Source organism: Acinetobacter bereziniae LMG 1003 = CIP 70.12 (genome assembly GCF_000368925.1).
Taxonomy (GTDB): Bacteria; Pseudomonadota; Gammaproteobacteria; order Pseudomonadales; family Moraxellaceae; genus Acinetobacter; species Acinetobacter bereziniae.
Map to the genome: position 1 here is coordinate 1108620 of NZ_KB849755.1, position 115343 is coordinate 1223962.

Annotated in this window: 102 protein-coding genes, 10 tRNA genes, 1 other RNA gene, 1 pseudogene and 1 riboswitch (1 of these 115 only partly in view); of the genes and pseudogenes, 62 read left to right on the plus strand and 52 right to left on the minus strand. The window is 38.3% G+C overall.

Features of this window, described 5'->3' with window-relative positions:
• The 4 genes from F938_RS07125 to F938_RS07140 form a co-directional block, all read right to left on the minus strand.
• A partial coding sequence (locus F938_RS07125) for a type VI immunity family protein (RefSeq protein WP_034714987.1) occupies positions 1–1244 on the minus strand: 1244 nt, incomplete at its 3' end.
• A gap of 19 nt (positions 1245–1263) precedes the next feature.
• A complete protein-coding gene (locus F938_RS07130) occupies positions 1264–2277 on the minus strand; it encodes a hypothetical protein (RefSeq protein ID WP_005030650.1) in 1014 nt (337 codons plus the stop codon).
• A gap of 11 nt (positions 2278–2288) precedes the next feature.
• Positions 2289–2822 carry a PAAR domain-containing protein gene (locus F938_RS07135; RefSeq protein WP_005030652.1) on the minus strand — a complete coding sequence of 178 codons (534 nt, stop codon included), beginning with the start codon at positions 2820–2822 and terminating at the stop codon, positions 2289–2291.
• A gap of 510 nt (positions 2823–3332) precedes the next feature.
• Positions 3333–4586, minus strand: coding sequence for a putative solute-binding protein (locus F938_RS07140; RefSeq protein ID WP_005030654.1), 1254 nt, complete (start codon positions 4584–4586; stop codon positions 3333–3335).
• Between the two features lie 401 nt (positions 4587–4987).
• Between F938_RS07140 and F938_RS07145 the strand changes: the two genes are divergently transcribed.
• From F938_RS07145 to F938_RS07155, 3 genes are all read left to right on the plus strand, one after another.
• Entirely contained in the window at positions 4988–5584 is a 597-nt protein-coding gene (locus F938_RS07145) for a 5-formyltetrahydrofolate cyclo-ligase (protein ID WP_005030657.1), read from the plus strand.
• Positions 5585–5719: 135 nt separating this feature from the next.
• Positions 5720–8149, plus strand: a complete 2430-nt coding sequence (gene lon, locus F938_RS07150; RefSeq protein ID WP_005030661.1) for an endopeptidase La — start codon at positions 5720–5722, stop codon at positions 8147–8149.
• A 237-nt stretch (positions 8150–8386) separates the two neighbouring features.
• Positions 8387–8764 carry a VOC family protein gene (locus tag F938_RS07155; protein WP_005030664.1) on the plus strand — a complete coding sequence of 126 codons (378 nt, stop codon included), beginning with the start codon at positions 8387–8389 and terminating at the stop codon, positions 8762–8764.
• A 205-nt stretch (positions 8765–8969) separates the two neighbouring features.
• Here the strand turns inward: F938_RS07155 and F938_RS07160 are convergent, their stop codons facing one another.
• From F938_RS07160 to F938_RS07180, 5 genes are all read right to left on the minus strand, one after another.
• Positions 8970–9398 carry a DUF7832 domain-containing protein gene (locus F938_RS07160; RefSeq protein WP_005030666.1) on the minus strand — a complete coding sequence of 143 codons (429 nt, stop codon included), beginning with the start codon at positions 9396–9398 and terminating at the stop codon, positions 8970–8972.
• A 131-nt stretch (positions 9399–9529) separates the two neighbouring features.
• Entirely contained in the window at positions 9530–10372 is an 843-nt protein-coding gene (gene dapF / locus F938_RS07165) for a diaminopimelate epimerase (RefSeq protein WP_005030669.1), read from the minus strand.
• A 13-nt stretch (positions 10373–10385) separates the two neighbouring features.
• Positions 10386–11630 carry a diaminopimelate decarboxylase gene (gene lysA / locus F938_RS07170; RefSeq protein ID WP_005030672.1) on the minus strand — a complete coding sequence of 415 codons (1245 nt, stop codon included), beginning with the start codon at positions 11628–11630 and terminating at the stop codon, positions 10386–10388.
• A gap of 33 nt (positions 11631–11663) precedes the next feature.
• Complete coding sequence (locus F938_RS07175; RefSeq protein ID WP_005030674.1) at positions 11664–11894, minus strand: hypothetical protein; 231 nt, start codon at positions 11892–11894, stop codon at positions 11664–11666.
• Positions 11895–12040: 146 nt separating this feature from the next.
• A complete protein-coding gene (locus F938_RS07180; protein ID WP_005030677.1) occupies positions 12041–13444 on the minus strand; it encodes an amino acid permease in 1404 nt (467 codons plus the stop codon).
• A gap of 279 nt (positions 13445–13723) precedes the next feature.
• Here F938_RS07180 and radA point away from each other — a divergent pair, with 279 nt between their 5' ends.
• From radA to F938_RS07195, 3 genes are all read left to right on the plus strand, one after another.
• On the plus strand, positions 13724–15112 hold the full coding sequence (radA, locus tag F938_RS07185; protein ID WP_010591196.1) for a DNA repair protein RadA: 1389 nt from the start codon (positions 13724–13726) through the stop codon (positions 15110–15112).
• Positions 15113–15566: 454 nt separating this feature from the next.
• Positions 15567–16562, plus strand: a complete 996-nt coding sequence (locus F938_RS07190; RefSeq protein ID WP_004828437.1) for a Tim44 domain-containing protein — start codon at positions 15567–15569, stop codon at positions 16560–16562.
• 201 nt (positions 16563–16763) lie between these two features.
• On the plus strand, positions 16764–17111 hold the full coding sequence (locus F938_RS07195) for an EF-hand domain-containing protein (RefSeq protein WP_005030683.1): 348 nt from the start codon (positions 16764–16766) through the stop codon (positions 17109–17111).
• A 124-nt stretch (positions 17112–17235) separates the two neighbouring features.
• On the opposite strand, the gene F938_RS07200 is transcribed toward F938_RS07195, so the two are convergent.
• Positions 17236–18411, minus strand: a complete 1176-nt coding sequence (locus F938_RS07200) for a S1C family serine protease (protein WP_004828434.1) — start codon at positions 18409–18411, stop codon at positions 17236–17238.
• A 172-nt stretch (positions 18412–18583) separates the two neighbouring features.
• Between F938_RS07200 and F938_RS07205 the strand changes: the two genes are divergently transcribed.
• The 7 genes from F938_RS07205 to F938_RS07235 all read left to right on the plus strand — a co-directional run bounded on the left by F938_RS07205 (position 18584) and on the right by F938_RS07235 (position 22094).
• Positions 18584–19342, plus strand: coding sequence for a Nif3-like dinuclear metal center hexameric protein (locus F938_RS07205; protein WP_005030685.1), 759 nt, complete (start codon positions 18584–18586; stop codon positions 19340–19342).
• Between the two features lie 210 nt (positions 19343–19552).
• On the plus strand, positions 19553–20179 hold the full coding sequence (locus tag F938_RS07210; RefSeq protein ID WP_004828430.1) for a superoxide dismutase: 627 nt from the start codon (positions 19553–19555) through the stop codon (positions 20177–20179).
• A gap of 53 nt (positions 20180–20232) precedes the next feature.
• The gene (locus F938_RS07215) at positions 20233–20898 is read left to right on the plus strand and encodes a hypothetical protein (protein ID WP_005030687.1); all 666 of its coding nucleotides are present in this window, start codon (positions 20233–20235) and stop codon (positions 20896–20898) included.
• Positions 20899–20972: 74 nt separating this feature from the next.
• Positions 20973–21048: transfer RNA gene (locus tag F938_RS07220), tRNA-Asn, on the plus strand.
• A gap of 5 nt (positions 21049–21053) precedes the next feature.
• Positions 21054–21129 (plus strand) — tRNA-Asn (locus F938_RS07225).
• Positions 21130–21505: 376 nt separating this feature from the next.
• Positions 21506–21581, plus strand: a tRNA-Asn gene (locus tag F938_RS07230).
• A 63-nt stretch (positions 21582–21644) separates the two neighbouring features.
• The gene (locus F938_RS07235) at positions 21645–22094 is read left to right on the plus strand and encodes a DUF2726 domain-containing protein (protein WP_004828425.1); all 450 of its coding nucleotides are present in this window, start codon (positions 21645–21647) and stop codon (positions 22092–22094) included.
• Between the two features lie 16 nt (positions 22095–22110).
• Here F938_RS07235 and mgtE read toward each other — a convergent pair whose 3' ends face one another.
• Both mgtE and F938_RS07245 read right to left on the minus strand, forming a co-directional pair.
• A complete protein-coding gene (gene mgtE, locus F938_RS07240; protein ID WP_005030689.1) occupies positions 22111–23448 on the minus strand; it encodes a magnesium transporter in 1338 nt (445 codons plus the stop codon).
• A gap of 244 nt (positions 23449–23692) precedes the next feature.
• Complete coding sequence (locus tag F938_RS07245) at positions 23693–26794, minus strand: multidrug efflux RND transporter permease subunit (protein ID WP_005030691.1); 3102 nt, start codon at positions 26792–26794, stop codon at positions 23693–23695.
• A 272-nt stretch (positions 26795–27066) separates the two neighbouring features.
• On the opposite strand from F938_RS07245, the gene F938_RS07250 reads away from it, so the two are divergent.
• The gene (locus F938_RS07250) at positions 27067–28212 is read left to right on the plus strand and encodes a glycerophosphodiester phosphodiesterase (RefSeq protein ID WP_005030692.1); all 1146 of its coding nucleotides are present in this window, start codon (positions 27067–27069) and stop codon (positions 28210–28212) included.
• Positions 28213–28353: 141 nt separating this feature from the next.
• Positions 28354–28728 carry a diacylglycerol kinase gene (locus tag F938_RS07255; protein WP_005030695.1) on the plus strand — a complete coding sequence of 125 codons (375 nt, stop codon included), beginning with the start codon at positions 28354–28356 and terminating at the stop codon, positions 28726–28728.
• Positions 28729–28957: 229 nt separating this feature from the next.
• On the opposite strand, the gene groL is transcribed toward F938_RS07255, so the two are convergent.
• From groL to F938_RS07275, 4 genes are all read right to left on the minus strand, one after another.
• Complete coding sequence (gene groL / locus F938_RS07260) at positions 28958–30592, minus strand: chaperonin GroEL (RefSeq protein ID WP_004828344.1); 1635 nt, start codon at positions 30590–30592, stop codon at positions 28958–28960.
• A 101-nt stretch (positions 30593–30693) separates the two neighbouring features.
• Positions 30694–30984: a co-chaperone GroES gene (locus F938_RS07265; RefSeq protein WP_004828341.1), complete on the minus strand. Its 291-nt coding sequence runs from the start codon at positions 30982–30984 to the stop codon at positions 30694–30696.
• Between the two features lie 207 nt (positions 30985–31191).
• Positions 31192–31947 (minus strand): metallophosphoesterase family protein, encoded by a 756-nt coding sequence (locus tag F938_RS07270; RefSeq protein ID WP_005030697.1) that lies wholly within the window; start codon positions 31945–31947, stop codon positions 31192–31194.
• Positions 31928–32869: a diacylglycerol/lipid kinase family protein gene (locus tag F938_RS07275; protein WP_005030700.1), complete on the minus strand. Its 942-nt coding sequence runs from the start codon at positions 32867–32869 to the stop codon at positions 31928–31930. Before F938_RS07275 ends, F938_RS07270 begins: the two co-directional genes overlap by 20 nt.
• A 407-nt stretch (positions 32870–33276) precedes the next feature.
• Here F938_RS07275 and F938_RS07280 point away from each other — a divergent pair, with 407 nt between their 5' ends.
• The 3 genes from F938_RS07280 to F938_RS07290 all read left to right on the plus strand — a co-directional run bounded on the left by F938_RS07280 (position 33277) and on the right by F938_RS07290 (position 38107).
• Positions 33277–35109, plus strand: a complete 1833-nt coding sequence (locus F938_RS07280; protein ID WP_004828335.1) for a phosphoenolpyruvate carboxykinase (GTP) — start codon at positions 33277–33279, stop codon at positions 35107–35109.
• A gap of 286 nt (positions 35110–35395) precedes the next feature.
• Positions 35396–36274, plus strand: coding sequence for an ATP-grasp fold amidoligase family protein (locus F938_RS07285; RefSeq protein ID WP_004828334.1), 879 nt, complete (start codon positions 35396–35398; stop codon positions 36272–36274).
• Between the two features lie 519 nt (positions 36275–36793).
• On the plus strand, positions 36794–38107 hold the full coding sequence (locus F938_RS07290) for a spinster family MFS transporter (protein ID WP_005030703.1): 1314 nt from the start codon (positions 36794–36796) through the stop codon (positions 38105–38107).
• Positions 38108–38257: 150 nt separating this feature from the next.
• Here the strand turns inward: F938_RS07290 and glpD are convergent, their stop codons facing one another.
• Positions 38258–39787, minus strand: a complete 1530-nt coding sequence (glpD, locus tag F938_RS07295; RefSeq protein ID WP_005030706.1) for a glycerol-3-phosphate dehydrogenase — start codon at positions 39785–39787, stop codon at positions 38258–38260.
• 140 nt (positions 39788–39927) lie between these two features.
• The gene (locus F938_RS07300; RefSeq protein WP_005030709.1) at positions 39928–40683 is read right to left on the minus strand and encodes a DeoR/GlpR family DNA-binding transcription regulator; all 756 of its coding nucleotides are present in this window, start codon (positions 40681–40683) and stop codon (positions 39928–39930) included.
• Between the two features lie 455 nt (positions 40684–41138).
• Between F938_RS07300 and F938_RS07305 the strand changes: the two genes are divergently transcribed.
• Positions 41139–42458, plus strand: a complete 1320-nt coding sequence (locus F938_RS07305; RefSeq protein WP_005030711.1) for an MFS transporter — start codon at positions 41139–41141, stop codon at positions 42456–42458.
• A gap of 145 nt (positions 42459–42603) precedes the next feature.
• Positions 42604–43029, plus strand: coding sequence for a hypothetical protein (locus F938_RS07310; RefSeq protein WP_004828326.1), 426 nt, complete (start codon positions 42604–42606; stop codon positions 43027–43029).
• A 40-nt stretch (positions 43030–43069) separates the two neighbouring features.
• On the opposite strand, the gene F938_RS07315 is transcribed toward F938_RS07310, so the two are convergent.
• Together F938_RS07315 and folD are read right to left on the minus strand one after the other, a co-directional pair.
• Positions 43070–43738, minus strand: a complete 669-nt coding sequence (locus tag F938_RS07315; RefSeq protein ID WP_005030713.1) for a class I SAM-dependent methyltransferase — start codon at positions 43736–43738, stop codon at positions 43070–43072.
• 223 nt (positions 43739–43961) lie between these two features.
• Positions 43962–44810, minus strand: a complete 849-nt coding sequence (folD, locus tag F938_RS07320; RefSeq protein WP_005030715.1) for a bifunctional methylenetetrahydrofolate dehydrogenase/methenyltetrahydrofolate cyclohydrolase FolD — start codon at positions 44808–44810, stop codon at positions 43962–43964.
• 152 nt (positions 44811–44962) lie between these two features.
• Here folD and F938_RS07325 point away from each other — a divergent pair.
• From F938_RS07325 to F938_RS07335, 3 genes are all read left to right on the plus strand, one after another.
• Positions 44963–45036 (plus strand) — tRNA-Cys (locus F938_RS07325).
• A 10-nt stretch (positions 45037–45046) separates the two neighbouring features.
• Positions 45047–45132: transfer RNA gene (locus F938_RS07330), tRNA-Leu, on the plus strand.
• A gap of 124 nt (positions 45133–45256) precedes the next feature.
• Entirely contained in the window at positions 45257–45988 is a 732-nt protein-coding gene (locus F938_RS07335; RefSeq protein ID WP_004828320.1) for a hypothetical protein, read from the plus strand.
• 59 nt (positions 45989–46047) lie between these two features.
• On the opposite strand, the gene F938_RS07340 is transcribed toward F938_RS07335, so the two are convergent.
• Entirely contained in the window at positions 46048–47814 is a 1767-nt protein-coding gene (locus tag F938_RS07340) for an alkaline phosphatase D family protein (protein WP_005030718.1), read from the minus strand.
• 217 nt (positions 47815–48031) lie between these two features.
• Between F938_RS07340 and F938_RS07345 the strand changes: the two genes are divergently transcribed.
• A tRNA-Leu gene (locus tag F938_RS07345) sits at positions 48032–48117 on the plus strand.
• Between the two features lie 207 nt (positions 48118–48324).
• Complete coding sequence (locus tag F938_RS07350) at positions 48325–49281, plus strand: RDD family protein (RefSeq protein ID WP_005030723.1); 957 nt, start codon at positions 48325–48327, stop codon at positions 49279–49281.
• A 79-nt stretch (positions 49282–49360) separates the two neighbouring features.
• Here F938_RS07350 and F938_RS07355 read toward each other — a convergent pair.
• From F938_RS07355 to coaD, 4 genes are all read right to left on the minus strand, one after another.
• Positions 49361–49437 (minus strand) — tRNA-Met (locus F938_RS07355).
• Positions 49438–49501: 64 nt separating this feature from the next.
• Positions 49502–49879: RNase P RNA component class A (rnpB, locus tag F938_RS23445), an RNA gene on the minus strand.
• A gap of 20 nt (positions 49880–49899) precedes the next feature.
• Positions 49900–50169: a YfhL family 4Fe-4S dicluster ferredoxin gene (locus tag F938_RS07360; RefSeq protein ID WP_004828314.1), complete on the minus strand. Its 270-nt coding sequence runs from the start codon at positions 50167–50169 to the stop codon at positions 49900–49902.
• Position 50170: 1 nt separating this feature from the next.
• Positions 50171–50662, minus strand: coding sequence for a pantetheine-phosphate adenylyltransferase (coaD, locus tag F938_RS07365; RefSeq protein ID WP_004828311.1), 492 nt, complete (start codon positions 50660–50662; stop codon positions 50171–50173).
• Positions 50663–50822: 160 nt separating this feature from the next.
• Between coaD and smpB the strand changes: the two genes are divergently transcribed.
• On the plus strand, positions 50823–51299 hold the full coding sequence (smpB, locus tag F938_RS07370) for an SsrA-binding protein SmpB (RefSeq protein ID WP_004828309.1): 477 nt from the start codon (positions 50823–50825) through the stop codon (positions 51297–51299).
• A 41-nt stretch (positions 51300–51340) separates the two neighbouring features.
• On the opposite strand, the gene F938_RS07375 is transcribed toward smpB, so the two are convergent.
• From F938_RS07375 to rluD, 5 genes are all read right to left on the minus strand, one after another.
• Entirely contained in the window at positions 51341–52657 is a 1317-nt protein-coding gene (locus tag F938_RS07375; RefSeq protein WP_005030725.1) for a hypothetical protein, read from the minus strand.
• A 368-nt stretch (positions 52658–53025) separates the two neighbouring features.
• Positions 53026–54558 (minus strand): hypothetical protein, encoded by a 1533-nt coding sequence (locus tag F938_RS07380; protein WP_005030726.1) that lies wholly within the window; start codon positions 54556–54558, stop codon positions 53026–53028.
• 159 nt (positions 54559–54717) lie between these two features.
• A complete protein-coding gene (locus tag F938_RS07385; protein ID WP_004828290.1) occupies positions 54718–55269 on the minus strand; it encodes a flavodoxin family protein in 552 nt (183 codons plus the stop codon).
• Between the two features lie 125 nt (positions 55270–55394).
• The gene (gene pgeF, locus F938_RS07390) at positions 55395–56138 is read right to left on the minus strand and encodes a peptidoglycan editing factor PgeF (protein WP_005030727.1); all 744 of its coding nucleotides are present in this window, start codon (positions 56136–56138) and stop codon (positions 55395–55397) included.
• 36 nt (positions 56139–56174) lie between these two features.
• Entirely contained in the window at positions 56175–57227 is a 1053-nt protein-coding gene (rluD, locus tag F938_RS07395; protein ID WP_005030728.1) for a 23S rRNA pseudouridine(1911/1915/1917) synthase RluD, read from the minus strand.
• A 71-nt stretch (positions 57228–57298) separates the two neighbouring features.
• On the opposite strand from rluD, the gene F938_RS07400 reads away from it, so the two are divergent.
• Positions 57299–58321, plus strand: a complete 1023-nt coding sequence (locus F938_RS07400; protein WP_004828285.1) for an outer membrane protein assembly factor BamD — start codon at positions 57299–57301, stop codon at positions 58319–58321.
• A 147-nt stretch (positions 58322–58468) separates the two neighbouring features.
• Positions 58469–60382: a DNA primase gene (locus F938_RS07405; protein WP_005030729.1), complete on the plus strand. Its 1914-nt coding sequence runs from the start codon at positions 58469–58471 to the stop codon at positions 60380–60382.
• A 522-nt stretch (positions 60383–60904) separates the two neighbouring features.
• Here F938_RS07405 and hemA read toward each other — a convergent pair.
• Positions 60905–62191 carry a glutamyl-tRNA reductase gene (hemA, locus tag F938_RS07415; protein ID WP_005030732.1) on the minus strand — a complete coding sequence of 429 codons (1287 nt, stop codon included), beginning with the start codon at positions 62189–62191 and terminating at the stop codon, positions 60905–60907.
• A gap of 77 nt (positions 62192–62268) precedes the next feature.
• Here hemA and F938_RS07420 point away from each other — a divergent pair, with 77 nt between their 5' ends.
• From F938_RS07420 to panD, 10 genes are all read left to right on the plus strand, one after another.
• Positions 62269–63981: a tetratricopeptide repeat protein gene (locus F938_RS07420; protein WP_005030733.1), complete on the plus strand. Its 1713-nt coding sequence runs from the start codon at positions 62269–62271 to the stop codon at positions 63979–63981.
• Positions 63982–63989: 8 nt separating this feature from the next.
• Positions 63990–64589: a lipoprotein insertase outer membrane protein LolB gene (gene lolB / locus F938_RS07425; protein ID WP_005030735.1), complete on the plus strand. Its 600-nt coding sequence runs from the start codon at positions 63990–63992 to the stop codon at positions 64587–64589.
• Between the two features lie 25 nt (positions 64590–64614).
• Positions 64615–65442 carry a 4-(cytidine 5'-diphospho)-2-C-methyl-D-erythritol kinase gene (ispE, locus tag F938_RS07430; protein WP_005030737.1) on the plus strand — a complete coding sequence of 276 codons (828 nt, stop codon included), beginning with the start codon at positions 64615–64617 and terminating at the stop codon, positions 65440–65442.
• Between the two features lie 4 nt (positions 65443–65446).
• Positions 65447–65521, plus strand: a tRNA-Gln gene (locus tag F938_RS07435).
• Between the two features lie 30 nt (positions 65522–65551).
• Positions 65552–65626 (plus strand) — tRNA-Gln (locus F938_RS07440).
• Between the two features lie 90 nt (positions 65627–65716).
• A tRNA-Gln gene (locus F938_RS07445) sits at positions 65717–65791 on the plus strand.
• A gap of 36 nt (positions 65792–65827) precedes the next feature.
• Positions 65828–66781: a ribose-phosphate pyrophosphokinase gene (locus tag F938_RS07450; RefSeq protein ID WP_004828271.1), complete on the plus strand. Its 954-nt coding sequence runs from the start codon at positions 65828–65830 to the stop codon at positions 66779–66781.
• Positions 66782–66878: 97 nt separating this feature from the next.
• Positions 66879–67175 carry a 50S ribosomal protein L25 gene (gene rplY, locus F938_RS07455; RefSeq protein ID WP_004828269.1) on the plus strand — a complete coding sequence of 99 codons (297 nt, stop codon included), beginning with the start codon at positions 66879–66881 and terminating at the stop codon, positions 67173–67175.
• Between the two features lie 20 nt (positions 67176–67195).
• Positions 67196–67774 carry an aminoacyl-tRNA hydrolase gene (gene pth / locus F938_RS07460; RefSeq protein ID WP_004828267.1) on the plus strand — a complete coding sequence of 193 codons (579 nt, stop codon included), beginning with the start codon at positions 67196–67198 and terminating at the stop codon, positions 67772–67774.
• Between the two features lie 155 nt (positions 67775–67929).
• Complete coding sequence (gene panD / locus F938_RS07465) at positions 67930–68310, plus strand: aspartate 1-decarboxylase (protein WP_004722504.1); 381 nt, start codon at positions 67930–67932, stop codon at positions 68308–68310.
• A gap of 59 nt (positions 68311–68369) precedes the next feature.
• On the opposite strand, the gene F938_RS07470 is transcribed toward panD, so the two are convergent.
• Both F938_RS07470 and F938_RS07475 read right to left on the minus strand, forming a co-directional pair.
• Positions 68370–68984 (minus strand): GDYXXLXY domain-containing protein, encoded by a 615-nt coding sequence (locus tag F938_RS07470; RefSeq protein WP_005030740.1) that lies wholly within the window; start codon positions 68982–68984, stop codon positions 68370–68372.
• Positions 68981–70810, minus strand: coding sequence for a DUF2157 domain-containing protein (locus F938_RS07475; protein ID WP_026040305.1), 1830 nt, complete (start codon positions 70808–70810; stop codon positions 68981–68983). The genes F938_RS07470 and F938_RS07475 overlap by 4 nt, the downstream gene beginning before the upstream one ends.
• 171 nt (positions 70811–70981) lie before the next feature.
• Positions 70982–71140: riboswitch (FMN riboswitch) on the plus strand.
• Between the two features lie 109 nt (positions 71141–71249).
• Here F938_RS07475 and ribB point away from each other — a divergent pair.
• Entirely contained in the window at positions 71250–71909 is a 660-nt protein-coding gene (gene ribB / locus F938_RS07480; protein WP_004828260.1) for a 3,4-dihydroxy-2-butanone-4-phosphate synthase, read from the plus strand.
• A gap of 116 nt (positions 71910–72025) precedes the next feature.
• Here the strand turns inward: ribB and F938_RS07485 are convergent, their stop codons facing one another.
• Positions 72026–72508: a DUF1289 domain-containing protein gene (locus F938_RS07485; protein ID WP_004828258.1), complete on the minus strand. Its 483-nt coding sequence runs from the start codon at positions 72506–72508 to the stop codon at positions 72026–72028.
• Between the two features lie 232 nt (positions 72509–72740).
• Here F938_RS07485 and trhO point away from each other — a divergent pair, with 232 nt between their 5' ends.
• The 4 genes from trhO to F938_RS07505 all read left to right on the plus strand — a co-directional run bounded on the left by trhO (position 72741) and on the right by F938_RS07505 (position 76214).
• Positions 72741–73673 carry an oxygen-dependent tRNA uridine(34) hydroxylase TrhO gene (gene trhO, locus F938_RS07490; RefSeq protein ID WP_004828257.1) on the plus strand — a complete coding sequence of 311 codons (933 nt, stop codon included), beginning with the start codon at positions 72741–72743 and terminating at the stop codon, positions 73671–73673.
• A gap of 241 nt (positions 73674–73914) precedes the next feature.
• A complete protein-coding gene (locus tag F938_RS07495; RefSeq protein ID WP_005030746.1) occupies positions 73915–74499 on the plus strand; it encodes a DedA family protein in 585 nt (194 codons plus the stop codon).
• 461 nt (positions 74500–74960) lie between these two features.
• Positions 74961–75569 carry a LysE family translocator gene (locus F938_RS07500; protein WP_009585622.1) on the plus strand — a complete coding sequence of 203 codons (609 nt, stop codon included), beginning with the start codon at positions 74961–74963 and terminating at the stop codon, positions 75567–75569.
• Between the two features lie 375 nt (positions 75570–75944).
• On the plus strand, positions 75945–76214 hold the full coding sequence (locus F938_RS07505) for a DUF4282 domain-containing protein (protein ID WP_005030747.1): 270 nt from the start codon (positions 75945–75947) through the stop codon (positions 76212–76214).
• A gap of 146 nt (positions 76215–76360) precedes the next feature.
• Here F938_RS07505 and F938_RS07510 read toward each other — a convergent pair whose 3' ends face one another.
• The 3 genes from F938_RS07510 to F938_RS07520 form a co-directional block, all read right to left on the minus strand.
• Positions 76361–76885 (minus strand): YecA/YgfB family protein, encoded by a 525-nt coding sequence (locus tag F938_RS07510; RefSeq protein ID WP_005030750.1) that lies wholly within the window; start codon positions 76883–76885, stop codon positions 76361–76363.
• A gap of 66 nt (positions 76886–76951) precedes the next feature.
• On the minus strand, positions 76952–77158 hold the full coding sequence (locus F938_RS07515; RefSeq protein ID WP_004722524.1) for a PA3496 family putative envelope integrity protein: 207 nt from the start codon (positions 77156–77158) through the stop codon (positions 76952–76954).
• 187 nt (positions 77159–77345) lie between these two features.
• The gene (locus tag F938_RS07520; protein WP_005028482.1) at positions 77346–78338 is read right to left on the minus strand and encodes an IS5-like element ISAba23 family transposase; all 993 of its coding nucleotides are present in this window, start codon (positions 78336–78338) and stop codon (positions 77346–77348) included.
• 401 nt (positions 78339–78739) lie between these two features.
• Here F938_RS07520 and rpoD point away from each other — a divergent pair, with 401 nt between their 5' ends.
• The 6 genes from rpoD to F938_RS07555 all read left to right on the plus strand — a co-directional run bounded on the left by rpoD (position 78740) and on the right by F938_RS07555 (position 85439).
• Positions 78740–80686, plus strand: coding sequence for an RNA polymerase sigma factor RpoD (rpoD, locus tag F938_RS07525; protein WP_257790587.1), 1947 nt, complete (start codon positions 78740–78742; stop codon positions 80684–80686).
• 125 nt (positions 80687–80811) lie between these two features.
• Positions 80812–81099 (plus strand): YbeD family protein, encoded by a 288-nt coding sequence (locus F938_RS07530; RefSeq protein ID WP_005030752.1) that lies wholly within the window; start codon positions 80812–80814, stop codon positions 81097–81099.
• Positions 81100–81269: 170 nt separating this feature from the next.
• Positions 81270–81959 carry a lipoyl(octanoyl) transferase LipB gene (gene lipB, locus F938_RS07535; protein WP_005030754.1) on the plus strand — a complete coding sequence of 230 codons (690 nt, stop codon included), beginning with the start codon at positions 81270–81272 and terminating at the stop codon, positions 81957–81959.
• 77 nt (positions 81960–82036) lie between these two features.
• Positions 82037–82570, plus strand: a complete 534-nt coding sequence (locus tag F938_RS07540) for a hypothetical protein (protein ID WP_004828241.1) — start codon at positions 82037–82039, stop codon at positions 82568–82570.
• Between the two features lie 3 nt (positions 82571–82573).
• A complete protein-coding gene (locus F938_RS07545) occupies positions 82574–83758 on the plus strand; it encodes an iron-containing alcohol dehydrogenase (RefSeq protein ID WP_005030756.1) in 1185 nt (394 codons plus the stop codon).
• A 268-nt stretch (positions 83759–84026) separates the two neighbouring features.
• Positions 84027–85439, plus strand: coding sequence for an APC family permease (locus tag F938_RS07555; protein ID WP_005030758.1), 1413 nt, complete (start codon positions 84027–84029; stop codon positions 85437–85439).
• A gap of 96 nt (positions 85440–85535) precedes the next feature.
• Here F938_RS07555 and F938_RS07560 read toward each other — a convergent pair whose 3' ends face one another.
• The gene (locus F938_RS07560; RefSeq protein WP_005030760.1) at positions 85536–86090 is read right to left on the minus strand and encodes a flavodoxin family protein; all 555 of its coding nucleotides are present in this window, start codon (positions 86088–86090) and stop codon (positions 85536–85538) included.
• Positions 86091–86129: 39 nt separating this feature from the next.
• On the minus strand, positions 86130–86846 hold the full coding sequence (locus F938_RS07565) for an SDR family NAD(P)-dependent oxidoreductase (RefSeq protein WP_005030762.1): 717 nt from the start codon (positions 86844–86846) through the stop codon (positions 86130–86132).
• A gap of 154 nt (positions 86847–87000) precedes the next feature.
• On the opposite strand from F938_RS07565, the gene F938_RS07570 reads away from it, so the two are divergent.
• From F938_RS07570 to F938_RS07580, 3 genes are all read left to right on the plus strand, one after another.
• Entirely contained in the window at positions 87001–87393 is a 393-nt protein-coding gene (locus F938_RS07570) for a winged helix-turn-helix transcriptional regulator (protein ID WP_004828230.1), read from the plus strand.
• A 127-nt stretch (positions 87394–87520) separates the two neighbouring features.
• Entirely contained in the window at positions 87521–87898 is a 378-nt protein-coding gene (locus F938_RS07575) for a hypothetical protein (protein WP_005030763.1), read from the plus strand.
• A gap of 151 nt (positions 87899–88049) precedes the next feature.
• Positions 88050–88469, plus strand: coding sequence for a hypothetical protein (locus tag F938_RS07580; protein ID WP_005030765.1), 420 nt, complete (start codon positions 88050–88052; stop codon positions 88467–88469).
• 27 nt (positions 88470–88496) lie between these two features.
• Here F938_RS07580 and F938_RS07585 read toward each other — a convergent pair whose 3' ends face one another.
• The 7 genes from F938_RS07585 to rplU form a co-directional block, all read right to left on the minus strand.
• On the minus strand, positions 88497–88976 hold the full coding sequence (locus tag F938_RS07585; protein ID WP_004828225.1) for a tRNA (cytidine(34)-2'-O)-methyltransferase: 480 nt from the start codon (positions 88974–88976) through the stop codon (positions 88497–88499).
• An 82-nt stretch (positions 88977–89058) separates the two neighbouring features.
• Positions 89059–90432, minus strand: coding sequence for a siroheme synthase CysG (gene cysG, locus F938_RS07590; protein WP_005030766.1), 1374 nt, complete (start codon positions 90430–90432; stop codon positions 89059–89061).
• 81 nt (positions 90433–90513) lie between these two features.
• Positions 90514–91785: a serine--tRNA ligase gene (gene serS / locus F938_RS07595; protein WP_005030767.1), complete on the minus strand. Its 1272-nt coding sequence runs from the start codon at positions 91783–91785 to the stop codon at positions 90514–90516.
• 109 nt (positions 91786–91894) lie between these two features.
• Positions 91895–92722, minus strand: coding sequence for an RsiV family protein (locus F938_RS07600; RefSeq protein WP_004828217.1), 828 nt, complete (start codon positions 92720–92722; stop codon positions 91895–91897).
• A gap of 243 nt (positions 92723–92965) precedes the next feature.
• The gene (gene lolA / locus F938_RS07605; protein ID WP_004828215.1) at positions 92966–93661 is read right to left on the minus strand and encodes an outer membrane lipoprotein periplasmic chaperone LolA; all 696 of its coding nucleotides are present in this window, start codon (positions 93659–93661) and stop codon (positions 92966–92968) included.
• A 230-nt stretch (positions 93662–93891) separates the two neighbouring features.
• Entirely contained in the window at positions 93892–94146 is a 255-nt protein-coding gene (gene rpmA, locus F938_RS07610) for a 50S ribosomal protein L27 (RefSeq protein ID WP_004828213.1), read from the minus strand.
• A gap of 19 nt (positions 94147–94165) precedes the next feature.
• Positions 94166–94477, minus strand: coding sequence for a 50S ribosomal protein L21 (rplU, locus tag F938_RS07615; protein ID WP_004828211.1), 312 nt, complete (start codon positions 94475–94477; stop codon positions 94166–94168).
• Positions 94478–94896: 419 nt separating this feature from the next.
• Between rplU and sdsA the strand changes: the two genes are divergently transcribed.
• The 9 genes from sdsA to F938_RS07660 all read left to right on the plus strand — a co-directional run bounded on the left by sdsA (position 94897) and on the right by F938_RS07660 (position 106757).
• Positions 94897–95880, plus strand: coding sequence for an All-trans-nonaprenyl-diphosphate synthase (sdsA, locus tag F938_RS07620; RefSeq protein ID WP_005030768.1), 984 nt, complete (start codon positions 94897–94899; stop codon positions 95878–95880).
• A gap of 15 nt (positions 95881–95895) precedes the next feature.
• Positions 95896–97950 (plus strand): site-specific recombinase, encoded by a 2055-nt coding sequence (locus F938_RS07625; protein WP_026040307.1) that lies wholly within the window; start codon positions 95896–95898, stop codon positions 97948–97950.
• Positions 97951–98108: 158 nt separating this feature from the next.
• On the plus strand, positions 98109–98747 hold the full coding sequence (locus F938_RS07630) for a phosphatase PAP2 family protein (RefSeq protein WP_004828206.1): 639 nt from the start codon (positions 98109–98111) through the stop codon (positions 98745–98747).
• The gene (locus tag F938_RS07635; protein WP_004828204.1) at positions 98747–100012 is read left to right on the plus strand and encodes an efflux RND transporter periplasmic adaptor subunit; all 1266 of its coding nucleotides are present in this window, start codon (positions 98747–98749) and stop codon (positions 100010–100012) included. Before F938_RS07630 ends, F938_RS07635 begins: the two co-directional genes overlap by 1 nt.
• Before the next feature lie 12 nt (positions 100013–100024).
• A complete protein-coding gene (gene adeJ / locus F938_RS07640) occupies positions 100025–103204 on the plus strand; it encodes a multidrug efflux RND transporter permease subunit AdeJ (protein ID WP_005030770.1) in 3180 nt (1059 codons plus the stop codon).
• The gene (gene adeK, locus F938_RS07645; RefSeq protein WP_004828201.1) at positions 103204–104658 is read left to right on the plus strand and encodes a multidrug efflux RND transporter AdeIJK outer membrane channel subunit AdeK; all 1455 of its coding nucleotides are present in this window, start codon (positions 103204–103206) and stop codon (positions 104656–104658) included. The genes adeJ and adeK overlap by 1 nt, the downstream gene beginning before the upstream one ends.
• 112 nt (positions 104659–104770) lie before the next feature.
• A complete protein-coding gene (locus F938_RS07650; RefSeq protein WP_004828198.1) occupies positions 104771–105121 on the plus strand; it encodes a YbjQ family protein in 351 nt (116 codons plus the stop codon).
• Between the two features lie 9 nt (positions 105122–105130).
• Entirely contained in the window at positions 105131–105559 is a 429-nt protein-coding gene (locus tag F938_RS07655) for a YbjQ family protein (RefSeq protein ID WP_004828196.1), read from the plus strand.
• Positions 105560–105725: 166 nt separating this feature from the next.
• Positions 105726–106757, plus strand: coding sequence for an agmatine deiminase family protein (locus F938_RS07660; protein WP_010590973.1), 1032 nt, complete (start codon positions 105726–105728; stop codon positions 106755–106757).
• A gap of 45 nt (positions 106758–106802) precedes the next feature.
• On the opposite strand, the gene F938_RS07665 is transcribed toward F938_RS07660, so the two are convergent.
• The 3 genes from F938_RS07665 to F938_RS07675 form a co-directional block, all read right to left on the minus strand.
• Complete coding sequence (locus F938_RS07665) at positions 106803–107558, minus strand: PA3715 family protein (RefSeq protein ID WP_005030774.1); 756 nt, start codon at positions 107556–107558, stop codon at positions 106803–106805.
• Between the two features lie 86 nt (positions 107559–107644).
• Entirely contained in the window at positions 107645–108442 is a 798-nt protein-coding gene (locus F938_RS07670) for an SDR family NAD(P)-dependent oxidoreductase (protein WP_005030776.1), read from the minus strand.
• Between the two features lie 79 nt (positions 108443–108521).
• Positions 108522–109217 (minus strand): hypothetical protein, encoded by a 696-nt coding sequence (locus F938_RS07675; RefSeq protein ID WP_005030778.1) that lies wholly within the window; start codon positions 109215–109217, stop codon positions 108522–108524.
• A gap of 335 nt (positions 109218–109552) precedes the next feature.
• On the opposite strand from F938_RS07675, the gene F938_RS07680 reads away from it, so the two are divergent.
• The gene (locus F938_RS07680) at positions 109553–112447 is read left to right on the plus strand and encodes a valine--tRNA ligase (protein ID WP_005030780.1); all 2895 of its coding nucleotides are present in this window, start codon (positions 109553–109555) and stop codon (positions 112445–112447) included.
• Positions 112448–113340: 893 nt separating this feature from the next.
• On the opposite strand, the pseudogene F938_RS07685 reads toward F938_RS07680, so the two are convergent.
• From F938_RS07685 to F938_RS07695, 3 genes and pseudogenes are all read right to left on the minus strand, one after another.
• Positions 113341–113662, minus strand: a pseudogene (locus F938_RS07685) (endonuclease domain-containing protein).
• Positions 113663–113819: 157 nt separating this feature from the next.
• On the minus strand, positions 113820–114662 hold the full coding sequence (locus F938_RS07690) for an SDR family NAD(P)-dependent oxidoreductase (RefSeq protein WP_005030783.1): 843 nt from the start codon (positions 114660–114662) through the stop codon (positions 113820–113822).
• Between the two features lie 241 nt (positions 114663–114903).
• Positions 114904–115343, minus strand: partial view of a hypothetical protein gene (locus tag F938_RS07695; RefSeq protein WP_005030784.1) — the end only. The gene runs 754 nt beyond the window's last position; only the last 440 of its 1194 coding nucleotides appear in the window; its start codon lies off the right edge, out of view; the stop codon is at positions 114904–114906.

The window sequence follows — 115343 nt, forward strand, 5'->3', positions numbered from 1 at the left end:
GCTTCTTTTAAAACCATATGTTCATAGCACTCTAAAAAACGTGGTGCAATATCACCTTTAAGCAATACAACTTGCTGACGAAAATCATCTAAATTATTTGGCTTATAATCACTACGATCAGCATAGCCAACATATTCAGGTTGTCCATCTAAACCAATCTGTTCTTCATAACGATAAATACCATCAATTTCACAGGATCGCCCTGACTCTAAATAAATATTATTTTTAAAGGGTTTTCGTTCTTGATAATGTCCACGGTCAGGAAAAATATCAGGTGCATCTAAACGGCGAATCCATTTACGACTGGCTTCAACATCCAATACCTTGTAATGATTACCTACATCATAACTAATTGACCAATAGGCTCCATTTCTTAACGGACGTAAGGCTTTATTCAGATTATAGTAGCTGTCTAAAACAGGTTGATCACTTGGTAATAATTGTGGAAATTCTTCCAATTGAAATAAAAAGCCTTCTTGTTGTTGCTGAGGTTTAAGATTGAAAAACTCACAATATTTCGGAAAATTTTTAACTTCACAAATACGTTGCACCAAGGTATTGCTCAAATAAGTCAGCCAATCAATACTTTTAATACCATCTGCAATACGACTTCTCTCCCTAATATTAGCTCCTTGATAAATACCCCAAAAACGTTCGCCTTGCGCTAGCGAGTAATCACCAACTCCAATCGGCTTATAAGGTAAAGCACTCTGAAAACCTGCCACCGCATGATATACCCCCAATTTATCGATACACTTCTGAATCAAAGACATTAATATCTTTTTTTTTTCGATATCAAAAATGAGTTGATTCGGAACACGAAAAGTCAATGTCGAGCATACTTGATTACGCCCTTCCCAACCTCGATTGGTAAAAGCATAAATCATATATTCTGGTGCTTCATCTCGTTCTCCTGATGCACAACGCCATTCAATTTGATCATCAGAGTGGGGATGTTTAGCCACCGCTTCTTGGATACTAGGCATCTCAGCTATATCGTAATAGCGACCATCACCGTTTTCATTGACATAAGAGCCCCAAGTAAAATGTTCTGCATAATGCTGATTGTATGCTTCGATACATTCGATAAGGGCTTGACGCTTTTCAGGACTATGCCCTGCAAAATATAAAAAATGTGCTTGAAACTCAGCACCGACTATAAATAAAGATGGCTGACCTTTTTTATGTTCAGACCATTGAAAATCTTTTAAATAAGGTGCTAAATCTTGTTCCGATTGAATAATCATTGAGTTATTTCCAATATTATGAATGTACCAATGTCGCAAAACCTGTAATCAATACTCCACCAGCTACAGCTTCTGTTGCACCGATTGCGCCTGCTGTGGCAATCGCACCGCCTGTTGCACTGACCAAGACTACAGTCCCACAAATAAATGCACCTCCAATCCCTATACTGGCAGTAATCGGAACCATCAGACTTTTATACTCTTGTAAAGGAACCAATTTTCGATAAAACTGTACCTCTGGTGAAGGTGGCGCAATCAGCTTACCTAAAGCACCCAACATACTGGGGATGCCTTTTTTAGCAGTTAGCCCCGTATTGGCAGGACGAAAAGTAGCATTTTTATAAGGGGTTGGATTTTTAATCGGTGGATAAACTGGAATTTTGGTTCCACCACTGGGTGGTTTTCGGGTACTACAACTACAGTCTTTATCCGATACTTCACGAACTCGATCAGGTGCAATTCGTTCATAAGCTTCTAACTGCCCATCCCTCCAATCATCCTGACCAAATTTAATTTCAACCAAACGTTCTATATTTTCTCGTCTTGGTTCAAATCTATCCCATTCAATCGTTCCTGTCATCCGCATTTCTATGATTTCAGCCGCCTTAATGGTTAAAACCGTAACATCAGGAATCCGAAAATCACCTTTGCTTAAGTTTTCAATTTGTTTTTTTGCCGCACCCAATGGAAATGTTGAAGGACGATGCATCCGTGCAGGATCTTGACTCATTAATGGCATTGGTACTTTACGTGTCATATCATAGCCCACTTCAGCTAAGTACGCCCAAACACCAAAATTTAAATCTGCTTCTGCCTTAATGGCATTGGTGACCGTCTGTTGATAAAGCTTTTGACCAATTGCCCCAATTTTAGGGGCTTTGCTTGCTGCACAAATATGAGCGCATAAATAGGTCTTGTTTGTACCTGTTTCTAACTTGATCTCTGTACCTTTGGAACTGGGCTTGGTGACTGATGGTTTAGTTTTATTGGGACTGGTAGAGCCTGAACCAGTTGTATGACGTCCTGACATTTTTATTTTCCTTATTCTTGGTCAGTTATATGATAATGATCAAATTGTGCTTCCTCTTCATCATCAACGATTTCTAAATTTACAGGAAGCTTTTCATGTGTCCAAAGGTACTCCGTTTGTCCTTTCGCGTTGGTATATCCCTCAAGCACTGAACCATCTTCAGCACTTAGGCGATATTTCTGTCCTTCAACTGGCTGACCATCATCATCTTTAAGTGTAAAAAACTCGTGATACCGCTGTGGTTTAGAGATGATTTGTTCCGGTAATGTTGAATCATCCTGATCATCTGACCAACCACTCAAGTTTTGACTGGCAATAAGTCGATGACCACAACTTAATAGGCAACCGTGATACGCAATTAATTTCCCATGATCGTTAAAGCATGACCAACCATTCATAATTTTTTGTGGTCGATTACAACATAGCACTTTCATACCAACCGAAGCAGCGGGGCGTCCTAAAATAATATGCCTGACATTACCCTCAACCACTACACCGCCACCAGAAGTACGGTCTCCAAGACAAATAAAATAATGTGTTGTCAAAATTTTAACCTTTTCTTATTTTTAATCGATAATGATAATTATTTAACATAAAAACACTGTATATCAAATTACAAAGCTGTAATCTAAAAAATTTTCATAGATAAAAAATCTATAATTTTTCTGTAAGATGACAGAATCAATTTTTACTTATAATTGTTTTCATTCATCTTTGATTTTTTGAAGTGTTTAACTTTCTATAAAATTTAATTTGTAAGATAAAAAAAATTACACAGCACCATCTGAGATTGAGAACTTAAATAAATTACTTAAACACTACCCTCCTTTATGTTGAAAAATCAGAAATTAATTTAGCTCAGAATAAAAACTCGCAAAAATCCTTAGATGAGCAGATGATACATACTCCTCCCACTCAATGGTAAAGTCCATATCACTGCAACATCGTTCACCCCTCTTTGATTAAGTATTAAAAAAGGCAAAATAAATACTTATTTTGCCTTTGTTAGTCTATAACACTGGTTTTATCTCTATGTATAGATGAAGCTCACTGCCTTATTCATCATTCAATGCGCATTCAAAACTACTTGGTGTTTGTCCACAACGGACTTTTTTCAAAATTTTCATCATTGCAGGATCATAATAGCCTTCTTTGGTCATCTGAATACGTGCTTCACGCATAATCTTGATATAGCCAGGCTTGTCAGCTTCACGGATATCAAACCAATATTTGTCAGGGACTTCTCTTTCGATTTTATCAACAAACTCAAACGCTGGGCTGAGTTGCTTGGAAATCATTTCTCGTGCAATTGGTCCCATTCCAGCAGGGAATTTATTACGATGCATGATCAATGTTCCTGTCACTTGAATGAGCGGAAACTTGATAATACCGCCGACCACATTCCCATTTTTATCAGTCATGCCCTTTTTTAACTCTAAAGGCTTAAACAACAATGCAGGACCAGCCATAATATCAACTTCTTTATTATTAAACTTGCCCCCCACTGTTAATAAATCCACTGAAACAGGTTGTGCACCCACATTTTGTACAAGTTTTTTCTGCGTTCCATCAAAGTTCATGACTGCAACTTTTTTACCTGCCGCCTTAGATAAAGTATCAATACGACGGTCATTGACCATGATGTACGCAGCACCCAAAGGCACGATTCCGACGACCTCATAATCACGATTGACCATTTTTGCATCATACTCAGGTCGCGCAAGTAACTGAATCACGGTGGTCAATTGCTTGTAATTTTGCACAGCACCAATTGCATCAATACTGCCGACGAAAGGATTAAATTGTCTCGCTCGAATATTACTGATGCCTGCACCATCACAGCGTTTACTTCTAAAATCTTCAGTTAATACACGTTCATCGGTATAGACACGTAAATTAATATCTGTGGATGCTGTTTTCTTGAGTTTTGGATAATTTAGGTCAATATGCATCGACAATTTGGTTGGGCGTGTGATCTTCATATCCACACCAAATTCTTTGGCGATTTGGGTAATTCGTGGTAGTTCACTGATATAACTGGTGGCTTGTTCAAAAGCCTCACTATTCGCTCCATCTGGTGAAAATACACAGAGCGTGACGGTTTTAGGAATTTGTTGCCAAACTTTAGGATCATTCATCAAGGTTTTAATTTTATTTTTTGAATGTGCTGAAAGTTCCAGATTTAATTTAGGTGCTACAGGTGGCGCAGCATAAGACAGCACAGACAAACTACTGGTCAATGCAAATATAGTTGCCTTAACCCATGGTCGTGACGGCATTCTTCGATGTGTATTCAGGTTATCTTGCATCACTTTGTCCTATTTATATTCTTGTTGATCCATCATCACTCACGTGAATTCTTATTCAGCCTAATAGAAGTCTGAAACTTTTCAATTGACTGTGCAAAATCCAACATTTGTCAAAAAAGATAGTTTATTGATCTCTGTCCAAACGGCTATTTTAAGTTGATGTTTATCAGATAATTAGCAAGATTAGATCGATTTGTCCATTTATCGAAAAACTTGATAGGAGTTAAAATATCTCCTCATCTAGCGTTTGTCATAGCGCTTGTCATAATCAGCAACAACAATTTTAAACAAAAAATACGACAATTTTTTAATCTAAGATCAATCGAAACTGTAATTTTCTCAATCCTGTTGTGATTCAATTCGTTGTATACTGTTTATAGTTTGGAGTTAAACTTGACAGCATGAATCAAAATTCACAACTGCGCAAAATCATCAGTCAGCAACGACGCAAGTTGAATTCACAGCAACAAAAAATGATCGAGTTGCGTTGCTTAAAGCAATGTTTAAAGCATCCGAAATTTTTAAACGCGCAGAAAATTGGACTGTATTTAGATGCTTTTGGAGAAGTAAAAACCAAACGTCTGATTGAATATTGCTTTACTCAGGGTAAAAAAGTTTATTTACCCATGATCTGTAATATGAATAATCACTTGGTTTGGGTCAAAATTTCCTACCAGCAATATCAAAATAAACGCTTTTCATTACATCGTTTAGGCATGTTAGAACCCATGGCAAGCCGTGGAAAGCATGTTTCGACACTAGATGTTGTGATCATGCCATTATTGGCTTGTGATATAAAAGGAACACGAATGGGCATGGGAGGTGGTTTTTATGATCGAACGCTTGCTTCCGCTTTTCAACAGCCCCATCGACTAGGTTTAGCACATGATTTTCAGTTTCTACATACTGAATTAGCAAGAAATTCGTGGGATCAATCCCTTGATAGCTTGATTACACCAATAAAAACTTACTATTTCAAACGTCAGATAGGTCAATAAATTCCTTTAGGCTTGTTTGAAAATCAAATACTTGCGTTTTTTTAACTTTTTTATTAAGTAAAGCCCTTGTAATTTTTGAAATACACATCACTATAAAAAACATGGCAACACCGTTGTCACTCATTAGGAGTGCCCATGTCTGAAATTATTATGAATCAAGAAAACTTAGAGCCACAGGTTCCAAGTGTATTACCGCTGTTAGCGTTGCGTGACGTGGTGGTTTATCCACACATGCAAATTGCGCTATTTGTGGGTCGTGAAAAATCGATCAATGCAGTTGATGTGGCTCGTAACAGTGACAATTTAGTATTTGTAGTTGCGCAAAAAGATTCGCTTACAGAAGAAATTGATCACGACAACCTATATCAATATGGTACTGTCGCTAAGATTGTACAAGTTGTAAACCATGAAAATGATGAAAACTGCATCAAAGTGCTCATTGAAGGTTTACACCGTTCTAAGCTGGTTGAGATCATCGACAATGATGAATATTTATCGGCAGAACATGCGTTAAGTCCAATGACTGTATCGATAGACAACGCTACCCAAACAACACGTGTGGATGAATTACGTGCGCTGTTTTCACAGTATGCAGAAGCAAAATTACGTAATGCACGTGAGTTGATTGCAGCAGCCAACAAAATTGACGATTTACTGCAACTATTATTCTTTGTTGCAACACGTGTACCTTTGAATATTGATGTCAAACAAAAATTCTTAGAACACGATGAGTTTGAGGCACATTTACAAGAACTCATGACTTATTTGTTACAACAGTCTGAAGAACAACAGATTGAACAAACTTTGCATGACTCTGTAAAACGTCAAATGGAAAAAAACCAACGTGAATACTTCCTCAATGAAAAGATGAAGGTCATTCAACGTGAACTTTCCGACATGAATGGCGGTGCGGAAGATGATGTTGCTGAAATTGAAAAACGTTTAGCAGAAGCTGATTTACCTGAACATGTACGTAAAAAAGCTGAAAATGAGTTCCGTAAACTCAAAGCGATGCAACCTGCGTCAAGCGAAGCTGCTGTGGTACGTAATTATATCGAGGCAATTTTAGATACGCCTTGGAATAAAGCCAGCAAAGTTAGCATTAACTTGGCAAAAGCTCAGGAAATCTTGGACACAGACCACTACGGTTTAGATGAAGTCAAAGAACGTATTGTTGAATACCTTGCTGTTCAGTCACGCGTGAAAAAACTTCGTGGTCCAATCCTATGCTTAGTCGGACCTCCAGGTGTGGGTAAAACCTCTCTTGGTGAATCCATTGCTAAAGCAACCGGACGTGAATTCGTTCGTATGGCACTTGGTGGCGTCCGTGATGAAGCAGAAATTCGTGGTCATCGTCGTACTTATATCGGTGCGATGCCAGGTAAAATTGTGCAGTCTTTAACCAAAGTCGGTGTTAAGAACCCATTGTTCTTACTCGATGAGATTGACAAAATGGCACAGGATTATCGTGGTGATCCAGCATCTGCATTACTTGAAGTACTTGATCCATCACAGAACAGCAAATTTAATGATCATTATCTAGATCTTGACTTAGATTTGTCAGAAGTGATGTTCATCTGTACTGCCAACAGCATGAATATTCCTGAGGCGTTATTAGACCGTATGGAAGTGATTCGTTTACCGGGCTATACCGAAGACGAAAAAGTCAATATTGCGGATCGTTATCTTGTTCCTAAAGCGATTAAGAACAATGGATTACGTCCTAAAGAATTGACTGTTCATGAAGAAGCGATTCGAGACATCGTGCGTCGTTATACACGTGAAGCTGGGGTGCGTAGCCTAGAGCGTGAAGTTTCAAAAATTGCGCGTAAAGTGGTGAAAGAGTCTGTAAGCAAGAAAGCCAAGAACTTGCATATCGATGTCACTGCTGAAAACTTACCTGAATATTTAGGTGTGCATAAGTTTGATTACGGCATGGCTGAAGAAGAAGCTCAAGTTGGTCGTGTAAATGGCTTGGCTTGGACTTCTGTTGGCGGTGAGTTGTTAACCATTGAGGTTGCAGCCGTCAAAGGTAAAGGTAAATTCATTACGACGGGTTCACTCGGTGATGTGATGAAAGAGTCGATTACAGCTGCAATGACTGTGGTTCGTACACGTGCAGATGAATTAGGTATTGAAGCTTCTCGTTTTGAAGAAACTGACGTACACGTTCACTTGCCTGAAGGTGCAACACCGAAAGATGGTCCTTCAGCAGGTTTAGCTTTAACAACTGCGTTGGTTTCAGCATTTACAGGTATTGCAATTCGTCCTGATATTGCCATGACGGGTGAAACCAGCTTAGGCGGTCGTGCAATGCGTATTGGTGGCTTAAAAGAGAAACTTTTAGCGGCACATCGTGGTGGTGTTAAACTTGTGTTTATCCCACAAGAAAACGTACGTGACTTGGCTGAAATTCCTCAAAACGTGAAAGATGGTTTAGAGATTAAAGCAGTGAAAAGTATCGATGAGATCCTTCCACTTGCTTTGGTTGAACAACCAACACCATTGGTCAAAGCACCAATCGTGAAAGCGGTAGATGAAGGCAAAAAAGCTGCGCGTCATTAATATAATGATGTTCAACAATTCAGAAAAGAGAATGCTTCGGCATTCTCTTTTTTTATGGCTGTGAATAAAAAACAAACCTGCTTACAAAATACAGCTGTACAACATTCAAGTTTGTCATAAGCTAATCACAATAAAGTCTAAAAATAATATTTGCTGGCTGAGCTAGAGTTTATCTACTCAAGCAAACTGCCAACGAATGGTCTAATACATATAACAGTAAAACAAAAGGACACCATCATGCCAAATCCAGTCTGTTGGTTTGAAATCTATGTTGATGATATGGAACGAGCCAAATTATTTTATCAAACTGTATTGGGAACAGAACTCAGTTTATTGAGCGACCCGACTGATGCAAATACCCAAATGTGGGCTTTTCCATCCGACATGAACCAGTATGGCTCCACTGGAACCTTGGTAAAAATGCAAGGTGTGAGTGCAGGTGGAAACAGTACGATTATCTATTTCAGTAGTGAAGACTGTGCGATCGAAGAAGCTCGTGTTGAAGCTGCGGGAGGACAAATTCATCAAACAAAAATGTCAATCGGACCGCATGGACATATCGTTTTAGCTGTAGATACCGAAGGTAATATATTTGGAATTCATTCAATGAATTAACTGAATAGTTTTAGAACATTGAAACTTTTAGAATTTACACTTATATTGGTTGAAAAACAACCAATCATCCTCATATATACATTAAGCAAATATGCGTGCTGTAGTGTGGTTGCTTAATGTTGATTTGATCTCCAGACGAATCAACATTAAAACACAGTCCTACCCATTTCGGACTGTGTTTTTTTATGGATCACTTTTAGCAAACTTATGGGCGGTTTTGCTTCCATTGCTGATATTTCTGACTGATTACTGCAGCAATTAAATCATAGTTTTCCCAAGTGTCTTCTACTGCATAAGTTTCTGTTAAGCCTTTTGAATAAACCAAGGTTTCATCATAATCTTTAAAATATTGATGACTTTCATAATAAACTTGCGTAAATTCAAAGCCTTCTTCATTCAAATCTTCTTCCCAGAATTTTTCATCACACATATCTGTCAAAAACTGTAATCCAGTCATTTGACGAGTACGCACTTGTTCTAATTCAGTTTCACTTTCTTCTTGATGAAACTCACCTTCTAAATAATGATTGATCATCCATGCCAAATACATGCCGATATGCGTTCCACCATTTTTGTAGGGATATCCAGCTTGTTCAGCGGATTCAGCATGCCAATCTATCCGGTCTATTGCCATGGTTTATTTTCCTATTTGATTGTGATTATTTGCTTTGAATTTTAATAAATATCAGCGCTGTAGTTATTGATGAAAACCTGCTGACCAAATTTAAAAAGCCCTGACATCAATTCAGGGCTAAAGGTATATGCTTAACTTTGAAAATAGCGTAAATCCAAACGACCTTCGTAAACAGTAGCCGTTGGACCGGTCATCCACACATCACCTTCTTTCCATTCAATTTGCAATTTACCGCCTGCCAATTCAATTTCCACATTGTTGGCAAGCAAACCACGACGCATACCTGACACAGCTGCTGCACATGCACCTGTCCCACATGCCATGGTTTCACCTACACCACGTTCAAAGACACGTAAGCGCGCATGTTTCTCATCTACAATTTGCATAAAACCTGCATTGACCCGTTGTGGAAAACGTTCATGAGACTCTACTTGTGGACCAATATGCGCAACATCTGCAGTTAAAACATCAGTAACGATGGTCACTGCATGCGGATTACCCATATTGACCACATCAATGGTCAGTGACTGATTATCTGCCAAAGCGATGTCATACAAAGCATCTGGCTCTTCAGCAATAAATGGAATCTCTTGCGGTAAAAATTTCGGATAGCCCATATTGACGCGAACCCAACCATTTTCACCCAACTCAGGTTCGACAATGCCTGCACTGGTCTGCACTTTAAAGCGCTTCTTATTGGTCAATTGACGCTCGTAAACAAAACGAGCAAAGCAACGCACCCCATTACCGCACTGCTCTACTTCAGAACCATCTGCATTAAAAATACGATATTTAAAGTCTACATTGGGAAAATCTGGTGGTTCAACTATGAGAAGTTGATCAAAACCAATGCCAAAATGACGATCAGCCAAACGACGGATCGTCATTGCATCAAAAAAGGCACGTTGGCTAATCAAATCAACCACCATGAAGTCATTGCCCAGACCATGCATTTTGGTAAATTCTAATAACATCTAAAATTACTCCTTAAGGCAACAAACGTTCATTTTCCCAAAGTGATTCAATACTTTCTCGTTTACGAATCACATGAGATTGCTCACCATCCACCATCACTTCTGCAGCACGACCACGACTGTTATAGTTTGAACTCATAACAAAACCGTATGCACCAGCACCCAAAACAGCAAGATGATCATTTTCTTTAAGCGCAAGTTCACGTGCTTTACCTAAGAAATCACCTGTTTCACAAATAGCGCCGACAATATCCCAAGTTTTGTTTTCAACATCAGTGCGTGACTTAACTGGCTGAATATCCATCCAAGCCTCATACAGGGATGGGCGAATTAAATCATTCATAGCTGCATCGATAATTGCAAAGTTACGGTGCTGAGTTGGTTTAAGCAAATCAACTTTAGTCAGTAAAACGCCAGCATTTGCTGAAATACTCCGCCCCGGTTCCATATATACTTTTAAACCCAGTTTTTCTAAAGCTGGACGCATAGACTCAGCATATTCAACAACGCTTGGTGGCGTTTCATCTTTATAAGTCACGCCTAAACCGCCACCGATATCGATATGCTGTAAATGAATGCCGAGCGTTTTAAGCTGTTCGATCATCATCATAATACGATCAAGCGCATCCACAAAAGGCTGAGTTTCAGTCAATTGCGAACCAATGTGACAATCAATTCCAACCACATCTAAATTTGGCAAAGACGCTGCATATTGATAGGTTTCAAAAACCACATCAGAAGGAATACCAAATTTATTTTCTTTCAACCCTGTTGAAATATAAGGATGGGTTTTGGCATCAACATCTGGATTGACTCGTAGAGAAATAGGTGCTTTTTGACCTAAACGTGCCGCAACATTTTGAATACGATCAAGTTCAGCATGTGATTCCACGTTGAAACATGCAATACCCACTTCCAACGCTTTTTGTATATCTTCTTCTTGTTTGCCTAGACCAGAAAACACGATTTTTGATGGATCACCACCTGCCGCAAGTACCCGTGCAAGTTCACCACCTGTGACAATATCAAAACCACAACCCAGTTTTGCCAATACATTCAATACTGCAAGATTAGAGTTAGACTTCACCGCAAAACAAATTTGATGATCGATAAAGCTAAAGGCTTTATCCATATCTAAATAATGCTTTTCAAATGTCGCTTTTGAATAGACATAAAGTGGTGTGCCATATTGCATAGCAAGCTGATCTAAAGAACATTGCTCTGCATGCAATACCCCATCAATGCGGGAAAAACTCATGAATGTATCCTTTCAATGAAAGTTTAAATAGGTTTAATTTGAAGTCACTTGTGATGCTGGGACAGACTGATCTGCGGGAACAGCCTGATCCACTGCTTTTTTCTCAGTCTGAACAGATTTACTGTCATTATTTGAATACAACAAGTATTTGGCACGCTTGTCATAATCAGGGCTATTGGCTAACTGTAAATTACCAGATTGACCACAGCCTACTAAAACGGCACCACTTAAAACTAAACCGATGCTACAAATTGCTAAACGCATCTGCTCACCTATTTCCAAAATTTTTGTCAGTATACCTTGATTCTAAAATATAGACCAAAATAACAGGCGCTCAAGCTTAAAATGAGAATAAAAAAAACGCCAGTACATTACTGGCGTTTTCTTATGAGTATCTTTGAAATAGCTAATTACTGTTTTTTCTTATAAAAACAGAAATAGCCAATCGCAAGGATAATTAACCAAATTGGGCTGACCATCAATGATTTCAAAGTATCTGGCTCTAAAGCGAGGATACCAATTGTTCCAATGAAGAAAATAATCACCACATAGCAAGTCAGAGGTCCACCCGGCAATTTAAATACGGATTTTGCATGAAGTTCTGGACGTGTTTTGTAATATACCAAGTAACTCCACAGGATAATAATCCATACGAGAATGAATAAAATCGTTGAAAGTGTCGTTGCTAAAGTGAACGCTTCAACTGTATTTGGTACGAAATACTGTAATGCAGCACCCCCCAGCAAACACACGCCAGAGAAATATAAAGCGTTGGCTGGAACAGCACGGCGATTGAGCAAACCAAATGCTTTCGGACCTTGATCTTCACGAGAAAGTCCAAACAACATACGACTGGTTGAAAACACACCACTATTCATTGAAGACATAACTGATGACAGTACCACCAAGTTCATGATGATCGCTGCTGCAGCAATACCCGCTTGACTAAATAAGTTTACAAATGGGCTGACTTTAGGGTCAATTTGATCCCAAGGTGTCACGGACATGACGATAACCAAAGCCAAGACGTAGAAGAAAATAATACGAATTGGAATCGAGTTGACTGCTTTAGGTAAATTCTTTTCAGGATCTTTAGTTTCAGCAGCTGTCGTTCCTACAAGCTCTACCCCAACAAAGGCAAAAATTGCAATCTGGAAACCCGCTAAAAAGCCTTCAAACCCTTTAGGGAACATGCCTCCGTGATCCCATAAATGAGTAAAGGATGCGACTTGACCTGTAGCAGCTGAAGTAAAGCCCGTAAAAATCATCCAGAGTCCAACTAAAATCAGTACCACGATGGCAATAATCTTAATCAACGCAAACCAGAATTCGAGTTCACCAAACAGTTTTACAGTAACGAGGTTCAATCCCATAATAAAGAAAATGGCAGCAACACTGATCATCGCGCCTTCGGTTGGTGTAAATGCCACGCCGTTATTAAAGAACTGTAAATAGTAGATAATGGCAGATAAATCTGCGATACCGATGGTGATCCAACACAACCAATACGTCCATCCTACAAAATAACCTGCCCAAGGACCGATTAAATCTGTTGAAAAGTCGATAAATGACTTGTATTGCAAGTTTGATAGTAGCAATTCCCCCAGCGCACGCATGACGAAAAACACCATCAAACCAATGATCATGTAGATAAATAATATTGAAGGTCCTGCAAGACTAATTGTCTTCCCTGACCCCATGAATAATCCTGTCCCAATCGCACCACCAATTGCAATTAATTGAAGATGGCGATTTGATAAACTTCTAGATAGTTCACCTGTTTCCGCAGAAGAACTGAGGTTTTCATTTGACATTGTTATATTCTTCTCTCAGATTTGTTTTACAAAAGTAGCTTAAAACAAAAAAAATAAAAAAGCCTTTTTCAATAGATACGCCTAATTATCTAGGATTTTCCATCTTTTAGCTTATTAAATAGTCAATAGACTATTCCTTACCTTTCTTATTTTTACCGTTCCTTCATTTTGCAGTTTACGTGCCAAAATTGTTTTTGGCGAGATGTTGTGCAAAAAATTGTATTTCAATGTCGCTATTGGTACATTCAGCACATCATTGAAAAGGTATATGCACTCAAAATGGGCAAAGTCAAAACTGTTTATCGTTGTGAACAATGTGGTACAGACCATCCAAAATGGGCAGGTCAATGTTCAGACTGTGGTGAATGGAATTCTCTGACTGAAGTCCGTATTGAACCTGTGGTATCACATCGAGCAAAACCGATGGGAGGGGGATATGCTGGACAAGCAGCCAATGTAACACTGTTAAATCAAATCACTGTTTCCAATGAAACGCGTTTAGGAACAGGAATTGGAGAATTTGATCGAGTACTCGGTGGCGGGTTGGTTACGGGTTCTGTGGTATTGATCGGTGGTGATCCAGGTATTGGTAAATCAACGATTCTTTTGCAAACAGCAACCCACATGGCTGCAGCGAACAGCTCCGCACTTTATGTCACAGGTGAAGAATCACTTTCTCAAGTCGCCTTACGTGCAAACCGTCTGGACTTAGCCACAGATAAATTACAGGTCATGGCTGAAACCTGTGTTGAAAGAATCTGTGACACCTTGGCACAATTGCGTCCGGCTGTTGCCATACTAGATTCTATCCAAACTTTATATACCGAAACCTTACAGTCTGCACCCGGTGGCGTATCACAAATTCGTGAATCAGCTGCACTTTTAACTCGCTTTGCAAAAAATAGTGGTACTGCCCTATTCATTGTTGGTCATGTCACCAAAGAAGGTTCACTCGCCGGACCGCGAGTTCTCGAACATATGGTCGACTGCGTATTGTACTTTGAAGGACAGTCAGATTCTCGCTACCGTATGATTCGCGCAGTGAAAAACCGTTTTGGTGCGGTCAACGAATTGGGCGTATTTGGTATGACAGATAAAGGCTTAAAAGAAGTTGCAAACCCATCTGCTATTTTTCTAAGCCGTTATGATGAAGCCATCCCAGGTTCTGTGGTCATGATCAGTCGTGAAGGTACACGACCCTTGTTGGTCGAAGTTCAAGCGTTGGTTGATGATGCACATGGACAACCGCGCCGAGTCGCACTCGGTCTAGAACAAAACCGTTTAAACATGCTACTTGCCGTTATGCATCGTCATGGTGGTGTGCAAACTTCAGGGCAAGATGTCTACGTCAATGTGGTGGGTGGATTAAAAATTACTGAAACAGGTTCAGATTTGGCGGTCCTGTTGGCTTGCGCATCCAGTCTACGTTCTAAAGCATTGCCTCAACAATTGGCTGTTTTTGGCGAGGTGGGGCTATCTGGAGAAATACGCCCTGTTCCCAATGGACAAGAACGTCTTAAAGAAGCCATTAAACACGGTTTCAAGTACATCATTGTACCAAGAGGCAATGCTCCACAAAAACCAATTGCAGGTGTACAGGTGATTGCTGTTGCTCGTTTACATGAGGCACTTACTGAGGCGATGCAATTGAGTGACGAAGTCGCTTGAGATCGGCAAGTACGCTGTGTTGCTAAGTCAGTTAATATTGTTGAATATCAAATGCACTGACTGTTAACTCTAAAAATACTTGGATTGAGAAAAAACGTGCAGCTGTTTGTTTTAACGATCAGTTGCACGGTTAAACTCACTGTTCGATGAGAATCACGATGAGAATCAAGATACAGAATTGATCAGGCTGAATGCTTTTGAATTGAACAATTCCACCGATATGATAAAACATCTTTAAATCAAGACTTTTCAATTATTTCAATGCATTAGAAAAAACAAGTTCCAATCCATCAAGCCATCAATAGATTCGTTATGATTATGTGAATATATGCACAAATAAATCTCAAAAACATTGAAATTCTAGTCAAAAGACTGCATAAATACAGATATGAAAAGCAAAGCCTCATAATCTTGCTTTCATACTCATAAACATATTTTTAAATAGGTACATTCAATGGAAGTTCGACAGCGCGGCTTGATCGCAGGTATTTTAATGGCAACTTTGGCTGTAGCACCTTTAGCCGAAGCAAAACGTGCGGGTGGTGGTAAAAGCCATGGCATGAGCCGTTCTTCGAGTTCAAGTCAGTCTTATTCTCAACCTCGACAAGTTACGCCTGCTCAACAACCAATGCCAGCTCAAGCGGGTCAGCAAAAGTCAGGCTCTGGTGTCGGTAAAATGGTTGCTGCTGGTGTGGCTGGTGCGGCAGTGGGTGCAATTGCTGCCAATGCAATGGCTGACAACAACAATGGGAATTCACAAGCTCAGACCAATGATGCTGAATTAGCCAAACAACAAGCAGCTCAGCAAGAAGAGAAAAAAGGTGGAATCCCGAGCTGGATTTGGTTGATCTTGATCGCGGGTGCTGCATTCTTTTTGTTCCGTAAATTCGGCGCTAAAAAAAAATTAGCGGGCAATAATCCTTATGCACCAAATACGTCAGGTCCTACATCTGCGCCATTTGGTCAAAATAACACAGCACGTAATTCAGACAATACCAATATTTTTGGTCAGTCTGTGAATGGTGGTGCTGCGCCTCAAGCGCCTTTTGGTGCAGCATCAATGCAAAGTGGCAATCAGCTTCCTGATGGTACTGAACCTGCTGCTTTCTTACGTGTAGCACGCCAACGTTTTAATCATATTCAATCGATGAACTCTGTCAGTAACATTGCAGAAATTCAACGCTACTTAACACCTGATCTTTATCAGTCCATGTATAACGATATCATGGCGAACCAAGATCAAGATGTTGCTGAGTTTTCGAACTTAAATGCATTGGTGGTCGATAGTGCAACTGAAAATGGTCAATATGTGGTAAGTGTTCGTTTTACTGGTACAGTCAGTGAAGATTTAAATAGTCTGCCTGCACCATTCTCTGAAGTTTGGCACTTTGTAAAACCTGCGGGTTCTAACCAAGATTGGTTAGTGGCAGGTATCCAACAAGAAAGCTAATCAAATCTGTAATGTTTAGTTCATCAAAACCAGCGCTTAGGCGCTGGTTTTTGTTTATCTTCGCCAAATAAAAGAGACCCAAACCAGTGCCAATGATCTCTGTCATAGCCATTAGTATCAGAAAATCATGATTATTAAATTGCTTTGAAAAGTTGAATGATATATTTATATTTCATATAACCATGTAAATAGAGTAGAACAATGAATAAAATAATATATGCAACGCTCATGACTCTCAGTACATTGAGCACTGCAAGCTTTGGTTGTGAACCTGCTTCCATGGATTGGGAGGGATTTTATAAAACTTATGATTCAAATAAAAATAATACCTTTGAACTCAATGAGTTTTTAAAAGTTACAGACTTTGCCCCATACCCTTGGCCAGATGACCGACAGTTTCAAGGCAAAGATAAAAACACTAAACTATTTAAATATCTAGATGAAAACAATGACGGAAAACTTACAGAAGACGAATTTGTCAAAATTTATACCTTATTCCCAAATCCTTGTGCAAATTGGCCTCGCAAGCCGAAATGGAAGTTTTGGTAAAGCTCAATGTGATCAACATGCCATAAATTGGCTTTAATGAAAAAACTTGTTTTTATTGCACTATTTTTATCAACTTGAGAACATAAAAAAAGCCCTGAAATATCAGGGCTTTTATGCATTAAATTTAACGCTTTGGAAGTGGAATAAATTGTGAGTCATTATTCACAACTTTTCGTTCACCCACTTTAACTGTTAAATTCACTTTTTGATCGCCACGTACAACTTCCACTTGAATTTCAGTATTTGGTGCTTGTAAAGCGACATAATTAATCAAATGTGAAGTCGATGTAATGTCTTCATTATTGACTTTCACAATACGGTCACCGACTTTAATTCCTGCTTCTGCCGCTGGACCTCGTTTCAATACATCGGCAACAACTACACCAGGTTGACGAGGTTGTAACACATCTTCTTGTGTTGGTGGAACTAAACTAATCCCCATCCAGCCACGAATCACTCGACCATCTTTTAAAATCGAATTGAGTATTTGCTGGCAAATTTTTGCAGGGATTGCAAAACCAATGCCTAAAGATCCACCTGACTGTGAGAAAATTGCAGTATTTACACCAATCAAATTCCCTGCAACATCAATCAATGCGCCACCAGAGTTACCTGGATTAATCGCTGCATCTGTTTGAATAAAATCTTCATAAGTATTGATTCCAAGATCAGAACGCCCCGTTGCAGAGATAATCCCTTGAGTCACAGTTTGCCCCACCCCAAATGGATTACCAATTGCCAAGACAACATCGCCCACCTCATTACCACTCAATTTAAACGGCAATACAGGTAAATCTTTTAAACCAATTTTAATGACTGCCAAATCTGTATCTGGATCTGTTCCAATCACAGTTGCTTCGGCACGGCGTCCATCTTGCAAGGCAACAACAATTTGATCTGCTTGCGCAATCACATGGTTATTCGTCAAAATGTAGCCATCTGGACGGACAATTACCCCAGACCCCAAGCTATTTTCATTCTGGTTTTGATTCTGTTCAGGAATCTGATTACCAAAAAACTCTCGAAATGCAGGATCATTAAGCAATGGATGATTCTGTTTTACTTTTTGGGTGGTAAAAATATTGACCACTGCAGGCGCTGCAACTTTAACAGCAGCGCTGTACGACACCACACCACCTGTTCTAGACGTATTAACCAACGGCTCTACTTTCTCCGCTGGCATCTTTACGCCATCCGCTGCAATCGGTGCTTTGGGTTGTTGAAGTTTCTGCCATACGACAAAACAAATAATTACCAGTATTAGTAAAACCCAAGGGAGCCAAGTAAATGAACGCCGCACGTTTTTATTCCTCTAAGAATTTTTTAATTCGTTGATGCAAAAGCAATTTGTATATTGTAAAGCAATTCAATAAAGAAACATAAAAAATACAAAGAGTTTTGTTCAGCTTTAGTTACAGTTTAAAATGTGTTTTGATATTCTTCAATTACTCTATTTTCATAAAAGGTTATTCATGGCTTTACTTAAAGATATTATTCTGTGGTGTGATCAAACCTTAAAGTCACATGAATTTAAAGACTACGCGCCTAACGGTTTACAAATTGAAGGAAAATCTGAAGTAAAGAAAATTCTTTGTGCAGTTACAGCTTCACAAGATGCAATTGATGCCGCCATTGAAAAAAAAGCGGACCTGTTATTGGTCCATCATGGATATTTCTGGAAAGGTGAACCTTACCCAATTACAGGGATGCGAGGAAAACGCATCAAAAGTCTCATTCGAAATGATATTTCTCTTGTCGGCTATCATTTGCCCTTAGACTCACATCCAACATTGGGCAATAATGCGATGATTGCTCAAATATTAGGTTTGGACAATATTGAAGCTTTGGACCCTCATGAACGCAATCCGATTGGCAATATCGGTTATTTAAAAAATCCGCTCTCACCTGAAACGTTTAAACAGCTTCTCACGACAAAATTAGGTTTTGATACGATTCACCTTGATGCAGCAAAAACCCAGATTCAAAAAGTAGGTTTTTGCACTGGAGGTGCACAGGATTATATTGCAAAAGCCGCAGCGATGGACTGTGATGCCTATATCTCAGGTGAAGTCAGTGAACGTACTTTTTATGAAGCCAAAGAATTGAATGTTCACTACTATGCATGTGGTCATCATGCAACTGAACGTTATGGCGTGCAAGAATTAGCCAAAGCGATTGCAGAACAGTTCAATATTGAATCTGAATATTTTGAGTTAAATAATCCAATTTAACCTCAATAAAAGTATCATTTCATTATTTTTTTAAAATGACTTGATACTTTTTCAAGAAAATCTTCACTGTATTTTTTAATTGTCTATATACGTATTAAATCGAAATAAATTGTGTATTGTTATTTAACATCATGCCCTATTGCGTGAAGAATCTATTACAATAAAGCCACTTAAATGTTAAAACCCAGCTCAATGCAAGGAATTTAAAACATGACAACCATTACTTTACCTGCTCTACCATACGGCTACGAAGATCTTGCGCCGCACATCAGCAAAGAAACTTTAGAATACCATCACGATAAGCACCACAATACTTATGTTGTCAACTTAAACAACTTAATCGCGGGTACTGATCTTGAAGGTAAAACTTTAGAAGAGATCATTGTTGCTGTTGCTGGCGATGCATCTAAAGCAGGTGTATTCAACAATGCTGCTCAAGTTTGGAACCACACGTTCTACTGGAACTGTATGGCTAAAAACGGTGGTGGTAAAGCAACAGGTGCTTTAGCAGCTAAAATTGATGAAGCTTTCGGTTCTTACGAAAAATTTGCTGAAGAGTTTGCAGCTGCTGCAACAACTCAATTCGGTTCAGGTTGGGCATGGCTCGTTGCCGACAAAGTAAACGGTGAGCTTTCTATTCTTAAAACATCAAATGCAGATACTCCACTTGCCCATGGCAAAGTTGCGGTATTAACAATAGATGTTTGGGAACATGCTTATTACATCGACTTCCGTAATGCTCGTCCAAAATACATTTCAACTTTCTTAGAAAGCTTAGTGAACTGGGACTATGCAAATGCCAAATATGCTGGTCAAGCAGCTGGTGTTGAAAAATAAGATTGAATAATTTTATTTTGCTAAAGAGCCATTCTGATTAGAATGGCTTTTTTATGTCATTCTATTTTTATATTTTCATGATTAATACTACATATACAATAAAAGCAGATCCAATAAAAATCATTGCTGGCTATGTCATTCTGACTACGCTACAGATTCCTTGTTATCTATATATCGCGCATTCAGACTACATCACCTTTACTTTTATTTTCGTGCTGCTATTGTGGCTGTTTATTTTATTATTTGAACTTGTTGCACTGTATCTACTGATCAAATATGGAAGACCACAGCTGTGTTTTCACAGTGATTTTTGCCAAATTCAAATGCCTGCAATCAACATAACTGTGGACTATGAAAAAATTTCCGCATTAAGCATGCGTAAAATACAGCAAGAACATCGCGGTTTTTCCTTTGGAATGTGTTATGAACTTGAATTAAGTTTGAGTAGTCAAATCATGCAGCAACATGCTTTGAGAAAAAAACCTTATCCTGTCAAAAACTTATTCTTGTCTTCCAACTTTCTTTTTAAAAATAACCAAATCTTAGAAATTGCGATTATTTTTAGTGCATTAGCTCGAAAGAAAGCTTCCAAACGGATTGAAAGTATTCTACAGCTACAACAACATCCCCAAGCATACGAAAGCTTAATCTCTGAAAAAGATTTAGAAAACTTTAAAAATAATCAATATATATACAAATTATTTAAATTCGGACAATAAAAAAACATTTAAGATGCTTTTGGTATAATTTCACTTGACCACTTTGGCTTTCATCCATAAAATGCGCATCAGATTCTCCAATAGCTCAGTCGGTAGAGCGACGGACTGTTAATCCGCAGGTCCCTGGTTCGAGCCCAGGTTGGAGAGCCATCTATTCTTCCATAGCTCAGTCGGTAGAGCGACGGACTGTTAATCCGCAGGTCCCTGGTTCGAGCCCAGGTGGAAGAGCCAGATTCGAAAAAGCCCACTCATGATGAAGTGGGCTTTTTTATGCTTAAAATTTGATGTTACTTCAAAGACAAATCCTACATATAAATAAAACGTAAAGCAGTGCTGACAAATAGATTGCAAAAAATCAAGCCTGCTCAAAGATGGTTTGATTCATCTACAGTTGAAGTCAAACACTGACGCGAATGAAGTCAAACACTGACGCGAATGAAGTCAAACACTGACGCGAATGAAGTCAAATAAAGTTTTAAACAAATCTATGAATTTCTTTATTTTTATTTAAAATGATCAAATATTTAGCAAATAATGCATTTTTATGATGAATTTAACAATTTTTCCTTGACCCATCTGCATTTCCTCCCTAAAATGCGTTCCAGATTCTCCAATAGCTCAGTCGGTAGAGCGACGGACTGTTAATCCGCAGGTCCCTGGTTCGAGCCCAGGTTGGAGAGCCAAATTCTAAAAACCCACTCAGATTTGAGTGGGTTTTTTCTTGCCTATCGCATACTGTTTGATTTATGTCATTTGATTCTTATCAGGCTTTATTTTTATTTATCGGCTGTATTGCAACAATTGCTTTGCTGATTGCCTGCTTTGGTCGTTATTTATTTCAACGCCAACATTATTATGCAAAGCGTGTGATTACACCGTTTGAACAGAAAATGTTTTTGCGCTTGAATGAGACTTTTCCCCAGTACCATGTACTTGCACAAGTTGCTTTTAGTGCCTTAATTGACTGTGATCAATTCAAGTTACGTTCCAAATTCAATCGTAAAGTCACTGACTTTGTACTGCTTAATCCACAACTTGAAGTGATTGCAATTATTGAACTTGATGATCCGAGTCATATTGGTAAAGAACATATTGATGCACAACGGGATGCCATGCTGATACAAGCGGGTTATCAAGTATTTCGCTATACCGAAATCCCAAGCAGCCGAGAACTGAAAAAAGATATTGCCAATTAAAATACTCAGAAAATACTTATAAAATAATCGAAGCAATGCATAAATAAACAATCACTCCAGTTGCATCACAGATTGAGGTCACCAAAGGTGCCGAGGCGCTTGCTGGATCTAGCTTTAAACGATTCAAGATGAACGGTAAACTCATACCAATTAAGCATCCCATCAATACAATGCCCATCATACTCAGTGCGAGGACCAAAGCGACCATTGCATCCCCTCTAAAATAGCCAAGGATGGAGACTGCAATCGCCATTGTTCCGCCCAAACATAATCCAACTAAACTCTCTCGTCCAATCAGATATAACCAATCTTTTAAATGAACATCCCCAGTTGCCAAAGCTCGAACCATCAAGGTTGCAGATTGAGAGCCAGCATTTCCCCCACTTCCGACAAGCAAAGGCAAAAAGAACACCAAAACAATATTCTTGGCAATGATGTCTTCAAAATGTGCGATACCGAAACCAGACAATAAGCTGCCAAATACCAAAATGACCAGCCAAAACACACGTTTCTTATAAAGATAATGAATCGGTGCTGTTTTAATGCTCATTTTAGGAGAAGAAGTTACAGCACTGGATTTTAAAAAGTCTTCTGTCGCCTCTTCAGTCGCAATATCCATTGCATCATCATAGGTCACAATACCCACTAGACGTTGCTGCTGATCGACAATAGGAAGTGCAATAAAATCATAATAATGCAATTTTTCAGCAATACTTTCTTGGTCTTCGTTTACATCCCCCATGATCAAGTCTGTACGCATAACATCCGTAATATTTTGATTAGGATCAGCCAAAATCATTTCACGTAAAGAAGCCACACCCAAAAGTTTATGATCTGGATCTACAACATAGATGAGATAGACTGTTTCACGATTTTTCGCGATCTTTCTGATTTGTTCAATCGCTTGGGTAATATTCAGTTCTGGTGACACTGCCACATAATCTGAACTCATGATTGCCCCAGCAGACTCTTCTGGATATTTGGCTAGATGTTGAATCTGCTGCTGGATTTCTGGACTAAGTTCAGTATAGATAGACTGTTGTAATGAATAAGGTAAATATTTAAATAAATCCGTCTGATCATCTGAATGCATCTGCGAAAGAACTTGAATCAGGTTCTGCTTTGGCAAATGTTCAGCAATTTTAAGCTGTTGATCTAATGATAAAAATTCAAGAATATAAGCAGCATTGGGCAGATGTTCTACCAATGTCACCTGCTCACTTAAGGATAAATCACTCAACAATTTTGCTATATCAGCGTCATTGATTTGATCAAAATGTTGTTCAATAACATCAAATTGGTGGTTTTGAATAGCTTTTTCTATTTTTGAAATTAATTCTAAAGAGAATTGCATAAGAAAATCCAAAGTTGATCACGCTTTTGCACAAATACTGGACTGTAATGCTAGGAAAATAAAGCGCTTTTTTGTTGTTAAAATTACTTTCTAATTTGAACAAAATATATTTTAGTTTGACTATTTATCAAGTGACGTCTAGATCATACACAGACTTGGTTTAACCTCGTCTGCGTATACTCATGGATACATGGATTTACAAGCGCAGAGATCTAGAACATAGCTCAATTTTAAAATCATGCTTTTACGATTCAGTTGATACTTTAGACTTAAAAATGCTTCGAATCAGCACATACATAAATGGGATAAACAGCAACACCAAAACTGTTCCAAAGATCACACCACCCAGTACACTTACGCCAATTTCTTGGCGGCTTGCAGCGCCTGCACCGAAAGCAAGCACTAAAGGGATTACCCCAGCACCAAATGCCAATGAAGTCATCAAAATTGGACGTAAACGTAGCCCTGCACCTTCGAGTGCTGCTGCAACCGCTGTTTTGCCTTTTTCTTGCGCCAATGCTGCAAATTCGACGATGAGAATGGCATTTTTACACGACAGACCAATTGTCGTCAGCAAAGCGATCTGAAAGTAAATGTCATTAGGGAACCCTGCCAATTGACTAAAAATAATATTTCCTCCAATCCCTAAAGGAATCGCAGCAATCACAGCCGTTGGAATAGACCAGCTTTCATATAATGCAGCCAAACATAGAAAAATGAATCCAATTGAGATTAAGTACAGTAACCATGCTTGGCTACTGGATTTCTGTTCTTCAAATGATAAACCACTCCAAGCGACATCAATCCCCTGTTGTTGGCTAATCAACTTCTGAATATCATTCATTGCCTGACCAGAACTGGTATGCGGCGCGGTATTGGCTTCCATTTGCAAGGCTGTATAGCCTTGGAAGCGGTTCACGACATCAGGTCCACCTTCCCAAGCAATGGTCGAAAAATTACTGAATGGAATCATTTGATTTTGTGCATTACGAACAGTCCATACCTCTAAATCTTCAGGTTTGGAGCGGAACTCAGCATCACCCTGCATCATGACACGTTTAATACGACCACGATCTATAAAGTCATTCACATAAGAACCACCCCATGCAGCTGACAAGGTACTATTAATCGCTGTTTGACTTAAACCATTTGCCAATGCCCGTTTTTGATCAATATGAATTTTTAACTTGGATTTGTCTGGATTGGACCTCTTATCTAAATTTTCAAAAGTTAGGAATTGTTTCGCTTGAGTTTGTAAAACATTAAACTGCTGATCAAGGTATTTCCGCCCTTGACCATTCACATCCTGAATCCAAAACTCTAAACTATCACTATCACCCAAACCATTCACAGAAGCAGGCAAACTCACTGTAATCCGAGCATTTGGATTCTTGTTAAAATACTTTACCGCACGCTCTCGAATCGCTTGCGCAGAATTTTCTGAACCAGAACGATCATCCCAATGTTTGAGCGCAACGAAACCTGTACCTAGGTTTTGTCCTGTACCAGAGAAATTACGACCATAACGAATCAGAACAATATCGACATTTTGCTTTTCTTTTTCCAAAAAGTATTTGCGTATATTTTCACCAACCACCTGACTACTCGACATCGGTGCACCATCTGCTAAACGGAACTGTACACTGAGCATTCCTTGGTCTTCACTTGGAATAAAACTGGTAGGTAAAGCGCGATAAAAAAGTGCAAAAACCACAGTTAAACCGAAAAATAATGTCAAAATCACCCATTTTAAATTCAAGGTTTTTTGAATAAGTTTGATATAACGCTGTTTTAAGTTTTCAAGTTTGGTGTTAAACCAAGTCGCCCAACGCATAGGTTGAGGATTAGGTTTTAAAATAATTGCACATAATGCAGGTGTCAGTACCAATGCAACCACCAATGACAATGCCATTGCTGCAACCAATGTGATTGAAAACTGCCGGTAAATTACACCAGTCGACCCAGTAAAAAATGCCATTGGAATAAATACAGCAGTCAATACGACGGTGATCCCAATCAAAGCGCCGGTCATTTCTTGCATTGATTCAATAGAAGCTTGCTTTGCGGTTAAGCCCTGTTCATGCATCAAGCGCTCTACATTTTCAACAACAACGATGGCATCATCCACCAGCAAGCCGATTGCCAACACCAAAGCAAACAAGGTCAGTGTATTAATACTCATTCCCAGTGCAAACAGTACTGCAAACGTCCCTAAAATAACGATCGGTACGGTAATGGTTGGAATGAGTGTGGCACGCCAACTTTGTAGGAAAATAAACATCACCAAAACAACCAAAACGATCGCTTCAAACAATGTTTTAACAACTTCTTTTATCGACTCTTGAACAAACGGTGTGTTATCTCGTGGATAAACAATCTTGTAACCTTGTGGGAGCTTTTCAGAAATCTTGGCTAATTCTGCTTTAATCAATGCCGATGTCGCTAAGGCGTTGGCACCGGAAGATAAAGAAATGCCCATCCCTGATGATGGATAGCCATTGATGGTATTAAATGATTGATAATTTTCAGCGCCTAATTCAATTCGAGCTACATCTTTCAAATAAACATAGCTTCCATCAGTATTGGATTTCACAATAATGTTTTTAAATTCTTCTACAGTTCTTAAACGAGAGCCTGCGGTCACTTTTGCATTTAAATATTGATCTGAAGCAACGGGCAAATCGCCAACACCACCTGCAGCAACCTGTGTATTCTGAGCTTCAATTGCGCTACGAATATCGCTTGGCATCAGCTGATACTGTCGCAGTAAATTTGGATTAAGCCAGATTCGCATTGCGTATTGCGAACCGAATACATCCACTTCTCCAACGCCTTCTATACGAGACAATTCTTGTTCTATATGCGTGGAAAGATAATCTCCTAATTCAATATTATTGCTTTTACCAGTTTCATCATACAAACCCACTACCATAAAGGTATCGCCGAGTGATTTATTTACTGTCACTCCTTGGCGTTGAACATCATCTGGCAAGCGATTTAACACGCCATTAATGCTATTTTGTACTTGAACCTGAGCGGTGTCTGGATCAGTTCCATTTTCAAAGCTAATACTGATTCGAGCACGTCCAGACGAATCACTGCTTGAACTGAAATATAAAAGGTGATCAATACCTTTAATTTGCTGCTCTAAAACCTGTGTGACACTTTCTTCAACAGTTTCAGCGTCTGCACCAGTATAAGTTGTTGACACTGTAATCCGTGGTGGAGCAATATCTGGATAACGCTCAATCGGCAAATTAAGAACCGAAAAAACGCCTAAAGCCATAACGATAATCGCAAGGACACAGGCAAAAATAGGACGTTGAATAAAAAATTTAGAGAGCATTAGTTTTGCTTCAGTGCCAAATGATTGTGGTTAAGATCGTGCTGAACATTAAATTCCGTTTATATTGATATTCTGTGACTTAGATCGAAAACTCAAGAAAAAATAACAGAAATCCGAATGATCAGCTTGAATATGAAGAAACTGTGGAGATCACCTAATCGTATACAGACCATCGCTATAAATAATTGCTTCAATCCCCTGTTTATGTCATCACAATGTCAATTTAACCACATAAACTGTGATCGATTTCTACACAATAATTTGAGTGAAAAATGAATAAAAAAGTATGGCTGATCAGCAGCAGTATGATATTTTTAACTGCTTGCAATGATGATAAAACAAATATTGTTACAACACCTGATTATAAAGAGCCTAAGATTATTATTGTTGGGCATCGCGGCGCAAGTGCTTTACGTCCAGAACACACACTTGAAAGTTATCAAAAAGCCATTGACGATGGTGCAGATTTTATTGAACCTGATCTCGTCTCAACCAAAGATGGTATTTTAGTCGCACGTCATGAAAATGAAATTGGCGGTACCACCAATGTCAGCACCTTAGCTCAATTTGCAGATCGCAAAAAAACTAAAATTATTGATGGGGTGTCTTTAACAGGTTGGTTTACTGAAGACTTCAATGCAAGTGAATTAAATTTGATTAAAGCACGTGAAAGAATTCCAGCATTACGCCCAAACAATACGCAATATAATGATCAATTCAATATTCCTACCCTTGAACAGATTATCGAACTTGCAGAAAAAAACTACAAAAAAACAGGAAAAATTATTGGCTTGTATATCGAAACCAAACATCCAACTTATTTTCAAAAGCTCAATTTAGGTATGGAAGATCCTGTATTGAAAACTTTAGCGAAATATCAATACACACGCGAAATTGCCCCAATTTATTTACAATCTTTTGAAGTCAGTAATCTCAAATACTTTAAAGAACAATTAACACTTTACAAGACATTAAAGCATGCCAAAATTATTCAGCTCTATGATGACAAAAAAGCAAGCCCAGCAGATTATGTTGCGCAAGGTCTGAAAACAACTTATGGCGATATGGCAACAGCACAAGGTTTAAAAACAGTCTCAACCTATGCCGATGGCGTAGGTCCATGGAAACCTTATATCTTTAATGATAGCTATACTGCACCATCTTCTTTTGTTGCAGATGCGCATGCAGTTAACTTAAAAGTGCATCCTTATACTTTCCGACCTGAAAATAACTTTTTGGCAGCAAATTTAAAATGTAGTAGCGCAGAAGCAGATGCTGCAAAACGTTGTGAAACAGGTGCCAACAAAGAATATGAAATGTATTTTAAAGCTGGAGTTGATGGACTATTTACAGATGACCCTGGTTTGGGACGTAAAGCACTAGATGCCTACTGGAAAGCAAATCCTATTCTAAAATAACACTTTAAGATTCAACTAAAATAAAGCAATCGTTTCAATCGCTTGCTTTATTTTTTCTAAACTGAGCATTTTTTGCTTAAAATTAATACCCATTTAAGTTTAAAATAATACACTTGTTCAAAAATATAGCAGCTTTGATTTATGAGTGATTATTCTCCATTTAAGGGTACAACAGGTTTTAAACGCATTCTTAATGCTACGGGTTATTCTTTAGCGGGTTTTAAAGCTGCTTATCAAAATGAAGCTGCTTTTCGTCAGATCGTTTGGATTAATCTAATATTAATCCCAATTACTTTTTTTCTTAATGTGAGCTCAGTTGAACAAGCCTTGATGATTGGGGTATGTTTACTCGCCATCATTGTTGAGTTGTTTAATTCAGCACTTGAAGCTGTGGTTGACCGAGTATCTTTAGAACGCCACCCGCTTTCCAAGAATGCAAAAGACATGGGAAGTGCGGCTCAATTTGTAGCGCAATCCATTATTTTCTTTACTTGGGTGATTATTCTTTTTAGGTAATTTTTAAACCTTTATATAAAAATAAAGCATTCTCAATATGTATGTTTGATCAACACCCAAATACCATTATTGATTTAAGCAGACAATTAAACTCTACTATTTTTATAAATCATCAGTATCTATTTTTATTTCACCAATAAATTCAAACCTTATTCAAAACCTCGCCCTGATCATAAAAAAATCCCCGCATAATGGCGGGGATTTTTTTATGATCTGAGATCAGAATGATTTACATCATTCCGCCCATACCACCCATTCCGCCCATATCAGGCATAGCAGGTTTATCTTCAGGAATATCTGTGATCATACATTCAGTTGTTAACATTAAACCAGCAACAGAAGCAGCATGTTCAAGTGCAGAACGTGTTACTTTTGCAGGATCAAGGATACCCATTTCTAACATGTCGCCATATTGTGAAGTCGCAGCATTGTAACCAAAGTTACCTTCGCCATTTTTCACAGCATTGATCACAACCGAAGGCTCATCACCTGCGTTAGAAACGATTTGACGAAGTGGTGCTTCAATCGCACGACGAAGGATATTTACACCTACAGTTTGGTCATCATTTGCACCAACAACACCGTCTAGCGCTTTAGCAGCACGGACAAGCGCAACACCACCACCTGCAACAACACCTTCTTCAACCGCAGCACGAGTTGCATGAAGTGCATCGTCTACACGGTCTTTTTTCTCTTTCATTTCAACTTCAGTTGCAGCACCGATTTTGATTACAGCAACACCGCCTGCTAATTTAGCAACACGTTCTTGTAGTTTCTCTTTATCGTATTCAGAAGTTGATTCTTCGATTTGTGCACGGATTTGAGTTACACGTTCAGCAATTTGATTTGCATCACCAGCACCATCTACAATCACTGTATTTTCTTTAGATACTGTGATTTTGTGCGCAGTACCTAAATCTTGTAGAGAAGCTTGCTCTAAAGACATACCCACTTCTTCAGAAATCACAGTAGCGCCAGTCAAGATCGCAATATCTTGAAGCATTGCTTTACGACGGTCACCAAAACCAGGTGCTTTAACAGCACACACTTTGATGATGCCACGCATGTTGTTCACAACAAGTGTTGCAAGTGCTTCACCTTCAACATCTTCAGCAATGATAAGAAGTGGCTTACCTGTTTTCGCAACAGCTTCTAAAACTGTAATCAATTCACGGATGTTGCTGATTTTTTTATCAACAAGAAGGATGAATGGATTTTCGAGTTCAGCTGTCAAAGTATCTTGTTTGTTTGCAAAATACGGGCTGATATAACCACGGTCAAATTGCATACCTTCTACAACGTCAAGTGCGTCTTCGAATCCTGAACCTTCTTCAACTGTGATTACGCCTTCTTTACCAACACGCTCCATCGCCTGTGCAATTAATTTACCCACAGTTTCGTCAGAGTTTGCAGAAATCGAACCAACTTGTTCAATCGCCTTGGTATCAGAAGCTGGTTTAGCCGTTGCTTTGATATTTTCAACAACAGCTTTAACAGCAAGATCAATACCGCGTTTTAAATCCATTGGGTTCATACCTGCAGTTACAGATTTGATCCCTTCATTTAAAATTGCTTGAGCAAGTACAGTTGCTGTTGTAGTACCATCACCCGCGATATCATTGGTTTTTGAAGAAACTTCACGAACCAATTGCGCACCCATGTTTTCGAATTTGTCTTTCAACGAAATTTCTTTTGCAACAGTTACACCATCTTTAGTGATGTGTGGTGCACCAAAAGAACGATCAATAACAACGTTACGACCTTTAGGACCTAAAGTTACTTTAACTGCATCTGCAAGTACATTTACGCCCGCAATCATTTTTGAACGAGCTGAATCACCAAATTTTACGTCTTTAGCTGACATGCTTAACTCCAATAATCTTTATTCTTTAACCATCTAATTTAAAAGTGGATGAGGCATATTGTTTTTAATTGATCAAAAACAACACACCATCTCGGTCTGAATTAACCTTCAAGTACCGCTAAAATGTCAGATTCTTTCATAATTAAAAGTTCTTCACCGCTTACTTTTACAGTTGTACCTGCATAAGTACCGAACAATACTTTATCACCAACTTTAACGTCTAATGCACGCACACCATTGTCAGTGATTTGACCATTTCCTACAGCAATGATTTCACCTTGTGCTGGTTTTTCAGCTGCAGAACCTGGAAGTAAAATACCGCCAGCAGTTTTTGTTTCCTCTTCAACACGACGAATAACTACGCGATCATGTAATGGACGAATGTTGCTCATATAAAACTCCATAGACATCGTCTAAATGTCATTGATTACTCAGGGAAGATGACTTCTTATTCCTAGGTCATCGACAAAATATTTGTATGTCACATTTGTGGGGATGGAAATAAACGCTTCAAGGGGAAAATTAAAAAAAATTTATCTAATTTGTATTTTTTTTATTCGTTCAGGTCAGATTGTCAAAAAATTCAACCGATTTTTTCATTATTGAGCAATAAATTCTTGTAATTGTTCATCAAAAAAATAGTGTTGAAATGTACCGTTTTCATGAATCACATTAAAACTATTTGGGATTTTTTTATGCAAACGACGAGACACAGCAGTACCTGCATGCACTTCATATACAGGATGAGATAAATTTAAAGTAAATGCTTGATTTAAATCATAGACTGCAACGAGATGTAAATGACCGTGCAATAAAGCATAGAGCTGATGCTGCCCCCATTCCTTGATTGCAAATTGTCCTAAAGCCGGACAATCTTTTAAATGATGATCTTCATTCGAAGTATAAAAAGGTTGATGACTGACAATAATTTTTAATTTATTGTCTGGCGCATCCATCAACAATTGATTGACACTTTCTATCTGTTCAAATGAGATATGCCCGCGTGTATGATAGCGACGGCGAATACTATTCATACCAATCAAATAAAAATGCTGAGTCAACAATGTCCGCTCTAAACTGCCAAAAAATAATTGATACAGACCAAAAGGTCGAAATGCCCTGTTCCATACATGATAAAGCGGAATATCATGATTACCTGGGACAACAAAATATGGCGTTTTTAAAGATTCTAAAAATTGCTTACACGCATAAAACTCTTTAAATTTAGCACGTTGAGTCAGATCTCCACTCACCACTACAACTTCTGGTTGATGCTGTGCACAAAACCGCTGAATCGCCTGTATACATGCTTGACGCTCTGTTCCAAAATGCAGATCAGATAGATGTAGCAGCATGCGCAGGTACCATAATATTTAAAGCATTTTTCTCTACATGTAAGTTCAAAGGTGTATCCATTGACACAATTTCTCCATCAATCGCAACCGTTAGTTTAGGCTTTTTCGAATACACAATCACTTTATCTGCACCAAAGCTATACACATCTGATGCTTTTTCTAATTTTCCTCGAATGGTCTGAAATAGTGTTTTAAATAAAGTGACCTTATCCCCTTTTGCGATCACCACCCCTGCGATCTCTCCCACTTCAGCACATTTGGAAATTCGTAAATTTAATTCTTTAAGTTGTAGTTGATTATTTCCAAAAAAGATTAAAGGCGTTTTGACTGGATATTTTTGTCCATCCACCTCAATTTCGAGTTTGAGTTCTTTGCGGTCTCGAATCAGTACATCCAAGCCTGAAGTATATGCATTTAAAGCAAAACGTCCAAAACGCCGATTGTAATCCTCTCTTTTTTTGATGAATAACGGATACAAACCCAAACTGGCATTGTTTAAATAAATTTGATCATTGATACATGCGATGTGGGATGCACGTGGTTCTCCTGTCGCAATAACATGAGCTGCCTCAAGCAGATTCAATGGAATATTCAAGGCACGTGCTACATAATTAAATGTGCCTAATGGCAAAATACCCATCGGAATATTTTGATGAAGCATTTGCGATGCAACAGCATTCAACGTACCATCACCACCTGCCGCAACAATAACCCCGGGTTTTGAATATTGTGCATGTCGTTGATAGATTTTTTTCATTAAGGTCTGAATATCGCCTTCTGCACTGATATCAAAAACCTGTATTTCAAAACCATGTGTAGTCCAGATGGTCATGAGTTTTTCGTAAACCTTATCTTTGTGATTTGCATGAAAACCTGATTTTTCATTGTAAATCATCGAAAGAGGCTTTAAATCTGTATCCATAAGTTTGATTATTGTGAAGTATTTGCTCTAATTTCGTCGATTTTCTAAGCAAATAAAAGCACCTTTATGTAAAATTCGAATTATACCCATTTATTAAATCAATAATAATTTTTTACAGCTTCTTATTTTCAAGTTATTGTTAATTATTATTATTTACAATAAAAATATTACTCATTGCTTTATTAAATAGTGTTAAATATCAACCAATAATTCCGCTTAAACACTAAAAATCAATCACTTACACCACCCCTTAGGTTAAGCATCTTTTAAGCCTTTAGTCTTATTTTTTTTATGAATATATGTTTTAATACGTCCACTTTTTTTCTTACTTAAATTTGAATGTTGTACCACTTCATTCAGGTTGTTATTTGTACACAAAATTGTACATATTTTAGATAGGCCTCACCATGACCCAAGTGAACGCACCAGAATTCGTTCGTCATCCTAAGCTCATTGCCTGGGTTGAAGAAATTGCTAAATTGACTAAACCTGCAAAAATTGAATGGTGTGACGGAAGCGAAGAAGAGAATCAACGTTATATCGACTTGATGATCGCTAACGGCACTATGCAAGCATTGAACCAAGAAAAACATCCTGGTTCTTATTTAGCGAATTCTGATCCGTCTGACGTAGCTCGTGTTGAAGGTCGTACATTCATCTGTTCTGAAAAACAAGAAGATGCTGGTGCGACTAACAACTGGGAAGCTCCTGCTGAAATGCGTGCTCGTCTTAACGGTTTGTTTGATGGCGCAATGAAAGGCCGCACAATGTATGTGGTTCCATTCTCAATGGGTCCATTAGGTTCTCACATTGCACACATCGGTATTGAAATTACTGATTCTCCTTATGTTGCTGTAAGTATGCGTAAAATGGCTCGTATGGGTAAAGCTGTTTATGACGTACTTGGCACAGATGGTGACTTTATTCCTTGCGTACATACAGTAGGTGCGCCTCTTGCAGAAGGTCAAAAAGATGTTGCTTGGCCTTGCAACCCAGAAAAATACATCGTGCATTATCCAGAAACACGTGAAATCTGGTCTTATGGTTCAGGTTACGGCGGTAATGCATTATTAGGTAAAAAATGTCTTGCTTTACGTATCGCATCTTCTATGGGTCGTCAACAAGGTTGGTTAGCTGAACATATGCTTATCCTTGGTGTGACAAATCCTCAAGGTGAAAAACACTACATCGCAGCAGCATTCCCTTCTGCATGTGGTAAAACCAACTTTGCTATGCTTATTCCACCAGCAGGTTATGAAGGTTGGAAGATTGAAACTGTAGGTGATGATATTGCTTGGATTAAACCAGGTGAAGATGGTCGCTTATATGCAATCAACCCAGAAGCTGGTTTCTTTGGTGTAGCACCAGGAACAAATACCAAAACCAATCCAAACTGTATGGCAACACTTCACAAAGATGTGATTTATACCAACGTTGCGGTGACTGACAATGGCGAAGTTTGGTGGGAAGGCTTAACAAAAGAAGCACCTGCAAACTTAACCAACTGGAAAGGTCAACCACATGTTGCTGGTGAAAAAGCAGCTCATCCAAATGCACGTTTCACTGTAGCAGCGGGTCAATGCCCTTCTATTGATGCCGATTGGGAAAATCCAGCTGGCGTTCCAATCTCTGCATTCATCTTCGGTGGACGTCGTGCGGATACAGTACCTTTAATCTCAGAAGCATTCGACTGGGTAGATGGTGTATATAAAGCAGCAACAATGGGTTCTGAAACAACTGCTGCGGCAGTAGGTCAACAAGGTGTTGTTCGCCGTGATCCATTTGCGATGTTGCCATTTGCTGGTTACAACATGGCGGATTACTTCGCTCACTGGTTAGAACTGGGTGAAGAAGTAGGTGCGAAAGCAAAAGCTGCTGGCAACAAATTACCAGGTATTTACAACGTAAACTGGTTCCGTCGTGATGCTGAAGGCAACTTTGTATGGCCTGGTTTCGGTCAAAACATGCGTGTGCTTGAGTGGATCATTGACCGTTGTGAAGGTCGTGCAGATGCAGTTGAAACACCGATTGGCTTAGTTCCAACATTTGAGCAATTGAACTGGACAGGTTCTGACTTTACTAAAGCGCAATTTGATCTTGTAACATCTCAAGATAAAGATCAATGGATCAAAGAGATTGAAAGTCATACTGAATTGTTTAACAAGTTAGGTGACCGTTTACCTGCAGCACTTAAAAATCGTCAAAACGAGCTTTTAGAGGCTGTAAAAAAATCAGCTTAATTTAAATTAAGCATTCAAGAGACCGCTTTCGAGCGGTCTTTTTGCATTCAATCTATAATCATTGTGATGGATTAAAGGATTCAAGTAGTATGCTCTTTTAATTTCGAGTCACTATCGCATGCAACTCAAAAACAATTTAAACGGAATAACCGATTAAAATAAAGCCATTTGTATTCTAAATGTAATATTTTGCGTTAAATCCACAATATGATATTTTTGTAATACAAAAAATTCATATTTCCTCTATAATTAAAAAATTCATTTCTTTATTTTTTTATTCTTTCCCATGATTGAAAATATTATCTATACAGCGAAAGTCATTAGAACTAAATTTGTCTCTGACAAGAAATACCTTACAAAAAGATTTATTAATAAATTAGGTTACACACCTGACTTTGATAAACCGGAAAGTTTTAATGAAAAAGTAACTGCGCGCATGATCTATGAAAGAGCGCCTCTGCATACAAAACTGGCTGACAAGTTGACAGTGAGAGAAATTATTTCAGATAAAATTTGTTGCTCACATTTTGTACCTTTACTTGGTGTATACAAATGCTTTAGCGAAATTGAGTTTAATAAACTCCCATCTAAATTTGTTTTAAAGTGCAATCATGATAGCGGTAGCGCAATCGTGTGCCATGATAAAAGTCAATTTGATATTAAAAATGCAGAACTAAAATTAAAGCATCATTTAAAACAAAATATGTATTTTAAAAAAAGAGAATGGCATTATAAAAATATTACACCGTTGATTCTGGCTGAAGAGTTTGTTGAATTATGGACAGATCCAAATAGCCAGTTAACGATTACCACCAGTCGAGTACATTGTTTCGAAGGTCAACCCAGATATATTGAAGTTGATGTTCAAGATAGTCAAGGCATTGATTATTCAAATATTTATGATACCGATTGGGTCCTACAACCCTTTACAGTTGACTTAAAGAATAATAGCCCCTTAGGCTTAGCTCAACCGAAAAGTTTAAGCAAAATGCTGCAACTTTCTCAAGACCTTTGCTTTAAACATGGTTATAGTCGTATCGACTTTTTATTGGCTGGAGATGATGTTTTTTTCAGTGAAATCACGTTGACACCAAATGCAGGACGGATGGTGATTACACCAAGTGAATGGGATTTCAAGTTAGGCGCCCTCTGGAAAAGTTATTGATTTTTTTTATTAAAAAATATAGTGAATCAATCCAGCAAGTAAAAGAGTTTAACGTTGACTTGTTGGATTGTTTTTTGGGTTTCCTCAATGGAAAGTGAACAATAAAAACCATGAGTTTTCCGCTTCATTTGAATCACAAGCTTTTTCACTTCACATTAATATTTTTATAAATGATAGTATTATAAATAAAATACAAAAACTTAAATGTATAGTATTAAAAAATATTGCTGCCATATGATGCGTATATCCAAATAAGGCACAGACTTATTTATTTGTTTTAATTCCTACACAAATATCATAAATCTAATAACTATCCTTTTCTTTATTTGGTTATTTATCTAAAAAAACCACAATCAATTTAATTTCACTTGCATTTAATAAATATATTATATAGATTTTCTAAACAATATGAACAATAAGTGGTGGTTAAAAAAATTCCATCAATCGTAAAACAATACTTCTAAATCGGATCAAGTCGGATCGCTTGATCCTCCAAAAATAAACAAAGGAGTTGTTACCGTGAATAGCTTAATCCACAACAAATGGAAGATTTTGATTCTATTGTTTCTAGCCAATACGATGAATTTTTTTGATCGTACAATTCCAGCCGTGGTCATTGAATCAATCAGATTAGAATATAGTCTAAATGACAAACAATTAGGAATGCTTGCTGCTGCATTTTCCTTAGTCTATGCCATTGCTGGCTTATATTTTGGAAAACTTGCAGACCGCAACTCAAGAAAAAAAATTATCGGTATAGGTTTAATCGCATGGAGTGGCTTTACCGCCATGAATGCACTTGCATGGAGTTATATCTCTTTTTTCATGGCTCGTGTAGGTGTTGGTGTCGGTGAGGCAAGTTATGCACCTGCTGCGAACTCTTTAATTGGAGATTTATTTCCACCTCAGCATCGCGCCAAAGCAATAGGTATTTTTATGCTCGGCTTACCAGTGGGAATGGTACTCGCTTTCTTCACCGTTGGTGGGATTGCACAAGCATTTAACAGTTGGCGTGCACCTTTTATAGTTGCGGCTGTACCTGGTCTGATCTTAGCCATCTGTTTTTTCTTTATTCGAGAACCTGCACGAGGCGCAGCAGAAGCTGAAAACTATCAAGCCAAAACTTCAAAGCAAAACAGCTTAGGAAGCCTTTTAAAAATCAAAACGCTACGTTGGATTATTCTTTCTGGCATTATGCAAAATCTTGCGATTGCTGCTGGCATCGCATTTCTAGTGCCGTTGTTCCTACGTTATTTTGGGTTAACCTTAATACAAGGCTCATTACTTGCAGGATGTATTATCGGGATAACAGGTTTAATCGGCTTAACACTTGGCGGTGTCATTGCAGACAAGATTTATCAAAAATCTAAAAAGGGTCGTTTATTGTTTGGAGCACTGTGTTTATTGATCTCGGCGATTATGATTGGATTAAGTCTAATGCTGAAAAGCCAAGCTGTGGTTTTATTTACAGTATTGTCTTGTCTCGGTTGGCTTGCAATGTACAACTATTACACAACCGTCTACCCTGCTATTCAAGAAGTTGTTGAACCCAATCAAAGAGCAATGGCTTTTGGTTTATGTCTTGCGATCATGTATGTATTAGGCGGCGCATTTGGTCCACTTCTGGTTGGTGCACTTTCTGATCATTATGCAAATGCCGCAATGACTGTATCAGGTGCAACAGGGATTACGGATCAATTCCGTGCCATCGGTTTACACAAAGCCATGATTATTATTCCAATCACCTTATTACTGAGTGCCGTATTCATTTATATGAGTGCACAAACATTTATGAAAGATGCGCTTACATTGCAGCAGCCAAATGAATCATAAAACACAATGTTCAAGATGAAAGGATTCAGTATTTGAAGTTGGATGGTTATGGTTTGAGGTTTAAAGTTTAATTTTTAAACTTCAATATTCAAATTGAATCTACAAAATACAATAAAGCCAATGCTTGATTCATTGGCTTTATAAATTGCATTATGCAACATCTTTTTGCAATCGACGTTCATGTAACTCAAGCAAGTAGGCATCCAAAAGATCAATGTCATCCTGTTTAAATTCAAGATATAACTTGCTACGGCGACTCAATATATCCTGACTCGTGATTGCCCATTCCTGATCGACTAAATAATCCACTTCTTGCGCATAAAGCCCATGTCCAAAACTTTGTCCAAGCTCATGCACTGAGGAGGAATAATTTAAAAACTTCCATACATAAGTGCCATAAGCATGTGCCCAGCGACTTGCTGTTTCCAAATCAATGCCTTTGATTTTAGTCTGGATCTCCAAGATTAAATCTTCTACAGAGACCAAGTTTTCTGCACCAGGTAATAAAGCATGTGCGGTCCAAGATTGTTGCATTTCAGGGAAAAACTTTTTCAGTTGCTCAAGTGCTGATTCAGCAAGCTTGCGATATGTCGTCAACTTGCCACCAAAAACCGACAATAAAGGCGCTTCACCTGAATGTTGCTGAGAAAGTGCTAAAGTATAATCACGCGTAATTGCTGCTGGGTTATCAGATTCATCATCACACAATGGGCGCACACCTGAAAAAGTGCTGACAATATCATTTTGGCTCAGTTGTGTCTTAAAATGATCATTGGATACTTTTAAAAGATAATCAATTTCTTGTTGAGTGATTTCAACTTGATTAGGGTCATCATGATATTCACGATCTGTGGTTCCAATCATGGTGTATTGGTTTAAATAAGGGATCGCAAACACGATTCGCTGATCGTCATTTTGCATAATATAGGCTTTATCACCTGCATAAATTTTTGGCACAATGATATGGCTCCCTTGAACCAAACGAATGCCATAAGGTGATTTTAATTTCAAATCCTGTTGGATAAATTGTGCCACCCAAGGACCTGCAGCATTGACCAATACTTTGGCTTGAACTTGATATATCCCTTGTTCATTTTCAAGTTGGATTGTCCACACAGCATTTTCACGTTGCGCAGCAATACAACGTGTTTGACTAACAATCTTTGCACCCTTTTCCCGTGCCTGCATTGCATTGAGAATCACCAAACGAGAATCATCAACAGCACAATCGGAGTATTCAAAACCACGGGTAATATCTTTATTTAATGGGCTGGTTTCAGGGTTGAATTGGACCAAATTTGATCCTGGCAGTTTTTCTCGTTTGCCCAAATGATCATAAAAAAATAAACCCGTACGGATTAGCCAAGCTGGTCTAAGGTGCGGTTGATGAGGCATGATAAAGCGCATTGGACGAATAATATGTGGGGCTTTCGCCAGTAAAACTTCACGCTCTGCCAAAGCTTCACGAACCAAGCGAAATTCCTTATGTTCTAGATAACGTAAACCACCATGAATCAATTTACTACTGGCGGATGAGGTATGACTTGCCAAATCATCTTTTTCACAAAGCAAGACCGATAAACCACGCCCAACTGCATCATTGGCAATTCCAACACCATTAATTCCTCCTCCAATCACCACGATGTCATAACAAGTTTGCGGTTCTTTCATTTGCATCATAACATCACCTTTTGATTGAAGAGTTTTAACATATTTTCGTTTATTTTCATTTAAGAAAATAATAGAGACTTTTTTGATCAATGTCTATTCGATAATCAATAGATTTGCAACTGACATTTAAGCTCGTCATTGAATAAAGCCTAAACCACAATCAAATTCACTTCTGCCGCATTGATTTGTTGAATATAAGCTTCAGCAGGCTGTTGATTGGTAAAAAGACGATCAATTTCTCGAAGATGCCCCATGCGCATCATTGCATGACGACCAAATTTACTATCATCTACAGCTAAAAAAATCTGTCGAGCACCAGCAATAATTTCTTGAGAGACTGAAACTTCCTGAAAATCAAAATCCAATAATGTCCCATCTGCATCAATTCCACTGATGCCAATCACGGCGTAATCCACTTTGAATTGTTTAAAAAATTCAGATGTCGCCTGCCCAATGACCCCGCCATCGGGGCGAACTTTGCCACTGGCAATAAGCACTTCAAAATCTTCTTTTACACTTAGGATTTTGGCAACATTTAGATTATTGGTAATAATTTTAAGCCCTCGATGTTGCAATAAAGCGACAGCAATTGCTTCTGTCGTTGTCCCGATATTGATAAATAAAGAAGCATAATCTGGAATAGCTTTTGCCACAGCAACTGCAATACGCTGTTTTGCCTCTGCGTTATGGCTCATGCGTGTACTGTATTCAGTATTGGTCACACTTGAGTCTATCGCAGCACCGCCATGATAACGTCGCAACAATCCAGCATCGGCCAACTGATTAATATCTCTGCGTACAGTTTGCGGTGTCACTGTAAATATCTGCGCAATTTCTTCAATACTGATATATCCCCGTTGTTTAACCAGTTCCAAAATTTGCTGTTGTCGAATCATGAAGTTCATAAATGCAAACCTTATTGTTTTATTTTCGAAAATGAACATTTAAATACATACATAACATAAGTTCTTGTTATTCAGCTAGCTTTGAATCTTAATTCTCAATACTGATCGTTTTTTTATTTGAGTACTTTTCACACATTTGACTCATTTCCACCCAACACTTTATCTGTACTAAAAACAGCCACCCATTAAACCATTTAAAATTAAATAATTGTTTTAAAAAAATTATTCTTTATTTTAGCCATTCTTAAATAATTATTGATCCTGAACATAAAAAAGGCATACGACCAAAGTCTAATAAGGACAACCTTCATTCTTGCGTATAACGAGCTGTGTAATGATTTGTATCTCTCCGCAGTACTGATTGAAATTCTCTCTTTTTGATTTTTCTGTTTAGATTTTCACCCCAAATGAACCCTAAACAGGCTATGTTTTGCATATTCTTTTGGAGAATTGCCTTGTCCAATTCATCACCTCAGGTTGCTCCTTCGCAACTTGATAGAAAAACTCGTTTCAAATCTATACTTGGTGGCTCAGCTGGTAACCTAGTTGAATGGTATGACTGGTATGTCTATGCCGCATTTACGCTCTACTTTGCACCAGTGTTCTTTCCAGAAGGTAATGAAACAGTCAAGCTTCTCCAAGCTGCTGCTGTTTTTGCTTTAGGTTTTTTAATGCGCCCGATTGGCGCTTGGATTATGGGAATTTATGCCGATCGTAAAGGTCGTAAAGCTGGTTTAACGCTTTCTGTATCCTTGATGTGTGTCGGTTCTTTAATTATCGCTTGTGCACCGTCTTATGATTCTGTCGGTATGCTTGCTCCAGCGCTTCTACTCTTTGCTCGTCTCTTACAGGGCTTAAGTGTCGGTGGTGAATATGGTTCAAGTGCGACATATTTAACTGAAATGGCAGGAAAGAATCATCGCGGTTTCTTCTCTAGTTTCCAATATGTCACCTTGATTTCAGGACAGTTGTTGGCACTTTGTGTATTGATTATCCTCCAACATACACTTTCAGAAGATGCCTTGCATGCATGGGGATGGCGTATTCCATTCTTTATCGGCGCTTTGTTAGCCATTGTTGTATTCTGGATTCGTCGTGGCTTAGTTGAAACTGAATCAGCTAAACAAGCGCAAGAACATGCCAAAAATGGTGGTGAAAAATCGGGGGCTTTGGCTTTATTTACCAAATACCCTAAACAAGCATTCACAGTGATTATGTTGACCGCAGGTGGAACGCTAGCATTCAACACATTTACCACCTATTTGCAAAAATATTTGGTCAATACCTCTGGCTTTGAAAAGACCACAGCAACAGAAATTACCACGGCAGCGATCTTTATCTTCATGTTGATTCAACCTGCTGTTGGCGCACTTTCAGATAAAATTGGTCGTAAACCGATTATGATCACCTTTGGTGTTTTAGGTGTTCTATTTACCATCCCTATTTTCAATGGGCTTGGTTCAACCACAGACCCTAAAACTGCATTTTTCTTATGTATGAGTGGCATGGTGATTGTAACTGGCTACACTGCAATTAATGCGGTAGTTAAAGCAGAACTCTTCCCTGCTCACATTCGCGCTCTGGGTGTTGCGTTACCATACGCTTTAGCAAATACAATCTTTGGTGGTACAGCTGAATTAGTCGCCTTAAGTTTTAAAAATGCAGGTCACGAAAACTATTTCTTCTACTACATCACGTTTATGATTGGTCTATCTTTAATTACTTATATCTTTATGAAAGATACTAAGAAAAATAGCTTAATCACAGATGATTAATCAAAATCCAAAAGTAGCTTAGATGGATTAAAACAGCTTTCTTATGCAAATTAGAAAGCTGTTTTGATTTGAACAATTCAATCATCGAGAAAATCACAAAGCTATGGCATACTAAAAATAATTCAAAAAGCTGGGACTTTAAAAGATGAAAATAATCACCTGTGCAGGTTTAGGATTAATGGTTTTAGCTTTATCGGCGTGCCAAACAACACCGCGTCAATATAATGGAGTGACAGGCTACCAAATCGAAAGTCAGTCAAGTAATAGCGCAACATTGGCATATACGCTTTCTGGTCGCGCTGACCGTGATTTAGATGCCAGTAAATTACAACGTGCATGTCAAAAAGTTTTAGGTGCAAATAAAACCTATAAAATTTCTGTTCTTAGTATCAATGAAATCATCAACCCGCAAGCTGCACAAAATCAAGCCGGCGTCCAACTTGGGCATAGTCGAACTTCTTTTGGACTTTCAAATACTCCTAATCTAAACAACAGTGAGGATTATGCAACGCGTCAAGCACTTGAAACTCGTCCAAGCACCTTGCATGTTGTACGTTATACCTGTTCTTAATACACCAAATCATAATAAGTTTTCAAAAAATAAGACGCTTTTATAGCGTCTTATAAAAACTCACATTTCGAAACTCTTTGGCTTCATCTAAATCAGGCCATGTTGTTGCACTTCGTTCATCCAATTTTTGATAATTCGGATGACTAAAGTTTTTGACCCGACTGTCCGCCACCCATACTTCAGGGGCAAACTTTAAAAATTCATCTAAGAAAAAGCGATTAGATTGATCATATAAAACATCTGCGGCGAGCAATACATCCACCTGTTCTGCTTTATATAAATCATCCAGATATACCAGCTCTACCTCGTTTAGTGCGGCATTTTCACGACAAGCATCTAAACTCAATGGGTCAATGTCACAACAAATCACACGCTTGGCACCCGCTAATTTGGCAGCAATCGCGACCACACCTGACCCAGCGCCAAAATCGAGAACCACCTTATCTTTAACATGATGTGGCTCAGCCAATAGCCATTGTGCCATCGCCAAACCAGATGCCCAACAAAAGATCCAATATGGTGTGTCATTCCAAATACGGCGAATCACTTCATCATCTAAACGATCAGTCGGAAAAACCGGTGGAATCAACCACAATGAAATCGGAGTCTCAGGTAACTGCTGAGCGAGTAGCTGGCATTGAGGAATCACCTCATGCAAGGCTTTGAGTAAATGTGATGGGGCTTTAGGAAATTGTAAAGTACAACTCATAAATGTATAACCAAAATGATTATTCTAATACTTCGCAAATACACTAAGGTTTTTTGACGCTTATATACTTCGATAATTTGCTGTTATTGCAGATCGCATCATATTAAATACATGATTGTCACAAAGTCTATTATTAAAGCAACTTTTACCAAAACAAAAATGACATTTTCGAGAAGCCTTCACCATCTACAAAAATGGTGAAGGCATTGCTATCAATATTTGATTAAGCTAACGCTTTTTCTGCTGCTTCTACAGTTTGACGAATCAATGTAGTAATCGTCATAGGTCCTACACCACCTGGAACTGGCGTATATGCTGAAGCAACTTCTTCAATTCCAACCAATTGAATATCACCAACACCACCACCTTCACGAGGATGGAAACCTGCATCTACCACAACAGCACCTTGTTTGATCCAGTCTTTTTGAATCAACTCTGCTTTACCTACTGCACCCACAACGATATCCGCTTGTTTGATTAATTCAGCAAGGTTTTGGGTACGTGAATGACAGATTGTCACTGTAGCATTGGCTTGAAGCAACATCATTGCCATCGGCTTGCCTAAAATCGCTGAACGTCCAACCACTACAGCATGCTTACCGGCAATCTCAATCTTATTTTCTTTAAGAATAGTCATGATGCCCGCAGGAGTTGCAGAACCATATGCTGCTTCACCCATTGCCATACGACCAAAACCAAGACACGTCACACCATCAACATCTTTTTCTAAAGAGATCGCATCAAAACAAGCACGTTCGTCAATCTGTTCAGGTACTGGATGCTGTAACAAAATACCATGTACATCAGGATTGGCATTTAATTTTTCGATTTCAGCCAATAATTGTTCAGTCGTGGTTTCTTTGCCTAATTCAACTTTCAAAGAATCCATACCTACACGACGACATGCATTTCCTTTCATACGAACATAAGTCGCAGATGCGCCATCATCACCCACTAAAATAGTCGCTAAAATTGGGGTACGACCTGTTTTTGCCTTTAAAGCTTCAACACGAGTCAACAAGTCTGCTTCAATTTGTTTCGCTAATGCGCGACCATCCAATACCAATGCCACGGCACATCTCCAAAGTAGATATGAATCAATTTTGCAAATAATACATGATTATTTAGACAATTTTCTTTCGTATGCTGAATTTATGTGCATATGCATGAAATATAGTATTGTTTTTTTTTCAAAGGTTGCTAATATGTGCATCACCAAGACATGGCGGGGTGGCAGAGTGGTCATGCAGCGGACTGCAACTCCGTGTACGCCGGTTCGATTCCGACCTCCGCCTCCAATCTTGTAAAGCCCGAGTGGTGAAATCGGTAGACACAGGGGATTTAAAATCCCCCGCCCACAAAGCGTGCCAGTTCGAGTCTGGCCTCGGGCACCATTTTAATCAACATTAAAATGGTGTAATAAAAAACCCAGCGATAAGCTGGTTTTTTTATGTCTAAAATTTTATATTAGCTTTTTATGTTAATCTCTAAATTGCAGTTTAAATAAGTGAAGCCTATATGATTCAAAACAAGCAAGTTTCCTTCTATTTAAATCAGTTACAACAACAATATCCAAAAGCATTTAAATACAATTTTTTATTTTATAGCCAAATTAAAACCAAAGGGCTTTTAGATGAAGCCAAGGAATTTATTCCTTGGATTTTATCAATCATGATTTTTTGCAGTATTTACTTCAGCTTAGGTCATTATATTTCAATTCATTTTGTTCAATTTGATGCTTTTCAAGCCAATGCCATCGCAGCCTTGGCGGTTATGTTATTTTTTATGTTGATTGTTCCCATTATTATCAACCAAATCAAACACAGCTCTACCCATCTTTATCAGCAACTCAACAATACGCCATTTAAACTTGCCGCATTGATTATTCTACAAGCACTGAACCTATATTTTATTGAAAGTACACTTTTACAAGGTTTGCTATTTTTCTTTGCAATGAGCTTTGGTTTTGTGAAGTTCTATAAAGAAAATCTATTTCGAGACAGCACCAAAGATACTGAATTTTATCAATTACAACAAATTCGGAGAACTTGCTTTTGGGCGTATAAGCAAGCCAAAAAAGCCAGATTTAAAATGAGATTTTATAATAAAAATTCGGAGCAATATCAGTTTCAACAGCAGCAACTTACTCAATACTTAGAATTGCATTTACAGTTATTAAAGTATGAAAATGAAATGTGCAAAACATATAAATATGAAGATTTAGATGCCTATATGGACAGCATGATGTAATTTATTTTCATAAAAAACCGAGTCAATATGATGAACTCGGTTTTTTTATGCTTGAAAATTTATGCGCTTTTTTGAATGCTTTTCACATCAATCAAATTGTTATTTAACACCACTTGATGCCCACGAGTAGCATCCACAGTATATGTATTTTCCTTAATGGTACTCACAAAAATCCAATCTGCTTGAACTTGTTGCGCGGTAAAACTCACTTTTAAATAACCACGCTGATTTAAGTTGGTATAATTCAATTCATCAATCAGTGTGGTAAACGCCATTTCAAATTGCTGTAACTGCGCTAAAGGAATACTGAGGTACTTTTCCATTCCGGGTGAAGACACAGAGCTAGTTGCCAATTCAACCCCAACAAAATCACCTGTTTGTGTATGCAAGTCCGCAGACCAAGCATTATGTGTATCCCCTGCTAAAACAACGACTTTCTTATTCAGTGCTTTTAGAGTTCCATATAAAATTTCACGCTCAGCATAGTATCCATCCCACGCATCGAGGTTATATGGAGCTACCGTCGTCACACGTGCTTTTTCTGTGGCTGTTAAGGATGGATCGCCCGCTTTTAGACGAAGTTTTAAGGTCACTAATTCAGTAATCTGTTGATTCATTTTTACCAATGTCTCCGGAGTAACATTACCACTGGTAATTGCAGCCAACGAAAGCAGTAATTCAGCTGGAATTAGCATTTTTGCCATCAAGACTTGCTGACCCAATACATTCCATGTCGCTGTAGATTGTGCCAGTTTTTTCTGTAACCAGTCTCGTTGTGTATACCCCATCAACGTACGGGAAGTACTGATCAAATCTGCCTGAAACTTGGCAATATCCAACCCAGAAGCCGTCATATAATCCGCATAATCCAGTTGCTTATCACGTGCCAAGATACGTGTATCCAACATCGTCAATTGCACCAATGAACCAAAGTCAAATTGTCGATAAATATTCAAATGATCTGTTTGATTCACAGGTCGAATTGGCATCCATTCAAAATACGCCTGTAATGCCGCTAACTTGCGATCAGAAAAGCTCCCTTCATTGGGTTGATGGTTTTCAGCACCCGCTTTCCATGCATCATTGGCTAACTCATGATCATCCCAAATCACAATAAACGGATGACGTGCATGTGCAGCTTGTAAATCAGTATCCTTATGATAAAGCGCATAACGTTTGCGATAGTCGTCCAATTTGATAATTTCTTTATCATTGTCCGCAGGAAGCGTACGTCCTAATTTAGCCGCATCTTCAGTTGCATAGCCATCTTTGCCATATTCATAAATATAATCACCAAGATGGATAATCGCATCGACATCTTGTTTTGCCATTTCTCGATAAACATAGAAATATCCCGCTGGATAATTCGAACACGAACATACTGCAAATTGAACAGCATTGGTCGTTTCTGGTAATGTTTTGGTACGACCGACGGGTGAAATCACTGAACCGAATTTAAAACGATAATAATAAGTTTGCCCAGACTTCAACTTATCAGCATCAACTTTAACCGTAAAATCTTGTGCTTGTGTTGTTTGTACTTTCCCTGTGTTGATGATTTGTACAAATTTTTCGTCTGTCGCAATTTCCCAAACAACTTCAATACGTAAAGTAGTATCTTGGGGAGTTACACGTGTCCATAAAATCACACGGTCCTTAAGCGGATCACCACTCGCCACCCCATGTAAAAATTCAACTTTAGTGGCTGACGTTGTTGAATCATTATTGTCGCTACCACAAGCTGTCAAAGAAACTGGTATAGATAGTGCCCCAAAACTGGCTAATGACTTTTGAATAAGTTCACGGCGTGAAATTGAGCTTGGCATTGAAATCGATTTCCTCTAAGTTTTTTTATCTCATCACTTTAATCAGGAAATATTTCACTTTAATCTCAAGTTAATGAAAAATTCATGACAATAAAATCAATATATTGGCTTAAAACGCTTTATTTTCAGCCATAAACATCCGAGTTGATTGAAAAGAAAGCAAATCGTGCTAAATACGCTTGCCAAGAGAAAAACTGTCCTTTATTATTGCGCACATGCCCGAGTGGTGAAATCGGTAGACACAGGGGATTTAAAATCCCCCGCCCACAAAGCGTGCCAGTTCGAGTCTGGCCTCGGGCACCATTTTAAATTGATATTAAAATGGTGCAATTAAAGAACCCAGCAACTGCTGGTTTTTTTATGCCAAAAATTTAATCTCTTTAAATCATTAAATTTAAAATTAACATCTATTTCAAAATATCAAATACATCATTTTTAATATCTCACTTAAATATTTGATGATATTGATATTTACTTAATACATTCATAAATTCAATTTAATTAAAAACTATGACTGAAATTCAAAATCCAGTAAAAACGATTGCTCCAATATTTCCTCGATTTTTTGCATTTATCATCGACTGTTTGATTGTCGGTGTTGCATGTTTGGTAATGGGGAAAGTGCTATATCCCTATTTTGAAAACTCTCCATTTATTTTTCAATGTCTTGGCACTTTGCTATGTTTGTTTTATTTCTCTGCTTTTAACAGTTCGATTGGAGATGGTAAAACGATTGGAAAAATACTCTGTAAAATTCGTGTAAAAGACTTTACCGGTGCTTCAATTTCACCAACCCACGCTTTAATTCGATCAAGCATTTTCATTATTCCATTTTGCTTTATCGGTTATTTACAATCCTTTGCACATCCGCCCCTTTCACTTATTTTAATCATCGCCTTTTTTCAAAGTATTGTTTTTGCATGTTTCTACTTGGCAGTTTTTAATGGAAACAGCCAACAATCCCTTCATGATGTACTGACACGTACACAAATTCTCAGAAATACACAATCCAATATGCCTCATCAGGCAATATGGAAAGTGCATTATTACATTCTCACTTTGATCACAATGATCATTTTTTCAATCAATGTCTGGCATTATGTTCAAAATCAAAATTCAACAACTCATGATTTGACTTCAATCTCTGATGATATTCAAAATATTCAGATCGAAAATCGTTATACTTTTATTGGCGAAACTGAATCAACAAATCAAGTTCTCATTTTAAATATTAGTCAACCTGCTTATCTTGATCAGGTTGATACTGCTGAAACATTAATTCAAAGGCTTCAACAAGACAGCAATATTTTAGCCCAATATAAAATCAATCAAGTGCAATTTAATTTTTCCTATCAATTCGGTCTAGCAAAATTATCAAAAGCAACCATTTATGATTATAAAAAGACTGCCACAACGACTCAGCTCACCCATATCGGTGAGAATACATCCGTGAAGCTTGGTTTTTAAAAGAGCATTTAAATGGTTTTAATATGCATGATTGAAAGATAAAAAAAGACCACGTTTTTGGAAACGTGGTCTATAAAAATGGTGGCTATGACGGGACTTGAACCTGTGACCCCCGCATTATGAGTGCGGTGCTCTAACCAACTGAGCTACATAGCCTAAAACTGTGCGCGCATTATCTGCTGTAACTCACGTTACGTCAAGTAATAATTGCAATAAAATTCATTGAAGTGAGCCGATAAGCCGGGTTCTGTCTAGAACGATCATTCCTCTAGGCGCACAATCACTCATACGCTCAAGCGACCTACCCGGATCCAGCATGGGCCATGCCTATAGGATCCCTATTTGGTCTTGCTTCCGGTGGGGTTTACCATGCCATGAACTGTTACCAGTCATGCGGTGCGCTCTTACCGCACCCTTTCACCCTTACCTTCCATTTCTCCGAAAAGAAACGTTATTGAAGGCGGTCTACTCTCTGCTGCACTTTCCGTCGGTTTACACCGCCCAGGCGTTACCTGGCACCTTGCCCGATGAAGCCCGGACTTTCCTCCCCTGCTTCAATCACGGAGATCTCCACAGCAGCGATCGTCTGGCTCACTTCGGGGCGTATGCTAACAAATTTTACTGGGAATTGCTTGCGCTTTTTTGAGCAATTAAACTTTTATACTTCTCCATCAAGTCTTCTTGGCTTTCTACATGATTTGGATCAAGAGGAATACAATCTACTGGACAGAAAAGTGCACACTGCGGCTCATCAAAATGCCCCACACATTCTGTACAGAGGTTTGGATGGATTTCATAAATCTCCTCCCCCATAAAAATGGCTTCATTTGGGCATACCGGTTCACATACATCACAATTGATGCATTCATCAGTGATTATTAAAGACACATTACCAACCTTGTTGATGTTTACGGTGAAAAGCTTCGACCACACATTGTGGCACAAATTTAGCGACATCACCTTTTAATCGCGCAATTTCCCGAACCATCGTTGAAGAAATAAATGAAAATTGCTCTGAAGGTGTTAAAAATACTGTTTCAAAATCATGATCCAATTGACGGTTCATATTGGCAAGCTGAAATTCATATTCAAAATCTGACACAGCTCTTAATCCACGTAAAACAGCAGTCGCATTTTGCTCACGGGCAAAATTTACCAATAAGCCATCAAAGCCAACAAACTCAACATTAGGTAGATGTTTGAGTGATATTTTCGCTAACTCTACACGCTCTTCTAAACTGAATACTGGATTTTTATGATGTCCAATCGCAATTGCAACGACGACTTCATCAAACATCCGTGAAGCGCGGGCAACCAAATCCACATGGCCATTGGTAATTGGATCAAAAGTTCCTGGATAGATGACACGAGTTTTAGACATCCATTTGTACTCAAGTTTGTTATGTAGGGCTATAGTTTAACAAAAACTTAAATCTTAGCGAATAACCTCTGCACATTTAGCCTTTGCTTTAATTGTGAAATGACTTCACCTCAAGCCAAGTTTAAGGCAGAATAAGGCTATTCTTGGAATTATTTGTATTATGTCGAAAAATATTGTCGTAAAAAAAAATAATGGCGGGACGATTGCACAAAATAAACGTGCGCGTCACGATTATTTTATTGAAGAAAAATTTGAAGCTGGGCTTTCGTTGCAAGGCTGGGAAGTAAAGTCATTACGTGCTGGACGTATGACCATTACAGAAAGCTATATTACCTTTAAAAATAATGAAGCGTTTCTGTTCGGCGCTCAGATTCAACCTTTGTTATCTGCATCAACACATGTGGTACCTGAAGCAACACGTACGCGCAAGCTACTGCTTTCCCGTCGTGAATTAGAAAAGTTAATGGGCGCAGTCAATCAAAAGGGCTATACGTGTGTACCATTGGCATGTTACTGGAAAGGTCACTTAGCAAAACTAGAGATTGCTTTAGTAAAAGGTAAACAGTTGCATGACAAACGTGCTACGGAAAAAGACCGTGATTGGCAACGAGACAAAGCTCGAATTATGCACAAATAAGAATAACCTCCGAATGGAGGTTTTTCTTTTAGAAAGAATACTTAACAGAACTTTAATGAACCATAGCAGTTAGGTGCAAAATCTTGGTTTTTAAGCTGTAAATCTTGCAATGGGAAATTGACTGATGTATTCGGTAAATTAATATTACCAATTTCTAATGAGCTGCCCAATAAACAATCTAAAGCTTGGCAGGATGGTACAGCTGTCGTCGCTAATGCATTACTTAATGGACCAACGACTTGCTTAAGTACATCATTGGTAATATCGATCCCTTTAGATGGAGTCACATTCCCAATATCAACAGCATCCTCAAATGCCATCCACCAACCTCTTTGAGCGGTCACCTCAGCATTTGGCCACCATACATTTTGACTTTGCAATGATAAAGAAAATGGATTATTTAAAGGAATTTTATGGATATAGCCCAAACTTTCACTGATCGATAGATTTGCTGTTAACCCTGTAATATCACCATTAACCTGTTTCTCTAAATTTAATGTGCCCAATAAAGGAACTTTTACACCCGCTTTTAATCGCCCACCAAAGTTTAAACGGTCAATATAAGCTTTGCCTGTTAAGTTCACACTACTTTGTCGCATCCCATTAATTGTTGCTGAATCAACTTGAATGGGTGCTGTAGTACTTTGCAAAGTTAAATTATAATCTGTTGAAGATAAGGGCAATCGCCCACAAAAAAATAGTACACAAACATCTACATTTCCAGTGATTGGCATTTGAGTATCGGTATAACTCATACCTCGACTATTTGTATAACCTAAACCTGTCGTCGCTTTTGTCTTTAAAAAACCACTAAGTGAATTAATACCATTCGGAGTTTCTGAATTTTCAGTTCCTGCGGTTAACATCCCTAAAACCTTTTCAGCACTTAAACGTAAACCCACGACTTCTCTTGTTGACGCTGCATCAGGGTTCTTTATTGCGAACTCTAAAAAAGGATTGGTTAATTTGGCACTTGAACCAGCTCTTCCCTCACGGGTATCTGCTAAACCAGATAAGCTGAGGTTATCAATATCAATATCACAGCCACCTGCACCATTGATACCGCCACATCCTAGTTGTAATTTTTTTATGTTGGCATTCAGCTCAAGTTCAGCTTCCATCCCAAGCTTATAAAAGCCAACCCCCTGCCCTTGCATTTTATTGGCAGCATCATTTGGAGCAATATAACCAAGACTCATCAATGCTTGACCTTGAACTTTTGAAAGCTCAGTATCATTTAACTCGACCAAACCCTTCGATTGAGGCAAATTAGCAAAACTATCAATCGAAATAAAAAATCCACCACAAATTAAAATCATCTTACTGATTTTAATTAACTTTCCTACAACAACTTCCATATCACCTGCTCAGATTTTTATTATTGGTCAAAAATATAGGAAAATGATCAATAACAAAATAGCCGATCAGGACAAATATTTTGTCTAATTTAACAATAGTCTTTTTCACCTAAATAAGATAATGGTTTTTAATATTTTTTATATAAGTTTATTTTGTTAATTTATTTAAATAACAATGAAATACATATTTTATTTTGGATAATTTTTTATCAACCTATCAAGTATTTTATAAAAAATCATTACAGAGTTTGTATTCCTGAAATGAAAACTTTCCTAGTTGTGGAATGATGAATAATTTTATTGGGAGATCAAAAGAGGTTAAGTTTGCAACAAAGTCTCTTAAATAGCATTTTGTCGTTAAAAGGAATTTAACAGAATTTCAATGAGCCATAACAGTTTGCTACAACATTTTGATTTGTTAGTTTTTGATTAGTCAGAACCAATTTAGCAGGATTATTTTCTGTATAACTTCTCAGGTCTACATTTAATTTCTGTGTTATTGGTTGATTGGTTAAAGCCTGCCAAGCTTGTCCAATATTTAAATAGGGATAATTTTCTCTTTTATTTAAATATTGTGAAACTAAAGTCGCGACTTGAGGTAAAACTGCCCCAATATCAACTTGATTACTCACATTGAGTTTACCTAGTTGTACTGGATCTGCGAAAGACATCCACCATCCTTTTTGCGCAACATCGGTATTTCTTCCCATTTGTTGCAAATTGTTTTTAGCTTTATCTATGTCTGCAATAGTTGCACCTGGCCACAATAAAGCCTCACTTTGTACAGACAAATAACCGCCTGTACCAGTTAACGGAATATTATGAATCATACTTAAAGATTGCATGAAATCGATAGACATGTTTATATTCTGAATATTTGAACCATTCGCCATTTTAAAAGTTGCTACAGGTACTAGCGCCTTGACAATTGGACATAATGATAAAATTCCAGCACTTTCACAACTCAAATTAACTTTTAAGGCATCATTTATAAACATCGATTCTGGGTATCTTGAAGTTCCATCAGATGCAATAGGAATAGTAGCGATAGTTGTACGAATATCTTTAACATTTGCTATGGTATTTCTCACTCCATTAATTGTAAAAGGATTAATATCAAAAGAAGTACTAACACTCGGAATTGTTATCCCCGTAGTTCCATTGTTAAAAGGATTACTCGTAAAATTTACATTTACTAGCCCACTAATATTTGCAACCCCAGTCAAAGTTTGATCACTAGCATTTTTCCCGAAAATAATAGGTTTTGTGCTTGCAGTTCCACTTGTTTTAGCGATTTGCATAAATCCACTTAATCTTTGAATTCCATCAGTTTGTGAAGCTGTAGATAAATTATCTAATCCCGCTGTTAACAAAGCATTAATTTTTTCTGCACTAAATCGTATTCCTTTCACTTCTCTTATAGATGAGCTATTAGGATTACTAATTGCAAACTCTAAAAAAGGGTTAGTTATCTTTCCACTTGTCGAGGGGCGCCCAGTTAAATAAACTGGATTCCCATTGCTATCATAAGTATTAGGCAATCCACTCAATGATAAATTTTTAATGTCTATATCACAGGCACCAGCACCATTGACTCCACCACAACCAAGCTGAAGGTTTCTGATATTTGCATTAAGTTCCAACTCTGCTTCTAAACCTAATTTATAAAATCCTATATTATTTGAAGTAATATTCCTCATTGGGTTGGTTGCATCAGTTGGTGCTAAATATGAAAGACTCATCAAAGCTTGCCCTTTCACTTCAGACAACTCTGAGTCATTTAACTGAATTAAAGATGTGATTTTTTCATTTTCGGCAAAACAATTCATTGATAAAACTATTGCACTTGAGATTAAAACTATTCTTGTCCTTTGAATTGTTTTTTGAGCATTGATATCCATATCATCCACACATGTTTTTATTTTTCTAATCAAACATAGTGCAATGAAGCATAAAAATATTAGCTTACTACGACAAATCACTTAGCATTTTGCGACAATGATCGCATTAATTTAAACAAAAAATAAATATTAGACGTTTTACCTAATTTTCTAGTTAGATTACCTAAATTTATTTAATAATAGTGCAAGATACTCACCAAACCACAAGGCTGTTTGTAAATCACCAGATGGCGGTGTTAAGTCAACAGGTGCATTGTCTGATTGCGTCATTAAACCCAAATAACCCGCCATACGGTTTAAATCTGTGGGCTTGATTCCTGTTGGCATTAAAGGCAAACCAGACCAAAGCATGCCATGTTGCATCGCAAAGATATTAATCTGCTGTAATACGGATAATTTGTCTCCGCTTAAACCACCTGAGTTAGTAAATGCGGCAGCGAGCTTCCCTTGCCAATCACGATTTTTCCAACGCTTAGAGGTTGAGTCCATAAACATTTTAAATGGACCTGTTACACTGCCCATATAAGTAGGTGAACCAAATACAATTGCATCGGCTTGGTCCAAAATATCCCAATCTATATGCTCAATATCCATTTTATGGACAGTCACTCCAACCTTCTCGATGCCCTGCGCAATATAGCTCGCGACTTTAGCAGTATGACCAAAAGGGCTATGATAAACAATCGCGATAGATTTAGCAGATAAAGACATATCAATTGAAAACAAACAAATTTAGTCAAGTTTAACATCAATTCATTTTTAAACAATTCTTGTGAAGTGTTAAAAGTACTTTTACTCAATCTATAAAATTTCGAGCAATATCTCAAAATATAGTTTTAGTTCTGCATAAATACAAAAGTTGCCATACGACCTGTTTTAGGGCGACGGCGGTAGGAGTAAAAGTCCTCAGACTGACGATAAGTACACTGATCACCACCCGTGACAATTTTAACACCCTGCTGTTTAAGGATATAACGTGCAATCGCATACAAGTCTGCATAGTATTTACCGTCTTGTTCACCCTCATTAAAAGCTGTTTCCAATTCAGCATATTGAGTACAAAAAGCAGTTTTTACTTCCTGACCAATTTCAAAACAAGATTGACTAATTGCAGCCCCTAGCCATGCCCATGCTGGTTGAGATGTCATTTCTGAAATGGTATTTTCAATAATTCCACCTGCTAAACCTCTCCAACCTGCATGTAAATTAGCAACTTCAGTACCATCTGCATTTCCCAAAACCACAGGTAAACAATCCGCAGTCATCATCATCAAGGCATGACCTTGTGTTTGCGTTACCAACCCATCCCCCACTAAGGCATTAAATGTAATTTCTTCATTGATGGTGTGACAAATCGTACTATGTGTTTGTGTCATCCATGTAATCTTGTTGACACCATGTACAGCGAACTCATCCAATAAAATCATCCGATGTTGCTGTACACGCCGTGGATCATCATTCACATGCAACGCTAAATTGAAACCTCCAAACTCTTGCTGTACAGATGGTAAAGCCATTGGATGTTGTATATGTGTTTGACCAACATATACGCCTAGAGGTAATCCCTGAACAAATTGCATGTAACTCTCCACTAACCATCAATTATTTTAAATAAATTAATACGCTTTATTTTCAGAACGCAAAACTTCAACCAAGTTGGTAAAATCTTCAGGCCAAGGCGCTTCAAATATCATTTCCTCTTGAGTACGTGGATGAATAAGTCCTAATTTAGATGCATGTAGAGCTTGACGTTTAAAGTTACGCAAAGTGCTACTTAACTTTTCCGAAGCCCCAGCAGGTACTTTAACGCGACTCACATAAACAGGATCACCAACCAATGGATAACCAATATAAGTAAAGTGAATACGAATCTGATGTGTACGTCCCGTCTCTAATTGCGCCTGTACACGAGTAAAATGCTGAAAACGTTCCTTAACATTATAATGCGTCACAGCATCACGACCGCCAGGTAAAATCGCCATTTTGACACGATCAACAGGATGTCGTTTGATCGGTTCATCAATGGTTCCACCAGCTATGATATGACCATAACAAACTAAGTCATAAACACGATAGACTGATTTTTTAGCCAATTGTTTACTTAACGAAAATTGTGCTTCTAAGTTTTTAGCAACAACCAATAAGCCACTGGTATCTTTATCGATACGATGTACTAAACCTGCGCGGGATAATTCCGAAGATTTAGGATAATGGTAGAGTAAAGCATTGACCAATGTACCATTCGGATTACCCGCGCCAGGATGTACAACCATACCCACAGGTTTATTGATCACCATAATATCGTCATCTTCATAAACGATATTTAAAGCAATATTCTCAGGCTGCGCAGTTGTTTGAGTTTCGAGTTCAACATTGAGACTTAACTGTTCATTGCCTTCACATTTATACTTAGGCTTGACCGTGTTACCATTTACCAACAAATGACCGTCTTTCATCCACTGCTTAAGTTTTTCACGAGAAAACTCGCTCCAAACAAGTGCAGCAACTTGGTCGATACGTTGCCCTAAATAGCTTTCATCCAGTTGAAATTGCAACGATAAACGTGTTGCAGTTGGCGCAGAATTATGATTATCTGCATCCTCAGAATCTTCAAGTAAATTGAAATCATTTTCTGAGAAATTAGAATTAGAAGAGTGTGCTGAAGTCATTTGCTCATTCGGACAAAAGTGGTTTAATAGCGCAATTGTAGCCTATTGCCCGTATCAACAGAGGAATTTTTATGTCGCTACCACGTTATAAAGTCACAATGCTTGCTTTAACTGTAGGCTTAGCAACAGTATTTGTAGGTTGTAGCAGCAATCCCAAGAAAGAGGTTGTCGATACAGGTCCAAAATCAAATGAGCAGACTTATTACAATAATGCGATAAAATCACTAGACCGTGGGCAATACGGTGATGCTGCAAAAGCGTTGGAAGCTATGGATACATACTTCCCAACGGGACAATATGCACAGCAAGCTCAACTTGAACTGCTTTATACCAAGTTCAAGCAAAAAGATTATGAAGGTACAATCGCGCTGGCAGATCGTTTCATTCGCTTAAATCCTCAGCACCCAAATTTAGACTACGCTTATTATGTCCGTGGTGTGGCAAACATGGAGCAAAATTATGACAGTTTGCTTCGTTATACTTCGTTGAAACAAGCACATCGTGACGTAGGTTATTTAAAAATCGCTTATCAAAACTTTGTAGATTTGATTCGTCGTTATCCATCAAGCCAATATTCGGTTGATGCTGCACAACGTATGAAGTATATCGGTCAAGAATTGGCTGAAAGTGAGATGAATACTGCCCGTTTCAATCTTAAACGTAAGGCTTATTTGGCTGCAATTGAACGCTCGCAATGGGTCATTGAACATTATCCACAAACCCCACAAATTCCTGAAGCTTTAGCAACCATGGCTTATGGCTATGACAAACTGGGCGACAAAGATACTGCACAACAATACAAAGACGTGCTTAAGCTGAACTATCCAAACCTTGTTAAATCAAATGGTGAAGTGAATATTCGTGCTGCACGCAAAGAAGGCAGTTGGTGGAACCGTGCGACCCTTGGTATTTTAGGTCGTGGTGAAAAAGCAGAAGTATCAAAAGATACAAATACTGAAACATCTTCAAACTCAGAACAGCAGTCGAGCTTATTGAATAAAGTTAGCTTTGGCTTGCTTGATCGTCCAAATCGTGAAGTTTCAAAAGAACCTGCTCGTGCAGATGAAAGCCTTTATGACGGTCAACGCAAATAAGGTGTGTTAAGAAATATCATCTTTGATATGACTTCACCGCGACAATTCAAGACGGGTTTTTACCCGTCTTTTTTATTCATGGATATTTTTAAGGTTAAAACTGCGTTAAACTTTAAATGACTTCAAACGATATATGACTTAAATTTTATGGCTATTCCTCAGCACACAATAGATCAAATTTTAGATCGTACCGATATTGTCGATCTGATTGGTCAACGTGTGAAATTGAAAAAAACAGGTCGTACCTATTCAGGTTGCTGCCCTTTTCATCAGGAAAAGTCTCCTTCTTTTCATGTATATCGTGATAAACAGTACTATCATTGCTTCGGTTGCCAGGCAAATGGTAATGCCATTCGTTTTCTTATGGATATTGATAATCGAAACTTTATCGATGTCATGAAAGAGCTTTCTAGCCAAGCTGGAATCGAACTCCCTAAAGATAATCAAGACAATAAAAAACTTTCTTATAAACGCGAAACTGTAAAACCACAAGTTAAGCCTCAAGCCCAAACGCAAGAGGATAAAAATGCAGCGTCAAAAACACAGGAACAAAATACAGAAGCCGCTCCTTCTTTTGAGATTGATCCTTTTGAAGCGTTTAGCCAGTATCCAGACCCCGAACATTTTGATCCGACACAATTTGATCAAACCGGATTTGTACAACCACCTCAAGACGGGAATCTTTACGACCTGCTCGAAAATATTGCACAGTTTTATGAACGCCAGTTACCACATAGTAAAGTTGCACAGAACTACTTCAGACATCGCGGTTTAAGCACCGAGACGATTCAATATTGGCGTTTAGGTTATGCACCTGAAGATTGGCAACATTTAGAAAAAGCATTTCCTCAAGATATTGAAGGTCTAAAATTACTTGGACTGATTCGTACCAGTGATAGTGGGCGTGACTTTGACTTACTTCGTGATCGAGTAATATTTCCTATCCGAGACAGTAAAGGTCGAGTCGTTGGTTTTGGTGGTCGTGCGTTAAATGACGAAATCAAACCCAAATATATTAACTCTCCTGACTCTGAAGTCTTTCATAAAAATCAACTGCTGTATGGATTATATGAAGGACGTAAAGATCGTGCCCAAAACTGGCTCATGGTTGAAGGCTATATGGATGTTATTGCTTTACAGCAAAATGGAATCTCTGGAGCAACAGCAACACTGGGTACGGCGAGTAATGCAGACCATTTAAGCATTTTATTTAAACAGAACAATCAAATTACGATCGCCTTTGATGGTGATGCCGCAGGTCAAAAGGCTGCTCGACGAACTTTAGAAATTGCTTTGCCTTTATTGAATGATGGGCGTGAACTTAAATTTTTTGTGCTTCCTAAAGAACATGATCCTGATTCTTTGATTCGTAAAGAAGGCTTAGAGACTTTTCAACGGATCTGGCAACAGTCACCGCTATTATCAGACTTTGTCTTTGCACTATTAAGTCAAAATTATGATGTCACCACCCCTGAAGGAAAAAGTCAGGTCATGGCAGAACTGAATCAATTGACTGAATTATTGCCTAAACAAGGTTCATATCGTTATCTGTTAAGACAGTTTTTTAAAGAAAAATTAGGCTTCAATCGTAAATGGCAACCGCAAGTCAGCTTGGATGCATCACTCTCATTTAATATTCGCACCAAAGACGAAGACTTTGCAGTGGCGATTTTAATGCAACATCCATTTTTATATATTCACTTTGAAGTGTTACGTGCATTTATTCAACCAGATGAATTGTTAGCAAAAGTGCTCGCTGTATTTGATCGTATTTTTGATGATTTACCCGATGATCAAGAACTAGCGACCTATTATATTTTAGGTGCTTGCAGTGCATACCACTTAGAGTTGTCTGAAATTATGCAACGAACCAATATCCAAGCTTTAACCGAAGCTCCAGAAATGGCGGATAAATTGGCATCGGACTACTCTCTGGCATTACAAGAAAAGTATTTAAAGCAAAAACTTAAAGCACCAGCCTCATTAAGTGAATCTCGTAATTTACGCAAACAACTCAATGAATTAACCAAGCAAATTAGTTTAAAGTTAGTTCATAGTTAATGTTTTATAAACTCTTCATTGATCATATCAATTATTTTGTAATACAAAAAATTCATGTGACTGTTCGCCTCTTCCATTGAGGAATCATAAGGTTTATAAACATTTAGATATATACGTTCTTGAAAGTTTTCATCACTAAAAAACTTATTTGTTGAATACAGGGAATTTGTTTGTGAATTTAAACTTTCAATCATAAGCGCATCCCATATTCGTGCTGAATAGTCTAAATAAAAACAGTACAGTTTAGGTTTTTGAAGATCCTTATAACATTCATCGACAGAATCAATAACCTCCAAAATTCCTCCCTGAGTATAGATGTTATGTAGATCATGGATTGCTTGTTTCAATAGCATGTCATTATCTTTTACAGGCTTTGCGAAACATTCAATTGAGATCAGTAATAATATGAATAAATATAAAGTTTTAAGCATTTTAATTTCTGTATTCTAATTTGATAACACGAGTATATATGAACAATATTTGTTGAAGCAAAAAGCTTCACTACATTACTTTCTTAAATCATTATTTTGCTTTAGGTTTTCGTTCTTGCTCAAAAATATCCTGAATATTTTCTTTCATCCATTCAAAATGTGATGGATCTTCATCCTGAGCTGCTTGACGCAGTAGAATTGAGGCAGGATGTAACAGTTTTTGGGTTAAGCGGTGGGCAAAATCTTCTAATACATGTTGGGTATCTTCACCTGCTTGAATACGCTCTATTGCATGTGCAAGCTCTGCTTGACGTTGCTCTTCGCCATGCTCGCGGAATTGCTGAATCGTACTGCCAGCATCTTTGACTTTCTGGTGTGTAACCAGTTGAGTGACCAGTTGATTGACCATCACCTCTGCTTCAACCGCAGCTTGGCGACGCTGAGCGAGATTTTCATCAATCACACTCTGTAAGTCATCTACACCATACAAATACACACCATCCAAACTTTCAACTTTCGGATCTATATCACGAGGAACAGCTAAATCGACCATAAGCATCTGTTGATAACGTCGTTTTTTTAATGCCGCTTTTACATCTGTATAAGCGATCACTTGATGTAAGCTTCCAGTACAACTTGAAATCACATCGGCACGATAAAGTTGTGTTGCAAGTTCATCAAAAGCAATAATTTCTACTTCGACACGATGGGCAATTTCTTGTGCTAACTTTTCTGCACGTTCACGACTTCGATTACAAATGAGAATTTTTGCCACACCCATTTCAGCCAAGTGTTTAGCCACCAAACTATTCATTTCACCTGCAGCAACCACCATCACTGTCAGTTTTTCAGGTTTGCTAAATACCTGTAAAGCAAGCTGTGCAACGGCATAACCCATCGATACGGCATGACTTCCCACAGCAGTTTCAGAGCGCACACGTTTTGCTGCATAAAAAGCATATTCAAAAATTTGATTGAGATTTTGTGAAACGATTTCTGCATTTTTAGCAATCGATAATGCGGATTTGACCTGCCCAAGAATCTGAGGCTCACCCAACATAAGAGAATCTAAGCCACTTGCAACACGCATCAAATGTGAAACAGCATCTGTATTTTCATAACGATATACATGATTTGACAATTGCTTTACATCAATACCATTGGTTTGGGCGAGCCAATTTAATACCATATCGGCATTTTCAGCCATGGCGTAGACTTCAGTGCGGTTACATGTTGAGACCACCACCATATCATTCAAATTTTGGCAGTGGCTTTGCTCCGTCAGCAAATCTTTTAATCGTTCTGGATTAAAAGCGATCTGCTCACGAAGCTCAACAGAGGCAGTTTGATGGTTGACACCCAATGCAAAGAAAGACATATCAGATCATCATTTCGCTAAATTTATGCTATTGTGCAATAACGGTGTCATAAAAAGCATACTTGGATTCGGAAAACTTGCGTCAAATAAACAACCGCTTAAGCGGCATGACAATTAAGCAATATTCTACCACATTCTTACTGGTTGGTAGCATGGCTTCTAGTGCTCATATTAGAGCATCTGGAGAATTTTATCATGCAAAATATAATACAAATGCATTAAAACAAAGCATCATTGCTGAATTTTCACTGGCATATAATGATACAGCAACTGCTTTGCACAATTATACGGTGTTGGCAATTCGCAGTAATTCCACCACCATTAAACAACGTGCGCTCAATGTAGCTATTGAGCAAAATGATTTAAAAGCAGCATTAGATATTGCAACACATTGGGTTGTACAAGAACCTGAAGATGTTCCTGCAAAATTTTATTTGGCACATATTGCACTCAAATCACATGAGTATGAACTGGCTGCTGAAACGCTCGACAGTATTCTTACAATCGATCCAAACGCGGATTTAGAAAAAATTCTAGAAGGAATTGCCCCTGAGTCTGAAGTTGACCGTCAAAATCTACTCAGCACACTCAGAGCAAGCAAAGAAAAAAATAACCCTTCCGTGTTAATCTTAATTGCTGGCTTAGAAGCGCAAAGTGACGAGATTGAACAAGCCCTTAAAACAGTCAATAAGGCATTGAAAAAACGCCCGAAAGTGACTGGTTTTATTCTTATGAAAGCCAATCTACTTGAGGCATTAGGCGATCAGGAAGAAACCTTAAAATGGTATAATCGTAGTAGTCGCAAAAATAAATATAACTATGACATTCGGTTGGCAGAAGTTAAATATCTGATTAAAACCCATCAATCTGAACTGGCATTAGATAAATTAGAAACCATAATTCAAACCTGGCCAGATGCTGAAGAAGCTTTGTTTATTGCAGGTTTAACAGCAATTGATTTAAAAAAATTTGATCAAGCTGAACAGTATTTGGTGGAATTACGTTATTCCTCTCGCTATCAAAACGAAGCTTATTTTTATTTAGCAGTCAATGCCGAGCGTAAGCAAAATGATGAAACGGCAAAAGCCTATTATCGTTTAGTAGATGGAAATTTATATACGGTTTCACGTCGTAATCTCGTCTCGATTTTTGAGAGACAAAATAAAATGAATGATGCTCTGCGCTTTTTAACTCAGGAACGTGTAAATTATCCGCAACATGCAAGTTTCTTATATCAAGCGCAAGCTGAAATTTTAAAACGTATGGGCAATAAAAAAGCAGCTTTAAGTTTGCTTAATGAAGCTGTCAAGAATCTGCCCGACGACCCCGAAATTTTATACTCTGAAATTTTATTGCTAGACCCTTTTGAAAATCGCGATATTCTGGACAAAGCACTTAAACAGCTATTGAATTTAGAACCCAATAATCCAGCTTATCTAAATGCTTATGCTTATACGTTGGCTTTGCAAAATCGACGTCTAGACGAAGCACGTCGCTATGCTGAACATGCTTTAGAATATGCACCCGATCAAGCATCTATTTTAGATACTCTGGGCTATATTACCTTTTTGCAGAATGATTTTGATGCAGCCTCTAATATTCTCTCTAAGGCTTATAGTTTGAGTCATAGTATTAATATTGGGATTCGTTATGCAAAGTCTTTGTATATGCAAGGTGCATTGCCACAATTTAATGAAGTGTTACAACAACTCAAACAAAATCATCCAAATGATCCTCAATTAAATCAATTAGATTCACTAATATTACCGCAACATATTAAAAAGAGTTAATCGCCTATATGCGTCACATTCAGCAGATCATCTTCGCCCTTACTGCAACAGCAACACTTGTTTTTACTGGGTGTCAGCAAGTCGTTAAGCCTGTCCCAACCACACCAACACAGGTACCTACAGATGGTTCAACTCAAAAGCCATCAAATCAATTCAATTTAGAGGGAAAAATTGGGGTAAAAACCCCAAAACAATCTGGCAGTGCTTTCTATACATGGTCGCAAAATCAACAAGATTTCAATATTCAGCTCAATGGTATCTTAGGTATTGGTAAAACCATTATTGAAGGAAAATCAGGTGAAGTGACTTTAAACAGTTCTAAGACTGGGTTAATTTCAGCTGAAAGCCCAGAAGAACTTCTTGAAAAAGCCACCGGTTGGGTCGCTCCCATCACGCATATTGTTGACTGGGTACAGGGCTATCCTGCCACTGAAAATGCACAAGTTGCACATGACTCAGCACAACGTATTACTCAAATTGTTGAAGATGGTTGGACAGTAGATTTTAGTTATAATCATCAGGCGACTTTACCCAACAAACTAATTTTAAAGCAACAACTTGAATCAGGTCAGGAAAACCGTATTACAATGGTGATTCAAAACCGTTAAATCTCAACATCAGGCAATCAAATCTATGCTTCGTGTTCCCTCACCTGCAAAATTGAATCTGTTTTTGCATATTACTGGTCGCCGTGAAAACGGTTATCACGAGTTGCAAAGTATTTTTCAGCTCATTGATTTATATGACTGGCTAGAATTTAGCCAAAGAGATTCCGATCAAATCGTGATTGAGGGATTGGAGAATGTCGATCTGCAACACAATCTGATCTACAAAGCTACACAAATGCTGCTTCCTTATGCGAAACACGCAAGTGGCTTAAGTATTCGTATTGAAAAAAATATTCCAATGGGTGCTGGCTTAGGTGGTGGCTCATCAAATGCGGCAACTACATTGATCGTGGTCAATCAATTGTGGCAATGTGGGTTAAATACTGAACAACTGGCAGCATTTGGCGTTAAATTGGGTGCAGATGTTCCTATCTTTGTGCATGGTCGTAATGCTTGGGCAGAAGGTATTGGTGAACACTTAACATTCATAGACTTAGATCAAAAACAATACATTGTGTTAAAACCTGATTGTTTTATCAGCACTCAACGACTTTTTTCGCAAAAAACATTGACAAGAGATACGAAGCCTACTAAATTTTGCGCCTATCAGCTAAAGCCATCTGATTTCAGAAATAGCTTTGAGCCATTGGCAAGAAGTTTATACCCTGAGGTTGATGAAGCAATGCAGTATTTAGATCAGTTCGGTACAGCAAAGCTTACAGGTACAGGTGCTTGTGTTTTTGTTGAAGTCACTGAACAAATGAAGATTGATGATATTTTAAATCATTCACCCTGCAAAGCCTTTTTGGTCAACAGTTTGAATGAATCACCACTCACTCATTTTAAAGTGTAATGATAGGGGCGTCGCCAAGTGGTAAGGCACCGGGTTTTGATCTCGGCATCCGTTGGTTCGAATCCAGCCGCCCCTGCCATCATTTTTCACCTGTAGATCGTTGTATTTTAGGGGCGTCGCCAAGTGGTAAGGCACCGGGTTTTGATCTCGGCATCCGTTGGTTCGAATCCAGCCGCCCCTGCCATTTTCTCAAAAAAGACAGAACATGGTATTTGCATTTAATGTTGATTTACCTTGACAGAAACATGCAAAAACACTAAAATTCTGCCGCATTAGGGGCGTCGCCAAGTGGTAAGGCACCGGGTTTTGATCTCGGCATCCGTTGGTTCGAATCCAGCCGCCCCTGCCATCTAATTTCAAATCTGCCAACCGCCAAGGGTGCTTCATGCCCAATCTTGTCGTTTTTAGTGGAACTGCGCATCCACAATTCGCCCAAAAAGTCGTTAGCCATCTGCACATTCCTCTTGGAGCTGCTGCTGTAGGTAAATTTTCTGATGGTGAAATCACTGTCGAAATTACTGAAAATGTGCGTGGTAAAGACGTATTTATCGTACAGCCCACTTGTGCCCCTACCAATGATAACCTTATGGAAATCCTGGTAATGGCTGATGCATTGCGTCGTGCAAGTGCTGGTCGTATTACTGCTGTAATTCCTTACTTTGGTTATGCTCGTCAAGACCGTCGTCCACGTTCAACTCGTGTTCCAATTACAGCAAAAGTTGTCGCAGATATGCTGACGACTGTTGGTATTGACCGTGTTGTCATGATCGATTTGCATGCTGACCAAATCCAAGGCTTCTTCGATATTCCTGTAGATAACATCTACGGTACACCTGCTTTACTTGCTGACTTGCGTCAACAACAGCATCACAACCTGATGGTGGTTTCACCTGACGTTGGTGGTGTTGTGCGTGCACGTGCTGTTGCAAAGCAAATGGGTGATATTGATCTTGCAATCATCGATAAACGTCGTCAAAAAGCAAATGAATCACAAGTGATGCATTTGATTGGTGATGTACGTGATCGTGACTGTGTAATCGTGGATGACATGGTGGATACAGCTGGTACATTGTGTAAAGCTGCCGATGCATTAAAAACTTTTGGTGCACGTAAAGTGGTTGCTTATGCAACACACCCTGTACTTTCAGGTAAAGCACTTGAAAATTTAAGCAAATCTGTGATTGATGAATTGGTTGTTACTGACACAATTCCACTTTCAGAAGAAGCATTAAAACTTGGTAAGATTCGCCAAGTTTCAGTAGCAAGTATGGTTGCTGAAACAATTCGTCGTATTAACAACGAAGAATCTATTAGCGCAATGTTTGATTCTTATCTATAATAGCGCAAAATTTTCAAAGCCCTGCCCTTAGGTGGGGCTTTCTATCACTGGACTGGTCGAAAGTTCAGTCAATTAAACTCAATGAGGAAATGTCATCATGGCAAACTTCGTATTAAATGCAGTAGCACGTGAAGAAGCAGTTCAAGGGAAAGGTTCGAGCCGCCGCCTTCGTCTTCAAAACAAAGTTCCAGCAATCATCTACGGTGGTGCTGCTGAACCTGTAGCAGTAACTTTAGAACTTCGTGAGCTTGTTAAAGTTTTAGAAAACAATGCTTTCTTTGAAGAAGTTGTTGAAATCAACATCGATGGTAAAGTTGAAAGCGTTAAAATCCAAGCGTTACAACGTCACCCATCTAAAAACACTCCTATGCACGCTGACTTCAAACGCGCATAAGTGTTTAATGGTGTAAATGAGTGAGTAAACTTTCACTGATTGTTGGTTTGGGTAATCCAGGTTCTGAATATGCCCAAACCCGCCATAATGCAGGCTTCTGGTTTGTTGAACGCCTTGCAGAGCAATATGGCATAACTTTAAAAACTGATTCAAAATACAAAGGAATCAGTGGTCGCGGCAATATAGAAGGACAAGATGTTCGTCTGTTACTGCCAACAACATTTATGAACCTTTCTGGTCAAAGCGTTGTTCCTTTCGCAAAATTCTATCAAATTAAACCAGAAGAAATTCTCATCGCCCACGACGAACTGGATATGGATCCAGGTGTAATTCGTTTAAAAACTGGCGGCGGACATGGTGGTCACAATGGTCTACGTGACATTGTTCCACATATCGGTTCTAATTTTCATCGTCTTCGTATAGGTATTGGTCATCCTGGCGCAAAAGAAAAAGTATCAGGACATGTACTTGGCAAAGCACCAAGTAGTGAACAAACACTGATGGACGATGCTATACATCATGCTTTAGCGAGAACGAAATTATTGGTCAATGGTGAGATTCAGCAAGCAATGAATCAAATCAATGCTTATAAACCATAATTCAAAGCTCAATTTTTACATTCTTTGTTCAACAATTTTTCTTGCTATGATTCATTTTTAAGAGCAAAATGCGCTTTCAAATGTATCCCCCCTATTGAAAATTGTTGATCCATCGCAAGATAACAATCGTAAGGGCAACTCTGGAGACGCGCATTATGCTATCTCGTTTATTAAAAGCAAAAATCCATCGTTGTGTTGTAACACAAGCAGAACTACATTATGAAGGCTCTTGTGCAATCGACGGTATTCTCTTGGATTTGGCTGGTATTCGTGAATATGAAGAAATTCATATGTGGAACGTGACCAATGGTAAACGTTTTACAACTTATGCGATTCGTGGTGAAGAAGGCTCAGGCATTATTTCTGTCAATGGTGGTGCTGCACTTCAAGCTGATGTGGGTGATTTAATGATTATTGCAACCTTTGGTGACTTTACCAACGCTGAAGCAGATGCGCATAAACCTCGCCTTGTTTATGCAAACCCAGATAATACGGTGAATCACACAGCAAACTGTATTCCTGTTCAAGTTGCTTAAGCAACAACAGAGCATTAAGAACCCGCACAATAATGCGGGTTTTTTGTTATCCAACCAACTTATAACGCTTTATTTGCTGGACTAAATCCATCTCGCCAATGTTGTTTATTTTCGCAGTCCAAATCTTGTAACTGCGCTCCTCTTAGAGATGCAAGGATTGTATTACCCTGTTGATCAACTTTAAATTCTGCATACTGCGCAGCTTGATAACATTTCCCTAAACCTTCAGCGAACAAGAAACTTTTTGATGCTGGATATAATGATGTATATCGATTATCTGGGTTTTTTAATATTAACCGAGTAGTTTTTACATTTTTCGGCGGATCAAAATAAGTATGAATCACTCGACGCTGTTGATCTAATTCTACAAAGGTCAAAACCGAAGAGTTATTTTTTATACGTTCATCATAATAATGCCCTGAAAACACCTGACCGACTGTCTCAGTAGTTTCATTAGTAGGTTTTGTAGGATGAAGTCTTATGTCCTGAGGCACTAAATAAAGCTGATAGCGAAGTGCCATGTAATCCCCTTGAATAAAGGAACGTGGATCTACAGGCTGTAAACGAACATAGACACTCTGACTATTCTTCAAATGCTGTTCATTCTTAAAAATAATTACTAGAAAGAGAACTATGCTCATTAAAGCAAGACAAAGAGGAATGATTTTTTTCATGTATTTTCCCTCTCTACTGATTGGAACTTATGTAACACCCAAGTCAATGCCAACAACAATAATCCTGAGCTAAAAATACTTAGACTTTTAATCAGGAAGCTGACATTTAAAGCGTAGTAAATAAACCATAAGGTCAAAGCCAAAGTGACCAAAGCTAATCCGTAGACGATCTTATCGTGCTGTGACAATGCCCATGAAAGTATCGCCATACAGATAAAAATTTCAAAATAACCATAAAATATCAATACTGCAGCAAAAGCCAACAATATGACTTGGGCAACCACGCTAAATTGATTGCGAATCCGCAACATCATAAACAAAGCCAACCATAAAATAGGTAAGCCCAAATTCAGAATAGGAAGATATTTGATTTTTTCTAATTCATATTGCCCAAATAGTGAATAGAAGCCTAAAGATGACAGAATAATCAGTAAATTAGCCAAAGCTAAACTTCGTTGGTATTGACTATGTTGAACACGCTGCACCCAAATCATTGCCAAATAAAACCCATAACTCAATAAGGTCAAATATGAAAAATTTTCAATGAAACGATGTACGCCAAATAGCGTGCTTAAATCCCAGATCAGTGCAATACCAGATAAGTACAAAACAAAAATTTGAATAAAAATAAAAAACCAATGGCTACGAATAAAATAACTGAGAGACAGCATAACCAGCTGAATAAAGAAAATAGGAAAGAATTGATCTGTTAATTCAAAGCTATGGAAAATTACAGCATTTTGCCCTGCAATCCATATACAATATGCAAACTGTCTTAAAAATAAAGCGTGTTTATTTTTTAAAATAAAGGCAGCCAGCACCACAAAAACGGCTCCCATAATTAAGGAAAAATTACCCCAAAAAGTCAGCATCAATGATGCTAATACAATACCTGCAATCCATGCGCCTACAGCGATCGGAATGTTATTAAATCTGTTTTGAGGAATAAACTTAATTAATAAAACAGTAATCAGTGCAAACCATGCAAAAACCAGTAATGCGATTAAAAATAAACCGAGCACCTCTGATTCTCGAAAAAAGCCATTCATCCACTTGAAAATCACCAGTGTAAAAGTAATCCCCAAACCAACGGCTGAAAGTACACTACACAGTTGATCTTTTTTTCGATAAAAATAAATAAATGCGACAGAAAGCAGAAAAAAAGACGAAATCAAATAGGCGATTTTGACGTTTAATAAGGTAAAAATCATAGCTGTGGCATATGCTAACTCACCATCACCATATAAAAATAAACCCATATGCCAAATCGAAAGAATGCTAAACCCTAAGATAAAGAGATAACGTAATTTTTGATAATAACGAAGACAAAAATAAAACTGAAATAATAAAAGAAGATTTAAACTAAAAATGAATGTGACAGGATATTCATCAGCCCAAAATGTTTGTTTAAAAAACAAAAATAAAGTGAGTTGGCTAGTGATACATAGTAAGGTAAAAATACCAATATTGTGACGATATAACCAAGGAAGCAATAAAATAGACCAGATCAAAAACAGTAAATAACTGTCCGCTCCCGTTTGGTAAATTTGACCGATGACCGCCAAACTTAAACCGATCATTAAGCCACTAATCGTATGTAAACATTGCACTAAATAATCATGTCGAACAAAGAACAGACTTGAGCATGCACTCAACAATAATAAGACTTGCGGAATTGCCAACTGCAAAGCTTGTGGCAACATAAACCAATTCGCTGCGGTTAAATACAAAATACTGACAGCAATGAGCGTAAATCCCAAAACCTGCAAATGTTGAACGAAATGATCATTCCGCCATGAATATATATCTTGCTGTATATTCATCAATGCACTCCCCCCTACTTATTGTTTGTTGTTTATGAATATCACTATGAAGATAGATACTGTTGAATAATGTATAAATTTGATTATTTTCTATAGCAAATATTGTTCTAACCATAGTACTCATCATTCTAAAAAAAGCATCCATTCCAAGAAAAACTGGCTATAATGACTTTACATCGCTTCAGGGCGGGGTGTAATTCCCCACCGGTGGTAAATTGGACTGATTTTTAATCATAAACCAAAAGCCCACGAGCCTATCACTTGAAATCAGTGATTCGCAGATTTGGTGAAATACCAAAGCCGACGGTATAGTCCGGATGAAAGAAGACGACGTCACAGCTTAAAAATTTCAATATTCGTTATTGGAAAAGGTTTTGTAACGCCACTATTTCACATGTCCTGAAATGTTCAACCGTATTTTCACTTTTACGAGAGCGTTTCAATGTCTAGTTTAATTCAACCTGAAATTTTCTTTTCTGCATTATCTCCAGCAGAACAACGTATCCAGCAAGCTTTAGAAGATATGCGCCAAGGCAAACCTGTTTTGGTCATGGACGATTTTGATCGTGAAAACGAAGCTGATCTAATTGTTGCTGCGGAAACACTCAATGTTGAAACCATGGCGCGTATGATTCGTGATGGTTCTGGTATTGTCTGTTTGACACTTACCGATGAACTCGCTGACCATCTTGAATTACCACCTATGGTACAAGACAATTCGAGTCAATTTAAAACAGCATTTACCGTGACCATTGAAGCTGCCCAAGGGGTTACAACAGGCGTTTCAGCAAAAGATCGTACCACTACGATTCATGCTGCTATTAAAACTGGTGCTGTAGCAAGTGACTTAAACCGTCCTGGTCATGTTTTCCCATTACGTGGTCGTGCTGGTGGCGTATTAACACGTCGTGGTCATACAGAGGGTTCAATTGATTTGGCTCGTATGGCAGGTTTAAAACCAGCGGGTGTGCTTTGTGAAATCACCAATCCTGATGGAACAATGGCAGCTGGTATTCAAGTGCTTGCTTATGCGCAGACACACCATTTAACCGTCATTACCATCGAAGAATTGGTGCAGTACCGCCTCAAACACAATATTTAAAAATCTACTCCATAATTTAGATTGTGGTGCTTCATAATAAAATCCCAATTCAAATGGTTGAATTGGGATTTTTTGTCGCTTTAATTTATTTTTAAAATATGTATTTTTGTTAAGATCTAAACATCTTCCAAATGCAAAATACTCTGTCGAATACCATCTGCGCGTAACCATGCAAAATCATAACTTGCTGTTGCCAAAGCCAAAACACGACGCTCAAACTCATCCCATAAAGGTTTCACTTGTTTCGATTGAATCCCCAAACCACTTTCTTCTGCCAAATGCTTATTTTTTTCACAAAGTTTTAAGGCATGATAAAGCTTGCGACCTTTTGATGCCGAATCCAGTACACGAATACGTTTGCCTTGAATAAAGCCTTCTATATGTCTTAAATCTGCAAGTGGAAGCATTGGAACCAAAATTTGATCTAACTGCGCATCTAAGCGCTTCCAAACCGCCAAACGTTGATCTGAATTATAAGTGTTCCATTGAATGACTTCGTGATTAAAACGGCGACAGCCGCGACACACAGAATCACCAAATACCGTTGAGCAACGACCAGCGCACGGTGTTAAAGTTGGTATTCGACGCTCATTACTCAAAATAGACTCCTTACATCCACAAAACCACACAGATTTTTAGCATAAAACATCATTTCGCAATACTATATATTGTATATAAATTATTTTAAAGCACTAGATTTAGTATAAAAAACCATATTTTTCTCATGGAATAAAAAAGCACTACAAACACTAGGGTTTTCTCGCATATTCTTGCAAATCACGTTAAAATAGCCGCCTTTAATTTTGTCCTATTTTATATTTGGAGTACTCCATGAACGCAACTGTAGAACAGCTTGCACCTGTAGAACAGCAAGCGACCTCTGGTTGGGTTGTTGCCGCACTTTATCAATTCAAAGAAGTTCAAGATCCTGCTGATCTTCAACAACGTCTCTTAGACTTGGTAAAAACAATCAACCTTTGTGGTACTCTTATTGTAGCGAATGAAGGAATCAACGGAACAGTTGCAGGTGATCGCCAAGCAATTGATACGATTCATCAATTCTTGTTAGATCAAGGCTTCAGCACAATGGAATACAAAGAATCTCATAGTGCCGAAAAACCGTTCCGAAAAATGAAAATTAAACTTAAAAAAGAAATTGTAACACTCGGCGTTGAAGTCAAACCACGTGATCTGGTAGGTCACTATTTAGACCCTAAAGAATGGAACGAATTGATTGCCCGTGATGACGTCATTTTAATTGATACACGCAATGATTACGAGTACAAAGCAGGTACATTCAAAGGTGCCATAGATCCAAAGACAGAGACTTTCCGAGAGTTTCCAGACTATGTAAAAAAAGAGTTAGAACAGCATAAAGACAAAAAAATTGCGATGTTCTGTACAGGTGGTATTCGTTGTGAAAAATCGACTTCTTTACTTTTACAAGAAGGTTTTAACGAGGTATATCATCTTAAAGGCGGTATTTTAAAATATCTTGAAGAAACCCCTGCTGATGAAAGCATGTGGGAAGGTGAATGCTTCGTATTTGATGGACGTACTGCGGTCACACATGGCATGCAAGAAGGTGAAAATATTAAATGTCACGCTTGCGGTTGGCCATTGATTCCAGAAGAAGCTGCTCTTCCAAGTTATGAACATGGTGTTTCTTGTAAATATTGCATTGATAAAACAACCGAGCAACAAAAAGAAGGTTTCCGTATGCGCCAATCTCAAATTGTTGCGGCAAAGCGCAAACGCCTTTAATTCTACAGATCTGATAAAAAGCCGTAGTTCATCCACTACGGCTTTTTATTGTAATACCCATTGCATGCTCAATATCAGATTCAAAATTTATAAAACAAAGAATTTTTCTAAAGTGTTTAGTCATTCAATCAAAACGTTTAAAGCACAACAAATCCCTACTATATTTTCTAAAATGTACACAATACTATGTTGATAACTGCCTATTTTTATATACAAAATGACTGATTGGATTATTGCGATCATGGAGCAATTGGGTTACTTCGGTATTGCTCTGCTCATGTTTTTAGACAATGTTTTCCCCCCTATTCCCTCTGAAATTATTATGCCATCTGCAGGCTTTACCGCATCTCAAGGACAATTGCTGTTATCGGGTGTAATTATTGCAGGAAGTATAGGCTCACTTGTTGCAGCAGCATTGTTGTACTGGGTTGGGCGTAAGATTCCCAACCAAAAAATTTTTGAATGGGTAGATCGCTACGGAAAATATCTTTTTATCAAAACAGAAGATGTTAAAAAAGCTTTAGATTGGTTTGAGAAATATGGTCACAATGTGGTCTTTTTTGGGCGAATGATTCCAGCTGTACGCTCTTTGATTAGTATTCCAGCAGGAATGAGTCATATGCCCTTTTGGAAATTTATGCTGTATAGCAGCTTAGGAACAGTAATCTGGACCAGCTTTCTTGCCGCAGTCGGCTATTACTTTGGAAACAATACTGCCTTAATGCAAAAAATTTTCAGTCAAGTGAGCTATGTCATTATTTTCATCGTCTTTATTTTCATTGCTTATTGGGTATATCGAAAATTCAAAAAAGCCAAGTCAATGTAATCAAAAACATCCCCCTGAAAATTTTAAAGCTGAAAGCTGATGGATAGGTCATCACGAAGCTGATCCCCGTCCATTTAATTACATGAGACCATCGAGTTTTCTATTTTGAAAATATACAACAGCTACTAAAAATAAAACTCATCCCCCCTTTTATTCATTATCGAATGTCATAAAACAGTCGAATTCAAAGTTAAAATAAAATTTCTATATTTCCTGCTAAAATTTTTCCCACTTCACTTTGTCTCATCATATTTATGCATATGATTTACTCATTTGATCTCAAGATTTATAGCAACAACAAAGATAAATTTCGCAATTGGTAAATAAACTTGAAGAATTTCAACCACTCTTAAATATATTCCAAAAACTCATGTATACCCAAAAATTATTCTCGATTTATTTTATATCAAATATATGAAAAATATACACAATAATTTATTTTTCAAAAAAGGAATGCATGAGTGAATGAAATGATTGCTGTCATCTTAATCACTTGTTTGGCTGTCATTAGCCCAGGTGCTGACTTTGCCATTGTGACCCGTAATAGTTATCTATATGGTCGTCAAATTGGACTCAGTACAGCATTGGGAATTGCAGGCGGTGTGTGGATACATGTGGCTTATAGTCTGCTTGGACTCGGTTTTTTAAAAAACCATATGCCTTATCTCCTACAAACGATTCAATATGTTGGCGCAGCTTATTTGATTTACTTGGGATACAAAACGTTCACCCAAAACAAAGTACAGTTAAATGAAAATGGTGTGGGTATCACTGCTTGGCAAGCATTTCGACATGGTTTTTTAACCAATAGTCTGAACCCCAAAACAACCCTATTTGTCGTCAGTTTATTTGCGCAATTGATTACTACAGCTGGGAATTCCACACTAAAATTAGTGTCATACGGCGCTTTCATTTCAATCAGCCATTTTATTTGGTTCGCACTCATTGCACTATTTTGTGCACATCCCACAATCCGCAATAAAATTTTAGACAATGAAATTATCATCAATCGAATTATTGGGGTTTTACTGTTTATTTTAGGGTGCAGCTTACTTTTCGCGAAGTTCTAAATTTCGAAATATCATGCTGTTATTTTTAATCTTTGAGGAAATTGGTAAATTTTAAATTCCTTAAAGCTTATTTGTGTGTGAACAATAGAGCTCTTTTATACATCAGAAAACGATCATATTGAACGAATCAAATGGATACTGAAAGTGCCTTCTTTCCTTCAACAAAAGGCAAAGCTGAGGGGATTTTTGTCGATTTATAGTTTATAAAGAACTTATGAAAGAAGCCCGATTGAATTTGGGTTGAGTTCAACCTGTTTCATTTGCAAGATTGATTATGTAATAAATCTCATTTAAAATTTTTGAGTGCAAATTTTAATCACTTACAACCCCATGCACATATATCACTAAATGAAGAATATAACAGGTACTTAATATATGAATAACTTACTGACACTCAATGACATGCTTACCCCAAAAATTGTCACTGTTTTATATTGGCTCGGATTAATCGGTGTCGTGATTGCTGCTTTAACCACATTGTTTGGGTTTGGTTATGGCGCATACTCAGGATTCTTTAGTCGCTTGTTCTCTGCCATATTGATTATTGTGTTTGGTGGCTTGGCTGTTCGAGTTTACTCAGAACTGCTGATTGTGATTTTCAAAATTCATGAAAATTTAAAGAAAATTGCAGATCGCCAACCTTAATATCAAAATAGGATGTAAATAAGAAAATATTATTCAGATTTATATTATCAAGATCAAGCCTCTTGGTATTGGTGTTGTTATCGCAGATAGCAAAACAAAAAAAAGCCTGCTTTCACTGGAGAAAGCAGGCTTTTTATCTGAGTCGATTAGTTTGGTGTATGGTACATCAAGTAAATTTCATTCAGATTTTCAGGAATTTCTTCGGCGATCTCATCCATCAATTGACCATTACGGCGGAATGATTCCATTTGAGGATCTTCATCATCTACACCACTAAACACCATCATTGGCAGTGTTAGATCTACAATTTGCTCTTCATATTCTGGTGCAAACCAAGCATCTTCATTCAGGAACATTGCGTCTACGAAACCAACACTCCAATCTCCTAAACTAGACTCTACGTCTGCTTCTTCAATTTCAAAAGGAAACTCAATTCCTTCTTCGTTGGCTAAGTTCTGACGAATCGCTTCAAGCCATGCTTTGATTTGTGCAATAATTTCAGCAGGAACTTTCTTTTGATTGTTATCAAACAACTCATCTAGCCATTGATCAAAACGAGGACCAACTGCAGTTGCACATAAGAAACCATGAGTCGCTGCGAAATCTAGACCAAATTCATTTTGGTCACCATCTAGATAATCGCTCAGTAGGTCTAAATCTAAAGCACTCATTTTGTTTCCAATAAACTTTGATCAGCTTTAAGCATAGCATTTTCCAAGGCTATGCCCAATGAATTTTTAATCTTCATCATCAAAATCATCGTCGTCATCAATGTCATAATCAAAATCTTTTAAATCTTTCTCTAAACGACGCTGTGCAAGTAAATCATCGATCAAACGTCGCTTTTCTAAAGATTCTTTGGCGCTAATTTTGCTTGATGACTCATCAAAACTAACATCATCATCACCGTAGTTATCATCTAGTTCAAAATCTGTAGAAGACACTAAAACTACCTCATAGAGACCTTTGCACGAAACAGCCCCTTTGCTCGAGGCATACCACCAAACCGAAAAAAAACAAAGAATGGCAATGAAATAAGCAAAACAATGGCTAAATCATGGATAAAATCTCCAAATGGTTGTTAAATTTGTGTCTATTGGCTGAGCTTACTAACCAACAGGCACAATAACCCTAGGCGAGTCCGTATTTTCGTTTCAAGCTTAGGGCAGTTTTTAAATTATGCACCATGCTTGCAAGCAAAGTGCTGGTATGAAATTGCATTAACCCTAAATGACGAGCTTTGCTCATCCCATAATGCAGTTTAAAATGTCCAAAGACCCGCTCAACGGTGTTTCTAGTTTGGCTCTTTTGGGTATTATTGCGTTTTTGCTGTTCGGTTAAGGGTGTATTGCGCCATGCTCTATCATGAATATGATTTTTTATCGGTGGTTCATGCTCGGCAAGGTAGTCATCATGGGCTTGGCTTTTATACGCACTGTCAGCATACACGGCTGATTCATCATCTGTTAACAGCGTGGTAAAACATTGGGAATCATGGACATTGGCAGGGGTAGTTTCAACCTTTTTGACAAAGCTGTCTTCATCACAGTTGAGATGAATTTTAAAGCCGTAGGTGGTTTTTACTTTACCTGTACTGTCTTTTTTACTGACATAGGCGGCTTCGTTATCTTGGGTATTGTCGGTGTGTTTGCCTTTCTTAGGTCGTTTGTTTTTAGCTTCAACGATACTGGCATCGATGATGCTGACACTGCCCGCTTTGATAAAAATGTTTTGTTGGGCTAGTTGCTCATTGATTTGGTTGAACAATGGTTCAATCAGTCTAAGCTCACCTAGGTGTTTGTGGTATCGCCAAATGGTGCTATGGTCGGGTACATCATCCGTTAATGATAGGCCAACAAAGCGACGAAATAGTAAGTCTCGTGCCAGTTGTTTTTCCATGGCTGGATCCGATAGGTTATAGAGTTTTTGTAAGAGTAATACTTTAAACATGATGACAGGGTGAAAGGCAGATTCCCCACGCTCACTGCTATGAACGTGGCGTAAGGTTTGCTCGATAGTTTGCCAGTCAATTAGGTTGTGTAGTTCATCTAATTCTTCGATGGCTTTGTGAGCGTTAATGAGACTGTCTGCTAGGGAGAGTTGCCCTGTTTGTTTCCATGCCATAGTCGTGTCTTTTGCTAGGTGATTGATTTTATTGTATTATACCAATTTAATGGACTTTTGTGTGTTTATTCGTGCAAAGGTTTCTCATAATGAAAAAAAGTGAATGGGTCTAGGCGCTATTTATCTGTCTTCAGAAAACTTGTCAAGTTTTTTTTATTTTTTTTGTATTTATAGACCAAATTAGGCTTTTTTTAAGCCCTATTTTATGTAATGATATAATCCACCCTGCGTCTTGTTGTTTTTCGATAAATTTGAACAAAAAACGCACGGGATGATCTTGAAAATAACAATTTCACCCCCACCTAATTGATTGAATTTGAATTCTAAATATTCTATCAGACCGTTTTAACTGGTTTTCTGATGGGATAGCTGAGCTATTCACATCTATAAATTAACAGATTGTGCTATTATGCACGGTTTTTCACTGCCACAGATTCAACGAGAAGAGAGTAAAGATGAGCGAAATGCATTCCCCTACTTCACAAGTAGCGGCTCTTATTAGCCGAGGCAAAGAACAAGGTTACTTAACCTACGCTGAGGTTAACGATCATCTCCCAGACTCAATCACAGAAAGCGAACAGATTGAAGACATTATTCAAATGCTTCAAGACGTGGGTATTCCTGTACACGAACGCGCACCAGAAACTGATGATGCAATGTTTGATGGGAATAGCGAAGCTGGCGATGAAGTTGCAGAAGAAGAAGCTGCTGCTGTACTTGCCTCTGTAGAAAATGAACCTGGTCGTACCACTGACCCTGTACGTATGTATATGCGTGAAATGGGTACTGTTGAACTTCTTACACGTGAAGGCGAGATTAGTATCGCTAAACGTATTGAAGAAGGTATTCGTGACGTTTTACATTCAATCGCTTACTGGCCAAATGCTGTAGAAGTTGTACTACAAGAATACAAAGATTATGAAGCTGGTGAACGTCGCCTTGCTGATATTCTTTCAGGTTATTTAGACCCTGAAACAGATGAAGCAATTCCTGAAGTATTAGAAGACGAATCAGAAGATTTAGATGAAGATGAAACTAGTTCATCAACTAAACCTGCCAAAGACGTTAAATTGGATGATGATGACGAAGATGAAGAGTCAGAAAGTGATGATGATTCTGAAGGTGAGTCTGGTCCAGATCCTGAAATCGCTAAAGTTCGTTTCGATGAATTAGAAGCGGTTTGGAATGCAGCGAAAGAAACGATTGCTCAACATGGTCGCAACAGCGCTCAAGGTGTTGAAGCCATGGAAGCGCTTGCAACTGTATTTATGATGTTCAAATTCACTCCACGTTTGTTTGACATTATTTCTGAAATGATTCGTGGTACACACGAGCAAATTCGTACTTCTGAACGTGAAGTGATGCGTTATGCGGTTCGTCGTGGACGTATGGACCGTACGCAATTCCGTACATCATTCCCAGGTCAAGAATCAAATCCAGCATGGTTGGACGAGCAGATTGCTAAAGCACCAGCGGAGATGAAAGGCTATTTAGAAAAAGTTCGCCCAGATGTATTGGCATTTCAACAAAAAATTGCAGACATCGAAAAAGAACTTAATCTAAACGTGAAAGAAATTAAAGATATTTCTAAACGTATGGCGATTGGTGAAGCGAAAGCTCGTCGTGCCAAAAAAGAAATGGTGGAAGCAAACTTACGTTTGGTAATTTCGATTGCGAAAAAATATACCAACCGTGGTCTACAATTCCTCGACTTGATTCAAGAAGGTAATATTGGCTTGATGAAAGCAGTAGACAAGTTTGAATATCGTCGTGGTTATAAATTCTCGACCTATGCAACTTGGTGGATTCGTCAGGCGATTACTCGTTCAATTGCTGACCAAGCACGTACAATTCGTATTCCAGTCCACATGATCGAAACAATTAACAAGATCAACCGCGTATCTCGTCAATTGCTTCAAGAAATGGGGCGTGAACCAACACCTGAAGAATTAGGTGAACGTTTAGAGATGGACGAAGTTAAAGTTCGTAAAGTGCTCAAAATCGCCAAAGAACCGATTTCTATGGAAACGCCGATTGGTGATGATGAAGATTCGCATCTTGGAGATTTCATTGAAGACAGCAACATCACCTCACCTGTTGATGCTGCAACTTCAGAAGGCTTAAAAGAAGCAACGCGTGAAGTGCTTGAAAACTTGACTGAACGTGAAGCCAAAGTGTTGAAAATGCGTTTTGGTATTGATATGCCAACAGACCATACTTTGGAAGAAGTTGGTAAACAATTTGACGTGACACGTGAACGTATCCGTCAGATTGAAGCAAAAGCATTACGTAAACTTCGTCATCCTTCACGTTCTGAGCATTTGCGTTCATTCCTTGAAAATGACTAATTTCCATGCTTAATCTATGAATACTTTTGGGACTTGAAAATTAATCGAGTAACCCCATTAAGTATTTAAGAGAAACACAATGCCTGCACTGTTGCAGGCATTGTTGATAAATTAGAGGTGAAAAAATGTTAGACCGCACTCCATCTCGCGAATTACAAGAACATCTTTGGGTTTTTCCAATGGATTACCCAATCAAATTGATTGGTAATGCGGGTGAAGAATTACGTGGTGCTGTCGTCGAAATTTTGGTTAAACATTTTCCAGAGTTTGATGAAACAACGCTAGTTGTACAACCATCACGTACAGGTAAATATCATTCAATTACTGCTCAATTGCGTTTTGATGAGCTTGAACAAGTTCATGCGTTATATGCTGACCTTGCAGCTTGCGAACATATTCGTACAGCATTGTAATTTTGCAATAAATAAGGAACACGCCTATATGGCGTGTTTTTTTATGCCAGCTCAGCCCCACCTCAATCTTAATTACCCTGTTATTTTTAAACCGATAACAACTGTTTTCACCTTTAGTCGTCAATTTCCTTATAATTAACCAACTCCCCTATTTTCAAGGACACATGATAGTGAGTGATGCTGTTCTAAAACCCAAACTGATTATTCGCCAATATCAAGATTTGACATCCTACTCAAATCGTTTTCAAGAAATGAAATCTTTTACTGAGCAACGTGATGAACATTCACCTGATCAGCTTTGGATTCTACAACATCCTGATGTACTCACTCAGGGACAAGCGGGTAAACCAGAACACATCTTAATGCATACCGATATTCCAGTGGTGCAATCTGATCGTGGAGGGCAAGTCACTTGGCATGGTCCTGGTCAAATGGTGATTTATTTTATGTTTGACTTGAATCGCTTGAAATGGAATGTTCGCACACTCGTGACTTATGCAGAAAATCTCATGATAGATTTACTCAAGAAATATCAAGTTGAAGCATATGCCAAACCTGATGCGCCAGGGGTATATGTCAATGAACGTAAAATTGGTTCTTTAGGTTTTAAAATCCGTAGAGGTCGTAGCTATCACGGTTTAGCTTTAAATATTGACTGTAATTTAGAGGGTTTCCACACCATCAACCCTTGTGGATATTCAGGTTTAGAAATGGTACGGGTTTGTGATTTAGTCCAAAATTATCCAGATTACAACCAATTGTCTCAAGATGTGTTTGAGTATTTTCAACAAAGCAATTACTTTAGTGAGATTGAGGTCATTGACAAAAACTCAAATGACGATCAAGTCACATGCAAATAAATCACTTTCTTTTTCTCTAAAAACAAATTAGAGTAATTACTCTAAAACAAAATACAACTGCATAAAGGGACAAGCGAGTGATTTCAAGTAAATCTATCAAACCCGCTTTAGAACAAGCCTACGTCAAACTCATGATGGATGTGATTGGCAGAGGTTTAGTAATGGCGAGTCAAGTTGATGATGAAATTAAACATGAAGTATCTGTACTCCCTGTTGGTTTTACATTATCGATGAAAGTTTTTCCAAATGGCGCTTCATTTATTGCCAAGGTGAATCAAAAGCAACAGCTTGAATTGGTCAAGTCATTAGACCATAAACCTGATCTTTCAATTATTTTTAAGCATGTTCATCACGCATTCTTGGTCTTTTCATTCCAAGAAAGTACAGCACAAGCTTTTGCCAATGATCGCATGATTGCAGATGGTGACGTGTCTTATGCGATTCGTTTAGTGCGTTGCCTAAACAAAATGGAAGCATTGATCTTACCAAAACTCGTCGCGGAACTTGCAGTAAAGGAATACCCTTCAGAGTTAACCTTAAAAGAAAAATTAGCTGGTGCTGCGAATATTTATCTCAAAGTTGCCCAATCATATTTAAAAGGGAGTGCTTAACCCATGGCTAAACCATATTACGAATTTTTCTGTCCTGTAAAAGTGATTGCTGGTCATGCTGCACTCGAACATATTCCATTTGAACTGGCAGCATTAGGCGCTAAACGCCCGATGATCATTACTGACAAAGGTGTTCGCGCCAATCAGCTTTTAGCACCAATTGAAGCCGCATTTGAATCCACTGACATTGAAATTGGCGTAATCTTTGATGACGTTCCACCAGACTCTAGCCTAGAAACTGTGCGTGCAGCGGCTCAAGCTTATCGAGAAAATAATTGTGATGCGATCATTGCAGTTGGTGGTGGTTCAGTCATTGATACGTCTAAGACAGCCAATATTCTGGTTTCTGAAGGCGGCGATGATTTACTAAAATATTCAGGTGCACATAACCTGCCTCGCCCACTTAAACCTTTTTTCGTGATTCCGACGACATCTGGTACGGGTTCAGAGGTAACATTGGCAGCTGTTGTCTCAGATAACCAAAAAAATGTAAAACTGGCTTTCGCCTCAAACTACTTAATGCCACATGCTGCCATTCTTGATCCGAGAATGACACAAACGTTGCCACCGCATTTGACAGCAATGACGGCAATGGATGCAATGACACATGCGATTGAAGCATATACATGTATTGCCGCCAATCCGATTTCTGATGCTTATGCCACTGCAGCAATCAAAAAAATCAGCAAGAGCTTATTTGATGTGCTCGACAATCCAAGTGATGCCAATGGACGCCTAGAACTTGCACAAGCATCTACGATGGCTGGAATCGCATTTTCGAATTCTATGGTCGGGATTGTTCACTCATTGGGTCATGCTCTAGGTGCAGTCGCACACTTACCACATGGTTTATGTATGAACTTGTTTCTTCCTTATGTATTGGAATATAACAAGGACGTAAATGGCAATAAAATTGCAGATTTATTATTGCCACTTGCTGGTGCAGATATTTATGCACAAACACCTGCCAATCAACGTGCTGATAAAGCAATTGAAATGTTAATGACTATGCGTGATCACATTAACAGTCTGACTAAATTGCCACGTACGCTCAGTGAAACAGGTAAAGTCTCGCAAGCTCAGTTCGATGAAATCGCTGAAAAAGCTTTAAATGACGGATCAATTATTTTCAACCCGAAAGAAGCAACATTTAAAGATTTAAAATCTATCTTAGAAAAAGCTTGGTAATTGTTTAAAATTAAGACAATATACGCTTATGAACTGGCCTGATGTTTTTCTAAACATCGGGCTTTTATCTTGCAGAATGGTCAGTCAGCTATTTTTTAATCAAGATGGCATGTTTTCTGCTAAAAAAGCAAACAAAGTTACTGACAAAGGCGACCTTTTTAGAGTAGATTGGCGCACTTTTGTTTTATTCTTAGGGGGGATCGTTCGTCTCAAACGATCCTTATTCAATATGACTGATCCTTGATCAACGATTAAGAGGATAACGCCGTTGACAGATATCACTGGGACCCAATCCACAGCCAAATTGAAAAAAAATCTTGTGTTGTGGCATATTATCATTATTGGTCTAGCGTATATTCAGCCACTTACCTTATTTGATACCTTTGGTTTAGTATCAGACGGAAGTCACGGACATGTTCCAACTTCATATATTTTTGCGCTTGTTGCCATTCTTTTAACCTCTATCAGCTATGGTCATATGATTAAGCGTTATCCTTCTTCAGGTTCTGCTTACACTTATGCGCAAAAATCAATCCATCCCAACGTCGGCTTTATGGTCGGCTGGTCATCTTGGTTAGATTATTTATTATCACCACTGGTCAATATTATTCTGGCGGATATCTACCTAAGGGCTTTATTCCCAGACGTCAATAACTGGATATGGGTTATTGCGTTGACTGCTATTATGACAGTGATTAACTTATTTGGTTCACGTTTTGTTGCAAGATTTAATAGCACCATCGTCGTTGTTCAACTGGGTATCATCTTCTATTTTGTCTATGAGGTTTATATTTTACTGACTCAAGGCGTTTATGCAGATGGCACATTAAATCCTGACAAAGCAGAATTATGGTCACTTGCTCCTTTTTGGAGTGAAATGACAACCATTGGTGCATTAATTGGTGGTGCAACGATTCTGTGTTTCTCATTCACTGGTTTTGATGCACTTTCATCACTAGCTGAAGAAACTAAAGATGCTGAAAAAACATTGCCAAAAGCAATTTTTTCAACTGCTTTAATTGCAGGGATCATCTTTATTGTAAGCACTTACTTTATTCAGTTATTTTTCCCAAGTAATGCAACGCTTTATTTCAACCCACTGGATGAGTCTCAGCCTGTAATGTTGGAAGCGCTTGGTAATGCAACGCTTCTCACCGCGATTACGGGAATTGCGTTTAAAAAGCTGGTGCTTTATTTTGCGGTGATTGCGGTACTTGCATCAGGGATTTCAGCGCATGCGGGTGTATCACGTTTGATGTATGTCATGGGACGTGATGGCGTGATCAACAAAAAAGTATTTGGTCATATCAGCCCGAAATTACATACACCGACTTATAATATTTTGATTGTTGGTGTTGTTGCACTCTCTGCTGGTTTCTTAGACCTTGAGCATATCGTTAACTTAATTAGTTTTGGTGCTTTGACTGCATTTAGCTTTGTGAATTTCTCCGTGATTTCACGTTACGCACTACGTGATGGCAGAACGAAATCTCTAAAAGAAATCATCAACTATGTGGTTATTCCTTCACTTGGTTTTGCCAGCGTATTTTTAATGTGGCTAGAAATTGATGAAATGGCATTAAAGCTTGGTTTAGCATGGGCTGTACTCGGTGTTGCTTATTTAGCCTATAAAACACGCGGTTTCCGCTATCCAGCTCCACAACATAATGAACATGAATAATCTATGATTTGAAAAGTTCTAAAACAACAAAGGCGCTGAATGCGCCTTTGTTGTTTTCATAGATTCAAGCAATGCTTTTAAAACATGGATCATGAATTATGCAATAAATTTGTCAGTGATGGCTTGGATACGTTTTGCGTAGGCTTTTGCTGTTTCCAAATCGCCACTTGGAATTTCCTCAACACTGGCATCAGATGGCGATTGAACCAATAAGCCCACAGAACCACCTAAATTATTCACATCCTGACGTGTTGCATCTTTGGTATTTGCTGGCAATAAACCTAGGCTCACCCATATACCGCCATGTTGAGATGCAAGTGTTTGCAATGAAATCAAGGTCACTTGCTTATCACCATTTAAACTTGCGCTGTTGGTAAAGCCACCGAAGATCTTGTCAGTCCAAGCACGTGTAAACCAACGCTTTGAAGATGTATCAGCAAACTTTTTAAATTGCCACGGCGCATTTGCCATATAAGTGGGTGCACCAAATACAATTGCATCAGCAGCATCTAAAGTGTCCCAATCTTGATCTTGGATGTTTCCTTCTTGATCAATTTCAATCAATGTTGCATCAATTTCAGCCGCGAAAGTTTCTGCAATCACTTTAGTATGACCATAACCTGAATAATAAACGACAGCAATTTTTGACATGTTAAGTCCTCGTATATACGTCACTTTTGAATTAAAAATCTAATATTTGATATAACTGGGTAATGTTGCGGTTAAACCTTTTTTGAGTGCTTGCGTGGATGCTCCCACCAGTACTTCAAATGCATTGTTTTCAATTCCCTCAAATACCTGTTGCGCAACAGTTGATGGAGAAATTTTAGGAATATCGAGTGTTTGGGTTAAGTCTGTATCAATGAATCCCACATGTACGCCCATCACATACACATTAAACTTTGATAACCATTGACGCGTTGAATTGGTAAATGACCAAGCTGCAGCTTTAGAAATTGCATAACTGGTCAAAAGTGTGCTTGGCTCCCAAGACACATCAGAAAGAATATTGACGATATAACTTTCAGATTTGTTTTCTAAAATGGGGGAAAAATACTGCGTTGTTTGGACCACACCATATAAATTGGTCTCTAAAATAGTTTGTGTTGTTGCCACTATATTGGTTTCAACAGGACTTTGATTAAGACGAGCAATACCTGCATTATTCACCAAAATATTCACGTCACCACATTGCGCTACTGCATTTTGAATAGAAATAGGATCTGTTACATCCACAATAACTGGAATAATGCCCTGTTGATTAAAATCAGCAATATTACGCATTCCTGCATATACTTTTTGAGCACCACGTCGTACCGCTTCTTGTGCCAATGCCAAACCTAAACCACGATTTGCACCTGTTATAAAAATGACTGCATCTGAAACTTTCATTGCAACAATATCCATTCATATCCTATGGTCAGTCAAAACAACTGACTTAGTGATGCGTTGTTTCAACTCAATAAATTTATGATATACTTTTGAAATCTAGTATCAATTAGTTACTACTTGGTAACTGGTCAATTTTTTGTTCTAAAATGCCTACACAGAGGTTGATTTTATGACTAATGCATTCAATTTTAATATTTTTCACCCTGATTGCCCGGCACGATCTTTTTTTGAAAAATTTGCAGATAAATGGATTTTATTGATCATTTATCAACTCGATCAGCACTCACAGCACTTCAATGAACTCAAAAAAAATTTGATGGGCATCTCTCCCAAAGTGCTTTCTCAGAAATTAAAAATTCTTGAAAGAGATGGCTTTATTTCTCGTACTATTCATGAAAATAATGTCATTAGAGTTGAATATGCTTTAACAACACTGGGACATGAATTTGCCCAAACTGCACTATCATTTAAAATCTGGGCTGAAGGAAATATGCAACATGTGATACGTGCGCAGAGGCAATTTGATTTAGTTCAAGCAAAAACTGAGCCAGCGATAATATAAGTCACTTGTATTGCAAAAACAGACATGATGCACTTAAATACCACCAATATATCCCTAAGCTGCATCATCGCGGGAACATAGGACCTAAATAGAATTCCAACATTACAGACTGAATGGAATAACAACAATGAAGATTATATTTTTCTCTATCTTGATCACGATGAGCAATCTCACTTTTGCATCTTATGAAAACTCATGTGATCTTATTGTTAAACTTTTAGAAAATACTTCAACACGTACACTTTATATCAATAGAGATGGACTTGGTGAAATAGAGGAAACATCAATGCATATCAAAGGTGTTGTCAAAAAAGCGCAAGCAGCTGGGCGTGCGGATCAAGGCTGCCAACACTATATTGGTCAAGTTATAGAAGAGAATTTAACAAATTATCCAAATCGCTCAGAACTTAAAAAGGGAGAGAAAATTAAACTGAATATCTTAATCACAGATTACAACGGAATGTCTAAATCTGAAACTATCACCTATTTAGAAACAAATAAATAAATCTCCAAAAGCTTCTAATAATTTGTATAAAAGCATAAAGTTTATTGGATATGAGTGATTGAAATCGAATCACTTGTATGGATAATCAGGCGGTTTGACTATAGCAATTAAAATCAATCAAACGAAAAGATACTTTTAAAATGAGAAAATTATGAAAATAGTATTGCTATTGATGTTGAGCATAATCACTCATAGTACATATGCTTCTTACATCAACTCTTGCGATTTAGTGGTGAAACTTTTAGAAGATACTACAGTAAAATCTTTTCAAGTCTACAAAGAAGGCTTCATTCCCAATGTGAATGACAAACATCTTATTTCCTTTAAAGGTCTTGTTAAAAAAGCAAGTGTGGCAGATCGTGCAGACAGCGATTGTCAACACTATATGGGCACAGTCTTGAAAAATAGTTTTTTCTATCCCTATGCATCTTTTAAGGCAAAGAAAGGACAAAAGATTAAAATAAATCTGCTAATCAAAGATTTTAGAGAAACCTCTAAATCCGATCAGGTAACATATTCAATTTTAATCACATTACTCGAACCAAAAAGTAAAACAAAGATTATCTTTTGATAAGCCCTCTATAGAACAAGTAAAATTTCACTGAAGCTCTTTAAAATCTTGCTGACGCCATGCTTCATAAAGAATCACCGCAGTCGCATTGGATAAATTTAAACTGCGTGAATTCGGTGCCATAGGTAAACGAATCCAATGTTGCTGAGGAAACATCATTCTGACATCTTCAGGTAAACCACGTGTTTCTGGTCCCATTAGCAAAGCAACAGGACGATTTAAATCCGAGGTATGTGGAGTCTCAGTGCCTTTGGTCGTCAAAGGATAAATCGCATCAAGGTCAATCCCTTGATCCTTTAAATGTACCAAACATTCTGCAAAGTTTTCCCAAACTTTCATATGTGCCCATTCATGATAATCCAAACCAGCACGACGCAACTTCTTATCATCTAGCTCAAAACCCAAAGGTTTGACAAGATGTAATTGTGCACCAGTATTGGCGCATAAACGAATGATATTGCCTGTATTTGCAGGAATTTCAGGTTCGTATAAAACAACATGAATCACGGGAGATCTCTACTTTTCAAAATCCAACCTAAATACTTAAAAAAGAGAATAACTCTTTCATCAACAAAAGATTAGAAAGATTTTATTGCCACTGTAACTGTTCACGCAAACTCACCACTTCACCGATAATGGTCAAAGTAGGTGCTTGTATATGGTTTTCTTCAACTTTTGATGCAATGTCGGCCAAAGTTCCCACCACGACTTTTTGATCAGGTGTCGTACCTTTAGAAATTAAAGCCACTGGCATATTTGGTCGTTGACCATGCGCAATCAGATTTTCACAAATTTTTTCCAATCCAACCAAGCCCATATATAAAACCAGTGTTTGATTTTCATAGACCAACTCACGCCACGGTAACTCAGGTGAACCTTCTTTAAGATGCCCTGTCAAAAACCGCACACTCTGTGCATAATCTCTGTGTGTCAGTGGAATTCCTGCATAAGCAGAACAACCCGATGCTGCTGTTACACCAGGCACGACCTGAAAGGCTATATTTGCAGCGAAAAGCTCTTGGATTTCTTCACCACCACGCCCGAAAATAAATGGATCACCACCTTTCAAACGGCATACACGCTTACCTTCAGCAGCATATTTGACCAACAAAGCGTTGATTCCATCTTGAGGTACTGAATGATTTGATCGTGCTTTACCGACATATATCTTTTCAGCATCACGGCGACATAACTCTAATATGGGCGGTGAAACCAAGCGGTCGTAAATAATCACATCTGCTTGCTGCATGAGTCTCAATGCTTTTAATGTTAAAAGCTCAGGATCACCTGGTCCTGCTCCGACCAAATACACTTCACCTTTTGGCTTTTGCCATTTACCCAAGGCTTGCTCAATCAGGCGATCTGCCTCGATCAAGTTGTCATTAAACACCTGCTCTTTTAAAGGGCTGGCATATAAGTCTTCCCAAAAAATACGACGCTCATCTGGATTGATGATCTGTTCTTTCACTGCTTTACGCCATTTTCCAGAAAAATCAGCAAGCTTCCCCATCCCATGTGGAATAGCAGCTTCAAGTTGAGTGCGAATTTGTCTAGAAAGAACCGGAGAAGCACCATTGGTCGCAATTGAAATAACCAACGGTGAACGATCAATAATGGCAGGCACCATAAAACGACAATGCGGAGGATCATCTACACTATTGACCAATATATTGAGATCTTCACAATGCTCAAAAACAGCTTGGTTTACAGCTTTATCATTGGTTGCCGCAATCACCAAGCGATAATGACTTAGGCTGAGTTGTACATTAAATTTTTCTGGATGATATTGCCCATGCGTCGAATGTACGAGCGCTAAAAGCTCTGCTTCTATGTCAGGGGCAATCACATAAATAACTGCACCCGATTTAGCCAATAATACCGCTTTGCGGTAGGCAATATGCCCACCACCAACAATCAGACAAGGTTGCCCTTGCAATTTTAATGAAATTGGGAAAATTTCCACAGTGTTCCTCAAAAGTTCAAATCTGATTGTACTAAGCAATATTTATGCACATAACTCACACATTGATCAGCAAATCATTGCTTAATCGATGAATGTTGCACCAGCCATGTACGGACGTAATACTTCTGGTACTTCGATAGAGCCATCCGCACGTTGATAATTTTCCATCACCGCCAACAAGGTACGACCCACAGCCAAACCAGAACCATTCAAGGTATGCACCAGTTCAGTTTTCTTTTGGTCTGCACGATAACGAGCCATCATACGACGTGCTTGGAAGTCCCACATATTTGAACAAGAAGAGATCTCACGGTAAGTGTTTTGACTTGGTACCCAAACTTCTAAGTCATAAGTTTTACATGCCCCAAAGCCCATATCTCCGCCACATAAAACGATTTTACGATACGGTAAGCCCAATGCTTGTAAAATACCTTCGGCATGTCCAGTCAACGCTTCCAAAGCATCCATTGAGTCTTCAGGCTTAACGATTTGAACCATTTCAACTTTGTCAAATTGGTGCTGACGAATCAAACCACGAGTATCACGACCATATGAACCTGCTTCACTACGGAAACATGGTGTATGTGCTGCATACTTCAGAGGTAAACGATCAGCATCAATAATCTCATTACGAACAAAGTTGGTTACAGGAACCTCAGCCGTCGGAATCAAATAGTATTCTTTCTCACCTTGTAATTTGAATAAGTCTTCTTCAAATTTAGGTAATTGCCCTGTTCCACGCAATGAATCAGCATTAACAAGATAAGGGACATAAGCTTCGGTATAACCATTTTTAAGCGTATGAGTATCCAACATGAATTGGGTTAACGCACGTTGTAAACGCGCCAAAGGACCTTTGAGCACACTAAAACGTGTACCTGTCAGTTTTGTCGCAGTTTCAAACTCTAAGCCGCCCATCATTTCGCCAAGATCAGTATGATCTTTAATCTCGAAATCAAATTGACGTGGCGTTCCCCATTTCAGGATTTCGACATTATCACTTTCATCTTTACCTTCTGGTACAGACTCATGTGGTAAATTTGGAATAGACATCAATTTTGCTTCAAGCTCAGCCTGAAGTTCATTTAATTCTACTTCAGCTGCTTTGATTTCATCACCAATCGCACCCATACGTGCCATGATTTCAGAAGCATCCCCGCCGGATTTTTTGATTTGACCAACTTGTTTCGCACCCGAATTACGTTCCGCTTGTAAGTTTTCAGTTCTAGACTGAATTTCTTTACGGCGAGCTTCTAGTGATGCCCATTCTTTAACATTCAGTTGCACACCACGTTTTGCCAAGGCTAAATTAACTGCCTCGATATTATTTCGGATTAATTTTGGGTCGATCATAGTCAATCTAAAGTTAAGAAAAAAACTGGCTATAGTGTAAGCTCTTCACTGCAAAAAATACAGTGACAGAGCGTGTTAGCATTGTGAATTGTATGATTTTACAACATATTTATGATGTTGCTGGTTTATCTGTCTCTGCTTCAACCTGAGGTAAACTTGGTAAGTATTCGGGTTTAATCAAATCTTTCGCCGTTTGATACGGTAGTTTTAACTCTGGCATGCCTTCTGCATAAGAGGTTAATTCATACAATGGATAAACAAAGACAATTCCATTTACACCGTAATAATAATTATCGCTCAATTGCAACTTATCACGCGTAATATCTTTTTGAATCAACCAATTAGAGTTAGCATCATAAAGTTGCTCTGCAACTTTGGCTTCGACATTCGGTTTTAAAATATCGGTAAGTGCCAAGCGCTTTTGTGTGCTTAAATCAAAGGTCACATATTCATTATGATACATTCCATGCGCAGCTCCTGCTGCATAGGTATAGGTTTGAATCACAAAAGTGGCTAAATTATTTTGTTGAGAGATAAAACGAACATAAATTGAATTTTGATTGAGCCCTTTTGGAGATGTCTGCGCTTCGCTTTCGGCTGAAGCATGACCTTGGTCTTTCTCAAACGCACCAGGTACATCTTTTTTAATTCGATTTAGAAAATACTCATCAATCCAAGGTACATTGCTTTTTACAGTCTGCAAATCGTATTGAGTACAGCCCTCTTCATCACAGAACTGCTTTTTAATACCATCAACACGTTGAACTTTTGCTTGGATCAATGGAATTTGCGTCGATTTTGCAGTGCTTGTCCCAGTTTGCTCTGCCTGAGGAGCAGGCTTTTCTTGACAACCTGTAGCGATCAGTAAGACTGAAAATAGTGCTGATACAACCAATCCTGTTTTTAAATTCACTTGCATTACCATGTTATAAAGCATAATTAGAGATTTCTTTTATCATAAAACTAGAAATTTCAAATTAATATTCATAATTGTTAATGACCCACATTTTACTCGAAAAATCGCTTTATTTTTTTGATCTCAATCCAACTTAGATAAAGCTCATATATTTCTAAGGTCTCACTTTACAAAGAGCATCACAGCTTATTTATTTTGACTTTGTTTACGCATGAATAAATAAAAAAGCAACCCAAAGGTTGCTTCTTGTTGCAAAAAAATTGCTTATTGATCAATAATATCTGTCCCCTTAGGAGGCACAAAATTAAAAGTTGAAGCAGGAATTGCAGCATTCACATTGACGTTGTTAAAACGTACAGTAGTGGTTTGCCCCAATGAATCTTGCAAGATCATCAGTGTCGGTGCATTTTTAGCCCCAAAACTTATCGTTAAGCTTTGGAAAGCCCCATCTTTTTGCTTAGGATAAAGCGTGTAATAGGTTTTACCTGCATCTGGCTGAGTGATTCGATACGCTTTTTGAATCTGCTGGGTATTTCCACTTAATAACAATGCAGGCGTATTTGCCACTTGCTCATCTAAGCTCTGTCTAACGGCTTGTTGTAGATCAGGATCATAAATCCATACAGTACGTCCAGCAGTCACGATCGTCTGTTTTGCAGGCGTTGTCGTTTCCCAATAGAACTTTCCTGGGCGCTCGACTTTCATCGTCCCTTTAAAGGTCTGGTTCATATGCTGGGCAGTTAAGCCTTTTTTCTGTACAGCTTTACCCGCTTGTGTTGCTTTGGTGGTTTGTTCAAAATTAGCAGTAAAGCTTTTTACGCCACTGAGCTGTTTGACAAGGTTTGCTGTCGCTTGTTGCTCCGACGCAGCAGTCGCTGCAAAAACTGTTGTGCTCATGACTGGCGCAAGCAGAGCTGCACCTACGGCTACTGCACCCATCGTTTTACGAAGCATATTCATATGTTCACCTTTACTATGTCTGCATATAAAACTGCATGCAGGATGTTATTTAGATGACCTATCTTAAACTAAATCATGTCAGTAATAATTGAGAAAATAAGAAGTTTTGTATTGTTATTAGTGCAATATGTAGAAAACTATTCATCATGATGAAGAATAAATTTAATTTTAAGCAACAATTGAACATAAAAAAGCCCGCAATTAAGCGGGCTTTTTCGAACCATTAAAGCTTACACTTCAACAGATACATAGCGACGGCCAAATTGACCTTTCACTTCAAATTTGATTACGCCGTCAGCAGTAGCAAATAAAGTATGGTCACGACCCATACCTACGTTTGCACCAGCGTGGAATTCTGTACCACGTTGACGAACGATAATGTTACCAGCAGTCACAGCTTGACCACCGTACATTTTAACACCTAACATTTTAGGGTTCGAATCACGACCGTTTTTAGTCGAACCACCGGCTTTTTTAGTTGCCATGTCTCTATACTCCTAGTGATTAACCTGCGATCGCAGTAATTTTCAACTCGGTAAACCATTGACGGTGACCTTGTTGCTTACGGTAGTGCTTACGACGACGCATTTTAATAATACGGATTTTGTCATGACGACCGTGACCAACCACTTCTGCAGTTACTTTTGCGCCAGCTACAACTGGAGCACCGATTTGAATGCTTTCGCCATTCACAACCATTAATACATCATCAAATGTAATCGTTGCGCCTGTTTCAGCTTTCAACAATTCAACTTTAAGGGTTTCACCCTCAACAACACGGTGCTGTTTACCACCGCTTTGGATTACTGCGTACATAACGTACTCCAACTTGCCCGTGTCGTCGTGCCGATAAAGGAATATATCGATCTTAAAACGAACGCCACTGGGGGTTATACAAGGGCAAAGATTTTAAGTGATAATGAATTAAACAACAAGTCATTTTCATGAAATATTAACATTGCCTACAAATTAATCGCAATAATCACTTTTTTTTAAGGTTTAGCCCTTGAATATGTGAATTTTTTTATTAAATTGAAATAGATTTTTAAAACAAATCCGCTACTATGTAGCTCAAAACAACAACGTGCAGAATATTTAATGTTTTATGCTTTTTTGGACAATTAAAGAACAAATCATTAAGATTCAGGCACGATGTCTGCTTCCAAAAGCAACATTCAGACATATTCATTGTTACACTAACGACTTATAACGCATTTGCATGAGGCTCCCACCCGATGACCATCGACTTTAAGCAAGATATTCTCGCTCCTGTTGCAACAGACTTTGCTGCGATGGACAAGTTTATTAATGAAGGTATTACCTCAAAAGTTGCTTTGGTGATGGCGGTCAGTAAGCATGTGGTTGAAGCTGGCGGAAAACGTATGCGCCCCATTATGTGTTTACTTGCAGCAAAAGCTTGCGGTGCAACAGACACGCAAATGGAGCCCTACCGTAAACTGGCTGCCATTATTGAAATGTTGCACACGGCAACATTGGTTCACGATGATGTCGTTGATGAGTCAGGTTTGCGTCGTGGTCGTCCAACTGCAAACGCAACATGGAATAACCAAACGGCAGTTTTAGTAGGTGACTTCCTGATTTCACGTGCATTTGACTTGCTGGTTGATCTGGACAATATGGTGTTGTTAAAAGATTTTTCGACAGGAACCTGTGAAATTGCTGAAGGTGAAGTTTTACAACTTCAGGCACAACATCAACCTGAAACCACAGAACAAACATATTTAGATATTATTCACGGTAAAACTTCACGTTTATTTGAATTAGCAACAGAAGGCGCTGCTATTCTTGCTGGTCAACCTCAATATCGTGAGCCACTCCGTCTTTTTGCTGGACATTTTGGCAATGCCTTCCAAATCATCGATGATATTTTAGACTATACCTCTGACGCTGAAACATTAGGTAAAAATATTGGTGATGATTTGATGGAAGGAAAACCAACTTTACCTTTAATCTCTGCTTTAGCGAATACACAAGGCGAAGAACACGAAATTATTCGTAAGAGTATTGCAACTGGCGGGACAGCAGATTTAGAAAGTGTGATTCAAATCGTTCAAACTTCTGGTGCTTTAGATTATTGTAGTCGCCGTGCAAATGAAGAAACACAAGCTGCGATCCAAGCACTGAGTCATTTACCTGAATCTAAATACCGTCAAGCATTGTATAACTTGGCGCAACTTGCCTTACATCGCATTCAATAGAATTTAACAAGGCCTATGCATATACATTTTAATGATCTTTTTCTCCTTATGCAGGAACAACTTGATGATCCCAAAGTTGTTCCAAATCCTGATATTTTAATCGAGCTAGTCAAACGGATCAGACCCAATGACACACGTAACCTAGAAGAAATTGAAAATAAATTCAATTCATTAATTCAATCTCTACTCATTACGCCTAATGCATCTTCAGCATTTCAAGGTTACTTACTCAAGCTAGTCAATCATTACAAACAAGCCGGGCTATATGCGGACAGTGGCATATTATCCTTAGATGGTTTCTGGAATCAGCTTGGGCAACGTATTGGTGCTCACTTTCTTCCTTTATTACCTGATGAAACAGAACTAAAAGATTTAGTCGGTAAGGTTTTTTATCAACGCAGTGATAAATATTGGCTTGAAAATATTGATTCAGCGCATTGGAAACAGTTATTTCAACTTCTTAATCAAGGGCATCGTTATAGCAATGATAAACTTGGTATTAAACGCGATATTATTAAAGCGATTACCGTACTCTCCTACCGTATTAGTGGTATTGGTTTATATCCTGAGTTTATCAATGCTTATCCTGAATTACAGGAATATGAATCTCCATTTTTAGTCCAAAACCGTGAAATCGTTGAGTTTATAGAAGCTTATAAAAAACAACACCGCGATCAGGATCAGTATGCGGTCACTGTTCCACCAGATGCAGATCAAGCCTTGGTGATGATTGAACAGTGTCGTGATGTGGTGTTCAAGGTTCGTCGAGCAATTAAGCGAATTGGTGTCAGTCTAAGTTTGACCTATTTATTGTCACTGCTTGAACAATGTTTGGATCGTATAGAACTGTTATTGAATCTCTTGGTAGAAGATGATCAGATTCGTTATGCATTGTGTGGAGAACTACTGACTGACTTGGTTGATGCGCATTATAGTGAAACGAGTGTTCGTGATTTACTCAAAACCAATAGTGAATTGATTGCTCTACAAGTTACAGAAAATGCCAGCAAAACAGGTGAACATTACGTAAGTACTGATAAAAAAGGCTTCTTGGGTATGTATCAAGCAGCAGCAGGTGCTGGTGTGATCATTGCCACAATGGCAACCCTTAAAATCCTCTCTGCACGTTTAGTGCTCGCGCCTTTTATGCATGCTTTTCTGTATAGCATGAATTATTCACTGGGTTTTATTCTGATTCATGTTTTACACTTTACGGTTGCCACCAAACAACCAGCAATGACTGCTGCAGCACTTGCCTCGACAGTACAGCATCAAAAAGGATCAAAAACGGCACAAATTGCAGAACTTGCAGGTCTGATTATTAATATTATTCGCACTCAGTTTATTGCGATTTTAGGCAATATTTCGATTGCAATACCAACAGCTGCACTCATCACCTATTTATGGCAATTGGCAATGGATGAACCTTTGCTCACACATGCCAAAGCCACGACTTTACTGCATAGCTTGAATCCGTTTACCTCACTTGCCATTCCACATGCAGCAATTGCCGGTGTTTGTTTGTTTTTATCAGGATTAATTGCTGGATATTTCGACAATATGTCGGTTTATCGCAAGGTCGGACCACGCCTGAAAGCTCACACCAAATGGAAGAAATTTTTAGGACAGGAACGACTCAATAAATTTGCGGATTATGTTGAACGCAATTTGGGTGCGCTGGCAGGTAATTTCCTCTTTGGTATCATGCTTGGAAGTATGGGAACCATTGGTTTTATCTTGGGTTTACCTTTAGATATTCGCCATATTGCTTTTGCATCTGCAAACTTTATTCAAGGTTTAATGACGATTAATGGCTCTCCAGATATCGGTTTGATTATCGTTTCTTTTCTGGGTGTTTTATGTATCGGTTTAACCAACTTATTTGTAAGTTTTACTTTAACGATTATCGTTGCACTCAGAGCAAGGCAAGTGCGCTTTTCCCAATGGAAACCTTTGGCAAAACTTATATTTACCCATTTTTCAACGCGCCCAATTGATTTTTTCTGGCCACCGAAACAACCGTTACAGCTTGAAGACGAAGCAACACCACAAAACAAACTAAATCACTAAACTTTTTGTTATTTTTTGTGCAAAATGTCAAATATTTTACAAAAAGAAATTAGTATAAATTACCTAATTTTACTCACTTGAAAAAAAGTGTACTGGCGAGTACACTTCAGTGCATTAAATAAACTTAACGTACATGTTTTTATACTCTAGGTCATTTTATGCCTTATGTATTGCTCCTTATTGGCTGTATAAGTTTACTTATTGGGAGTATTGGTTTAACCATAAACCAAGTACAACTATTTGATTTATCAAGTGTTGTATGGATGAGTTCACACCGTTTAGATTTTTTAAATGGTATTGCGCTTAGCCTATCCTATCTAGGCGGCTTACCGTCAATGATCGTGATTGCAGGGCTATGTAATGTATATTTCATACGCCTAAAACAGTATGCAAACATACTGATGATCAGTATTGGGTTACTTGGTGCTTCAGCGATTGGTTGGATAATTAAATATCTAGTCAATCGCCCACGACCTGATGAAATCTACCAGATGGTGCAAACCTATGGTGCTTCATTTCCCAGTGCTCACAGTATTTATGCTGCTATTGTATGTTGTTCGATTATGTTTATATTTCAAAAGCATCACCACGTTAAATGGATTGGCTTGGGGGGCTTTTTATGGTTTCTAAGCATGGGGGTCTCTAGAATTTATCTGGGAGCACATTTCCCAACTGATGTACTCACTGGATGGGGTATAGGTTTCATATGGGCTGCTATTTTATGGTTCATATTGACACCAGAAACGTTAAGTCAGAACAAATTATTTTTAGATAAGAATCTAAACGAGGTGGAATAATGATGTCGGCAAAGCTTTGGGCTCCTGCCCTTACTGCTTGTGCTCTCGCAACAAGTATTGCACTTGTAGGTTGCAGCAAAGATCCTAAATCAGCACAAGAAGCTGGTGGTGCTGCCCAAAAAATGCCGCCGACTGAAGTTGGTGTCATTGTTGCTCAACCACAAAGCGTTGAACAAACTGTAGAACTTTCTGGTCGTACTTCAGCATATCAAATATCTGAAGTTCGTCCGCAAACAAGTGGTGTGATTTTAAAACGTTTGTTTACAGAAGGTAGTTTTGTTCGTGAAGGTCAACCTCTTTACGAGATTGATTCGAGAGTTAACCGTGCAAACTTAGACAATGCAAAAGCAGCTTTAGTACGTCAGCAAGCTAATTTAAATTCATTACAAGTGAAAGCAAATCGTTATCGCCAACTTGTTGGCATTAACGCCGTGTCTAAACAAGAATATGATGACTTACTTGCTCAAATAAAACTTGCAGAAGCAGATATTGCTGCTTCAAATGCGACTGTTAAAAATGCACAAATTGACCTAGGCTATTCAACTGTTCGTTCGCCTATTTCTGGTCAATCAGGTCGTTCATCTGTTACTGCAGGTGCTTTAGTCACAGCCAATCAGGCAAATGCTTTAGTGACAATTCAACAACTTGATCCAATTTACGTAGACATCAGCCAATCAAGTGCTGAGTTGTTACGTCTACGTCAACAGTTGAGTCAAGGTAGCATTGATCGCAGTAACAACACAAAAGTACGCTTAAAACTTGAAGATGGTAGTTACTACCCTGTCGAAGGAAATCTGGCATTTTCTGACGCAAGTGTAAACCCAGAAACAGGTTCGGTGACCCTACGTGCTGTTTTCTCAAATCCGAATCACTTGTTATTGCCAGGTATGTTTGCCAACGCGCAAATCGTACAGGGTGTGATTCCAAATGCTTACTTGGTTCCGCAAGCTGCGATTACACGTACGCCAACAGGTCAAGCCATTGCAATGATTGTCAATGCAAAAGGTGCTGTTGAAAGTCGTCCAATCACAACTGCAGGTGTTCATGGCAAAGATTGGATCGTCACTCAAGGTTTAAATACAGGTGATAAAGTCATTGTTGATGGTATCGCGAAAGTTAAACCTGAACAGGAAGTGGTTGCTAAACCTTATCAACCACAAGCTGAAGCTCAACCTGGACAAGCTGCGCCTAAACCAGCAACAGCTGCTCAACCTGCGGCTCAGCAAGAAAAAAACAGTGAACAAAAATCTACTTCACATGCTTAAGGGGTAGACTGAATGGCTCAATTCTTTATTCATCGTCCGATTTTTGCATGGGTAATTGCATTAGTCATTATGTTAGCGGGTGTACTCACGCTGACAAAAATGCCCATTGCACAATATCCGACGATTGCACCACCGACTGTCACCATTTCTGCGACATATCCAGGTGCATCTGCTGAAACTGTTGAGAATACAGTTACACAGATTATCGAACAACAAATGAATGGTTTGGATGGCTTACGTTACATCTCATCTAACAGTGCGGGTAACGGTCAAGCTTCAATCCAATTAAACTTTGAACAAGGTGTCGATCCAGATATCGCCCAAGTTCAAGTACAAAACAAATTACAGTCAGCAACTGCGCTTTTGCCTGAAGATGTACAACGTCAAGGTGTGAAAGTGACTAAGTCGGGTGCAAGTTTCTTACAGGTACTTGCATTCTATTCTACAGAAGACAGCCTTTCTGCAAATGACATTAAGGACTATGTAAACTCAAACATTTCAGAACCATTAAGCCGTGTGGCGGGTGTGGGTGAAGTGCAAGTGTTTGGTGGTTCATATGCGATGCGTATTTGGCTTGATCCTGCAAAATTAACCAGTTTAGGGCTTACACCGAGTGATGTTGCAGCAGCAATTCGTGCACAAAACTCACAGGTTGCTGTAGGTCAATTAGGTGGTGCGCCATCTGTTGACGGGCAAGTGCTGAACGCAACGGTTAATGCGCAAAGTATGTTGACCACACCTGAACAGTTTAAAAACATCTTCTTGAAAAACACCAGTGACGGTGCTCAAGTACGTTTAGGTGATGTTGCTCGTGTTGAATTAGGTGCGGACAACTATCAGTTTGACTCGAAGTACAATGGTAAACCTGCTGGCGGTGTTGCAATTAAACTTGCGACAGGTGCCAATGCATTAGATACAGCGAAAGCAGTTGAAGCGCGTTTAGTTGATTTACGTAAGAACTACCCTGCTGGCATGAAAGATGAATTGGCATTTGATACAACGCCATTTATTCAACTGTCGATTGAAAGTGTGGTTCATACCTTAATCGAAGCAGTTATTCTTGTATTCTTTGTCATGTTCTTGTTCTTACAGAACTGGCGTGCAACGATTATTCCAACAATGGCTGTTCCAGTGGTTGTGTTGGGTACCTTTGCCATCATCAATCTATTTGGATTCTCAATCAATACACTGACCATGTTTGCGATGGTTCTGGCGATTGGTCTTTTGGTGGATGATGCCATCGTTGTGGTCGAAAACGTTGAACGGGTCATGCAGGAAGATCATTTAGATCCAGTCTCTGCCACAGAACTTTCAATGAAACAGATTTCTGGTGCATTGGTAGGTATTACCTCAGTATTGACTGCTGTATTCGTTCCAATGGCATTCTTTGGGGGTACAACAGGTGTAATTTATCGACAATTCTCGATCACGCTCGTGACTGCGATGGTGCTTTCATTAATTGTTGCTTTAACATTTACGCCTGCACTGTGTGCGACTATTTTGAAACAGCATGATCCAAACAAAGAACAAAGCAATAACATCTTTGCACGTTTCTTCCGTTGGTTTAACAATGCTTTTGATCGTACTGCGGAAAAATACCAAAATGGTGTAAACCGCATGACTCACCATAAAATATTCTCAGGAATTATTTATGCTGTTGTCGTTGGTGTATTGGTTACTGTATTTATCAAAATGCCGTCTTCATTCTTACCTGAAGAAGATCAGGGTATTGTAATGACCTTGGTACAATTACCACCAAATGCGACTTTGGATCGTACTGGTAAAACCATTGATACCATGACCAACTATTTCTTAAATAAAGAAAAAGATTCGGTTAAATCTGTATTTAGTGTGGCTGGTTTCTCCTTCACAGGGGTCGGTCAAAATGCGGGGCTTGCTTTCATTCGTTTGAAAGATTGGGAAGAACGTACAACACCTGAACAACAGATTGGTGCAGTCATTCAACGTGGTATGGCACTCAACATGATCATCAAAGATGCATCATATGTTATGCCACTGCAATTGCCTGCAATGCCTGAATTAGGTGTAACTGCTGGTTTTAACTTGCAGTTAAAAGATCCAGGTGGTCAAGGTCATGACAAACTGATTGCTGCTCGTAATGCGATCTTAGGCATGGCGTCACAAGACAAACGTCTTGTCGGTGTACGACCAAATGGTCAAGAAGATACGCCTCAGTATCAAATCACAATCGACCAAGCGCAAGCAGGTGCGATGGGTGTAAGCATTGCTGATATCAACTCAACCATGAGTATGGCTTGGGGTGGCTCTTATATCAATGACTTCGTTGACCGTGGTCGTGTGAAGAAAGTTTATGTCCAAGGTGATGCGAATGCTCGTATGATGCCTGAGGACTTAAACAAATGGTATGTGCGTAATAGCAAAGGTGAAATGGTTCCATTCTCTGCTTTTGCAACAGGTAAATGGACTTATGGTTCACCTCGTCTAGAACGTTACAATGGTGTTGCCTCTGTCAACATTCAAGGTACGCCTGCCCCTGGTGTCAGCTCTGGTGATGCGATGGCAGCAATGGAAGAAATCATTGCCAAATTACCATCTATGGGCTTGTCAGGTTATGACTATGAATGGACAGGTTTATCATTAGAAGAACGTGAGTCTGGCGCTCAAGCACCATTCTTGTATGCGCTCTCTTTATTGATTGTATTCTTGTGTCTTGCAGCACTCTATGAAAGCTGGTCGATTCCATTCTCAGTATTACTTGTGGTTCCATTAGGTGTATTGGGTGCGGTGTTATTGACATATTTCGGTATGATCATTAAAGGTGATCCAAATCTTTCCAATAACATTTACTTCCAAGTGGCACTCATTGCAGTCATCGGTTTGTCTGCGAAGAATGCGATTTTGATTGTAGAATTTGCGAAAGAGTTGCAAGAAAAAGGCGAAGAGCTGTTTGAAGCTACATTGCATGCTGCAAAAATGCGTTTACGTCCAATCATTATGACAACTTTGGCGTTTGGTTTCGGTGTACTCCCTCTTGCTCTGTCAACAGGTGCAGGCGCTGGTAGCCAACACTCAGTCGGATATGGTGTATTGGGTGGTGTGATTAGTTCAACACTTTTAGGTATCTTCTTTATTCCTGTATTCTTCGTATGGATTCGTAGTATCTTTAAGTACAAACCTAAAAATCAAAATATTCAGGAGCATAAATCGTGATGCAAAACGTATGGTCTATTTCAGGTCGTAGCATTGCGGTATCTGCACTTGCGCTTGCTTTGACAGCTTGTCAAAGCATGCGTGGCCCAGAACCGGTAGCTCAAGCGAACATACCTACGAGTTATATTGATAATGGCACGGGTACGTCCATTGCTTCACAAGGCTATAAAGAGTTTTTTGCAGATCAACGCTTGCTTCAAGTGCTCGATCTTGCTTTAGCCAACAACCGTGATTTACGTACAGCAACATTGAATATTCAACGTGCACAACAAGCTTATCAAATCACTGAAAACAATCAGTTACCTACGATTGGTGCAAGTGGCGGTGTTTTACGTCAAGACCAAGGCATGGGTGCTCAGACACGTTATAACGTTGGTCTAGGTGTAACTTCTTATGAGTTGGACTTTTGGGGTCGTGTAAAAAGTTTAAAAGACAATGCACTAGATACTTATCTATCGACTGCAAGTGCACGTGATGCAACGCAAATCAGCTTAATAGGTCAAGTTGCACAGGCTTGGTTAAATTATTCTTTTGCGACAGCACAACTTAAACTGGCTGACCAAACACTCAAAGCGCAACTCGATTCTTACAATCTCAACAAAAAACGTTTTGATGTGGGTATTGACAGTGAAGTTCCTGTTCGTCAGGCACAGATCTCCGTTGAAACTGCTCGTAATGATGTTGCGAACTATAAGACACAAATTGCTCAAGCTCAAAACTTGTTGAACTTACTTGTTGGACAAACAGTTCCTGATAATTTGCTGCCTAAACAACGTGTAACACGTATTACCACAAATTCAGCATTTGCTGCTGGCTTGCCAAGTGACTTGTTGAACAACCGTCCTGATGTTAAAGCAGCAGAATATAAACTTTCAGCTGCGGGTGCGAATATTGGTGCTGCTAAAGCACGTTTATTCCCAACCATTAGCTTGACGGGTTCTGCGGGTTATGCGTCGACGGATTTAAGTGATTTGTTTAAATCTGGCTCATTCGTATGGTCTTTAGGTCCTAGCCTTGATATTCCACTATGGGATTGGGGTACTCGTAAAGCGAACATTAAAATTTCAGAAACAGATCAACAAATTGCGTTGTCTGATTATGAAAAATCTGTTCAATCTGCTTTCCGTGAAGTGAATGATGCTTTAGCGACACGTCAAAATATTGGTGATCGTCTATCTGCACAGAAACGTTTGGTTGATGCGACCAATACGACCTATAAACTTTCAAATGCCCGCTTCCGTGCAGGTATTGACAGTTTCTTATCGGTATTAGATGCGCAACGTACTTCATATTCTGCTGAACAAGGTTTGTTACTTTTAGAACAAGCCAATTTAAACAATCAAATTGAAGTGTATAAAACCTTAGGTGGTGGTCTGAAAGCCAATACTTCAGATCAAATTGCACAGCCTGCTTCTTCGTCTGAATTGAAATACCATCCAAACGATAAAAAGTAAGTAAAATCAAATTGATCATAAAAGCTCACTTCGGTGGGCTTTTTTTTATTGCATTTTGAAGCAGAATTTTCTATGTTGGAAACAAATCATCATTATTGAATATTGAAAAACAATGAAATTAAGCAATTTGGAAACTGTTCCTGCCCACAATATTAAGCAACAACTTGATGTGGTTTACGGAAGTACTGTTCGAAGCAAGCATGTCGGTCGTGATTTGATGGCTGGTTTAAAAAATATTGTGGGCGGTGAACTGAAAGGCTATACCGAATTATTAGAAGAATCGCGCCAAGAAGCCATGAATCGAATGATTGAAAAAGCACAAGCTTTGGGTGCCAATGCTATTGTGGGGATTCGTTTTTCCACCTCAAATATTGCACAAGGGGCATCAGAACTTTTTGTTTATGGTACAGCAGTAATTGTTGAGCCAAAGCAAACACAACTTCCCGACCCATTTTCAAATTAGGCAACGTAAATTGATGGTTTAATTTTTAAAATCGGATTAACACTGGTTCTGTTTTTTATTGGATGGGGCTTCGGGCGATTCATTGAACAAAAGCATCTAAAGGAATTGGCGGAAAAAGAACAACGCCTTGCGCATATTCGTATTGATACCAATAAGTTTCAGACTTCTGAACGTCAAGGGCAATTGATCAGTAGTAATGTGGTCATTTCTCATGATTACTTTAAATACATCATTGCACAAATTCAGAATTTTTTTGGTGGACGTTTAACCACTTATGAAACTGTAGTTGATCGTGCACGGCGCGAAGCAATTGTACGTTTAAAACAAGAAGCTGAGAATGTAGGATCAACCCATATTATGGGCTTACGTTTAAGTACAACCGAGCTCGGCATGCAAGGTGGCATGGTTGAAGTGTTTGCTTATGGTACGGCAACATAATAATTGTATGTGTTTAAACATCGATCATTCGTTTTCATAAATGAATGATCTTGATTTACTTCAGCCAGCCAGATCATGATAATCTCAGGATTGATTCAACTGTTATATCCTAGATTTGGTCGTAAAAAAACTACAACTTTTTAATGATGCACATAGGCTTGGCTTAATGAAAAATTTAGCACTGCAACTTAGCATAGGATTGATCACCATGCTTCCATTGAGCATAAAAGCAGAATTAATTGTACTTGCCTCACCACAAAGCCATGATAAATATTATTCAAAAGTCATCGATGACATTTTTGATTTTCATGTCGATTATGCGAAAAAAATTATTCAACATGGTGATAATGTTGTAATTTTAACCGATCAACAGCTTTATCCAAATTATGTCAAAGCTTTGGGAAAACAGCATGTTGCTATAGCGCCAATGCAAGATATTTGGATGCGTGATTTTAGTAGTGCTAATCCCAATCAACCTATTCTTTTTCGTTATACAGCAGCAGGACAAGGTGGAGGCAAAAAAGCTCAAGCCATTTCCGATGATGTTCAAGCAGACTTTAAAGCATATAGTCAAAAAGCAGGACTGCAATTTATCCAAACTCCATTACTGAACGATGGCGGTAATTGGGTTGAAGATGGTTATGGGAATGTGGTGATCAGCACTAAATTTTTATCTGATAATCATTTATCTGAAACTGCTGCACGGCAAAAACTCATTCAACTGACGGGTGCAAAACATATTGCATTTATTGAAGCAGATGAACAAGGTGGCTTAGAACATGCAGATGGAGTAGTCAGCTTTATCGAAAAAGAAACAGTTGTCATCAACGCATATCCAGAAGATCTTGACTATTCGAAACAACTCAAAGCAGATTTGCAACGAGGTATTCCCAATATCAAGATTCATGAGATTGTGACGCCTTATGATGGCAGCCAAATTTACGATGAAAAATTTGGTTCCGCTTGTGGCTTATATACCAATATGCTGGTAACTCCTGAACGGATTTATTTTCCACAATTTGGGATCAAACAGGATGCTGTTGCACTGCAACAGATTCGCCGACTGACCAAACGAACCGTTATTCCTGTGCAATCCGCTCAAGTCTGCAAAATGGGTGGTGGTGTTCGGTGTATGTCATGGCAGTTGAGAGGAAAAAATGCGGAATTGATGTCTAAATTTTTAATCAAAGCACCTTAACGCTTAACCAAGACTACAGACCATAAACTAAGATCTACCTTGTTGTTAATATTGATATTCATCTTTATAACTTTGAGGAATTTGATATTGATTGCCATCAAATTTTAATGTGAAACGTTGTTGGTTGAATTGATGATTCACCTCTTGGCATTCCTCAGCGACTATTTGCATCTGATAACGTTTAATTTTGCTATTGACCAGAATGTCGGTATATTTTTTGGTTTGATTTTTCTGCATCACTAGCGTAGAAGTACGCTCTTCTGCATCCGCATTACAATCCATATCTGTTTCTGCACGATCTCGGGTGACAATCAAACTGTCCAAAATTTGCTTTTTATTTTGCAGATCATATAAATTTAAAAGTTGCATGGAAAATGGATTGGGCTGTGAATGCCCTGAATAATTCAATCTCAATCCCAATGCACGATTTGATTCAGTGACTTTATAATTTGCTGTATCCAACTCAATTGAATCCAAACTAATTGCATCAGAAACCATAGGTTCAGTAACACGATAATGATCTACAACCTTTAAGTTTTCAGGCTTAAACTTGATTAAATCCAAATAATATTCACCTTCTTCTGGACGATCTTTAACAGAAATCCACTGAGCATAAGCCATAATCATCGTTGAATCATCAACAGGGTCAGATTTACAGTGAATCAATGACTGTTCAGCCTTCGTAATTTTGGCTTGTTTCAAGACCTTGTTGACCACTTGATGATCATCACACAGACCAGCATAAGCAGCGCCACTTAAAACAAAAGATAAGCCACTTATTTTAAATATAATTTTTTGCATGCGTATCTCATATAACATAAGTGTATGGACAGATATTTATAGATAGATCAATTGCTACTAGATGTATTTAAATAAAGTAGCTTCAATTACTTCACTTTCATCTTGCGGATCATCTTATACAAAGTTTTAGGAGACAAGCGAGATACCCACACCCCCAACTTTTCTTTAGCTCCACCGACTACAATATATTCTTGACCATTTAAAAGTGCTGAAACAGTTTGCTTTGCAAAATCATCAGCTTCCAAGCCATTTTCAATTGCTTCATCTTGATGTGCTTGTGGCTTACCTGCCCCATTTAAAGCATTAAATGAAACGTTGGTTTTCACAAAACCAGGGAAAATCACCGAAACTTTTACCCCATCCTGCGCCACTTCAGCCCGTAGACTGTTTGCCCACATATGAATAGCCGCCTTTGCCGCGGAGTATGTTGCACGATATTGTGTTCCTAACAGCCCAGCAACACTTGAGACATAAGCAATTCGTCCTGATTTTTGAGCAATAAATGTAGGTAATACCAATTTAGTCAAAAAAACTTGTGAAAAATAATCAATTTCCATGATTGCACGTTCGGTCTGCATACTGGTTTCTGTAATCAATGCTCTTTGACTTAAACCGGCATTATTGATCAACAAATCTATACACCCTTTTTGATCAAGGACCTGTTCATAAGCATGACGAACTTGTGCTTCATCAGTAATATCCATTACTACGGAAAGATGATGATCAGGGTGAAGCAAACTCACACGAACTTTTTCCAGCTCTTCCAAACGTCTTGCACTTAAGATCACCTGCGCACCCTGCAATGCACATTCCGCAGCTAAAGCTTTACCAATACCTGATGATGCACCCGTAATCCAAACCACCTTTCCATCTAAACTTTCCATGTAAATACGCTCTTGAATAGGACAAATAAATATTAGACCACGAGGCAGGTCAAATCAATCAGACATCTTTATTTAGACTTTAAGCCTCAACCAAAAACTTACTAAAATGTTTCGCATAATGTTGAGCTTTTTCAGGGTGACTTGGATTATATTCCTCACCTACTTTTTCTAAGCGCTTATACCCCGTACTGGTGATCATATTGATTACTCCATTTAAAGTCTTATCAACGACAAAATTAAATTTTAACAATGTCTTAGGATCACGGATAAACTCAGATACGCCTAGATCAATAATTTTAACTAAATTTTTTAAGGTTGCTGGTAAAGCATGCGTGTCACCAGCAATCACTTTTTGGATATTACTGCTCGCTTCTTCTCCAAGATGGCGATCTAATTGGTAATACATTACCACCTCGCTAGCCTCTGAATCCTCAAATTTTTTAAGAATATGATTTGCTACTGGTTTTAAACGATCATTACTAAAAAAGGAAATCGACCAAGGCATATATTTTTTAAAAGCCCCTTCGATTTGAGAAAAAATTTGTTCAGCCTCTTTCAGCTTTTTTTGACCAGTTGCATCTAATGTTGGGTTATTACGCTGTTCTTCGAGTAAAGCTCCAAAAACTTGATCTAATACTTGGCAAGACATATCCGTAAACACATTGCCCAATTGTTTTGCCAAATCCCGCTTTTCCCCATTATTTAAATTTTGAGTAATACTTTTCAACTCTTGATAAGTGTGTTGTTTGATTAATAAATCAATTTTATATTGCATTGCACTACGCCCTGTTGTTGTTTTATCCGACTAGATTTGATCTTAACAAAACCATATAAATGTTGCATTGTCTTTAAATACTCTCACCGACATCGCAACTCAATAAAATAATGTCAATAAATCAATAATCTAAAAAAACATTTGTAAATGTGACCGAGTTAAAAACTTTTATTTTCCAACATTTGTCATATTTTTTAGCAAAAAATTCAATCAAAACTAAGATTATTCATATTTAATTTATTCAACGTAAATACTCCACAACAGGATTCAACATTCCTGAAGAATATTTGCTACAATGAATGCAATTTTTTACTTACTTTTGATCTGTTTTTACTATGACTGATTCAGCGCAAAACATTGCTACGACCTACGATCCTACCGAGATCGAGAAAAAATGGTACAAGACTTGGGAAGAGAAAGGTTATTTCCAACCTTCTCGTAAAGGCGACTCATTCTGCATCATGATTCCGCCACCGAACGTCACAGGTAGCTTGCACATGGGTCATGGTTTTAACAATGCCATCATGGATGCTTTGACACGTTATAACCGTATGTCTGGTAAAAATACCCTTTGGCAACCAGGTACTGACCATGCAGGTATTGCGACGCAGATGGTGGTTGAACGTCAATTGGCTGCCCAAGACATCAGCCGTCATGACCTAGGTCGTGAGAAATTCATTGATAAAATCTGGGAATGGAAAGAACAATCTGGCGGAACAATTACCCGTCAAATTCGCCGTCTTGGTTCATCTGTAGACTGGTCACGTGAACGCTTTACCATGGATGATGGTCTTTCAAATGCAGTTAAAGAAGTATTTGTAAAACTGCATGAGCAAGGCTTGATTTATCGTGGAAAACGCCTTGTTAACTGGGATCCAAAACTACAAACTGCGCTTTCTGATTTAGAGGTTGAATCTGATAAGGAAGAACAAGGTTCATTGTGGCACTTCAAATATTTCTTAGAAGATCAATCATTACGAACTCAAGATGGTAAAAATTACATCGTCGTTGCAACAACACGTCCAGAAACTTTACTTGGTGATACTGCCGTTGCTGTTGCACCAGATGATGAACGTTATGCGCATCTTGTCGGTAAAAATATCATTTTACCTATCACAGGTCGTGCGGTTGCGATTGTTAAAGATGAATATGTGGACAAAGAATTCGGTACAGGCTGTGTAAAAATCACCCCTGCACACGACTTCAATGACTATGAAGTGGGTAAACGCTGTGAACTCGCAATCATCAATATTTTCAACAAAAATGCCGAAATTTTGGCTGAGTTTGAATATATTGCCAAAGCAGGTGAAGCGATTTCTAAAACGATTCCTGCACCAGCAGACTATGTCGGTTTAGAACGTTTTGCTGCGCGTAAAAAGTTAGTTGAGCAAGCTGAAGCGGAAGGTTGGTTAGAACAAATTCAGCCTTATACATTGAAGCCACCTCGTGGTGATCGTTCTGGCGTAATCATTGAACCTCTCTTAACTGACCAATGGTATGTAAAAATTGCACCTTTGGCTGAACCTGCAATCCAAGCAGTAAAAGATGGTGAAATCAAATTTGTTCCAGAGCAATACAGCAACATGTATATGGCTTGGATGAACAACATTCAAGACTGGTGTATTTCACGTCAACTCTGGTGGGGTCACCGTATTCCTGCTTGGTATGATGCTGAAGGCAACATTTATGTTGGTCGTTCTGAAGAAGAAGTTCGTACGAAAAACAATATCGCGGCTGATATTGAATTAAACCAAGATGAAGATGTACTCGATACATGGTTCTCTTCAGGGCTTTGGACATTCTCAACATTGGGCTGGACCGGCGATGAAGCGAAAGATAAAGAAAACTATTTCTTAAATACGTTCCATCCTACAGATGTTTTGGTCACAGGTTTTGACATCATTTTCTTCTGGGTTGCCCGAATGATCATGATGACCATGCACTTCATGAAAAATGAAGATGGTACACCACAAGTTCCATTTAAAACTGTGTATGTTCACGGTTTGGTGCGTGATGGTGAAGGTCAAAAAATGTCTAAATCTAAGGGGAACGTACTTGATCCTTTAGATTTGATTGATGGTGTAGATCTTGAAACTTTAGTACAAAAACGTACAACAGGTTTAATGAATCCTAAACAAGCTGCCAAGATCGAAAAATCAACTCGTAAAGAATTCCCAGAAGGTATCCAAGCTTACGGTACAGATGCGGTTCGTTTCACATTCTGTGCACTTGCCAATACGGGTCGTGATATCAAGTTCGATATGAAACGTGTTGAGGGCTACCGTAACTTTGCCAACAAAATCTGGAACGCAACACGTTTCGTGATGATGAACTGTGAACAACAGCCGATTGGTCAGGAAGTCCGTCAAGATCTTTGGGAACTTCCTGAACAGTGGATTGTCAGCCGTTTACAAAAAGCAGAAGCTGCTGTTCAACAAGCGTTTGCGACCTATCGTTTAGATTTGGCAGCACAAGCGATTTATGAGTTCATCTGGAATGAATACTGTGACTGGTATGTAGAACTGACTAAGCCTGTTCTGAATGATGAAAATATATCGACTGAGCGTAAAGCTGAAGTTCGTCGTGTTCTTCTTTCGGTAATGGAAGCATCTTTACGCCTTGCGCATCCAATCATGCCATTCTTGACTGAAGAAATCTGGCAAACACTTGCACCAATGATTGGTCTCCGAGGCGAAACCATCATGTTGGCACAATATCCTGTACCAAATCCTGAACGTATCAACGAACAGGCTGAAGCAGACATGCTTGGATTACAAGGTTTGATTGGTGCGGTACGTAATATCCGTGGTGAAATGGGCTTAGGTAATGCCCGTTTATTGCCAGTATTGTTGCAAAACACAACAGATGCCGAAAAAGCGCAGATTGCACGTATTGAACCATTGTTTAAAGCATTGGCTAAAGTTGAAAGTATTACTTTCCTAACAGATGCTGAACAACCGCCATTGTCATCGTCCTCTGTTGTGGGTCGTATTTCTGTATTTGTTCCAATGAAAGGTTTGATTGATCCTAAAGCTGAACTTGGGCGTTTGCAAAAAGACTTGGATAAAGTGCAAAAGCAACATGATCAGATTGCATCTAAACTTGCCAATAAAGGTTTTGTGGCGAAAGCGCCTGCTGCAGTTGTTGAAGGTGAAAAAGCCAAACTCACTGAGTTTGCTGATCAATTGGTGAAAATCAAAGCCAATATGGAACAAATTGCGGCGCTTTAATTTAAACTTGTAATTTTATCTTAGAAGAAGGAAGCTTAATTAAGCTTCCTTCTTTTTTGAGTAGAATAATCATGGTTATTCAAAAATTAAAACAACATTTCATCAATCAAAATTTACGTATCAATCAGCCGGCGACACTGTTAAAAATAATAAAATTCGAACAAAAATACGAGGTTAAACTTCCACAAATTTTTAAAGAATATTTTATTCAATGGTACAGGTGAAGCCAATTTTGGTGATGAGGGCTATTCGTTCTTTTCTTTAACTGAATTTAAACCGACAAAAGACTTAAAAGGTCTTGAAAACTTTCCTCATGCCAATTGTTTTGTATTTTCAGAATTCTTACTCTGGATAACTACTTATGCCGTCAAACTAGATGAATATGGCAATGAATTAGGCATTTATGAAATCTGTAACACGCACAATAAGGTTTGTAATCATTTTGAAGAATTTATTTTACTCATAATGAATAGTGATTTAGCAACACTTGATCAATGATGTTTTTTTAACCAAAATTTAACAATTTCATATCCATTTAACTTAAAGATCAATTCGCAAAATAAAACGAATTGATACACTCTAATTTTTTCAAGAATTACCCTCACCCTAGCCCTGTCCCATAGGGAGAGGGGAACTTTGATTACTAATTGAATAGTTATTTGATACCCAATACTGGCTAAGATCAGGTTTCTCTCACCTCCAAAGAGAGGGCTAAAGAGAAATAACTAAAAATATCTGTATAAATTCCAACACCTCAATCTTCCCCAAAATGTGAAAAGAACACTCTTTAAGAATTTAATATTTATTTGATACGAAATAGAGTTCCCTCTCCTATCAGGAGAGGGTTAGGGAGAGATGTCTTTAAATTCAATACAGATATTCAAAAAATCCTCCTATACTACCTCACTCCGATTCAATACATCATCATTCCAATAACGAATAACTTTAAGTCCCAAAGCCTCTAAAAACTGAGTTCTTCCATTATCACAAGCTACGCCTACATCTGTATTATGCTGACCACCATCCAACTCAACCACTAAGCTCAATTCATGACAATAAAAATCGACGATATAAGGCTCAATCACATGTTGACGACGAAACTTTAAATTCATAAATCGTTGAGCTCGTAAAATTTGCCACATGAGATGTTCGGCATCTGTGGCATCGTGTCGCATAGATTTATGCGTATTCTAATAATTTTGGGTTTAGCTTCAATTTATTTTCCCCCTCCCTAGCCCTCCCCCCACAGAGAGGATAATTTCATTGTTCATTAAATAATTATTATATACACAATGGAGATCCCTCTCCTTTTAGGAGAGGGTGGAAGTATGCTCTTTCAATATCATTCCAAGAATACATCAAAGCAAAATCACTATTCCTTGAGTTGATCCAAAGCTGTCCCCTGTACAGGATTTCTTTTCCAATAATAAGGTTGAAAAAACCGCAGCAACAAACGCCACGGTGTCATCCAGACGATACGCGCATTGCGCTTATTATTTTGGCTTACACGTTTTGCCAAATAACCACACACTTGCTCAGGTGGGTCGATCACAAACATAAATAGCCATTTCATTTTGTGCCAGTTTTTAACTTCACCTTGCTGCCAAGAAGAAATCAACAAATCTGTTGCCACCATTCCAGGGCTTAAGGTACCAATCAAAATATTGCTTTGCTTGGCTTCTTTATTTAATGCATGATTTAGATAGGCAACTGCCCGTTTACTGGTTGCATAAGGCGTCATTCCTGCACTCCATTCACCACGGCTACCCCAACCTTCCATATTAAAAATTTGCCCAAAACCTTGTTGAGTCATACCTTTTAATGCCACTTGTGAACCCAACATCGTACCAAGTACATTGGTTTTAATCACATTTTCTATGTCAGTATGAGTAATGTCTGTAAAGGCGCTTGCTGCATTACACGTACCAGCATTATTGATCCAGACATTAACCTGACCAAATTTTAAAATTGTTTCATCCCATAATTTTTGGAGATCTTCATAATGAGCCACATCACAACAGACGCCACAAATTCGCTGAGCTGAATAACGTACCCCTAAATCAGCAACTACTTGATTGAGTTGAGTACTATTCCGTGCTGAAATCATGACTGACCAACCCAGCTTTAAAAAAGCTTCCGCTAAGCCTAAACCAATTCCACGAGTTCCACCGGTAATCACGATAGATAAAATTTGATCAGAATTTGAAACAATCAAAATATTCTCCACTGACCTGTTCAACCAAGCTAAGTAAATGTGAATTAACAACCATACAATCTAAGCTCAATTTAGGACATTTGACCTGACAGAAGCAATTTTTAAGATAGAATCTGAGGTATCGAAAATAAATAAATTACTTAAATCACATGAATCATCATTTTTTTCTTGGAACTTTAATCATTTTTCTTGTTGGGTGTCATGAAAAGCCTGCCACGTCAATAGAAGATAAAGCAACTGGTCAATAATATCTTTTCCGCAATAAGGATTTTAATTCCGCTCTATCACTAAAAATTTCTAAAGCACGCTCTGCTCTTTCAAGATTTTTTTTGATGATCAATACATCTTTATCAAATTTTTTATATAAATCTTTTACTTTAATCCTACCTAGTGAATGCATATCGATATGGTCATTCCAATCGAAAGAGTAAATAATATCATCAATTTTAGACTGAAGTTCTTCAGCTTGTTCTTCCAAGTTAATATTGTAAAACTCTAATTGTTCTTTAGCTAAATTATTAAATTTTTCTACACTTGCGGTAAACTCAATTTGATATTTGAGTAAAGCAAATAGATCCTTGTTTTCATAAGCTTGATTAACACGCTGTAATATTTCCGTTTTCTCAATTTTTCTCTCTTCATTCTGCTCGCGATCAGGATGAATCAAAGACGCAATTTTCA

Bases quoted from the DNA above. Each gene is read 5' to 3' on its own strand.
- F938_RS07275 (WP_005030700.1), bottom strand. From the start codon at position 32,869: ATGGATACAGATTTAAAGCCTCTTTCGATGATTTACAATGAAAAATCA.
- F938_RS07520 (WP_005028482.1), bottom strand. From the start codon at position 78,338: ATGGCATGGAAACAAACAGGGCAACTCTCCCTAGCAGACAGTCTCATT.
- F938_RS07310 (WP_004828326.1), top strand. From the start codon at position 42,604: ATGAAAATAATCACCTGTGCAGGTTTAGGATTAATGGTTTTAGCTTTA.
- F938_RS07495 (WP_005030746.1), top strand. From the start codon at position 73,915: ATGGAGCAATTGGGTTACTTCGGTATTGCTCTGCTCATGTTTTTAGAC.
- ribB (WP_004828260.1), top strand. From the start codon at position 71,250: ATGTCTAGTTTAATTCAACCTGAAATTTTCTTTTCTGCATTATCTCCA.
- F938_RS07575 (WP_005030763.1), top strand. From the start codon at position 87,521: ATGAAGATTATATTTTTCTCTATCTTGATCACGATGAGCAATCTCACT.
- F938_RS07380 (WP_005030726.1), bottom strand. From the start codon at position 54,558: ATGGATATCAATGCTCAAAAAACAATTCAAAGGACAAGAATAGTTTTA.
- F938_RS07245 (WP_005030691.1), bottom strand. From the start codon at position 26,794: ATGCTCTCTAAATTTTTTATTCAACGTCCTATTTTTGCCTGTGTCCTT.
- glpD (WP_005030706.1), bottom strand. From the start codon at position 39,787: ATGATGCAAATGAAAGAACCGCAAACTTGTTATGACATCGTGGTGATT.
- hemA (WP_005030732.1), bottom strand. From the start codon at position 62,191: ATGTCTTTCTTTGCATTGGGTGTCAACCATCAAACTGCCTCTGTTGAG.
- F938_RS07255 (WP_005030695.1), top strand. From the start codon at position 28,354: ATGAGTGATTATTCTCCATTTAAGGGTACAACAGGTTTTAAACGCATT.
- radA (WP_010591196.1), top strand. From the start codon at position 13,724: ATGGGCAAAGTCAAAACTGTTTATCGTTGTGAACAATGTGGTACAGAC.
- F938_RS07570 (WP_004828230.1), top strand. From the start codon at position 87,001: ATGACTAATGCATTCAATTTTAATATTTTTCACCCTGATTGCCCGGCA.
- F938_RS07630 (WP_004828206.1), top strand. From the start codon at position 98,109: ATGCCTTATGTATTGCTCCTTATTGGCTGTATAAGTTTACTTATTGGG.
- lon (WP_005030661.1), top strand. From the start codon at position 5,720: ATGTCTGAAATTATTATGAATCAAGAAAACTTAGAGCCACAGGTTCCA.
- F938_RS07335 (WP_004828320.1), top strand. From the start codon at position 45,257: ATGATTCAAAACAAGCAAGTTTCCTTCTATTTAAATCAGTTACAACAA.
- F938_RS07400 (WP_004828285.1), top strand. From the start codon at position 57,299: ATGTCGCTACCACGTTATAAAGTCACAATGCTTGCTTTAACTGTAGGC.
- F938_RS07175 (WP_005030674.1), bottom strand. From the start codon at position 11,894: ATGCGTTTAGCAATTTGTAGCATCGGTTTAGTTTTAAGTGGTGCCGTT.
- F938_RS07530 (WP_005030752.1), top strand. From the start codon at position 80,812: ATGTTAGACCGCACTCCATCTCGCGAATTACAAGAACATCTTTGGGTT.
- F938_RS07145 (WP_005030657.1), top strand. From the start codon at position 4,988: ATGAATCAAAATTCACAACTGCGCAAAATCATCAGTCAGCAACGACGC.
- groL (WP_004828344.1), bottom strand. From the start codon at position 30,592: ATGTCAGCTAAAGACGTAAAATTTGGTGATTCAGCTCGTTCAAAAATG.
- F938_RS07235 (WP_004828425.1), top strand. From the start codon at position 21,645: ATGTCATTTGATTCTTATCAGGCTTTATTTTTATTTATCGGCTGTATT.
- F938_RS07265 (WP_004828341.1), bottom strand. From the start codon at position 30,984: ATGAGCAACATTCGTCCATTACATGATCGCGTAGTTATTCGTCGTGTT.
- F938_RS07560 (WP_005030760.1), bottom strand. From the start codon at position 86,090: ATGTCAAAAATTGCTGTCGTTTATTATTCAGGTTATGGTCATACTAAA.
- F938_RS07205 (WP_005030685.1), top strand. From the start codon at position 18,584: ATGGCTTTACTTAAAGATATTATTCTGTGGTGTGATCAAACCTTAAAG.
- F938_RS07580 (WP_005030765.1), top strand. From the start codon at position 88,050: ATGAAAATAGTATTGCTATTGATGTTGAGCATAATCACTCATAGTACA.
- F938_RS07635 (WP_004828204.1), top strand. From the start codon at position 98,747: ATGATGTCGGCAAAGCTTTGGGCTCCTGCCCTTACTGCTTGTGCTCTC.
- F938_RS07470 (WP_005030740.1), bottom strand. From the start codon at position 68,984: ATGAAAAAAATCATTCCTCTTTGTCTTGCTTTAATGAGCATAGTTCTC.
- F938_RS07650 (WP_004828198.1), top strand. From the start codon at position 104,771: ATGAAATTAAGCAATTTGGAAACTGTTCCTGCCCACAATATTAAGCAA.
- F938_RS07675 (WP_005030778.1), bottom strand. From the start codon at position 109,217: ATGCAATATAAAATTGATTTATTAATCAAACAACACACTTATCAAGAG.
- smpB (WP_004828309.1), top strand. From the start codon at position 50,823: ATGTCGAAAAATATTGTCGTAAAAAAAAATAATGGCGGGACGATTGCA.
- F938_RS07405 (WP_005030729.1), top strand. From the start codon at position 58,469: ATGGCTATTCCTCAGCACACAATAGATCAAATTTTAGATCGTACCGAT.
- F938_RS07210 (WP_004828430.1), top strand. From the start codon at position 19,553: ATGACAACCATTACTTTACCTGCTCTACCATACGGCTACGAAGATCTT.
- lysA (WP_005030672.1), bottom strand. From the start codon at position 11,630: ATGAGTTTTTCCCGCATTGATGGGGTATTGCATGCAGAGCAATGTTCT.
- F938_RS07600 (WP_004828217.1), bottom strand. From the start codon at position 92,722: ATGCTTTATAACATGGTAATGCAAGTGAATTTAAAAACAGGATTGGTT.
- ispE (WP_005030737.1), top strand. From the start codon at position 64,615: ATGCTTCGTGTTCCCTCACCTGCAAAATTGAATCTGTTTTTGCATATT.
- F938_RS07340 (WP_005030718.1), bottom strand. From the start codon at position 47,814: ATGCCAAGCTCAATTTCACGCCGTGAACTTATTCAAAAGTCATTAGCC.
- rluD (WP_005030728.1), bottom strand. From the start codon at position 57,227: ATGACTTCAGCACACTCTTCTAATTCTAATTTCTCAGAAAATGATTTC.
- trhO (WP_004828257.1), top strand. From the start codon at position 72,741: ATGAACGCAACTGTAGAACAGCTTGCACCTGTAGAACAGCAAGCGACC.
- F938_RS07180 (WP_005030677.1), bottom strand. From the start codon at position 13,444: ATGTCAAATGAAAACCTCAGTTCTTCTGCGGAAACAGGTGAACTATCT.
- F938_RS07660 (WP_010590973.1), top strand. From the start codon at position 105,726: ATGAAAAATTTAGCACTGCAACTTAGCATAGGATTGATCACCATGCTT.
- F938_RS07280 (WP_004828335.1), top strand. From the start codon at position 33,277: ATGACCCAAGTGAACGCACCAGAATTCGTTCGTCATCCTAAGCTCATT.
- F938_RS07665 (WP_005030774.1), bottom strand. From the start codon at position 107,558: ATGCAAAAAATTATATTTAAAATAAGTGGCTTATCTTTTGTTTTAAGT.
- rplU (WP_004828211.1), bottom strand. From the start codon at position 94,477: ATGTACGCAGTAATCCAAAGCGGTGGTAAACAGCACCGTGTTGTTGAG.
- F938_RS07385 (WP_004828290.1), bottom strand. From the start codon at position 55,269: ATGTCTTTATCTGCTAAATCTATCGCGATTGTTTATCATAGCCCTTTT.
- pgeF (WP_005030727.1), bottom strand. From the start codon at position 56,138: ATGCAATTTGTTCAGGGATTACCTCTAGGCGTATATGTTGGTCAAACA.
- mgtE (WP_005030689.1), bottom strand. From the start codon at position 23,448: ATGCAATTCTCTTTAGAATTAATTTCAAAAATAGAAAAAGCTATTCAA.
- F938_RS07215 (WP_005030687.1), top strand. From the start codon at position 20,233: ATGTCATTCTATTTTTATATTTTCATGATTAATACTACATATACAATA.
- rpmA (WP_004828213.1), bottom strand. From the start codon at position 94,146: ATGGCAACTAAAAAAGCCGGTGGTTCGACTAAAAACGGTCGTGATTCG.
- F938_RS07300 (WP_005030709.1), bottom strand. From the start codon at position 40,683: ATGAACTTCATGATTCGACAACAGCAAATTTTGGAACTGGTTAAACAA.
- rplY (WP_004828269.1), top strand. From the start codon at position 66,879: ATGGCAAACTTCGTATTAAATGCAGTAGCACGTGAAGAAGCAGTTCAA.
- F938_RS07680 (WP_005030780.1), top strand. From the start codon at position 109,553: ATGACTGATTCAGCGCAAAACATTGCTACGACCTACGATCCTACCGAG.
- F938_RS07670 (WP_005030776.1), bottom strand. From the start codon at position 108,442: ATGGAAAGTTTAGATGGAAAGGTGGTTTGGATTACGGGTGCATCATCA.
- serS (WP_005030767.1), bottom strand. From the start codon at position 91,785: ATGATCGACCCAAAATTAATCCGAAATAATATCGAGGCAGTTAATTTA.
- lolA (WP_004828215.1), bottom strand. From the start codon at position 93,661: ATGAATATGCTTCGTAAAACGATGGGTGCAGTAGCCGTAGGTGCAGCT.
- F938_RS07510 (WP_005030750.1), bottom strand. From the start codon at position 76,885: ATGAGTGCTTTAGATTTAGACCTACTGAGCGATTATCTAGATGGTGAC.
- F938_RS07140 (WP_005030654.1), bottom strand. From the start codon at position 4,586: ATGCAAGATAACCTGAATACACATCGAAGAATGCCGTCACGACCATGG.
- F938_RS07565 (WP_005030762.1), bottom strand. From the start codon at position 86,846: ATGGATATTGTTGCAATGAAAGTTTCAGATGCAGTCATTTTTATAACA.
- adeJ (WP_005030770.1), top strand. From the start codon at position 100,025: ATGGCTCAATTCTTTATTCATCGTCCGATTTTTGCATGGGTAATTGCA.
- F938_RS07315 (WP_005030713.1), bottom strand. From the start codon at position 43,738: ATGAGTTGTACTTTACAATTTCCTAAAGCCCCATCACATTTACTCAAA.
- F938_RS07190 (WP_004828437.1), top strand. From the start codon at position 15,567: ATGGAAGTTCGACAGCGCGGCTTGATCGCAGGTATTTTAATGGCAACT.
- lolB (WP_005030735.1), top strand. From the start codon at position 63,990: ATGCGTCACATTCAGCAGATCATCTTCGCCCTTACTGCAACAGCAACA.
- F938_RS07450 (WP_004828271.1), top strand. From the start codon at position 65,828: ATGCCCAATCTTGTCGTTTTTAGTGGAACTGCGCATCCACAATTCGCC.
- F938_RS07130 (WP_005030650.1), bottom strand. From the start codon at position 2,277: ATGTCAGGACGTCATACAACTGGTTCAGGCTCTACCAGTCCCAATAAA.
- F938_RS07625 (WP_026040307.1), top strand. From the start codon at position 95,896: ATGCATATACATTTTAATGATCTTTTTCTCCTTATGCAGGAACAACTT.
- dapF (WP_005030669.1), bottom strand. From the start codon at position 10,372: ATGTTATTAGAATTTACCAAAATGCATGGTCTGGGCAATGACTTCATG.
- adeK (WP_004828201.1), top strand. From the start codon at position 103,204: ATGCAAAACGTATGGTCTATTTCAGGTCGTAGCATTGCGGTATCTGCA.
- F938_RS07155 (WP_005030664.1), top strand. From the start codon at position 8,387: ATGCCAAATCCAGTCTGTTGGTTTGAAATCTATGTTGATGATATGGAA.
- F938_RS07195 (WP_005030683.1), top strand. From the start codon at position 16,764: ATGAATAAAATAATATATGCAACGCTCATGACTCTCAGTACATTGAGC.
- panD (WP_004722504.1), top strand. From the start codon at position 67,930: ATGCTATCTCGTTTATTAAAAGCAAAAATCCATCGTTGTGTTGTAACA.
- coaD (WP_004828311.1), bottom strand. From the start codon at position 50,662: ATGTCTAAAACTCGTGTCATCTATCCAGGAACTTTTGATCCAATTACC.
- F938_RS07160 (WP_005030666.1), bottom strand. From the start codon at position 9,398: ATGGCAATAGACCGGATAGATTGGCATGCTGAATCCGCTGAACAAGCT.
- F938_RS07285 (WP_004828334.1), top strand. From the start codon at position 35,396: ATGATTGAAAATATTATCTATACAGCGAAAGTCATTAGAACTAAATTT.
- F938_RS07250 (WP_005030692.1), top strand. From the start codon at position 27,067: ATGAATAAAAAAGTATGGCTGATCAGCAGCAGTATGATATTTTTAACT.
- F938_RS07545 (WP_005030756.1), top strand. From the start codon at position 82,574: ATGGCTAAACCATATTACGAATTTTTCTGTCCTGTAAAAGTGATTGCT.
- sdsA (WP_005030768.1), top strand. From the start codon at position 94,897: ATGACCATCGACTTTAAGCAAGATATTCTCGCTCCTGTTGCAACAGAC.
- F938_RS07375 (WP_005030725.1), bottom strand. From the start codon at position 52,657: ATGGAAGTTGTTGTAGGAAAGTTAATTAAAATCAGTAAGATGATTTTA.
- F938_RS07505 (WP_005030747.1), top strand. From the start codon at position 75,945: ATGAATAACTTACTGACACTCAATGACATGCTTACCCCAAAAATTGTC.
- F938_RS07350 (WP_005030723.1), top strand. From the start codon at position 48,325: ATGACTGAAATTCAAAATCCAGTAAAAACGATTGCTCCAATATTTCCT.
- F938_RS07270 (WP_005030697.1), bottom strand. From the start codon at position 31,947: ATGCTGCTACATCTATCTGATCTGCATTTTGGAACAGAGCGTCAAGCA.